This is a genomic window from Actinoplanes sp. NPDC026670 (genome assembly GCF_040638175.1).
In the GTDB taxonomy this organism is placed as follows: Bacteria; Actinomycetota; Actinomycetes; order Mycobacteriales; family Micromonosporaceae; genus Actinoplanes.
This window is the reverse complement of sequence record NZ_JBEZXU010000025.1, coordinates 1-113922: the sequence shown is the minus strand read 5'-3', so window position 1 is coordinate 113922 and position 113922 is coordinate 1. Positions and strand designations below refer to the sequence as shown.

Annotated in this window: 105 protein-coding genes, 3 tRNA genes, 1 pseudogene and 1 riboswitch (1 of these 110 only partly in view); of the genes and pseudogenes, 61 read left to right on the top strand and 48 right to left on the bottom strand. The window is 69.8% G+C overall.

The genetic code is table 11. The features are described 5' to 3' along the window. Positions 1-287: the beginning of an MFS transporter gene (locus AB0E94_RS24600; RefSeq protein WP_360329812.1), read on the bottom strand. Its footprint begins 1198 nt before the window's first position; the window shows 287 of its 1485 coding nt (coding positions 1-287); the start codon lies at positions 285-287; its stop codon lies off the left edge, out of view. A 206-nt stretch (positions 288-493) separates the two neighbouring features. On the opposite strand from AB0E94_RS24600, the gene AB0E94_RS24595 reads away from it, so the two are divergent. Then, positions 494-709: a DUF397 domain-containing protein gene (locus tag AB0E94_RS24595; RefSeq protein ID WP_360329808.1), complete on the top strand. Its 216-nt coding sequence runs from the start codon at positions 494-496 to the stop codon at positions 707-709. Between the two features lie 71 nt (positions 710-780). Here AB0E94_RS24595 and AB0E94_RS24590 read toward each other — a convergent pair whose 3' ends face one another. The 3 genes from AB0E94_RS24590 to AB0E94_RS24580 all read right to left on the bottom strand — a co-directional run bounded on the left by AB0E94_RS24590 (position 781) and on the right by AB0E94_RS24580 (position 5757). Next, positions 781-2268: a calcium-binding protein gene (locus AB0E94_RS24590; protein ID WP_360329806.1), complete on the bottom strand. Its 1488-nt coding sequence runs from the start codon at positions 2266-2268 to the stop codon at positions 781-783. Further along, positions 2265-3863 (bottom strand): FG-GAP repeat protein, encoded by a 1599-nt coding sequence (locus AB0E94_RS24585; protein ID WP_360329803.1) that lies wholly within the window; start codon positions 3861-3863, stop codon positions 2265-2267. The genes AB0E94_RS24590 and AB0E94_RS24585 overlap by 4 nt, the downstream gene beginning before the upstream one ends. A gap of 265 nt (positions 3864-4128) precedes the next feature. Beyond that, positions 4129-5757 carry a rhamnogalacturonan lyase B N-terminal domain-containing protein gene (locus AB0E94_RS24580; RefSeq protein ID WP_360329800.1) on the bottom strand — a complete coding sequence of 543 codons (1629 nt, stop codon included), beginning with the start codon at positions 5755-5757 and terminating at the stop codon, positions 4129-4131. Positions 5758-5940: 183 nt separating this feature from the next. Between AB0E94_RS24580 and AB0E94_RS24575 the strand changes: the two genes are divergently transcribed. After that, positions 5941-6663 (top strand): DUF3500 domain-containing protein, encoded by a 723-nt coding sequence (locus AB0E94_RS24575; RefSeq protein WP_360329797.1) that lies wholly within the window; start codon positions 5941-5943, stop codon positions 6661-6663. Further along, positions 6626-6898, top strand: coding sequence for a DUF3500 domain-containing protein (locus AB0E94_RS24570; protein ID WP_360329794.1), 273 nt, complete (start codon positions 6626-6628; stop codon positions 6896-6898). The genes AB0E94_RS24575 and AB0E94_RS24570 overlap by 38 nt, the downstream gene beginning before the upstream one ends. 700 nt (positions 6899-7598) lie before the next feature. Here the strand turns inward: AB0E94_RS24570 and AB0E94_RS24565 are convergent. The 4 genes from AB0E94_RS24565 to AB0E94_RS24550 form a co-directional block, all read right to left on the bottom strand. Next, a complete protein-coding gene (locus tag AB0E94_RS24565; protein ID WP_360329792.1) occupies positions 7599-8483 on the bottom strand; it encodes a hypothetical protein in 885 nt (294 codons plus the stop codon). Further along, positions 8480-9718: a crosslink repair DNA glycosylase YcaQ family protein gene (locus tag AB0E94_RS24560; RefSeq protein WP_360329789.1), complete on the bottom strand. Its 1239-nt coding sequence runs from the start codon at positions 9716-9718 to the stop codon at positions 8480-8482. Before AB0E94_RS24560 ends, AB0E94_RS24565 begins: the two co-directional genes overlap by 4 nt. A gap of 11 nt (positions 9719-9729) precedes the next feature. After that, positions 9730-10335, bottom strand: coding sequence for a GNAT family N-acetyltransferase (locus AB0E94_RS24555; protein WP_360329786.1), 606 nt, complete (start codon positions 10333-10335; stop codon positions 9730-9732). A gap of 128 nt (positions 10336-10463) precedes the next feature. Further along, positions 10464-11690, bottom strand: coding sequence for a saccharopine dehydrogenase NADP-binding domain-containing protein (locus tag AB0E94_RS24550; RefSeq protein WP_360329783.1), 1227 nt, complete (start codon positions 11688-11690; stop codon positions 10464-10466). 208 nt (positions 11691-11898) lie between these two features. Further along, a riboswitch (cyclic di-AMP (ydaO/yuaA leader) is annotated at positions 11899-12044 on the top strand. Between AB0E94_RS24550 and AB0E94_RS24545 the strand changes: the two genes are divergently transcribed. After that, positions 12044-12571, top strand: a complete 528-nt coding sequence (locus AB0E94_RS24545) for a transglycosylase family protein (RefSeq protein WP_360329780.1) — start codon at positions 12044-12046, stop codon at positions 12569-12571. It overlaps the preceding riboswitch by 1 nt. A gap of 3 nt (positions 12572-12574) precedes the next feature. Here the strand turns inward: AB0E94_RS24545 and AB0E94_RS24540 are convergent. Together AB0E94_RS24540 and katG are read right to left on the bottom strand one after the other, a co-directional pair. Further along, positions 12575-12647: transfer RNA gene (locus AB0E94_RS24540), tRNA-Arg, on the bottom strand. A 77-nt stretch (positions 12648-12724) separates the two neighbouring features. Continuing rightward, entirely contained in the window at positions 12725-14920 is a 2196-nt protein-coding gene (gene katG / locus AB0E94_RS24535; protein WP_360329777.1) for a catalase/peroxidase HPI, read from the bottom strand. 179 nt (positions 14921-15099) lie between these two features. On the opposite strand from katG, the gene AB0E94_RS24530 reads away from it, so the two are divergent. Continuing rightward, positions 15100-15759 carry a response regulator transcription factor gene (locus AB0E94_RS24530; RefSeq protein ID WP_360329774.1) on the top strand — a complete coding sequence of 220 codons (660 nt, stop codon included), beginning with the start codon at positions 15100-15102 and terminating at the stop codon, positions 15757-15759. Between the two features lie 3 nt (positions 15760-15762). Further along, a complete protein-coding gene (locus tag AB0E94_RS24525; protein ID WP_360329771.1) occupies positions 15763-16824 on the top strand; it encodes an ATP-binding protein in 1062 nt (353 codons plus the stop codon). Here the strand turns inward: AB0E94_RS24525 and alr are convergent. Then, a complete protein-coding gene (alr, locus tag AB0E94_RS24520) occupies positions 16746-17918 on the bottom strand; it encodes an alanine racemase (protein ID WP_360329768.1) in 1173 nt (390 codons plus the stop codon). The genes AB0E94_RS24525 and alr overlap by 79 nt on opposite strands. 11 nt (positions 17919-17929) lie before the next feature. Further along, positions 17930-19000 (bottom strand): D-alanine--D-alanine ligase family protein, encoded by a 1071-nt coding sequence (locus tag AB0E94_RS24515; protein WP_360329765.1) that lies wholly within the window; start codon positions 18998-19000, stop codon positions 17930-17932. A 577-nt stretch (positions 19001-19577) separates the two neighbouring features. Between AB0E94_RS24515 and AB0E94_RS24510 the strand changes: the two genes are divergently transcribed. Next, complete coding sequence (locus AB0E94_RS24510) at positions 19578-24329, top strand: ExeM/NucH family extracellular endonuclease (RefSeq protein WP_360329762.1); 4752 nt, start codon at positions 19578-19580, stop codon at positions 24327-24329. A gap of 153 nt (positions 24330-24482) precedes the next feature. Continuing rightward, positions 24483-25202: a hypothetical protein gene (locus tag AB0E94_RS24505; RefSeq protein WP_360329759.1), complete on the top strand. Its 720-nt coding sequence runs from the start codon at positions 24483-24485 to the stop codon at positions 25200-25202. A 3-nt stretch (positions 25203-25205) separates the two neighbouring features. Here the strand turns inward: AB0E94_RS24505 and AB0E94_RS24500 are convergent, their stop codons facing one another. The 6 genes and pseudogenes from AB0E94_RS24500 to AB0E94_RS24475 form a co-directional block, all read right to left on the bottom strand. Next, positions 25206-25502 carry a DUF3040 domain-containing protein gene (locus tag AB0E94_RS24500; protein WP_360329756.1) on the bottom strand — a complete coding sequence of 99 codons (297 nt, stop codon included), beginning with the start codon at positions 25500-25502 and terminating at the stop codon, positions 25206-25208. Positions 25503-25700: 198 nt separating this feature from the next. Continuing rightward, positions 25701-26498: pseudogene (locus AB0E94_RS24495) on the bottom strand (glycosyltransferase); the annotation flags it as partial. A gap of 181 nt (positions 26499-26679) precedes the next feature. Continuing rightward, positions 26680-28758 carry a glycosyltransferase family 39 protein gene (locus AB0E94_RS24490; protein WP_360329754.1) on the bottom strand — a complete coding sequence of 693 codons (2079 nt, stop codon included), beginning with the start codon at positions 28756-28758 and terminating at the stop codon, positions 26680-26682. A 126-nt stretch (positions 28759-28884) separates the two neighbouring features. Then, the gene (locus tag AB0E94_RS24485) at positions 28885-29949 is read right to left on the bottom strand and encodes a 3-deoxy-7-phosphoheptulonate synthase (protein ID WP_360329751.1); all 1065 of its coding nucleotides are present in this window, start codon (positions 29947-29949) and stop codon (positions 28885-28887) included. A gap of 200 nt (positions 29950-30149) precedes the next feature. Then, positions 30150-31751, bottom strand: a complete 1602-nt coding sequence (locus AB0E94_RS24480; RefSeq protein WP_360329748.1) for a HAMP domain-containing sensor histidine kinase — start codon at positions 31749-31751, stop codon at positions 30150-30152. A gap of 2 nt (positions 31752-31753) precedes the next feature. Further along, complete coding sequence (locus AB0E94_RS24475; protein ID WP_317788838.1) at positions 31754-32491, bottom strand: response regulator transcription factor; 738 nt, start codon at positions 32489-32491, stop codon at positions 31754-31756. Between the two features lie 193 nt (positions 32492-32684). On the opposite strand from AB0E94_RS24475, the gene AB0E94_RS24470 reads away from it, so the two are divergent. From AB0E94_RS24470 to AB0E94_RS24460, 3 genes are all read left to right on the top strand, one after another. Next, a complete protein-coding gene (locus tag AB0E94_RS24470; RefSeq protein WP_360329745.1) occupies positions 32685-32924 on the top strand; it encodes a hypothetical protein in 240 nt (79 codons plus the stop codon). Between the two features lie 145 nt (positions 32925-33069). Then, positions 33070-33441, top strand: coding sequence for a tetratricopeptide repeat protein (locus tag AB0E94_RS24465; protein ID WP_093618850.1), 372 nt, complete (start codon positions 33070-33072; stop codon positions 33439-33441). A 10-nt stretch (positions 33442-33451) separates the two neighbouring features. Further along, complete coding sequence (locus AB0E94_RS24460) at positions 33452-33736, top strand: Smr/MutS family protein (RefSeq protein ID WP_317788834.1); 285 nt, start codon at positions 33452-33454, stop codon at positions 33734-33736. A gap of 732 nt (positions 33737-34468) precedes the next feature. On the opposite strand, the gene AB0E94_RS24455 is transcribed toward AB0E94_RS24460, so the two are convergent. Next, on the bottom strand, positions 34469-35005 hold the full coding sequence (locus AB0E94_RS24455) for a dihydrofolate reductase family protein (RefSeq protein ID WP_360329742.1): 537 nt from the start codon (positions 35003-35005) through the stop codon (positions 34469-34471). Positions 35006-35047: 42 nt separating this feature from the next. After that, positions 35048-37363 carry a M28 family peptidase gene (locus AB0E94_RS24450; protein ID WP_360329739.1) on the bottom strand — a complete coding sequence of 772 codons (2316 nt, stop codon included), beginning with the start codon at positions 37361-37363 and terminating at the stop codon, positions 35048-35050. A 75-nt stretch (positions 37364-37438) separates the two neighbouring features. Here AB0E94_RS24450 and AB0E94_RS24445 point away from each other — a divergent pair, with 75 nt between their 5' ends. The 10 genes from AB0E94_RS24445 (at position 37439) to AB0E94_RS24400 (ending at position 47822) form a co-directional block, all read left to right on the top strand. Continuing rightward, positions 37439-37780 carry a hypothetical protein gene (locus AB0E94_RS24445; protein WP_317788830.1) on the top strand — a complete coding sequence of 114 codons (342 nt, stop codon included), beginning with the start codon at positions 37439-37441 and terminating at the stop codon, positions 37778-37780. A gap of 73 nt (positions 37781-37853) precedes the next feature. After that, a complete protein-coding gene (locus AB0E94_RS24440) occupies positions 37854-39053 on the top strand; it encodes a fused response regulator/phosphatase (protein WP_360329736.1) in 1200 nt (399 codons plus the stop codon). Further along, positions 39050-40642 (top strand): ATP-binding protein, encoded by a 1593-nt coding sequence (locus AB0E94_RS24435; RefSeq protein ID WP_360329733.1) that lies wholly within the window; start codon positions 39050-39052, stop codon positions 40640-40642. The genes AB0E94_RS24440 and AB0E94_RS24435 overlap by 4 nt, the downstream gene beginning before the upstream one ends. Further along, complete coding sequence (locus AB0E94_RS24430) at positions 40639-41091, top strand: response regulator (RefSeq protein ID WP_317788827.1); 453 nt, start codon at positions 40639-40641, stop codon at positions 41089-41091. Before AB0E94_RS24435 ends, AB0E94_RS24430 begins: the two co-directional genes overlap by 4 nt. Continuing rightward, the gene (locus AB0E94_RS24425) at positions 41084-41893 is read left to right on the top strand and encodes an inositol monophosphatase (protein ID WP_360329730.1); all 810 of its coding nucleotides are present in this window, start codon (positions 41084-41086) and stop codon (positions 41891-41893) included. The genes AB0E94_RS24430 and AB0E94_RS24425 overlap by 8 nt, the downstream gene beginning before the upstream one ends. 88 nt (positions 41894-41981) lie before the next feature. Further along, positions 41982-42755 (top strand): SDR family oxidoreductase, encoded by a 774-nt coding sequence (locus tag AB0E94_RS24420; RefSeq protein WP_360329727.1) that lies wholly within the window; start codon positions 41982-41984, stop codon positions 42753-42755. A 63-nt stretch (positions 42756-42818) separates the two neighbouring features. After that, the gene (locus AB0E94_RS24415) at positions 42819-43829 is read left to right on the top strand and encodes a hypothetical protein (protein ID WP_360329725.1); all 1011 of its coding nucleotides are present in this window, start codon (positions 42819-42821) and stop codon (positions 43827-43829) included. Continuing rightward, positions 43757-45310, top strand: a complete 1554-nt coding sequence (locus tag AB0E94_RS24410; RefSeq protein WP_360329722.1) for a fused MFS/spermidine synthase — start codon at positions 43757-43759, stop codon at positions 45308-45310. The genes AB0E94_RS24415 and AB0E94_RS24410 overlap by 73 nt, the downstream gene beginning before the upstream one ends. Before the next feature lie 75 nt (positions 45311-45385). Continuing rightward, the gene (locus AB0E94_RS24405) at positions 45386-47086 is read left to right on the top strand and encodes a protein kinase (protein WP_360329719.1); all 1701 of its coding nucleotides are present in this window, start codon (positions 45386-45388) and stop codon (positions 47084-47086) included. Between the two features lie 10 nt (positions 47087-47096). Then, entirely contained in the window at positions 47097-47822 is a 726-nt protein-coding gene (locus AB0E94_RS24400; protein ID WP_360329716.1) for an SDR family oxidoreductase, read from the top strand. A gap of 128 nt (positions 47823-47950) precedes the next feature. On the opposite strand, the gene AB0E94_RS24395 is transcribed toward AB0E94_RS24400, so the two are convergent. Continuing rightward, positions 47951-48349, bottom strand: a complete 399-nt coding sequence (locus AB0E94_RS24395) for a hypothetical protein (RefSeq protein WP_360329713.1) — start codon at positions 48347-48349, stop codon at positions 47951-47953. Positions 48350-48841: 492 nt separating this feature from the next. On the opposite strand from AB0E94_RS24395, the gene AB0E94_RS24390 reads away from it, so the two are divergent. Continuing rightward, positions 48842-51013, top strand: coding sequence for a DEAD/DEAH box helicase (locus AB0E94_RS24390; RefSeq protein ID WP_360329710.1), 2172 nt, complete (start codon positions 48842-48844; stop codon positions 51011-51013). Between the two features lie 454 nt (positions 51014-51467). Here the strand turns inward: AB0E94_RS24390 and AB0E94_RS24385 are convergent, their stop codons facing one another. Beyond that, positions 51468-51929, bottom strand: a complete 462-nt coding sequence (locus AB0E94_RS24385) for a GNAT family N-acetyltransferase (protein ID WP_360329708.1) — start codon at positions 51927-51929, stop codon at positions 51468-51470. A 197-nt stretch (positions 51930-52126) separates the two neighbouring features. Continuing rightward, a complete protein-coding gene (locus tag AB0E94_RS24380) occupies positions 52127-52696 on the bottom strand; it encodes a hypothetical protein (protein WP_360329705.1) in 570 nt (189 codons plus the stop codon). Between the two features lie 81 nt (positions 52697-52777). On the opposite strand from AB0E94_RS24380, the gene AB0E94_RS24375 reads away from it, so the two are divergent. Together AB0E94_RS24375 and AB0E94_RS24370 are read left to right on the top strand one after the other, a co-directional pair. Then, the gene (locus AB0E94_RS24375; protein WP_360329703.1) at positions 52778-52984 is read left to right on the top strand and encodes a heavy metal-associated domain-containing protein; all 207 of its coding nucleotides are present in this window, start codon (positions 52778-52780) and stop codon (positions 52982-52984) included. Then, positions 52977-53954, top strand: coding sequence for a hypothetical protein (locus AB0E94_RS24370; protein WP_360329700.1), 978 nt, complete (start codon positions 52977-52979; stop codon positions 53952-53954). Before AB0E94_RS24375 ends, AB0E94_RS24370 begins: the two co-directional genes overlap by 8 nt. Here the strand turns inward: AB0E94_RS24370 and AB0E94_RS24365 are convergent. Beyond that, entirely contained in the window at positions 53951-55084 is a 1134-nt protein-coding gene (locus AB0E94_RS24365; RefSeq protein WP_360329697.1) for an SAM-dependent methyltransferase, read from the bottom strand. The genes AB0E94_RS24370 and AB0E94_RS24365 overlap by 4 nt on opposite strands. A gap of 102 nt (positions 55085-55186) precedes the next feature. On the opposite strand from AB0E94_RS24365, the gene AB0E94_RS24360 reads away from it, so the two are divergent. Further along, positions 55187-55816, top strand: a complete 630-nt coding sequence (locus AB0E94_RS24360) for a biliverdin-producing heme oxygenase (RefSeq protein WP_360329694.1) — start codon at positions 55187-55189, stop codon at positions 55814-55816. A 60-nt stretch (positions 55817-55876) separates the two neighbouring features. On the opposite strand, the gene AB0E94_RS24355 is transcribed toward AB0E94_RS24360, so the two are convergent. From AB0E94_RS24355 to AB0E94_RS24345, 3 genes are all read right to left on the bottom strand, one after another. Continuing rightward, on the bottom strand, positions 55877-57664 hold the full coding sequence (locus tag AB0E94_RS24355) for a DEAD/DEAH box helicase (RefSeq protein WP_360329691.1): 1788 nt from the start codon (positions 57662-57664) through the stop codon (positions 55877-55879). A 253-nt stretch (positions 57665-57917) separates the two neighbouring features. Then, positions 57918-58142 carry a DUF3107 domain-containing protein gene (locus tag AB0E94_RS24350; RefSeq protein WP_093618831.1) on the bottom strand — a complete coding sequence of 75 codons (225 nt, stop codon included), beginning with the start codon at positions 58140-58142 and terminating at the stop codon, positions 57918-57920. 40 nt (positions 58143-58182) lie between these two features. After that, a complete protein-coding gene (locus tag AB0E94_RS24345) occupies positions 58183-58842 on the bottom strand; it encodes a TetR/AcrR family transcriptional regulator (protein WP_109598501.1) in 660 nt (219 codons plus the stop codon). A gap of 300 nt (positions 58843-59142) precedes the next feature. Here AB0E94_RS24345 and AB0E94_RS24340 point away from each other — a divergent pair, with 300 nt between their 5' ends. The 6 genes from AB0E94_RS24340 to AB0E94_RS24315 all read left to right on the top strand — a co-directional run bounded on the left by AB0E94_RS24340 (position 59143) and on the right by AB0E94_RS24315 (position 67137). After that, positions 59143-60741: a Daple gene (locus AB0E94_RS24340; protein WP_360329687.1), complete on the top strand. Its 1599-nt coding sequence runs from the start codon at positions 59143-59145 to the stop codon at positions 60739-60741. Next, on the top strand, positions 60741-61718 hold the full coding sequence (locus tag AB0E94_RS24335; protein ID WP_360329684.1) for an alpha/beta hydrolase: 978 nt from the start codon (positions 60741-60743) through the stop codon (positions 61716-61718). The genes AB0E94_RS24340 and AB0E94_RS24335 overlap by 1 nt, the downstream gene beginning before the upstream one ends. Before the next feature lie 70 nt (positions 61719-61788). Next, the gene (locus AB0E94_RS24330) at positions 61789-62706 is read left to right on the top strand and encodes a DUF3152 domain-containing protein (RefSeq protein ID WP_360329681.1); all 918 of its coding nucleotides are present in this window, start codon (positions 61789-61791) and stop codon (positions 62704-62706) included. A gap of 70 nt (positions 62707-62776) precedes the next feature. Further along, positions 62777-64951, top strand: a complete 2175-nt coding sequence (locus tag AB0E94_RS24325; RefSeq protein ID WP_360329679.1) for a DUF3152 domain-containing protein — start codon at positions 62777-62779, stop codon at positions 64949-64951. Positions 64952-65060: 109 nt separating this feature from the next. Continuing rightward, on the top strand, positions 65061-66242 hold the full coding sequence (moeZ, locus tag AB0E94_RS24320; RefSeq protein WP_360329676.1) for an adenylyltransferase/sulfurtransferase MoeZ: 1182 nt from the start codon (positions 65061-65063) through the stop codon (positions 66240-66242). A gap of 88 nt (positions 66243-66330) precedes the next feature. After that, entirely contained in the window at positions 66331-67137 is an 807-nt protein-coding gene (locus AB0E94_RS24315) for a squalene--hopene cyclase (RefSeq protein ID WP_360329674.1), read from the top strand. 580 nt (positions 67138-67717) lie between these two features. Here AB0E94_RS24315 and AB0E94_RS24310 read toward each other — a convergent pair. Both AB0E94_RS24310 and proB read right to left on the bottom strand, forming a co-directional pair. After that, a complete protein-coding gene (locus AB0E94_RS24310) occupies positions 67718-68959 on the bottom strand; it encodes a glutamate-5-semialdehyde dehydrogenase (RefSeq protein ID WP_360329671.1) in 1242 nt (413 codons plus the stop codon). A gap of 12 nt (positions 68960-68971) precedes the next feature. Then, complete coding sequence (gene proB, locus AB0E94_RS24305; protein ID WP_360329669.1) at positions 68972-70084, bottom strand: glutamate 5-kinase; 1113 nt, start codon at positions 70082-70084, stop codon at positions 68972-68974. A gap of 62 nt (positions 70085-70146) precedes the next feature. On the opposite strand from proB, the gene AB0E94_RS24300 reads away from it, so the two are divergent. Next, positions 70147-70455: an MGMT family protein gene (locus AB0E94_RS24300; RefSeq protein ID WP_360329667.1), complete on the top strand. Its 309-nt coding sequence runs from the start codon at positions 70147-70149 to the stop codon at positions 70453-70455. Here AB0E94_RS24300 and AB0E94_RS24295 read toward each other — a convergent pair. After that, the gene (locus AB0E94_RS24295; protein ID WP_360329665.1) at positions 70445-71128 is read right to left on the bottom strand and encodes a WHG domain-containing protein; all 684 of its coding nucleotides are present in this window, start codon (positions 71126-71128) and stop codon (positions 70445-70447) included. The genes AB0E94_RS24300 and AB0E94_RS24295 overlap by 11 nt on opposite strands. Positions 71129-71238: 110 nt before the next feature. Here AB0E94_RS24295 and AB0E94_RS24290 point away from each other — a divergent pair, with 110 nt between their 5' ends. Beyond that, the gene (locus tag AB0E94_RS24290; protein ID WP_360329663.1) at positions 71239-72162 is read left to right on the top strand and encodes an NAD-dependent epimerase/dehydratase family protein; all 924 of its coding nucleotides are present in this window, start codon (positions 71239-71241) and stop codon (positions 72160-72162) included. Between the two features lie 5 nt (positions 72163-72167). Here the strand turns inward: AB0E94_RS24290 and AB0E94_RS24285 are convergent, their stop codons facing one another. Then, positions 72168-73559: a gamma-glutamyltransferase gene (locus AB0E94_RS24285; RefSeq protein WP_360329661.1), complete on the bottom strand. Its 1392-nt coding sequence runs from the start codon at positions 73557-73559 to the stop codon at positions 72168-72170. 49 nt (positions 73560-73608) lie between these two features. On the opposite strand from AB0E94_RS24285, the gene AB0E94_RS24280 reads away from it, so the two are divergent. The 3 genes from AB0E94_RS24280 to AB0E94_RS24270 are packed head-to-tail and all read left to right on the top strand — an operon-like array spanning position 73609 to position 77029. After that, complete coding sequence (locus AB0E94_RS24280; RefSeq protein ID WP_360329659.1) at positions 73609-75003, top strand: MFS transporter; 1395 nt, start codon at positions 73609-73611, stop codon at positions 75001-75003. 10 nt (positions 75004-75013) lie between these two features. Then, positions 75014-76462 (top strand): aminotransferase class V-fold PLP-dependent enzyme, encoded by a 1449-nt coding sequence (locus AB0E94_RS24275; RefSeq protein ID WP_360329658.1) that lies wholly within the window; start codon positions 75014-75016, stop codon positions 76460-76462. Between the two features lie 39 nt (positions 76463-76501). Beyond that, entirely contained in the window at positions 76502-77029 is a 528-nt protein-coding gene (locus AB0E94_RS24270; RefSeq protein ID WP_360329656.1) for an NADH-quinone oxidoreductase subunit B family protein, read from the top strand. 268 nt (positions 77030-77297) lie between these two features. On the opposite strand, the gene hemC is transcribed toward AB0E94_RS24270, so the two are convergent. Further along, the gene (hemC, locus tag AB0E94_RS24265) at positions 77298-78305 is read right to left on the bottom strand and encodes a hydroxymethylbilane synthase (protein WP_360329655.1); all 1008 of its coding nucleotides are present in this window, start codon (positions 78303-78305) and stop codon (positions 77298-77300) included. 31 nt (positions 78306-78336) lie between these two features. Between hemC and AB0E94_RS24260 the strand changes: the two genes are divergently transcribed. Beyond that, positions 78337-79644, top strand: coding sequence for a DUF2252 domain-containing protein (locus AB0E94_RS24260; protein WP_360329902.1), 1308 nt, complete (start codon positions 78337-78339; stop codon positions 79642-79644). Between the two features lie 4 nt (positions 79645-79648). On the opposite strand, the gene AB0E94_RS24255 is transcribed toward AB0E94_RS24260, so the two are convergent. Further along, positions 79649-80722, bottom strand: coding sequence for a hypothetical protein (locus AB0E94_RS24255; protein WP_360329653.1), 1074 nt, complete (start codon positions 80720-80722; stop codon positions 79649-79651). Next, entirely contained in the window at positions 80719-81258 is a 540-nt protein-coding gene (locus AB0E94_RS24250; RefSeq protein ID WP_360329652.1) for a sigma-70 family RNA polymerase sigma factor, read from the bottom strand. The genes AB0E94_RS24255 and AB0E94_RS24250 overlap by 4 nt, the downstream gene beginning before the upstream one ends. A gap of 64 nt (positions 81259-81322) precedes the next feature. Between AB0E94_RS24250 and AB0E94_RS24245 the strand changes: the two genes are divergently transcribed. Together AB0E94_RS24245 and nuoH are read left to right on the top strand one after the other, a co-directional pair. Then, positions 81323-81976: an NADH-quinone oxidoreductase subunit C gene (locus AB0E94_RS24245; RefSeq protein ID WP_360329650.1), complete on the top strand. Its 654-nt coding sequence runs from the start codon at positions 81323-81325 to the stop codon at positions 81974-81976. Further along, positions 81976-82932, top strand: coding sequence for an NADH-quinone oxidoreductase subunit NuoH (gene nuoH, locus AB0E94_RS24240; RefSeq protein WP_360329648.1), 957 nt, complete (start codon positions 81976-81978; stop codon positions 82930-82932). Before AB0E94_RS24245 ends, nuoH begins: the two co-directional genes overlap by 1 nt. On the opposite strand, the gene AB0E94_RS24235 is transcribed toward nuoH, so the two are convergent. Further along, positions 82929-83477 (bottom strand): Uma2 family endonuclease, encoded by a 549-nt coding sequence (locus tag AB0E94_RS24235; RefSeq protein WP_360329646.1) that lies wholly within the window; start codon positions 83475-83477, stop codon positions 82929-82931. The genes nuoH and AB0E94_RS24235 overlap by 4 nt on opposite strands. 105 nt (positions 83478-83582) lie before the next feature. Between AB0E94_RS24235 and AB0E94_RS24230 the strand changes: the two genes are divergently transcribed. The 6 genes from AB0E94_RS24230 to AB0E94_RS24205 are packed head-to-tail and all read left to right on the top strand — an operon-like array spanning position 83583 to position 90140. Further along, entirely contained in the window at positions 83583-84284 is a 702-nt protein-coding gene (locus AB0E94_RS24230) for an NADH-quinone oxidoreductase subunit I (RefSeq protein ID WP_360329644.1), read from the top strand. Beyond that, the gene (locus tag AB0E94_RS24225) at positions 84281-84817 is read left to right on the top strand and encodes an NADH-quinone oxidoreductase subunit J (RefSeq protein ID WP_360329642.1); all 537 of its coding nucleotides are present in this window, start codon (positions 84281-84283) and stop codon (positions 84815-84817) included. Before AB0E94_RS24230 ends, AB0E94_RS24225 begins: the two co-directional genes overlap by 4 nt. After that, a complete protein-coding gene (gene nuoK, locus AB0E94_RS24220; protein WP_360329640.1) occupies positions 84817-85188 on the top strand; it encodes an NADH-quinone oxidoreductase subunit NuoK in 372 nt (123 codons plus the stop codon). Before AB0E94_RS24225 ends, nuoK begins: the two co-directional genes overlap by 1 nt. Next, positions 85185-87098, top strand: a complete 1914-nt coding sequence (locus tag AB0E94_RS24215) for an NADH-quinone oxidoreductase subunit L (RefSeq protein ID WP_360329638.1) — start codon at positions 85185-85187, stop codon at positions 87096-87098. The genes nuoK and AB0E94_RS24215 overlap by 4 nt, the downstream gene beginning before the upstream one ends. Beyond that, complete coding sequence (locus AB0E94_RS24210; protein ID WP_360329899.1) at positions 87098-88615, top strand: NADH-quinone oxidoreductase subunit M; 1518 nt, start codon at positions 87098-87100, stop codon at positions 88613-88615. The genes AB0E94_RS24215 and AB0E94_RS24210 overlap by 1 nt, the downstream gene beginning before the upstream one ends. A gap of 34 nt (positions 88616-88649) precedes the next feature. Further along, positions 88650-90140, top strand: a complete 1491-nt coding sequence (locus tag AB0E94_RS24205; RefSeq protein ID WP_360329896.1) for a proton-conducting transporter membrane subunit — start codon at positions 88650-88652, stop codon at positions 90138-90140. A 17-nt stretch (positions 90141-90157) separates the two neighbouring features. Here the strand turns inward: AB0E94_RS24205 and AB0E94_RS24200 are convergent, their stop codons facing one another. The 8 genes from AB0E94_RS24200 to AB0E94_RS24165 all read right to left on the bottom strand — a co-directional run bounded on the left by AB0E94_RS24200 (position 90158) and on the right by AB0E94_RS24165 (position 97325). Next, positions 90158-90826: an MOSC domain-containing protein gene (locus AB0E94_RS24200; protein WP_360329893.1), complete on the bottom strand. Its 669-nt coding sequence runs from the start codon at positions 90824-90826 to the stop codon at positions 90158-90160. A 14-nt stretch (positions 90827-90840) separates the two neighbouring features. Then, positions 90841-91686: a GNAT family N-acetyltransferase gene (locus AB0E94_RS24195; RefSeq protein ID WP_360329636.1), complete on the bottom strand. Its 846-nt coding sequence runs from the start codon at positions 91684-91686 to the stop codon at positions 90841-90843. Next, positions 91683-92693, bottom strand: coding sequence for an LLM class flavin-dependent oxidoreductase (locus AB0E94_RS24190; protein WP_360329634.1), 1011 nt, complete (start codon positions 92691-92693; stop codon positions 91683-91685). The genes AB0E94_RS24195 and AB0E94_RS24190 overlap by 4 nt, the downstream gene beginning before the upstream one ends. A 6-nt stretch (positions 92694-92699) precedes the next feature. Beyond that, complete coding sequence (locus tag AB0E94_RS24185) at positions 92700-93110, bottom strand: DUF1707 domain-containing protein (RefSeq protein WP_360329632.1); 411 nt, start codon at positions 93108-93110, stop codon at positions 92700-92702. 121 nt (positions 93111-93231) lie between these two features. Then, entirely contained in the window at positions 93232-94488 is a 1257-nt protein-coding gene (locus tag AB0E94_RS24180) for an MFS transporter (RefSeq protein ID WP_360329631.1), read from the bottom strand. Between the two features lie 130 nt (positions 94489-94618). Continuing rightward, complete coding sequence (gene htpX / locus AB0E94_RS24175) at positions 94619-95485, bottom strand: zinc metalloprotease HtpX (RefSeq protein ID WP_360329629.1); 867 nt, start codon at positions 95483-95485, stop codon at positions 94619-94621. A gap of 823 nt (positions 95486-96308) precedes the next feature. Beyond that, positions 96309-96866 (bottom strand): Uma2 family endonuclease, encoded by a 558-nt coding sequence (locus AB0E94_RS24170; protein WP_360329627.1) that lies wholly within the window; start codon positions 96864-96866, stop codon positions 96309-96311. A 384-nt stretch (positions 96867-97250) separates the two neighbouring features. Further along, positions 97251-97325: transfer RNA gene (locus tag AB0E94_RS24165), tRNA-Tyr, on the bottom strand. A 96-nt stretch (positions 97326-97421) separates the two neighbouring features. Here AB0E94_RS24165 and AB0E94_RS24160 point away from each other — a divergent pair. Together AB0E94_RS24160 and AB0E94_RS24155 are read left to right on the top strand one after the other, a co-directional pair. Next, positions 97422-98267 (top strand): hypothetical protein, encoded by an 846-nt coding sequence (locus AB0E94_RS24160; protein WP_360329625.1) that lies wholly within the window; start codon positions 97422-97424, stop codon positions 98265-98267. A 136-nt stretch (positions 98268-98403) separates the two neighbouring features. Then, entirely contained in the window at positions 98404-98688 is a 285-nt protein-coding gene (locus tag AB0E94_RS24155) for a DUF3892 domain-containing protein (RefSeq protein ID WP_360329623.1), read from the top strand. A 111-nt stretch (positions 98689-98799) separates the two neighbouring features. Here the strand turns inward: AB0E94_RS24155 and AB0E94_RS24150 are convergent, their stop codons facing one another. Together AB0E94_RS24150 and AB0E94_RS24145 are read right to left on the bottom strand one after the other, a co-directional pair. Continuing rightward, positions 98800-99027, bottom strand: coding sequence for a DUF397 domain-containing protein (locus AB0E94_RS24150; RefSeq protein WP_360329890.1), 228 nt, complete (start codon positions 99025-99027; stop codon positions 98800-98802). Between the two features lie 229 nt (positions 99028-99256). Next, a complete protein-coding gene (locus AB0E94_RS24145; RefSeq protein WP_360329621.1) occupies positions 99257-99583 on the bottom strand; it encodes a hypothetical protein in 327 nt (108 codons plus the stop codon). A 277-nt stretch (positions 99584-99860) separates the two neighbouring features. On the opposite strand from AB0E94_RS24145, the gene AB0E94_RS24140 reads away from it, so the two are divergent. After that, a complete protein-coding gene (locus tag AB0E94_RS24140) occupies positions 99861-100655 on the top strand; it encodes a helix-turn-helix transcriptional regulator (protein WP_360329619.1) in 795 nt (264 codons plus the stop codon). Positions 100656-100660: 5 nt separating this feature from the next. After that, positions 100661-100996, top strand: a complete 336-nt coding sequence (locus AB0E94_RS24135) for a DUF296 domain-containing protein (RefSeq protein WP_360329618.1) — start codon at positions 100661-100663, stop codon at positions 100994-100996. A 100-nt stretch (positions 100997-101096) separates the two neighbouring features. Here the strand turns inward: AB0E94_RS24135 and AB0E94_RS24130 are convergent, their stop codons facing one another. Together AB0E94_RS24130 and AB0E94_RS24125 are read right to left on the bottom strand one after the other, a co-directional pair. Further along, a complete protein-coding gene (locus tag AB0E94_RS24130; protein WP_360329617.1) occupies positions 101097-101795 on the bottom strand; it encodes an HAD family hydrolase in 699 nt (232 codons plus the stop codon). Next, positions 101792-102658: a winged helix-turn-helix domain-containing protein gene (locus tag AB0E94_RS24125; RefSeq protein ID WP_360329615.1), complete on the bottom strand. Its 867-nt coding sequence runs from the start codon at positions 102656-102658 to the stop codon at positions 101792-101794. The genes AB0E94_RS24130 and AB0E94_RS24125 overlap by 4 nt, the downstream gene beginning before the upstream one ends. Before the next feature lie 348 nt (positions 102659-103006). On the opposite strand from AB0E94_RS24125, the gene AB0E94_RS24120 reads away from it, so the two are divergent. The 8 genes from AB0E94_RS24120 to AB0E94_RS24085 all read left to right on the top strand — a co-directional run bounded on the left by AB0E94_RS24120 (position 103007) and on the right by AB0E94_RS24085 (position 111093). Further along, entirely contained in the window at positions 103007-103252 is a 246-nt protein-coding gene (locus AB0E94_RS24120) for a DUF6284 family protein (RefSeq protein ID WP_360329614.1), read from the top strand. After that, complete coding sequence (locus AB0E94_RS24115) at positions 103252-103992, top strand: DUF2637 domain-containing protein (protein ID WP_360329612.1); 741 nt, start codon at positions 103252-103254, stop codon at positions 103990-103992. The genes AB0E94_RS24120 and AB0E94_RS24115 overlap by 1 nt, the downstream gene beginning before the upstream one ends. Positions 103993-104018: 26 nt before the next feature. Then, complete coding sequence (locus tag AB0E94_RS24110) at positions 104019-104219, top strand: hypothetical protein (protein WP_360329610.1); 201 nt, start codon at positions 104019-104021, stop codon at positions 104217-104219. A 96-nt stretch (positions 104220-104315) separates the two neighbouring features. Further along, on the top strand, positions 104316-106502 hold the full coding sequence (locus AB0E94_RS24105; RefSeq protein ID WP_360329608.1) for a cell division protein FtsK: 2187 nt from the start codon (positions 104316-104318) through the stop codon (positions 106500-106502). A 416-nt stretch (positions 106503-106918) separates the two neighbouring features. Then, on the top strand, positions 106919-107194 hold the full coding sequence (locus tag AB0E94_RS24100) for a hypothetical protein (protein ID WP_360329607.1): 276 nt from the start codon (positions 106919-106921) through the stop codon (positions 107192-107194). 27 nt (positions 107195-107221) lie between these two features. After that, on the top strand, positions 107222-109174 hold the full coding sequence (locus AB0E94_RS24095; protein WP_360329887.1) for a DUF3987 domain-containing protein: 1953 nt from the start codon (positions 107222-107224) through the stop codon (positions 109172-109174). Positions 109175-109480: 306 nt separating this feature from the next. Next, on the top strand, positions 109481-109669 hold the full coding sequence (locus tag AB0E94_RS24090) for an excisionase (RefSeq protein WP_208469128.1): 189 nt from the start codon (positions 109481-109483) through the stop codon (positions 109667-109669). Then, positions 109666-111093 carry an integrase gene (locus AB0E94_RS24085; protein WP_360329605.1) on the top strand — a complete coding sequence of 476 codons (1428 nt, stop codon included), beginning with the start codon at positions 109666-109668 and terminating at the stop codon, positions 111091-111093. Before AB0E94_RS24090 ends, AB0E94_RS24085 begins: the two co-directional genes overlap by 4 nt. Before the next feature lie 136 nt (positions 111094-111229). Here AB0E94_RS24085 and AB0E94_RS24080 read toward each other — a convergent pair. After that, positions 111230-111310: transfer RNA gene (locus AB0E94_RS24080), tRNA-Tyr, on the bottom strand. Between the two features lie 148 nt (positions 111311-111458). Here AB0E94_RS24080 and AB0E94_RS24075 point away from each other — a divergent pair. The 4 genes from AB0E94_RS24075 (at position 111459) to AB0E94_RS24060 (ending at position 113834) form a co-directional block, all read left to right on the top strand. Beyond that, positions 111459-111950: a YajQ family cyclic di-GMP-binding protein gene (locus AB0E94_RS24075; RefSeq protein ID WP_317788741.1), complete on the top strand. Its 492-nt coding sequence runs from the start codon at positions 111459-111461 to the stop codon at positions 111948-111950. 114 nt (positions 111951-112064) lie between these two features. Continuing rightward, a complete protein-coding gene (locus AB0E94_RS24070) occupies positions 112065-112349 on the top strand; it encodes a hypothetical protein (protein WP_360329604.1) in 285 nt (94 codons plus the stop codon). A gap of 45 nt (positions 112350-112394) precedes the next feature. Next, positions 112395-113021, top strand: a complete 627-nt coding sequence (locus AB0E94_RS24065) for a LysE family translocator (protein ID WP_360329603.1) — start codon at positions 112395-112397, stop codon at positions 113019-113021. 9 nt (positions 113022-113030) lie between these two features. Then, entirely contained in the window at positions 113031-113834 is an 804-nt protein-coding gene (locus AB0E94_RS24060) for a sulfurtransferase (RefSeq protein ID WP_360329601.1), read from the top strand. Positions 113835-113922: the final 88 nt, after the last annotated feature.

The window sequence follows — 113922 nt, the reverse complement described above, 5'->3', positions numbered from 1 at the left end:
AGCGCGTCCGAGAGCCGGCCGAAGAACAGCGCGCCGAACACTTCGCCGAGAAGATAGACGGTGGCGATCAGGCCGACCTGCGCCGAGCTCAGGGCCAGGGTCTCCTGCTCGGCGAGGACGGGTCCGACCGCGCTGGCCACGGTGATCTCGAGTCCGTCCAGCACCCAGGCGGTACCCAGCGCCAGGATGATGCGGGTGTGGAACGGCGACCAGCTGAGCCGGTCGATCCGCGCCGGGATGAGACTGCGGATGGTCTCCGATCCGGAGGCCGGGACGGTTTGCGCCATGGGCGCTGGATACCCAGCAATCTCACAGCTAGACCTCGATATTCAAGGTCATCGCGATCCGGGTGCTGTCGACTATCTGGAACATGTCATGTCACTCGCCCGGCAGAGGGGCCCTCGATAGCGTTCACCTGAACGCGGCCTCCCTCAGCGAGGGAGGCTGCTGTTTGCTGGGAGTCGACCGGGTCAGGCCGGGAGAGGGGGACGTAGTGGGCGAGAAGATCTACGCCGCGTCGTTCGATGCGCAGGCTGCCGAGTGGCTCCGGTCCGGAGAGCCCGGCGGGGAGTATGTGGAGATCGCACGCCTACCCGACGGCGGCGCCGCGATGCGTAACTCCACCGACCCGGCGACGATCCTGTTCTTCACCAAGGCGGAGTGGGACGCGTTCACCGGTGGTGTCAACGACGGCGAGTTCGACCTCTGAAGACTCCTGGCGGGGCACTCACCGATGAGTGCCCCGCCAGGTCAGCCTGTGCCAGTCAGGTTTGTGCCGGGTCAGCTTTCGCAGTTCGCCCGGTCGCCGGTGCCGTAATTGCCCTCGTGCAGGCACGCGTCGGTGCCGTCGCCGCCGTCCAGCGAGTAGCGGTTGAACTGCTCGTAGCCGCCGCCGTAGAGGGTGTCGTCGCCCGCTTCACCGAGGAGCTTGTCGGTGCCCGCACGGGAGCCGTCGTCGGCGTGCAGCTCGTCGTTGCCGCCGCCACCACGGATCACGTCGGCGCCCGTCGAACCGTGGATCAGGTTGGCGCTGTCGTTACCGATCAGCAGGTCGGCGCCGTAGCCACCCCACAGGTTCTCCACGTCGGCCCCGATGGTGTCCTGCTCGGTGCCGGAACCGTCGTCACCGGTCTGACCGTCCAGGTCGGCCACCACCGGCACCAGACGGTAGACGTAGCTGACGGTGTCGACGCCGTACCCGCCGTACAGCAGGTCGTTGCCGAAGTCGGCGGACAACTCGTCGTTGCCGGCGCCGCCGTACAGCTTGTCGTTGCCCTGGCCCTCGCCACCGGACAGCTGGTCGTCGCCGCCCAGGCCGTAGAGGGTGTCGTTGCCCTCGCCGCCGTCCAGGGTGTTGTTACCGGCGTTCCCGGCCAGCCAGTCGTTGCTCCGGCCGCCGCGCAGCGACTCGACGTCGGCGCCGATCGAGTCGCCCTCGCCGTACTGGCCGTCGTCGCCGGTCTTACCGTCCGGGTCGGCGGAGACCGGACGGCTCCGGGCCATGTACTCGACGATGTCCCAGCCGGCGCCACCATGGATGGCTTCCCGGGCCACGCCGTTCCAGCCGCCCTCGTTGAAGCTGTCGCTGCCGTCGTCGCCGTAGAGGGTGTCCCGGCCGGTGCCCTCGTCGAACATGTCGTCGCCGGGACCACCACGGGCCACGTCGTTGCCGTCGCCGGTGTCGATCCGGTCGTTGCCAGCCTCGCCGTAGATGGTGTCGCTGTTGCCGCCACCCTTGATGTTGTCGTCGCCGGGGCCGCCGTACACCACGTTCGTGCCGTAGCCCGGGTAGATGTAGTCGTTGCCACCACCGCCGTAGATGGTGTCGTTGTCGTCACCGCCGTACAGGTCCTCGCGGCGCGGGCCGCCGACGACCCGGTTGGTGCCGCTGCCCGGGCGGATCGACAGGCCAAGGTCGGCGCGGTTGACGATGGTGTCGTTCAGGTCGTACGTCTGGATGCTGCCCCAGGTCGGCGTGCCCGAGGTGGTGCAGCGGACCCGCGTCTTGTCGCCGGAGACCTGCTTGCAGCCGGCGCCCGGCTTGATGGTCACCCGGTCGTCGATGGTGATCGTGTTGCCGGACCTGGTGATCGTCACGTAGTTGACCCGCTTGGCGGCGGCCTTGAACAGGATCTGGGTGCGGTTGACCACCTGCGCCGTGCCCGTGGTGGCGGCCTCGGCCGGGCCACTGATCGCGAGTCCGGTCAGGACGGTGGCCGCCACGAGACCGGCCCGGAGCGGGAAGGGGTTCATCGAGATCCTGTTCATGAGGCGATCCGCTGGCCGTACATGGCGGCGAGCCCGCCGAGGAACCGGCCGTCGGTGAGAGTGGCGCTGCCGAGCCCGGAGGGATAGCCGAGGAACCGGGTGATCGTGCCACTCGAATATCCGTCGAGGTCGCCGGGCACCTCCTCCTCGGGGCTGCCCACCAGCGCGTCGAGACCGCCGGAACCGTTCAGGTTGAGCAGCGCCACCATGGCGCCGAACCGGTCGCCGCGCTCGGCGCCACCCGGCACTCCGGCCGTCGACTGGCTGATCGTGCGCGACCCGACACCGGTCAGGCCCTTGGCCGAGCCGCGCAGCAGCACGACCGTGCCGGCCCCGGCGTTCTCGCCGGGAACGCCGGCCAGCACGTCGGCGCGTCCGTCGCCGGTCACGTCACCGACCGCGATGCTGTCGCCGAACCGGTCGTCGTCCTCGGTGCCGCCGGCCACGCCGGTGCTCTCCTGGGTGATCGCGATGGCGCCGGTCGGGGAGAGGCCGGTGGTCCGGCCGGGGATGGTGACGACGGCGCCGCCGTAGATGTTGCTGGGCGGACCCGCCTGCGCGCTGGAGGCGCCGATCACGACCTCGCCGTACCCGTCGCCGGTGACGTCGCCGATCGCCAGGTCGATGCCGATCTGCCAGAGGAACAGGTTGCGCTTGTTGAGCTTCTTGGTGATCTGACCGCCGGCCACCATGGTGACCTTCGACATCGACACCCCACCGGCGCCGCCCCAGAACTGGGTGACCGTGCCGCTGCCCAGGTAACCGGTGTCCGGCTGCTCGCTGATGGCGCTGACCACGAGTTCCTGGTAACGGTTCTTGTCGATCCGGCCGATCGCGAGGCTCCAGCCGAACTGGTCACCCGTGCTGGCCGCGCTCGGCACTCCGGCGGTGGCCTGGCTGATCCAGCGGGTGTTGGCACTGGAGAGGCCACTCGTGGTGCCCCTGAGCACCACGACAGCGCCGGCGTTCTCCTTGCCGTTGATCTCCTTCTGCGGGATGCCGATGGCCAGGTCGTCACGGCCGTCGCCGGTGATGTCGCCGGCCGCCAGCGAGAACCCGAAGGCGTCGTACTCCGCGGACGCGCCGGGAACGCCGGCGGTGCTCTGGTTGAAGTGCTGGGCCCGGTCGATCTCGAGCCCGTTCGGCCCGCCCGGGATGATCCAGACCGCGCCGGCCTGGTAGCCCATGGCGCGCAGATCAGGCTCGTTGGCGTCACCGACAGCCAGGTCGTCGTACCGGTCACCGTTGAAGTTGCCGGCCTCCAGCGCCGTGCCGAACGAGGTGGAGGCGCCGGGGACCTCGGTCCGCAGCACGTCCCGGTAGGGCGCGGACGTGTAGGCGACGGACAGACCGGAGTTGCTGAACGCGGCGACGTCGTCACGGTTGTCACCGTCGAAGTCGGCCCGGGTCTCGCCCTTTCCGGTGGCCGGGTAGGTGGTGACCGGCGTGCGATCCACCAGCAGGGTGACCCCGTGCCGGACGGTTTCGTTGGTGATCGACGACTGGGCCGGGAGAGCGGCCTCGGCAGCGGGGGTGGACGCCAGCGCGGTGGTGGTGGCGATCGCCGCGACGAGCACGCTACGCGTGTGCCTCATGGGTGCTCCTCATTCTTAGGAACAGGAGATTACGCATCCATGAATTGACAGATGTGCCCGCTGAGTCGCCTGGTAGATCACGGTTCAGCGACGATCCGTCAGCGTTGCGACGTTACGCGCCCGGCTCGTCCGTTTTGGGGGCCTGTGGCCGTACCGGAGCATGGGGTCAAGGAAAGGCGGGCCGGTCATGGTGACCCGCCCGCCTTCCTCAATGGACCGGATCGGCCGCGCTGCCTGGCGGGACGGCACGGCCGATCCGGAGTCTTCACGCCGGGTCGAGGGCCAGCGCGTCGAAGATGAAGTTCGGGCTGAGGAACGTCTCTCCGCTGCTGCCGCTCACCACCGAGATCGACAGGGTGTTGCTGCCGGTCTTCAGGGCGCTCGCCGGGATCGTGAAGGTGTAGGTGGTGTTGATGCCGCGCCACGTGCCCCGGGTGACGTTGCGCGAGTTCAGGTTGGTCGGCGCCGGCGAAGCCGAGGCCGGGGAGGTGTAGCTCCCGATCGCGACGGCGGGGCGCCCGCCGGCGAAGCTCGACGTCGTGGCGATGCGCAGCTTGACGCCGTTCGCCGGCACCGACGCGAGGGTGAAGCCGAGCGCGGCGGGCGAGTTGACCGACTTGAACTCGGCCATCGGGAACTTCGCCGCGCCACCGCTCACCGAATACGCGCTCGACTTCCAGGCCGACATCCGCGAGTCCGACGGGTGCATCGTCTCGATCCGGTCGGCGTTCAGGAAGCCGGCCGGGGTGCCGTCGAAGGTGCCGAGCTGGAAGAGTGTGCCGGCGGCCGGGACACTGCCGGTCATCGCCACGGTGGTGGTCGCGCCGGCCGTCACGGTGATCGTCTTCGTGGCGCCGACCGCGAGCTCACCGGCGTACAGGGTGGCCGTGTAGGTGCCCGGCTTGATGTGGCCGATCACGAACTTGCCGGACTTGACCTGGCCCCAGTACTGCCCGTTGGCCCCGGCCAGGGCGACGGTCGCGGACAGGCCGTTCCAGGTGCCGGCCGCGGTGCCGCTGACCCCGCCGCGCTGCGCGTTGGAGAGCATCCCGGGGATGAAGGCGGCCAGGAAGTCCATGCTGCGGGCGGTGGGCGCCTCGCCGTTGGTGAGGGAGAGCGCGTACGGCCCGTGCAGCCCCAGCCGCAGCGCCTCGGTCTGCTGGTGCCCGCTGTACATGTAGTGCGTGATGTTGACCGCACTGCCGGTGTCGTTCACTTCGATGTCCCGGAAGAACGGTCCACCCGAGGTCATGTCGGTGTACGCGGGCAGGATGAACGCTCCGTGCCCGGAGCCGCTGGCACCGAACGGCTTCTGCGCGATGAGCCGCTGCGAGCTGTAGAACTTCGACGCGGTCTGCCCGGAGCCGTTGGCGAACACGTCCGAGCCCTCGACCGTGGTGCCGAACCCGCCGGTCTTGGCCGCGGCCGGCGAGGTGGTCAGCAACGACGGTTTGAGCCGGGCGATGAAACGGGCCTCACCCGGGTTCAGCGCCTTGCTGATGTTCGTCGCCATGTAGACGGTGTTGTCGTTCTTACGGGCGAAGTAGTACTGCGTCACGCCCGTCGACGAGCTCGCCACACTGACCAGGATCGAGCTGCCGCTGTTGAAGGTCTTGCTGGTCACGGTCGCGGTGGAGAAGCCGGACTCGAACTGGCCGGCGGCGAAACCGGACGCGGTCAGCTCGGTGCCGTTGTGCTTCAGCGACGTCATGTTGCCGTTGGTGCCGTTGATCGTGAACGCCAGCCCGGTGCCGGTGTCGAAGGTGACGTTCGCGGCCGCGTTCGCCCAGGGCTGGCCGACAGCCAGGAGGCCGGCGCCGGCCAGGAGCGCCACCGAGGCCAAGGCCCTGCGGCGCAGTCTGGAAGCTGGGCGACGGTGCGTGGGGATGGACATGCGACCACCTATACGAGTCTGGGGGGACATGGCTTAGGTGATCTCCGGGCGCCAGAAGGTTGCTCGTGATCGGAAAGAATTTTTCAGAGCTGTTCTCGCGTTTGACAGGGATTTGGGAGCGCTCCTAGATTGACGGCGCTTCCCCCTTCCGGCCGGCTCGGCTCCACCCGGCACGAGCCTGCCGTGATTGTCTACAACCTGGTCGCCGCTGCGCCGATGACCTTATCCGGGGGGTTAAAGGAGAAGGGCCGCGGTGGCCATGCCGCGGCCCTTCTTTGTGTGTCCGCACTGAGGAACCTGTCGATCTCCTTTGGCCTCGCCCGGATCCCTTGTGCCCCTTCTCCGGGTTTGTCAACAATATTGTTGCGAATCGGCGGAGGCCTCATCGCAAGGGAGAAATGCGTGAAACTGAAGACCCGGTGGCGCGGTGCCGTCACGATCGCCGCAGCCCCGGCGCCGTCCGGCTCCGCCGGCGGCCCGCCAGCCGGTGGGGGCGGCATGACGCTCACTTACGGTAGCGGTTACTACTATCTTGCCTTCCTCGGTACGCCGTCCGTCGACGGCACCTGGCAGCTCGACTTCGGCGGTCACCACCTGGCCACGCACCTCACCTACACGAAGGGGCGGGCGGTCAGCGCCAGCCCGTTCTTCATCGGGGTCGAGCCGATCAGCTACACCGACGACTCCGGCGCCACGGTCGAGTCGATGAAGGCGCAGAAGACCGCGATGGCCGCCATTTTCACCGAGAAGCGGCTGGCTGCGGTCACATTGGACCAGTCGTTCGGTGACGTGCTGGTCGGCCGGGCGGTTCCCGGAGGCGAAGGTCGGCATCGCGGTCAAGGGCCTCACGCCGAAGCAGAAGAAGCTGGTGCTGGCCGCGATCAAGCCGTGGGTGGCGAACGCTGACGACGCCACCACCCGGCAGCTCCTGAAGGTCTACGAGAAGGAGCTGGACCAGACCTTCGTGGCACTGTCCGGTGGAACCGCGCTCGACACGCACGGTGACTATGTCCGGATCGACGGGCCTAGCGTGTGGGTCGAATTCATCTGCCAGACCGGGGTGGTCTACAACGACCAGATCCACTATCACACCGTCTACCGCGACCACACCCGTGACTACGGCGGCGAACTCGACTTCTGAAGTCAGCCTGCGAGGACCGGCCGGTGGCGCTCATGCCGGAGCGTCACCGGCTTCCTCGCTCGACCGCCCGACCTTGCTTGACGCCACGCCACGCCGTTTGCGGTCCGCCGTCCGCTGTTCGCTGTTCGCTGTCCGTGGTTCGTGGTTCGCCGTCCGCGGTTCGTGGTTCGCTGTCCGTGGTTCGTGGTTCGTGGTTCGTGGTTCGTGGTTCGTGGTTCGTGGTTCGTGGTTCGTGGTTCGCCGTTCGTGGTTCGCCGTTCGCCGTTCGCCGTTCGCCGTTCGCGGATCTTGCACGAATCTTCAACCTCGCGCCGATCTTGCAGCCTTTTCCGCATCCCGACAGGAAGAAAGCTGCAAGGTCGCTCCGGCACGGTGGACCTTGCACGACAAACCGCACCCAGACGTGAAGAACCGTGCAAGATCGCTGCGAAGGTGGAGAACCGTGCAAGATCTACGAGACTGGGCGGGCCGAATCGTCGGCGAGCAGGATTTTCCGGCCTGGTGTACCGGCCTGGTGTCCCGGTCCGGTGTCCCGGCCTGGTGTTCCGGTCCGGCGTGATCGGTGCGACAGTCCGAGGGCCCGGCGCGAAACCATCGCAGGGCAGAGGGATCGACTGCGGACACGGCGAAAGCCTTGAAGAAGCTTCAAAGGTGTGCCCGAAGTCCACAAGATCGGCGGGCACGCCGACGTTGAAGCGCTCTAACGCAGCGAACCGGCCCGGAGAAGGGCGGCCTTGACGGCGGCGCGTGGGCTGGTCAGCACCGGTAGGTCGGGCAGTAGCGCGGCCGCCCCGGCCATACCCGCCTGGGCGAGCACGATCGCGTCGGCGTCCCCGGCGACGGCTCGGACGTGCGCGGCGATCGCCTTGTCGTAGGTGGCGATGTCACCGGCCTCGAAGTGCTGCCACGCGGCCAGGCATGGCGAGGTGACGACGGTGACTCGCCGCCCGGCCGACTCGGCGGTCGCACGGATCAGGGCGACCGTCGGCTCCAGAGTGGACTCCACGGTGGCGATCACGACGATCCGCTCGCCGGCCGCGACCGCAGCCTCAGCCATCGGCCGATCGAGCCGCATCACAGGCACGGTCCCAGCCGTCGGCTGGTCATGGCGAATGGGGAGTGTCGCTGGCTGGTCAGGGTGCGTGGGGAGTGTCGCTGGCTGGTCAGGGTGAATGGGAAGAGCCGCCGACTGGTCAGGGTGAATGGGAAGCGTTACCGGCTGGTCATGGTGCGTGGGAACCGTCGCCGGGTGGGCCGGGTGCGTGGGGAGTGTTGCCGGTTGGGCGGGGTGCGTGCTGGGGGAGGGCGGCTGGGTGAGAGGCGGTAGGGGCAGGGGCACGTCGGTGGCCTCCGCGTCGGCGCCGATCGTCGAGCAGGTGCAGACGATGAGGTCGGCGCCGGCGGTGGCCAGCTCGCGGAGTCGCCCGGCCAGCCCCGGCGCCGAACCGGTCCGGCGGGCGTCGGCCAGCAACGACTCGTCGACCAGGTGCAGATCGGTCAGGCCCGGTGGCGCCAGCTCGGTGAAGAGACCCCGGAACGTCGCGACGTGCACCTCGGCCGTGTGCAGGAACCCGATCGTGGTCACTCGTGGATCACCCGTGCCTCCGCCACGCCTCGTGCCCTCGCCACCTGCGCCGCCTCCTCCTCGACCAGCGCGACCTGCGCGCCTGTCAGCTTGCCGAACGTGGTCACCGTGAGATCCACCCGTTTGCGCCCGGCCATCCGGGCCCGCCACACCCCGGCGATCTCGCCGTCGACAAGCAGCGCCCCGGGATTGCCGAGGATCCGCCAGACCTCCTTCTGCCGATCCCGCCCGGGAACCAGCAGGTCACGGTCACGGGCCTGGAGCAACGGGTCCATCGGGGGCAACCAGCGCACCCCACGCGGCATCGGCGCCGACTCAAGAAGCTCGGCCGCCGAGAACGGCCCGGTAGCCGAGAAGGGCCCGGCCGTAGAGGAAAGCCCGGCCGTCGAGAAAGGCCCAGCCGTAGAGGAAAGCTCGGCCGCCGATGACGATCCGGCGGGCGATGGCGATCCGGCAGGTGAGGGCGATCCGGCTGCCGAGGGGAGCCAGGCGCGCCGCCCCTCCACCCGGACCTCGGTGAGCCTGTCGGACGGCCACACCGCCTTGATCGCGGTGGTGGTGCTGCCCAGATATTTCGCCACCTCACCCGGCCCGGCCGGGCCGAGAAACCGCAGATAAGCCTCGATCAGCCGATCAATGCCCCGGTTGGCGGCCGGGATCGCCGGAGCATCCGGGATCGGGCCGAGCATCGCGTCCTTGCCGCGGGACAGCACCTCGACACCACCGGCCAGCCCGGCATGTTGCCACACACCGCCGGAGATGTGCCGGGCCGCGCAGGACCTGCAGTCGTAGGTCAACTCGGCCGGGACCAAACGGCTGACGCCGGTGCTGGCCTCGCCGCGCGGCATCGGGGCGGTGACCACCTCCCGGAAGGCCGAGGCCGTGGCGGTGAACGCGGCCACCCCGAGCCCGGCCGCGTCGGGGATCTGGCCGCTCCTGATCCGAGCCGCGGCGTCGTCGTCACCGACCGGCCACAGCTGCTCGACCAGGGCGGGCAGGTCGGCGCGGCGGTGCAGATGCGGGGCGCCGCGGGCGGCCCACACGGTGATCAGCCGATCATCGCCAAGCTCGGCGTCGGTGCGGGCGGCCAAGGCGATCCGGGTGGAGTCAGGTGTGTACTCCTGGACACCGAGATCCAGCACGGGCAGGTCGGCGGGCCGGTCACCGGAGCGATCGGCCAGGCCTTGAGCAGCGATCCGGTACGCCATGACGCGCTCACGATCCACGTCGATCATCAGCACCTCCCTCAGCGCCGACCGTACCGCCGGGCTGCGACATTTTTCCGGCGATCGTCCTGTGGCCCGGAGCGGTTCTCCACGAACTCCCAGGTGTCCAGCGTGGCCGGCCCGTACGGCCCGTCCTGCTGAATGGGCGGCTCAGCCGCCGGACGATAGCCGCAGCGGCGGGCCACCGACGTGCTGGCGGTGTTTCCCCGGTCGATGCGCAGCAGCAGCCGGCGCAGCCCCAGCGTGTCGACCGCATAGCCGGTGAGCAGGGACAACGCCGCTGAGGCGAGTCCGCGCCGCCGAAAGGGGAGGCCGACCAGGTAGCCGAGCTCGGCCTCGTGCGCCTCGGAGCGGACGTTGAAGAGCAGCACCTCACCGAGTGGCGGCCCGCCGTCGGTGGTGATCGCGAGCTGGATCCGGCTGCCGCCGATTCGGCCCTGCTGGGCCCGGCGTAGATAGGCGAGGCCGGCCTCCATGTCGAACGGCGACGGCATCAGCGTCCAGCGGGCGATGCCCGGTTCGTCGAGGAGCGCGACCAGCTCGTCGACGTCCTCCCACCGCCATTCCCGAAGGATGACGCCGGTCCCCGTCAACCTCAGCGGGTAGGGCAATGGGCTGACGGTCACCTGTCCAATCGTGCCGGTAAGACCACCTTTGGTGCTAGTGGCGATCGAGAGGAAAGCCGTGAACGATTCCTTACCGTCCACCGGTCGGATCACGGACACCATTTCGCGGTGCAGAATCGCACCATGTCTCAGAGGCGCTGAACGGTGATCTCGAATCCGGCGTTGCGCAGGCGTTCGACCAGGGCGTCACCGATCGCGGTCGCCGGGGTGAGCACACCGCCCCCGACCTGCGGCAGCGCCTCGGTGTCGAAGGCGAGCGCGAGAGCCGATTCGCCGAGCATGACCGCGGTTGCGGCGTACCCGGGATCGCCTTTCGCCTTGACCCTCGCGCGATAGCGCGCCCCGGACGTGGTGGTGGTGAAAAGGTCCATGGTGAAGTGGCCGTTGCGCTGCGTGTCCTCGCTCGGCCCGGCGCCGGGGGCGGGCAGGAAACGGTCCAGGACGAATCGCAGTGGCGGCACCGCGAAGCCGATGACCAGCGCGTTCATGCCGGACTTGACGACCGTGGCGGCGACTTTGCTCTTCACCCGCAGGACCTCGCGGTACCGGAACGTGCGGCCGTAGGCCCAGCCGCGCAGCGCGTTGCTGCGCCGGACGACGCGGGTGTTGTAGGACGCCATCACGAACGGCGCGAGGTGCCCGCGGATGCTGGAGTCCACCTCGGACCCGGGGAGGGTGAGCATGTCGGGCTGACGGCCCAGGTCGGGCTCGGCCTGCCGGTCCGGGCTCAGCGAGTACGGGCTGGCGCCGACCTTGCGCAGCCGGGTGTCCTTCTTCATCACGTCGACCTGGTGCCGCATCGAGTCGATGGTGCCGCCGCTGATCCCGGCGCGCATGCTGGTCACCACGAGCGTCGTGTCGGTGAGTTCGCCGGCGCCGTCCCGGCTGATCTGTTCGTGCAGGACGTGCACTCCGATATCGGACGGAATCGAATCGAAGCCACACGAGTGGACGATCCGTGCGCCGGTGCGCTTTGCCGTCTCGTGGTTCTCGTCGATGCTGTCCCGGGCGAAGAGCACCTCACCGGTGAGGTCCACGTAGTCCGTGCCGGTTTCGGCGCATGCACGGGCGAGTGGCTTGCCGTACTTCGCATACGGCCCGACCGTGGTGATCACGACTCTGGTGCGGCCGGCCATCGTGGTCAGGGCTTCCGCGTCGTTCGCGTCGGCGACGACGACGGGCCAGTCCAGACCGAGACCCTCCAGTTTCGCCGCGGAACGGCCGCCCAGCGCGAGCCGTGCGCCCGCTGGAGCGTGCTCGGCGAGGTATCGCGCCACCAACACACCGACGAAACCCGAGGCACCGTAGACGATCACGTCGAACTCGCGCTGTTGATCGTTCATGTCCTCGCCCATGGCTGAGGATTGTGCACCCTCGGTGGAGGGTTCCGCACCTGTTGCGCCACGCCGAATTCAGCACGTTAGCCACACAAAGGAAGATCAAAGCGGCTAATTTGTGACTTACAACTCCATTGCCGCGTGTCGCATAACCAACCAGCAGCGCGGCGAATCGGCAGCCCGAAACAGAGCGGGCACCGTGGTCGGAACGCCGAGTCCAGCCGCCGACCACGGTTCGACGAACCAAAGGCATGGAGCGGGGGACCCAAGAGTTCCTCGGCGCTACGGCGCCTCGGGGTGAAGCCGCGAACGCGGCCGGGCACCTCTGCCCGAACCCGACAGCTGACCTCGTAGGCGTGGAGGACAAGCTCATGGCTCAGATCGGAAAACAACTCCAACGCGCGGTCGGCATGATGGCCGTCGGACTCGCCGGAAGCGTCGCCCTCGCCGGGCCCGCGCACGCCGACATCAACTGGGAGGCGATCGCGCACTGCGAATCCGGGGGCAACTGGAGCATCAACACCGGAAACGGTTACTACGGGGGACTCCAGTTCAGCCGGAGCACGTGGCGCGCCTACGGCGGCACGAAGTACGCGGACACCGCGAACCGGGCTTCCAAGTCCGAGCAGATCCGGATCGCCGAACGGGTGGTACGCGGGCAGGGCATCGGCGCGTGGCCGACGTGCGGCCGGCGGCACGCCTACACGGCGGCGTCGCGTGGCAGCGTACGGAAGGTGCATCGGACGACCGGAAGCTACGTGGTACGGCGTGGCGACACGCTGGCGCGGATCGCGGCCCGGCACGACGTCAAGGGCGGGTGGCGTGCGCTTTACCGTGCGAACTCGGATGTGCTGAGCAGCCCGCACCGGCTGCGGGTGGGGCAGCGGTTGAAGGTCTGAGAGTGGGCCCGGCGCGACTTGAACGCGCGACCTACCGCTTAGGAGGCGGTTGCTCTATCCACTGAGCTACGAGCCCGACGTTGCTGAGGGTACCAGCAGGCGAAGCCCGGGTCGGTACGGCCGACCCGGGCCCGCCGGGAAACCACCTGACGATCAGGCCAGGTCGAAACGGTCCAGGTTCGCGACCTTGACCCACGCCTGGACGAAGTCGGTGACCAGCTTCTCCTTGGCGTCGTCGCTGCCGTACACCTCGGCCTGGGCGCGCAGCACCGAGTTCGACCCGAAGATCAGGTCGGCCCGGGTGGCGGTCCACTTGACCTCGCCGGTCCGGCGGTCGCGGCCCTCGAAGGCCTCGCCGTCGGAGTCGGTGGCCGACCAGGTGGTGCCGAAGTCGAGCAGGTTGACGAAGAAGTCGTTGGTCAGCACGCCCGGCGTCTCGGTGAAGACACCGTCCTTCGAGCCGGCCGTGTTGGCGCCCAGCACACGCAGGCCGCCGACCAGCACGGTCAGCTCCGGCGCGGTGAGGGTGAGCAGCTGCGCGCGGTCGACCAGCAGCGCCTCGGTGGGACGGTTGTGGCCCTTGGCGAGGTAGTTGCGGAAGCCGTCGTGGGTGGGCTCCAGCACCGCGAACGACTCGGCGTCGGTCTGTTCCTCGGTCGCGTCGGTACGACCCGGGGTGAACGGCACCTCGACGTCGAAACCGGCGTCCTTCGCGGCCTTCTCCACGGCGGCCGAACCGGCCAGCACGATCAGGTCGGCGAGGGAGATCTTCGCGCCACCGGCCGCGTCGAACTCGGCCTTCACGCCCTCCAGCACGCCGAGCACCTTGGCGAGCTGGGCCGGGTCGTTGACCTCCCACTGGTTCTGCGGGGCGAACCGGATGCGGGCGCCGTTCGCGCCACCGCGCTTGTCGGTGCCACGGAACGTCGAGGCCGACGCCCACGCGGTCGCGACCAGCTCGGCGACCGACAGGCCGGAGGCCAGCACGGTGGCCTTGAGCGCGGCGACGTCGGCCGGGCCGACCAGCTCGTGGTCGACCGCGGGCAGCGGGTCCTGCCAGATCAGCGGCTCGGACGGAACCTCCGGGCCGAGGTAGCGGGCGATCGGGCCCATGTCACGGTGGGTCAGCTTGAACCACGCCTTGGCGAAGGCCTTGCCGAACGCCTCCGGGTCGTCGTGGAACCGCTTCGAGATCGGCCCGTAGACCGGGTCGAAACGCAGCGCCAGGTCCGAGGTCAGCATCCGCGGCTCCTGGCGCTTGCCGGCGTCGAACGCGTGCGGCACCAGGTCCGAGCCCGCGCCGTTCTTCGGGCGCCACTGGTGCGCGCCGGCCGGCGACTGGGTGAGCTCCCAGTCGTACGCGAAAAGGATGTGGAAGAACTCGTTGTCCCAGCGGGTCGGGTGGTAGGTCCAGGTGACCTCCAGACCACTGGTGATCGCGTCGGCGCCGACACCGGTGCCGAAGCTGCTCTTCCAGCCCTGACCCTGTGCCTCGATCGGGGCGGCCTCGGGCTCGGGGCCGACGTTCTCGGCCGGGCCGGCGCCGTGGGTCTTGCCGAAGGTGTGGCCGCCGGCGATCAGCGCCACGGTCTCCTCGTCGTTCATGCCCATCCGGCCGAACGTGTCCCGGATGTCCCGGGCCGAGGCCAGCGGGTCCGGGTTGCCGTTCGGGCCCTCCGGGTTGACGTAGATGAGGCCCATCTGCACGGCGCCGAGCGGCTTGGCCAGCTCACGGTCGCCGCTGTAGCGCCTGTCGTCCAGCCAGACGTCCTCGGTGCCCCAGTTGACCTCCTCGGGCTCCCAGACGTCGGGGCGGCCGCCGCCGAAGCCGAAGGTCTCGAAGCCCATGCTCTCCAGGGCCACGTTGCCGGCCAGGATCATCAGGTCGGCCCACGAGATGTTCTTGCCGTACTTCTTCTTCACCGGCCAGAGCAGCAGCCGGGCCTTGTCCAGGTTGCCGTTGTCCGGCCAGCTGTTCAGCGGCGCGAAGCGCTGCTGACCGGAGCCGCCACCGCCGCGGCCGTCGAAGGTCCGGTAGGTGCCGGCGCTGTGCCACGCCATCCGGATGAACAGCGGGCCGTAGTGGCCGAAGTCGGCCGGCCACCAGTCCTGCGAGTCGGTCAGCAGCGCGTCGATGTCCGCCTTCACAGCGGCCAGGTCGAGGGCGTTGAAGGCCGCGGCGTAGTCGAAGTCGCCGCCGTTCGGGTTGCCAGCCGGGGAGTTGGCGTGCAGAACGCCGAGGTCGAGCTGGTTCGGCCACCAGTCCCGGTTGGCCCGGCCGCCGTGCGAGCCGGAGCCGCCGTGCGCGACGGGGCACTTTCCTTGAGCTGCGGCGAGTTCGTCTGCCACGAAATCCTCCGGGTAGCGAGCGATGAGAGTCGGCTCGCAGTCTGCCCTGCTTTTCTGGAACGAGTCAAGAAAAGGAGGAGGGGCGTTCGACACCCGGCGGGCGGAGATTCCGCTGATTTCGCCCGTGAAGTTATCGTGGCTGCCGGATCGGCGACGATAGGCGGGGGAGGTAACAGAGCGTGCGCGTACTGGTGGCTGACGACGAACGGATACTCGCGGACACGGTGGCTGACGGCTTACGCCAGTTCGCCATGGCCGTCGACGTGGTCTACGACGGTGACAGCGCGTTGGAGAAGATGAGCGTGCACCGATACGACGTCGCGATCCTGGATCGTGACATGCCGGGCATCACCGGCGACGAGGTGTGCACCCGGGTGGTGGACTCCGGGCTGGACACCCGGCTGCTGCTGCTCACCGCCGCGGCCGGGATCCGGGACCGGGTGGAGGGCCTCGGGCTCGGCGCCGACGACTACATGACCAAGCCGTTCGCCTTCGCCGAGCTGGTGGCCCGGGTGCAGGCGCTGGCCCGGCGTTCCACGGCCCGGCTGAAACCGGTGCTGGAGCAGGACGGCGTGGTCCTCGACACGATCCGGCACTTCGCCTCCCGGGACGGGCTGACGCTCACCCTGACCCCCAAGGAGTTCGCCGTGCTGCGCGTGCTGCTGCGCGCCGGTGGACAGGTGGTCAGTGCCGAGGAACTGCTCGAACAGGCCTGGGACGAGAACGCCGACCCGTTCACCAACTCGGTCCGCGTGACGATCATGACGTTGCGCAAGAAGCTCGGCGAACCGGCCGTCATCCACACCGTGCCGCGCGTGGGTTACCGGCTGGGGCGGTGACGTGTGCTCGCGCCGAGCCGGCGTGTGCTGCTGATCGGCGGGCTCGCCTTCCTGGCCGGCGTCGCCGCGCCCACCCTGCTGCAACCACTGCACTCCTGGCTGCGCATGGCCGGCACGCTGATCTGCGGCCAGGCCGAGGACCGCGGCGTGATCTGCCGCTCGATCGCCGACCATCAGGGCTGGCAGGTGCTGCTCGCGCTCACCGTCGGAACGGCGGTGCTGGTGGTCGCGGGGCGGGCCGGCGCGCGCTGGGCCCTCGACCCGTTCCGCCGGCTGGTCCCGGCCATCGCCAGCGTCGGGCCGCAGAACCTCGGGTACCGCATCAACGCCGGTGACGGCTGGGACGAGGTCGCCGATCTGTCCCGGGCGATCGACGCGATGATGGACCGGATCGTCACCGGTTACGAGGCGCAGCGGCACTTCGCGGCCAACGCGGCGCACGAGTTGCGCACCCCGCTCGCGGTGCAGCGCACGCTGATCGAGGTCGGTCTCGGCCGGGCCACCACACCGGACAAACTGGACCTGGTCGCGGCGCAGTTGCTGGCCACCAACGAGCGCAACGAACGCCTCATCGAGGGACTGCTCGTGCTCAGCGAATGCGACCGGGGTCTGGCCGCGCGGGTGCCGGTGCGCCTGGACACGGTCGTCGGCACGGTCCTCGACGACTACGAGGCGCGGGCGGCCGAAGCAGGTGTGACGATCACCCGGCGACTCGCCGACCGAACCGTCCGCGGTGAACGGGTCTTACTCGAACGCCTGGTCAACAACCTGGTGCAGAACGCGATCAAGTACAACCGGCCCGGCGGCACGATCACCGTCGAGGTGGGCGCACGACCCGCCCTGTCGATCGCCAACACCGGCGACGACGTGCCACCCGATGCCGTGGTCGGGCTCTTCGAACCGTTCCGCAGACTGTCCGGCACGAGGATCGACCACAGCGGCGGCGCCGGGCTCGGCCTGGCCATCGTGCGGGCGATCACCCGAGCTCACGACGGGGTCATCTCGGCGCACTCCACCGGCCGCGACGGGTTGCGGGTCGAGGTGTCGTTCGACTCGACCGAGTAGTGGACCCGGGGCACCCGTGTCCCGATGCCGGTCAGGATCTCGTGCGCGTTCGTGCCCGCCCAGCCGGCCCACTCGCTGACCGTCGGCTCGCCGCCCTCACCGGCACCGAAGATCACCACGCGGTCGCCCGGCACCACCGGGTGGTCACCGGCGTCGACCACCACCTGGTCCATCGCCACCCGGCCCACGATCGGGCAGCGGACCCCGCCGATCGCGACCGACGCCCGGTTGCCGGTGATCCGCGGCACCCCGTCGGCGTAGCCGGCCGGCACCAGGGCCAGCGTCGTCTCCCGGTCGGTGACGAACTCGGGGCCGTAGGACACCCCGGTGCCCGGCCCGACCCGTTTGGTCAGGATGACCGTGGACTCCAGGGTCATCGCGGGACGCAGCCCGAACACCCGGCCCGGGATCGGCTCGGCGCCGTAGAGAGCGATGCCCGGCCGTACCAGATCGAAGTGGGTCTCGGGCAGTTGAAGAACGGCGGCCGAGTTGGCCAGATGCGTCAGCGGCGCCGCGACGCCCGCCTCGCGGGCCGCGGCCCGCGCCTGGTCGAACGCCTCCAACTGCCGCCGCAGACCCGGGTCGGCCGGGTCCTCGGCATGGGCCAGATGTGACCAGACGGCCCGGATCTCGATCAGCCCGGCATCGCGCAGTTTCACGGCGGTGGCCAGCACGTCCGGCCACTCCGCCTCGGTGGCGCCGCCGCGGGACAGGCCGGTGTCCGCCTTCAGATGCACGGCCGCGACCCGGCCGGTGCGCTCCGCCGCCCGGGCCAGCATCGCCAGCCCGGTCGTCGACGAGACCGACACGTCGATGTCGGCGAGCACCGCCTCGTCCAGGGTCTCGAAGGGGGCGTACAGCCACATCAGGATCGGCGCCGTGATGCCCGCCGACCGCAACTCCATGGCCTCGCGCAGGGAGGTGACACCGAGCCAGGAGGCGCCGCCGGCCAGGGCCGCCCGGGCCACCGCGACGGCGCCGTGGCCGAACCCGTCGGCCTTGACCACGGCCATCACACCCGACCCGGTCGCGGCACCGGCCAGCAGCCTGGTGTTGTACGCGATCGCGTCGAGGTCGATCAGTGCCCTGGTCATGGCCGCCGCGGTCACGATCGGCGCGGTCCCGCTGCGAGCGCGGTGGTGAACAGGCGGTCGAGCAACTCCGGGTACTCGACGCCGGCCGCCCGCCACATCTGCGGGAACTGCGACAGCTCGGTGAACCCGGGCAGGGTGTTGACCTCGTTGAGCACCGGCACGGTCCGTCCGTCGATCTCGGAAAGGAAGAAGTCGGCGCGCAGCAGGCCGGCGCAGCCGAGCGCGCGGAAGGCGCGACGGGCGGCGTCGGACAGAAGCTCCAGGTGAGCCGGGTCGAGCTCGGCCGGGATGCGGAACTCGACCATGCCGGAAGTGTACTTCGCGTCGAAGTCGAAGAAGCCCTCCTGGGACTTCAGGTTGATCTCCAGTGCCGGGCCGACCTCGATCGAGCCGTCCGGGTTCTGCAGCACCGAGAGGTCCACCTCGCGGCCCACCACCGCCACCTCGATCAGCACCTTCGTGTCGTGCTCGCGGGCGTGCCGGACGGCGCGCGGCAGATCCGCCCAGTCGTCGACCCGGGAGACGCCGACGCTGGAGCCGCTGCACGACGGCTTCACGAAGACCGGCAGGCCCAGCCGGGCCTTGTCCTCGGCGCTGATGTCCTCGTCGTCGCCCTCGCGGAGCACCACACCGTCGGCCACCGCGATGCCCTCGGCCGCGACGATCTTCTTGGTGAACTCCTTGTCCATCGACGCGGCGCTGGCCAGCACGCCGCTGCCGACGTACGGCACACCGGCCAGGTCGAGCAGCGCCTGGATGGTGCCGTCCTCGCCGTACGGCCCGTGCATGACCGGGAACGCGGCGTCCACCGACTTCAGGGCTTCGAGCGCGTCGGTGAGGCTGCCGATCGGCGTCCGGCCGTCGTCCGGGTGGGACGCCCCGGACACGATGGTGTCCGCGTTGTCCGGGCCGGCGTCCACGCCGACCTGCCAGCGGCCGTCGCGGGTGATGCGGATCGGCGTCACTTCGTACCGTGAGCGGTCCAGGAAGCGGAACACCGATGCGGCCGAGCGGCAGGAGACCTCGTGCTCCGCGCTCTGGCCTCCGAAGATCACCGCGACCCGTACCTTGGAACTCTGCATCCGGGCATTGTCCGGCATGGGCCGTCCGGTGATCGTCAGCGATGTCCTTATGTTTTCTTTATATCGGGTGAGACCGGACACCTAACGGTCACTAAGGGTGACGCCTCGATATCGGTCCCCGGGCCGCTGACGAGTTAACTGATCGATACCTGTGAAATCTCCCGGTAACACGGCGCGGTGGCGGATATCAGGCCGCAATCCCGGCGATCCTTCGTTTCTGTGGTTTGGGCGACAGAACGGACCTATCCCGTCCCGTCGTCCGCGGATGCCCTGGTGAGCGCGTTCCTAGTCGGAGGGATGGGTCCGCTTTACGGGACATGACGGGGGGTCTACGATTCGGCGACTGTACAAATGCGAACAATGAACGGCCGGAAAACCCTTGATCGCAAGGGCTGTCCATGGCCTTTCCGTTACCTTCCCGAGCTTTTTTCGTCACCATCGATACCTACGCTCCGGCGGATCTACTTCGTTCGGAGGGTCCACCTCGATGCGTTCCTATATACGCAGCGTGGGTGCCGCCGGATGGTCTCTCCCGGTACCGAGCCCCGCAGGGTTCCGTGCGCTGGGTGCTGCCGTCATGGCGACCGCGCTTGGTCTCAGCCTCACCGGCCCGGTGGCCGCGGCCACCGATGTGCCGTTCATCAGCGAGATCCACTACGACAACACCGGCACCGACGCTGGCGAGGCCGTTGAGATCGAAGCCCCGGTCGGTTACGACCTGAGTGGCTGGCAGCTCTACCTCTACAACGGCAACGGTGGCGCCACCTACACGCCGACCACCACGCTCAGCGGCGTCGTCCCGGCCGCCGGTGTGCAGTCGTACGCCATCAGCGGCCTGCAGAACGGTGCGCCGGACGGCATCGCGCTGGTGAAGCCGGACGGCACCGTCGCCGAGTTCCTCAGCTACGAGGGCGTGTTCACGGCCAGCAACGGCCCGGCGGCGGGGACCACGAGCGTCGACATCGGAGTGTCCGAGTCGGAGGCCACCCTCGTCGGGCAGTCGCTGCAGAAGATCGACGGCGTCTGGAAGGCCGCGGCCACCAGCACTTTCGGCACGAAGAACACCGCTTCCACGCCGGAGGAGCCGGATCCCGAGGAGCCGGGCGCCGGCTGCGCGGCCACGGTCACCCACACCATCGCCCAGGTTCAGGGCACCGGAACCGCCACCCCGCTGGCCGGCTCCGTGGTGACCGTCGAGGGCGTCGTGACCGCCGACCACCGCACCGGTGGTTACAACGGCATCTACATCCAGACCGCCGGCAGTGGTGGCGACCGGCCGGTCGCCGCGGGCGCCGCGTCGGACGGCATCTTCGTCTACCTGACCTCGACCGCTGCGAACCACCCGACGGTGGCGATCGGCGACGTGGTCCGGGTCACCGGCACGGTCAGCGAGTACAACGCGCTCACCCAGATCACCATCGGCGCGAAGACCGACGTGCAGGTCTGCTCCAGCGGAGCCACCCTGCCCGCCCCGGTCGCGCTGACCCTCCCGCTGTCCGACGAAGCCCGTGAGTCCGCCGAGGGCATGCTGGTCGCCCCGGTCGGCACCTACACCGTCTCGGACGTCTACAACACCAACCGGTACGGCGAGGTCATCCTCGCCGCCGGCAGTGTCCCGGCCCGGATCCCGACCGACATCGCCCGTCCCGGCAGCGACGCCGCGAACGCGCAGAAGGCCGCCAACAAGGCCGGCCGCATCCTGGTCGACGACGCCAAGACGACCAACCTGGCGACGGCCGGACTGCCCCCGACGTACATCACCAAGGACGAGCCGCTGCGCGTCGGTGACACCGTCGAGAAGTTCAGCTCCAGCGTGCTGAGCTACGGCTTCAGCGAGTGGCGTCTCCAGCCGGCCACCCCGGTCGACTCGGCCACGCCGGCGATCTCCCGTACCACCTTCAAGGCCTCCAACCCGCGCACCAGCGCGCCGGCCGAGGTCGGCGGTGACATCAAGGTCGCCAGCTTCAACGTGCTGAACTACTTCGTCCACTTCGGTGGCGAGGCGCGCGGCGCGGCCGACGAGGCGGCCAAGGAGAAGCAGGAAGCGAAGATCGTCTCGGCGATCAGCGCCCTGGACGCCGACGTCGTCGCGCTCATGGAGATCGAGAACTCGGTCCGCTTCGAGACCGTCGAGACCCAGCTGGCGCTCAAGACGCTGGTCGGCGAGCTCAACGCGGTCGACGGCGCGGGCACCTGGGACTACGTCCGGTCGCCGGCCGAGCTGCCGACGCCGGCCGAGCAGGACGTCATCACCAGCGCGATCATCTACAAGCCGGCCAAGGCCACGCCCAAGGGCGCGTCGAAGTCGATCAACGACGAGACGGTCTGGGGCAACGCCCGCGAGCCGATCGCGCAGACCTTCCACTCCGGCACCATCGACTTCACCGTGGTGTCGAACCACTTCAAGTCGAAGAGCGCGTCGGTCACGCCGACCGGCGACAACGTCGACACCGGTGACGGGCAGGGCGCGTACAACGGCGACCGGAAGCGCCAGGCGGCGTCGCTGGCCACCTTCGTCGAGGGCCTGGGCACCGACAAGGTGATCCTGCTCGGCGACTTCAACTCGTACGGCCAGGAGGACCCCCTCCAGGTCCTGTACGACAAGGGCTACGCCGACGCGCACGCCACGCACGCGCCGGACAAGTCCTCGTACGTCTTCGGCGGCGAGTCCGGCTCGCTGGACCACGCGCTGGTCACCGGCGAGTTCGCGAAGCGGATCACCGGCGTCGACATCTGGAACATCAACTCGGTCGAGTCGTTCGCCTTCGAGTACGACGGCTACGCGCCGTTCTACGAGGACGGCCCGTTCCGTTCCAGCGACCACGACCCGGTGGTCGTCGGCCTGGAGACCGGCCTGATCGCGCCGGTCAACCTGCAGCTGCTGAACATCAACGACTTCCACGGCCGGCTCGAGTCGCCGACCACCGTCAACGGCCAGGCCGTCGGTGGCGCCGCTCAGCTCGTCGGGCTGATCGACCAGCTGCGGGCCGCGAACCCGAACACCGCGTGGATCTCGGCCGGTGACAACATCGGCGCCTCCACGTTCATCTCCGCGATCGACAAGGACAACCCGACGATCGACGCGCTGAACGCGGGCGGCCTGGCCGTCTCCGCGGTCGGCAACCACGAGTTCGACCAGGGCATCGCCGACCTGACCGGCCGGGTCTCCGACCGGGCGAACTTCCCGCTGCTCGGTGCGAACGTCTACACCGAGGACGGCAAGCGCGTTCTGCAGGCCTACGACGTCCAGAACGTCGGCGGCGTGCGGGTCGGCTACATCGGTGTCGTCACCGAGCAGACCGGCTCGCTGGTCAACCCGGACGGCATCAAGGGCATCAAGTTCCACGACCCGATCGCCGAAGTGAACACTCTGGCCGCGCAGCTCTCCGACGGCGACGAGGCCAACGGTGAAGCCGACGTGCTGGTGCTGCTCGCCCACGAGGGTGCCGCGAGCGACAACATCACCTCGGCCGAGACCCTCCAGGCCGACCCGGTCTTCGGGCCGTTCACCAAGGTGAGCGCCGAGATCGACGCCATCGTCAGCGGTCACACCCACCAGCCGTACGCCTTCCAGGTGCCGGTTCCGGGGGTGCCCGGCAAGACCCGTCCGGTCGTCCAGGCCGAGGACTACGGCGAAAAGCTCGGCAAGATCGGCCTGACCTACGACCCGGCCACCGGTGAGGTCACGTCCTCCACCTCCGAGCTGATCACGGTCACCGGCTACCCGTCGAACACCGCGGTTGCGAACATCGTCGCGGCGGCCAAGACGAACGCCACCGAGCTGGGCAAGGCCGAGCTGGGCAAGATCTCCGGGGACATCCTCCGGGCCTACACCAGCACCGGCGCCGAGAACCGTGGCGCCGAGTCGGTCCTCGGCAACTTCATCGCCGACGCCCAGCTGGACCAGACCAAGGACGCCGGTCGTGGTGGCGCGCAGATCGCCTTCATGAACCCGGGTGGTCTGCGGGCCGACCTGAAGTACGGCACCGACGGCACGATCACCTACTCGCAGGCCTTCGCGGTGCAGCCGTTCTCCAACGACGTGGTGACCCGGACCCTCAAGGGCTCGGCGATCAAGGCGGCGCTGGAGGAGCAGTGGCAGCCGGCCGGTGCGGCTCGTCCGTACCTGCACCTCGGTGTCTCGAAGGGCTTCACCTACTCCTTCGACGCGAGCCAGCCGCAGGGCAGCCGGATCATCGCGTCGTCGATCAAGCTGAACGGGGTCACCATCGACCCGAACGGCGACTACCGGGTGACGACCAACTCGTTCCTCGCGGGTGGTGGCGACAACTTCCCGTCGCTGATCAGCAAGGTCGGCGTGGTCACCACCGGTGACAACGACCTGACCATGCTGGTGAACTACTTCGCCCAGAACACCCCGATCACCGCGGACACCGTGTTCCGTGCCACCCCGGGTGTCCTCGACGGCACCGCCCCGACCGGCACCTACGCCCTGAACACCGCGGCGATCTGGACCGGCCAGACGGTGACCCTGACCGAGACCGCGCTCGACGACGACGTCAGCGACAACTCGAAGATCACCCGGGTGGTCAACTGGGGCGACGGCACCGCGACCGAGACCCTGACCGCCGCCACCGCGACGCACACCTACGCCGCGGCGGGCAGCTACCAGGTCACCGTCACGCTGACCGACGAGGCCGGCAACAGTGGCACGGTCTCCGCGCCGTCCACGGTCGTCGTCTCCACGCAGACCGGTACCTTCAGCCTCAGCACGAAGTCGATCTGGGTGTCGCAGTCGGTCACCCTGAACGTCGCCGGTGTCGCCAGCGCCACCGACCTCGCGGTGAACTGGGGCGACGGTGTCACCACCACGACCTCCGCGAACAACGGCACGGTGTCGCACGCGTACACCAAGGCGGGCCGGTTCTCCGTCACCGTCACCCCGCGGAACGTGGCCGGGGCGGGCAAGTCGGTCACGGTCGGCACCGTGGACGTCGTCAAGGACGTCTACAAGCCCACCGTCCGGCTCACCGTGCCGTGGTTCAAGGCGTTCAAGTCGTCCTGGAAGAGCATCAGCGGAACGGTCGTCGACAAGGGCGTCGGCGTCGCTTCGGTGAAGGTCAAGCTGATCCAGGAGCGTTCCGGCAAGTGGTACTACTACTCCGCCGGAAAGTGGACCAAGGCCACGTCGAAGTCGGTCGCTTCGGCCAAGGCGGCGGTGCTGGTCGTCATCCCGGATGCCAAGGGCAACTGGAAGACGGCGATCAGCGGTGTCGACCGTGGCACGCTGCAGATCAGCTACTGGGCCGGTGACAAGGCGGGCAACAGCTCCACGGCCGCCTACTACGCCGTCCGGATCACCAGGTAACACAGTTTGACGAAGGCCCCCGCCGAAAGGCGGGGGCCTTTTCGTATCACTGGCTGTATAACGCTTTCGCCACGCATACGGCCGGCGCCCGCACGCCGGCCGTATCACCTGCCGTAACCGGTATCTTGATCACCGGGCTGGAGGTGTGGGGGGATGGGCACTCGGGCGGCTCGATCCTCTTGGATCGTTCTACTCGTCGGACTTGCGCTTCTTGTCGCAGGTATCGCACTTTCACTCGGTGGCAGCGCGGACTGCGCGGCCGTCGAGACGCGGGCAGGCAACAAGTGCATCACTTACGGTGACGGCGCGGCCCGCACGCTCGACGAGACGGCCACCGAGGAGCACCCGGCCGCGCCGGTCACTCTCGGTCTAGGTGGGCTGCTCGCCGCCGCCGGGGTCTGGCTCGTCTTCTTCGCCGACCGCTCGGTCCGCCCGGCCACCGGTGTCGGCGACCGGATCGAGCTGGCCCGCCGGTACGGCTGGCGGTTCGCCGACGTCGACCGGGAACTGCTCGCCGACTGGGCCGACAACCCCGACTTCGGTGCGGACCAGCCGGCGTACGCGGTGCTGCGCGGCTCGTTCGAGGACCTGGAGTTCGTGGTCTTCGACTTCCGACGGCCCGGTTCCGGAACGGCCGGCACGGCGTGGGTCGTCTACCTGCCGCACCCGTCCCGGACGTTCGTCGAGTGGGCGACGACCCAGCAGCCGCTGTACCGTCGCCCGCTCCACAAGGTCGGCGTCCGTGCCGACGCGATCGTCGACATCGGCCGGGAGCAGCACCGCTCCACCGAACCGGACGCCGTCCTGCGGCAGATCCGCGCCCTGGCCGAGATCGTCCAGCGATTCGAGGCTCAGGCCGCGGCCAGCTCCTGAGCTTCAGGCCTGGCGGTAAGCGGTCTCGGACCGCTGCCGGCGCCACCGGTAGACCGCAGTGGCGAGGGTGATGACCGCCCAGGTGGCGACGATCGACGCGGCGATCCACCAGCCGACGACGCCGAGCACGACGGCGGCCACCGTGATCACGGCGGCGAGGATGAACAGTGGTAGCGCAGAGCGACCGGTCGGTGACACGCTGAAGTTGCCGCCGCCCATTCGGGCACAGAAGTCGGGATCGTCACGCTGAAGCTGACGTTCGAGTTGGGCCAGTCGCCGGGTGTCCTCTTTGCTGAGCATGTCCGCTACCTTCCGGTCCGCCGCGCCGGTGAAGCATGGATCGAGGTGGGGCGATCTCGATCTGGAGCCCATTGTTACCTGTGAGTTGCCGTTGTGATACGTCTCCGTGTGCCGATTTTTCAGTCCGTTCCGTTCCGGACAACGGGACCTGTGGAAATCCCCTGACTTCGGGTACAACGGTCCGGCTGATCAGCGGTGGCGGCCGAACTGTGTGCGCAGCGCATCGAGCGGAATGCGCCGGGTGACGAGAGACCGGATCAATCGGATGATTCCCCGCAGATCGTCCAGGGCGGTCGGGATGATGTCGACACGACTGTCCGGATCGTCCACCCAGTCGACCGGCACCTCGTGGACCCGCAGGCCGGCCCGTTCGGCCAGGACCAGCAGCTCGGTGTCGAAGAACCAGGACGTGTCCTCGACCAGTGGCACCAGGCGGTGTGCCACGTCGGCGCGGATCGCCTTGAAGCCGCACTGTGCGTCACTGAAGCGGGCACGCAAAGTCACCCGAAGGATCAGGTTGTAGACCCGCGAGATGATCTCCCGCTTCGGGCCGCGCACCACTCGCGCGCCACGCGCCAGCCGAGAGCCGATCGCCAGGTCCGAATGCCCGGAGAGCAACGGCGCCACCAGCGGGAACAGCGCGCCGAGATCGGTCGAGAGATCCACGTCCATGTAGGCGAGGACCGCCGCGTCGGAACGCGTCCAGACCTGCTTGAGCGCCCGGCCCCGGCCCTTCTCGGCCAGGCGCGCCACCCGGACCTCGGCGAACGTTCCGGCGAGCCGCTGCGCCACGGCCGGCGTGCCGTCGGCGCTCGCGTTGTCGGCGATGGTGATCCGGAACCGGTAGGGGAAGTTCGCCGCGAGGTAGCCGTGCAGCCGGCGGATGCTCGGCTCCAGATCGATCTCCTCGTTGTGGACCGGCACCACCACATCGAGCACCGGCGCGACGACCCGGCTCGTCGCCTCGTCCCGCGAGGCCAGCGTCGAAAGGCTCATGCGACAAACCTCCGCCGCGCGCCTTTGCCGCCGATATAACCACCCTTAGAAGGGCCTGTGATTCCAAATCAGATTGTGGTACGGCCACAACTCCCACCAGCGCAGACAACCCAGAACCCCGCCTCCGGCGGCGACCGCGGCGGGGCAGGCGGCTCCCCGGGACCGGGAGCCGCCCGCCGGCTCAACTCCGGGGCGCCGTCAGGTCGTACAGCGTGGTGTTGCCCATGGTTTTCGCGGTGTAGTTGGCGGTGACCCACTCGGAGATCCGGCCGCTCTCGTTGCTGCCACCGTTGCCGCCGTTACGGGCGAAGCCGCCGCTGCCGATGAAGTAGTGGATTTTCCCCTCGGCGACGTACTGCTGGAACTGGGCGAGCGTCGGCGACGGGTCGGTGCCGTTGAACCCGCCGACCGCCATCACCGGCTCCTCGGTGGCCAGCTGGTAGCCGGACGCGTTCTGCGACCCGACCGCCGCCGCCACCCACGTGTACCGGTCGGCGTCCTGTTCGAGCAGCGCCTTCACCTCGTCGCTGACCGTGCTGGCGTTGAGCAGGCCACCCATGCCACCACCGCCGCGAACCCCCTGGTTCCCGCGCCCCAGACCGCCGCCGTTCTGAGTGCCGTTCTGGCCCCCGCCGTTCTGAACGCCGCCGTTCTGAGCGCCGCCGTTCTGAGCGCCGCCGGGTGACCGCTGCCCGCCGCCGCCGTTGCCACGGCCACCGGGCATCCCGGCGCCGCCCGGCATACCGCCACGCCCACCGGACGTCGCGGGCCCCGCCGTCGGGATCGACCCGGTGTGCGGTTGGGAAGCGGTCTCCACCGCGTACGCCGCCGGCCCGGCCAGACCCGCGACCACCGCGACCGTCGCGCCGACCAGGGCCAACCGTGCCGTGACCCGGACCGAGACGACCACCGCGACCGCCGCCAGCAGCCCGACGACGAGCACCGGCCACCGCAGCCACGGAACGAATTCGGTGGTCCGCCCGAGCAGCGTGAACGACCACCAGGCGGTCACCACGATCACCGCAGCCAGGGTCGCCGCCGCGTAGATGTTCCTCCGCCGCTCCCACAGCAGGGCCGCGCCCATGCCGGTCACCGCGCCGATCGCCGGCGCCAGCGCCACCGTGTAGTACGCGTGGAAGATGCCCTGCATGAAGCTGAAGATCAGCCCGGTGACCAGCAGCCACGTGCCCCAGACGACCAGACCGGCCCGCTGCCGGTCGGTGCGCGCCCGTCGGGCCGTGATCACCAGACCGGCCGCCAGCAGGATCAGCGCGGCCGGCAGCACCCAGGAGATCTGACCACCCTGCGCGCTGTTGAACAGCCGGTCCCAGCCGATCTCGCTGGTCCGGCCGGCCGCGTTGCCGACACTGCCGGTCTCCTCGCCGTTGAGCCGGCCCAGCCCGTTGTAGCCGAGCGTCAGTTCGAGCAGGCTGTTGTTCTGGGAGCCGCCGATGAACGGCCGCGCCGACGCCGGGATCAGGTCGACGATCACGATGTACCACCCGGCCGAGACGATCATCGCGACCAGCGCCAGCAGCAGCTGGACGAACCGTTTGAGGATCTTCGGCGGGCCGGCGATCAGGTAGGCCAGACCGAACGCCGGAACCACCAGCAGCGCCTGCAACTGCTTGGCCAGGAAGGCGAACCCGACCAGCGAACCGGTCAGCACCACCCATCTCGTGGCGCCGGACTCGACCGCACGCAGGATCGTGTACGCCCCGGCGACCATCAACAGCACCAGCAGCGCATCCGGATTGTTGAACCGGAACATCAGCACGGCGACCGGGGTCAGCGCCGAGACCAGCCCGGCGAGCAGTCCGGCGGCCGGGCCGAACCCGCGGCGCACGGTCGCGTAGAGCAGGCCGGTCGTGGCCACCCCCAGCAGCGCCTGCGGCACCAGGATGCTCCACGAACTGAGCCCGAAGATCCGCACCGAGATCGCCATGATCCAGAGTGCGGCGGGTGTCTTGTCGACCGTGATCGAGTTGGATGCGTCGGACGAGCCGAAGAAGAACGCCTTCCAGCTCTCCGACCCGGCCTGCACGGCGGCCGAGTAGAACGCGTTGGCCCAGCCCGATTCGCCGAGTCCCCAGATGTAGAGGACCCCGGTCAGCACCAGGAGGGTGTACAGGGACGGCCGGATCCAGGGCGCGTCGGTACGGCCGAGCAGATATCGAGCCGTTCCGGTGCGATCACGGGGCGGTCCGGTCACCGGCGCCGCCGGTTCCTCGGCGGGCGCCTCCGGCAACAGCAGGGTCATCGGGGTACTCCAGAGCAGGCGGACTCGTACCCTCGGAACGGTCGTCGCCCGCGCTGTCGGACCCTTGTGGCACCCCTGTGGGGTCTCTGTGAGTCCGGATCGGACTCACAGAGACCGGCCCCGGGGTCAGAGGGAGCGGCGCTTCGCGGCGGCTGCGGCCAGGCGCTCCAGGACGCTCACCGTCGAGTCCCAGCCCATGCAGGCGTCGGTGACCGACTGGCCGTAGGTGAGCTCGCCGCCCAGGTCCTGCCGGCCCGGCTCCAGGAAGCTCTCCAGCATGACGCCGCTGATCGCGCGGTTGCCGGCCTCCATCTGCTGGGCGATGTCCTCGGCCACGATCGGCTGCCGCTTGTGGTCCTTGTTGCTGTTGCCGTGCGAGCAGTCGATCACCAGTCGCTCCGGCAGGCCCGCCTTACGCAGCAGCGCGAGCGAGGCCTCCACATCGGAAGCGCTGTAGTTGGGCTTGCCACCGCCGCCACGCAGCACCAGGTGGCAGTCCGGGTTGCCGGTGGTGTGCAGGATCGCCGGGGTGCCCGAGTAGTCGATGCCGGGGAAGACGTGCGTCGCCTCGGCCGCCTGGATCGCGTCGACCGCGGTCGAGACGCTGCCGTCGGGGCGGTTCTTCATGCCGATCGGCATCGACAGGCCGGACGACAGCTGGCGGTGCACCTGCGACTCGACGGTCCGGGCGCCGATCGCACCCCAGGCCACGGTGTCGGCGATGTACTGCGGGGTGATCGGGTCGAGGAACTCCACGGCCACCGGCAGACCCCGGCTCACGACCTCGAGCAGCAGCTTGCGGGCGATCCGCAGACCGGTGCCGACGTCACCCGAGCCGTCCAGCGCCGGGTCCATGATCAGACCCTTCCAGCCGACCGTGGAACGCGGCTTCTCGAAGTACACCCGCATCACGATCAGCAGGTCCTCGCTGAGCCGCTCGGCCTCCAGTTTCAGCCGGTCCGCGTATTCGCCGGCGGCCTTCGGATCGTGCACCGAACACGGGCCGACGACCACGATCAGGCGCTGATCTCGGCCATTGAGCACGTCCTCGACCTGCTTACGGCCGGCCAGTACGGTGTCGTGCAACTCAGTGGTCAGCGGCAGCTCGTGGTGCAGCAGCGCCGGGCTCATCAGCGGGACGACCTTCTCGATCCGCTGGTCACGGACTCGCTGCACCTCAGGGGCGGTCATGGTGGTCTCTCTCCTTCGACCGGCCCTGGGTCAGAGCCGGTTTGCTCGGGGCAAACAAAAAGGCAGCGACATCGTCGCTGCCTCAGCCGGCTCTGGCGGGTGTCTCAGGTCATGCGGTCATGGCCGAGGCACCGGCTTGAGCCGGCCTCGTAAACCAATAGAACGACCACGTGCGAGACATGCCCGCCAGCATAGCCACTTCAGCCGACCGGATGCAGCATCTGGGGCCGCTGTTCAGCTGTTGGGACGACAGGCGGCGGCCCGATCGGGAGCATCACCGTGAAAACGGTCTGACCGGGACGACTCTGCACACCCACCTTGCCCCGATGCGAAGTGACCACGGCGTGCACGATCGACAGGCCCAGACCGGTGCTGCCGGCGGCCCGCGAACGGGAGCTGTCACCACGGGCGAACCGCTCGAAGATCCGCGGCACCACATCCGGCTGGATGCCCGGGCCGTTGTCGATGACCTGGATCACGGCGGCGTTCGGCACCGCGCCCACCTTGACCGTGACGGTCGAACCCTCCGGCGTGTGGGTGCGTGCGTTGGCCAGCAGGTTCGCGACCACCTGATGCAGGCGGGCGCCGTCGCCGATCACGGTCACCGGCTCGTCCGGCAGGTCCAGCTGCCAGTAGTGGGAGGGACCGGCGGCGTGCGCGTCACTCGTCGCGTCGACGGCCAGCATGGTCAGATCGACCGGGTCCTGGGCGAGCGGGCGGCCGGCGTCCAGACGGGCCAGCAGCAGCAGGTCCTCGACCAGGGCGGTCATCCGTTTGGCCTCGGACTCGACCCGGTTCAGCACGTGCGAGATCTCGTCCGGGACGACCTGGCGGCTGCGGCGGCTCAACTCGGCGTACCCGCGGATGGCGGCCAGCGGGGTGCGCAGCTCATGGCTGGCGTCCGCGACGAACTGGCGGACCTGCATCTCCGACGCGTGCCGCGCCTCCAGGGCGTTGCCGACGTGGTCGAGCATCCGGTTCAGGGCGGCACCGACCTGGCCGACCTCGGTGCGCGGATCGGTGTCGGCCTCCGGCACTCGCTGCGCGAGCCGAACCTCACCGCGGTCCAGCCGCAATTCCGAAACGCGCGTCGCAGTCGCCGCGACCCGATCAAGAGGCTTGAGCGTACGGCGGACGATGAGCGCCCCACCCCACCCGGCAATCAGCAGCGACCCGGCGATGACACAACCGGTGAATGCCGCGACGGTGAGCAGCGTGCCGTTGACCTGCTCCAGCGATATCCCGACGTAGTAGACGCTGCCGTCCGACTTGACGACCCTGGTCATCCGGTACTGCGGCAGGCTGCTGCCGAGGTTGACGTCGACCTTCTCGCCGTTGTCGGGGACTTCCTCCAAGACAGCGGCCTCAGCCTCGCTGCCGAGAGGGATGACCTGGTCCGGTGTCGCGGAATTCGAGATGTCGACCTTGCCGCCGTCCAACGTGTTCGTGGAGATCAACTCCAGGACGATGGAGTCGTCCGGGATGCCGCCGAAGTTGTTGCTCGTGTCGTTGCCGTTGTCATTGGGCGAGGGGGTGTCACCTTTGGTCGAGTTCGGCTTGTTGAACTTGCCACCCGGGGGTGGCCGGAACCCGATCCGCTTGGTGAGGTCCTCGAGCTCGGCATCGATCTGCTTGTGCAGCGAGGTGTAGAGGTAGAGCTCAGCAGTGCCGCCGACGACCAGGCCCAGCACCGTGAGAAGGCTGATCAGGATGGCGACGATCCGGGTGCGCAACGGCCAGCTCGCGGGGTCGCGCCAGCGGGCGGGGCGGTTGGCTCGGGTCGGGGCGGCGGCGGAGCGCATGGTCAGTCGGCCGGCTTCAGGACGTAGCCGGCGCCGCGCATGGTGTGGATCATCGGTGCCCGGCCGGCGTCGATCTTCTTGCGCAGGTAGGAGATGTAGAGCTCGACCACGTTCGCCTGCCCTCCGAAGTCGTAGTTCCAGACCCGGTCGAGGATCTGCGGCTTGCTCAGCACTCGACGCGGGTTACGCATGAGGTAGCGCAGCAGTTCGAACTCGGTCGCGGTCAGCGTGATCAGGTCACCGCCGCGGCGCACCTCGTGCGAGTCCTCATCAAGTGTGAGGTCACCGACTACCAACTGCGACTCCGTACGCATCGGGGCGTGCCCCATCCGCCGCATCAGACCGCGCAGCCGGGCCACCACCTCTTCGAGGCTGAACGGCTTGGTCACGTAGTCGTCACCGCCGGCGGTGAGGCCGGTGATCCGGTCCTCGACGGAGTCCTTGGCGGTGAGGAACAGCACCGGCACCTCGGGGGACTCGCCACGCAGCCGGCGCAGGACCTCGAGACCGTCGATGTCGGGCAGCATCATGTCGAGGACGACGGCGTCGGGGCGGAAGTCACGGGCGGTCCGGACGGCGGTCATGCCGTCGCCGGCGCTCTTCACATCCCAGCCCTCGTAGCGGAGCGCCATCGAGAGCAGCTCGGCCAGGGTCGGTTCGTCATCGACCACGAGCACCCGGACCGGGGTCCCGTCGGGCCGGCGGAGCTCGGTGCTGGGTTCTGCGTTCGCCATCGTCATGCCCCCAACTGTGGTGCCTGACGCTCAGCGCCGGCTTTCCGTTTCCTGTGTACCAGCTGTGCCTCTGACACAGCTGCGGCAGACGAACCGCACAGTTGGTACACATCCGTTTTCGGCACGGTGAATCAGGTCCATGAGGATCGGAGCGGAGCGGCGTAACGAGCAATAACAATAAAACGGACATAATGTACGGGTGGTGCTGTGGCGTCGATTCCTGGCTGTGCTGTCCGCCCTGGTCCTGATGGTGATGATCCTGCTCTCGCCGTCGATCCGCGTCGCCCCGGCCGAGCCCCGCCGCCCGGAGCACACCGGCTGGGTCCCCGAGCCGCCGGACCCGAACGAACTGCCCGGCGGCCCGAGCCCGATGCTGCTCGCTGCCCTCGGCGGCTACCTCCTCACCGGCGGCCTGGCCCTGCTCCTGCTACGCCGCTGAACCCCGGCTGGCCCGCACCGGCGTCTCAATGACGCCGAGACAGCAGCCGGGTTGTTGACGATCTCTTATCGGGGGAACACTCGATGTTGGGGCGATGTTGTGCGAGCGTTGGTCAAAGCGCGGCGCGAGCGTGAGGAGTTGCACGATGGATCTTCTCGAGGACTACCGCAGGGCCACCTTCTTCTTCGAGTCCGGCGACCCGCTCGGTGCCGCCAGACTGCTCGAGCCGATAGTCGAGGCGGAACCGCACAACACTGCGGTTCGACAGCTCCTGGCGCGGGCCTACTTCAACTCGGCTCAGCTGAACGGGGCGGAAGCCCAGCTCAGGGTGCTGATCGAGCATGATCCTTCGGATCATTACGCGCACCACGTGCTCGGCCGGACCCTGGAGCGGGCCGGCCGTTTCCGTGAGGCCTTACCGCACCTGCGCCTGGCCGCCGCGATGAAGACGCAGACCGACTACCAGGAGGCGCTGCGCCGGGTCGAGACATGGCTCGGCAAGTCGTCGGCGGCGTAGGGTCTCGATCGTGAAGCTGAAGCTGGACCTGCACGACATCTTCAACAAGGGCCATGAGATCGACCGCGCCCTCCGGGGGATCATCGACGAGGCCATCCAGAAGAAGGCCGCCATGGTCGAGATCATCCCCGGCAAGGGCAGCGGCGCCCTGAAGAAGAAGGTCATCCGCTTCCTCGACCAGAAAGAGATCAAGCAGCTCTACCACCGGGTCGAGAAGGACGGCGACAACTGGGGCCGGCTGTTCGTGCACTTCCGCCACGACGCACCCACGGGCCGGCGCGGCCGAGGCCGCTGACCAACCGGTCCGCGATCTTGTGGACTTCGGCGAGACTCGAGTTTCGCCGGTGTTCAGCAAACCCCGGTCGCAGGCCTTCCGCGAGCCACGGTCGCCAGCGCTTGGCCCGACCCGGTCGTCGGACCTTCCGCCGGACGCGGTCGCCGGCGCTCGGCCCGGCGTGGTGTCCGGCGTGCGACGACCAGCGCACACAATGCGGCAACGTGCGATTTCACCCTTGCCGGAACGACGACGGGCGCACGCGGACGGCACAACGTGTGCGCCCATCCCCGTCGGAACGAAGCAAGTGCACACAATCGGCGAACGTGTGCGCTGACCATCGCCGCGCCCAGGCGAACGTGTGCGCTGACCACCGCTGCACCGGCGGGCCCGCCCTCGGCGGCCCGCTCCCGGCATCGGCTCCGGAACGGCCACCCAAGGTCATAAGAACTCGCGATGATCTTGCGAAGGTTGCTGGGGATGGCGCTGACCAGGACGAATGCAAGATTCACTTCAGCGTCGACCCTGACCGGCGATGCCGCTGCGCAAAATGGCAAAACCTCGAGGGCGAGACAGGTGTGCCCGAAGTCCACAAGATCGCGGCGGGGCGGCGGCAGGGCGGCGTGGCGTTGGCGTGACGGCGGGGTGGCAGCAGGGCGGCGTGGAGTTGGCGTGACGGTGGCGTGGCGGCGTGGCGGTAGGGCGGCGGGGTGGGGTGGTGTTGGCGGGGCGGCGGGGGTGGGGTGGGGGCGGTCAGTGGACGGTGAACCATAAGGCGTTGGCCAAGGGGGACTCGGCGCTGCGCAACCGGGTCAGGGTCACCTGGGCGCCGCCCGGCAGGTCGTAGAGGCGGGTGCCGTCGCCGAGCAGCACCGGCGCGACGAAGACCAGGATCTCGTCGAGGAGCCCGGCGGCCAGCGCCTGCCGGGCCACCTCGGCGCCGAGCACGTTGACGTAGCGGTCACCGGCTGCCTTCCGGGCGGCGGCGACCGCCTCGTGCAGGTCGGACCCGAACGTGACGTCCGGAACCGGCTGCGCGGGCGGGTTGTGGGTCAGCACGAACACCGGGCCGGTCCAGGCGCCCGACATCGCGCCCTCCTTGTCGGTGCCCTTGTTCGGGTCGTCGCCGCCGAACGTGCGGTTGCCGACGAGCATCGCGCCGATCTCCGGCACCAGCGCTTCGGCTGTCGGGTTCGGGCCGAGGAACGGGGTCAGCCAGGACATGTCGCCGTCCGGGCCGGCGATGAAGCCGTCGAGTGACATGGTCACTGAGTAGAGCAGTTTCGCCATACCCCTCATCCTGCCCGAAACGGGGCGCGTAGCCCGTACCGCTCAAAGGGTGTAGGTCTTGGCGACCGCGACCAGCTCGCTGCTGTGCGAACCGAGAACGCCGACCCCCGGAGGCCTGGGCTGAAAGCCCGGAAGGGCGGAGAGATCGTCGCTGCCGTCCATGGCGCGGAAGGTGACCGGTCCGGCCGACCGGACCGTGACGCTGATCTCGATGCCCTCGTCCGGCGGCGCGTGAAAGACGAAACCCCAACCCGAAGGGCCACCCGCGAGGGTACGGCTACCGATCCGCGCCGAGACCACCTCGGCCGACACGTGCAACGTGGTGAAACGGACCGCGCGCTGCGGGTCGAGCCGCAGCCGCATGGTGCGCTCGTCACCCGACCGGCTCTCGGAGAGCAGGGTGAGCGCCGGCGCGGGCAGTGCCGCCGCCTGCGCCGGACCGGACCGCAGCTCCTCCGCGCCGAAGGCGGGCAGCGTGTCGGTGACCGTCACCGGATCGCCCTCGACGTACTGCGACGTCCACTCCTGCGGGGTCGTCTCCTCGCTCAGCCAGCGAGCCGTGCCGTTGTCGGCGTCCAGCGCGTACATCAGATGGGTGAGCGACGGATGTTCCGCGTCGAACCGGTCGACGACCAGGCCGGTCACCGTGCACACCAGCGCCGCCACGGCCGCGGCCAGGGTGGGCAGCGCGCCGAGCCGGCGGGCTTTCAGCGCCTCCATGCCGCGTGCGCCGCTGGGCGCCGGGTGGATCAGGTCGAGCACCGGCAGCAGCGCCAGGCCGAGCAGCACGGTCAGGAACGCGCCGACGCCGGCCATCGGCATGCCGAGCGCGGGGAAGAGCATCACCACCGTCGGCAGCAGGATGACCACCGGGATCAGCGCGCCGACGATCAGGACCGCGACCGCGGTCTTCTCGCCCACCCGGGTCGCGATCAGGGCGGACACCGCGACCGACAGGGCCGGCAGGGCGCCCAGGTAGGAGCCGCCGGGAGCCAGTACGGCCAGTGCCACGCCGAGCACGGCGAGCCAGGTCAGCCCGCCGACGGCCAGGGCGGCCGGGCCGATCCGGCGGCGCAGCAGGGCATACCAGACCAGGACGACAGTCGCGGACAGGGCGATCACCGCGAGGCGGTACCACATCGGACGGTACGGGTCGATCGGCAGCGCGGCGTACTCCGGACGAACCAGTTTCAGCAGCGCCCACAGCCCCTGCGCGAGCACCGGCGCCACGATGATCGGCAGCAGGGCCAGCCCGATCGCGCCGGCCACCCGGCGCCGCACCACCCAGCCGAGCGCGGCCACCGCCACCAGGGCCAGCACAGCCAGCGGCCACACCAGCGCGCCCGGGTAGCGCACCAGCAGCCCCGGCGCCGGGAAGTAGGTGGCGTCGCCGCCGCCGTTCTTCAGTTCCCGTAGATCGAGGGCGCCGAACTCGCGGGTCAGGGCGAGCGCGTTGGCGCCGTGGTGCTGGAGGCTGTCCCGGTCCATCGCCTCCGGCTTGTCGGTCGGCGCGTGATAGACCGCGGCCCCGTCGATGTAGGCCGTGTTCAGGCCCTGGAACAGCGCCGACTCCCGGAACGGGGTGAAGTCGGTGTCGTTCGGCAGCAGCCGGTAGATCTCCACCGCGAAGGACGTCCCGACCGGGTACGGCGTCTGCGCGTACGTCTCCACCAGTTGTGCGTTGCCCGCCGACGTCTCGAACATGATCGCCGGACCGCTGCTGCCCCGGGCCTCCAGGTTCAGCGCGACCCCGCCGTTGCGGGCCAGCGGATGCTGCTCCACGAACGCCTTCGCCCCGCAGAGACACGCCTCCTCGGCATCGGTCAGCACCAGCACCACGTCGTTGCGCGGGCGTTCCCCGGCGATCAGCGCCCGAGCCGTCTCCAGAATCGTCGACGTGCCCGCCCCGTCGTCGTTGGCGCCCGGCGCGACCTGGGCCGAGTCGTAGTGCGCGATCAGGAACACCCGCCCGGTCGACGCCGTGCCGGGGATCACCGCGACCACGTTGCGGACCCGGGCCAGCCCGGTGCCTCCGGCCGACGAGGACAGGCCGGCGCCCTGCTCGGACACCACGTCCTGCACCTCGGGGGACAGGCCCAGGCCGGACAGCGCCGCGATCAGGTGTTCCCGGACCCGATCGTTGGCGGGGCTTCCGGCCGGGTGCGGGGTGGTGGCGATCGTGCTCACCGTCTGAAAGGCGCGCTCCGCGCTGAACTCACCCGCCGGGTCCGTCGCCGGGCGTGCCGCCGGCGGTTGAACCGAGCGGACCGCGGCGAGCCCGGCCAGCACCAGAACGGCCAGGACCGCCGCCGCGGCGAGACCGCGTTGAGCCGGCCGGGAGAGAGCGGAGTCACGCATGGGGACATCTAACAGTCCGGGTACGCCCGGCGGGTACCCCGAAGATCCATCGGAACGTGCAATAGCGTGTTCCGGGTGACTACGCCGCTTGACCCAGCCGCCGTCATCGCGGAGTTCATCGACCGGGTGTCGCCCTACAACCCGCACCCGGACGTGCCCCCGGTGGCGGTCGTCGGCCTGCGCACCGCGTTCGGCGAGGATGTCTTCACCCTCAGTGAGCACGTGATCCGGGCGATGTGCCGGGCCCTGGAGTCCTATCGAGACCCCGAGGACCGTGGGAACTGCACCAACTGCGGCGGGCGCCACCTCGACGAGAACCTGCACTGCCGGGACTGCGGTCAGCTGCACGGCATCCTCGGACAGGTGATGGCCGAGCACGCCCGGCGCGTCGCCGCCACCGGCGAAGACTCCCCGTGATGTCCGAAGTTGTGCAGCGCGGCGGAGTGGTACACGATTTGCGGGTCACCTATGCGTCGAGTGGGGAATCGGAATGACGGAGCGGTCGCTCGCGCCCCGCACATACGCGACCGAGCAGCTGGAACGGTTGCGGATCCTGCTCGTCGAGGACGACGAGGGTGACGCCTTTCTCGTCCGTGAGCTGCTCGCCGAGGCCGGCGCGCCGTTCGAGCTGACCGTCGCCACCAGTCTGCGTGAGGCCCGCGGCCTGCTCGTCGGCGTCGAGTGTGTGCTCCTCGACCTGGGCCTGCCGGACGCCGAGGGCATCGACGGCCTGCGCACACTCCTCGCGGTCGCGGGCAGCGCCGCGGTCTGTGTGCTGACCGGCCGTTCCGACGAGCACCTCGGTGTGCAGGCGGTCGCCGAAGGCGCCCAGGACTACCTGGTCAAGGGCCAGGTCGACGGTGTCCTGCTGATCCGGTCGCTGCGCTACGCGGTGGAGCGGAAACGGGCCCTGGAGAACGCCCGCCGGCTGCGTGAGGCCGAGTTGCGTGAGGCCGAGTCGGCCCGGCTCGAGCGCGGTCTGCTGCCGAAGCCCCTCAAACGCGACGACTTCGGGCTCGCGGTCGAGCCGTTCTATCGTTCCGGCCGGGCCATGGGGCTGCTCGGCGGCGACTTCTACGACGTGGTGCAGGTCGGCGACGACAGGTTGCACGTGATCGTCGGCGACGTGTGCGGGCACGGGGTCGACGAGGCCGCCCTCGGTGTCGAGCTGCGGGTCGCCTGGCGGGCGCTCGTGCTGGCCGGGGTGCCGGAGGAGCAGGTGCTGTCCTCGCTGGAGCAGGTGCTGATGTCCGAGCGGCGGGCCCGGGAGGTGTTCGCCACGGTCGCGTCGGCGGTCATCGACCTGCCCGCCAACCGCGCGACCGTCCGGGTCGCGGGGCATCCGCCGCCCGTCGTCCTCTCCGGCGGCCGTGCCGCGCCGGTCGCCGTGCGTACCGGGATCGTCCTCGGGGTACGTCCCACACCCACCCCGGCGACCGAGTTGGAGTTCGACGGACATGACTGGTCCCTGCTGATGTACACCGACGGGTTGATCGAGGGCCGTACCGGTGCCGGCAACGAGCGGCTCGACGTCGCCGGTCTGTGCAAGCTGATCGACGAGCCGGACGCGCGTGAGCTGCCGCTGCCGGCGCTGCCGAAGTGGCTGGTGGCCCGCGCCGACCAGGACAACGGCGGCCCGCTCACCGACGACGTGGCGATGCTGCTGATCTCCCGGGGCGGTGGCCGGTGAGCCTGCTCAGCATCCGTGGCTGGACGCTGCGCGGACGGATCTTCGCGCTCTGTCTCGCGGCCGGCCTGCTGCTCGGTGGCCTGGGTGTGGCCGCCGCCGTCACGGCCGCCAGCGCCAACAAGGCTGTCGACGTCGTCCTCGACCGGGCCGGCCCGCTGCGGGTCGCCGGGCAGAACCTGGGCACGGCGCTCGTCGACCAGGAGACCGGGATCCGTGGCTACGCGCTCACCGGGCTGCCGAAGAATCTGGAGCCCTACCAGACCGGCATCACGGACGAGCAGACGTGGGTGGCCGAGATCCGGCGCCTGCTGGAGCCCGGTGACCGGGACATCCTCGCCTCCCTCGATCAGGTGGAGCGACTCGCCGTCAAGTGGCGGGCCGACGTCGCCGACCCGCTCAAGCAGACAGTCGAGACCCAGGGCACCGAGGCCGCCCAGAAGCGGGTCGAGGCGATCGACACCACCGAGTTCGACCGGATCCGGATCGCCGTCGAAAAGCTCCAAGCGGACATCCTGACCATGCGGGACAAGACCGCGGCGGCCGCCCGCAGCTCCAGCGGCAACCTGGTCGCCGTCGAGATCGCCGCCGCCATCGTCATCCTGGTCACCGGCATCCTGCTGCTGATCCTGCTGGACCGCCTGGTCAGCCGCCCGATCCTGGACCTGGCCGGCCAGGTCCGCAAGGTCGCGGCCGGCGACTACGAACGGCACATCGAGAGCAACTACGGCTCACCCGACCTGGTCGCCCTGGCCGAGGACGTGGACCGGATGCGGCAGCAGATCGCCAACGAGCTGAGCGAGGTACGGATCGCCCGCCAGCAGGTCGAGTGGATCAACCAGCAGCTCCAGTCCCAGGCCGAGGAGCTGACCAGGTCCAATCGCGACCTGGAGCAGTTCGCCTACGTGGCCTCGCACGACCTCCAGGAGCCGCTGCGCAAGGTGGCCAGCTTCTGCCAGCTCCTCCAGCGCCGCTACGCCGGGCAGCTCGACGACCGCGCCGACCAGTACATCGGCTTCGCCGTCGACGGCGCCCAGCGCATGCAGCGGCTGATCAACGACCTGCTCGCCTTCTCCCGGATCGGCCGGCTCACCAGCGGATTCACCGACGTCGACCTGGACCGGGTGCTCGGCGACGTGAAGTCGCAACTCGAAGCCCGAGCCGGGGACGACGCCGAGATCACCTGGACCGGGCTGCCCATCGTGGAGGGTGAGGAGCCACTGCTCACCACACTCTTCGCGAACCTGGTCGGCAACTCCCTCAAGTTCCGCCGCCCCGACGTGCCGCCGGTCGTGACGATCACCGCGGCCCGGGAGGAGAAGGAGTGGCGGATCAACGTCCGGGACAACGGCATCGGGATCGAGGCCGAGTTCGCCGACAAGGTCTTCGTGATCTTCCAGCGGCTGCACGCACGGGACGCCTACGAGGGGACCGGCATCGGACTGGCGATCGTCAAGAAGATCGTCGAATACCATGGCGGACGGATCTGGCTGGACGTCGACGTCTCTCCGGGCGCATCGATCTGGTTCACGCTCCCGGTCATGCCAGGTTCGGCCTCGGAAGAGGTCACATCTCAGGAGGGCGTGGCATGAGTGTGGAGCGCGAGAACGGCACACCGATCGAGGTGTTGCTCGTCGAGGACGACCCCGGCGACGTGCTGATGACCCAGGAGGCCTTCGAGGAGCACAAGGTCCGCAACCGGCTCAACGTCGTCTCCGACGGGGCCGAGGCGCTGGCCTACCTGCGGCGCGAGGGTCAGTATGCGGACGCGGTCCGTCCCGACCTCATCCTGCTCGACCTCAACCTGCCCCGGCGCGACGGCCGTGAGGTGCTCGCCGAGATCAAGAAGGACGACGACCTGGGCCGCATCCCGGTCGTCGTGCTCACCACGTCCTCCGCCGACGAGGACATCCTGCGCAGCTACCAGCTGCACGCGAACGCGTATGTCACCAAGCCTGTCGACTTCGAGCGGTTCATCGCGGTGATCCGGCAGATCGACGAGTTCTTCGTCAGCGTCGTGAAGTTGCCGCCGCGTGCTTGATCAGGTAGCCGACCTAATTCGTGAGGTGGCGCACACCGTCGTCCTGCCGCGTTTCCAGCGGCTGGCCGCCGACGAGGTCCACCAGAAGTCACCCGGTGACCTGGTCACCGTCGCCGACCAGGAGTCCGAGCGGGCGCTGACCCGCGGGCTGACCGCCCTGCTGCCCGGCTCGGTGGTCGTCGGTGAGGAAGCCGTCGCCGCCGACCCCTCGGTCCGGGACCGGCTCGGTGGCAGCGGCTCGGTCTGGATCGTCGACCCGGTCGACGGCACCAACAACTTCGCCGCCGGGCGGACCCCGTTCTGCGTGATGGTCGCCCTGGTCCGGGACGGTGAGACCGCCGCCGCCTGGATCCTCGACGTGGTCGCCGACCACCTGACCGTCGCCGAGGCGGGCGCCGGGGTCTACCGCGACGGCGAACGGATCAAGGCCCGCACCGACGACCCGGGCGCGGCCGCTCTGCACGGTGTGATCGCCGGCAAGTACTTCCCCGACGAGCTGCGGACCGAGGTGCTCACCAACGCCGCCGGGCTCGGCGGATACACCGGTGGGCGGCACTGCGCGGGGTATGAGTATCCGGCCGTCGCCATCGACGAGCAGCAGTTCGCGATGTTCTGGCGGATCCTGCCGTGGGACCACGTGCCCGGCGCGTTGATCGTCCGCGAGGCCGGCGGGGTGGTGCGCCACCTGGACGGCGCCGAACACCGGCCGACCGGCCGTCAGCGTGGCCTGCTGGTCGCCGCCAACGAGGACATCTGGCACACCGTGCACCGCACGCTGCTCCCGTCCGGGCCGCCGGTCTGACCTCTCCGCTACCACCACGGTCGGGTGAGAGTGCGGTCACATTCGGATGGGGCCGCGCGGGGCGCTTCCGTGGATCTAGGGTGCGGGCATGGCGTCGTACCTCGATGATCTCTTTGGGTTGAGCGGCCGGCTCGCGGTGGTGACCGGCGGCAGTTCCGGCATCGGCCGCACCATGGCGCTCGCGCTCGGCCGGGCCGGCGCGCGGATCGTCGTGGTGGCCCGGCGCGAAGGGCCGATGGCCGAGGTGGTCGGCGAGCTGCGCGAACACGGCGTCGAGGCGGGCGCGATCTCTGCCGACCTCGCCGACCGCGAGGCCGTCAAGACCGTCATCACAAAGATCATCGAGGGGTACGGTGAACCCGACGTCCTGGTCAACTCGGCCGCCGTCAACCTGCGCCCGCCCCTCGCCGAGCTCTCCGACGACGTGTGGGACCTGACCGTCTCGGCCAACCTGACGGCCCCGTTCCTGCTCGGCCAGGCGTTCGCCCCGGCGATGGCCCGGCGTGGCTGGGGCCGGATCATCAACGTCGTCTCCCAGCAGGCGTTCCGTGCCTACGGCAACAGCGGCGCCTACGGGGCGGCCAAGGCCGGACTGGTCGGGCTCACCCGCTCGCAGGCCGAGGCGTGGTCCCGGGAGGGCGTGCTGTGCAACGCGATCGCCCCGGGAGTGGTGCACACACCGCTCACCGAGCCGGTTTTCGCCGATCTCACGAAAGTGGCGGCGCACGCCGGCCGTACGATGATCGGTCGCAACGGCGTTCCGGACGATTTCGCCGGGTGTGTCGTTTTCCTGGCGAGCAATGCGAGTCAGGCAGTCACGGGGCAGACACTCTTCGTCGACGGTGGATACTCGGCCACCTGATCGATCTCCCTTTCGCCTGCTCCGACACGGTAAAGTACCGGCGCTCACGACTTGGAGGTATCTGTGGCGGCCAGTCTCTTGCGCCGGTGCACCGCCCTGCTCGCGCTTCTCGCCGCAGCGGTCGCACTGGTGCTTGTCGCGCCCGCGTCGCCGGCGTCCGCCGCAGACCCGGAGGGCGGCACCAAGAAGCTGCGCGCCACGCTGGAGAACGCCGCAAAGGGGTATGACGCGGCGAAAACCAAGCTGGCCAACTCGAAGAAGCGGCAGAAGCAGCTCACCGAGGCGCTCGCCCGCTCCGAGACGAACGCGACGGCCCTCACCACCCAGGTGAACCAGGTCGCCACCCGCGTCTACCAGATGGGCCGGGTCAACACGGTCGGCCTGCTCCTCGGCAGCGGCTCCGCGAACAACTTCATGGAGCGGCTCCAGAGCCTCGACATGCTGGCCAAGATGGACAGCACCACACTCTCCGGATACCGCACCGAGATCGACACCGCCAAGAAGGCCAAGGTCGCGCTGGAAGCCGAGATCATCGAGCAGCAGCGCCAGGTCAACGTGATGGCGAAGAAGAAGCGGGAGGCCGAACTGGCCCTCGCCGAGGTCGGTGGCGGCGCGGCCGGCGGGTTCGTCGACCCGAACTCGGCCGCGGCCAAACCGGCGCCCCGCAACTCCGACGGCTCGTGGCCGAAGGAGTCCTGCACGGTCAAGGACCCCACCTCCAGCGGCTGCATCACCCCGCGCACCCTGCACGCCTACCAGGAGGCGCAGGCCGCCGGGTTCAAGCGGTACACGGTGTGCTTCAGCGAGCGGTCCTCCGGCGAACACCCCAAGGGCCGGGCCTGCGACCATTCGGCCGCGGCGGGCGGCTTCGAGAACTCCGCCGCCACCGGAGGCGACAAGACGTACGGTGACCGGCTCGCCGCCTTCTACGTCAAGAACGCGGACGAGCTCGGAGTGATGTACGTGATCTGGTACCGCCAGATCTGGATGCCCAGCACCGGATGGCGGGCCTACAGCGCCAGTGGCGGGCCGGCCGCCGTGCACACCAACCACGTCCATCTCTCGATGCTGTGACCCGCGCCCTGCCCTCGGGGCTGGCCACCGCCCTGGCCTTCGGCGCCAGCGGGGCCGTCCTGGTCCTTGAGATCGTCGCGTTGCGCCTGGTCGGCCCATATGTCGGCGTCACCCTTCAGGTCAGCAGCTCGGTCATCGGTGTCTCGCTGGCCGCCATCGCCTACGGCGCGTGGATCGGCGGCCGGCTCGCCGACAAATTCGACCCGCGTGCCCTGCTCGCCCCGGCGCTGATCCTCGGCGCGATCGGCACGGCGGTCACCCTTCCCCTGGTCCGCTGGGGTGGCGAGCTCCTGCGCGGTGGGGCCGCCCCGGCCGTGCTCCTGCTCGCCGCCCTCGCCGTCTTCCTGCCCGCCCTGGTCCTGTCCACGATCCCGCCGATGGTCGTGAAGCTCCAGCTCGCCGACCTGAGCCAGGCGGGCACCGTGGTCGGCCGGCTGTCCAGCATCGGCACCCTCGGCGCGATCACGGCCACCCTGGTGACCGGGTTCGTGTTCGTCGCGGCGATGCCGAGCAGCGTGATCATCCTGAGCCTGGCCGTGCTGCTGGCGGTCGCCGGGCTCCTGCTGGGCTGGCGGCTGCGCAAAGATCTGCCCGGCACCCCCAAGATCCGGGCATCGCTGGCCGTGGTCGGCCTGGCCGGCGCCGGCCTGGGGGCGGTCGCGCCGACCCCGTGCGACGTGGAGACCGCCTACCACTGCGCCAGCGTCGTCGACGACCCGTCGCGAGCCGGCGGGCGGACCCTGATGCTCAACTCGGCGCGCCACTCGTACGTCGACCTGAACGACCCCACCCACCTGGAGTTCGAGTACGTCAAGTGGATCGGCGTGGTCACCGAGGTGCTCGCCCCCACCGGAACCGCGATCGACGCTCTGCACCTCGGCGGCGGCGGTTTCACCGTCCCCGAGTACCTGCGCGCCACCCGGCCCGGCAGTGACCAGCTCGTCCTCGAACTCGACGGCGGCCTGGTCGACCTCGACGAACGTGACCTCGGCCTGAAACCCGGCCCTGACCTGCGCGTTCAGGTCGGTGACGCCCGGGTCGGGCTGGCCGGACAGGCGGACGACTCCTACGACCTGGTGGTCGGTGACGCCTTCGGGCACCTGGTGGTCCCGTGGCACCTGGCCACCCGGGAGATGGCCGACGACGTGGCCCGGGTGCTGCGGCCGGGCGGCGTCTACGCCCAGAACGTGATCGACTACCCGCCCAACCGCTTCATCCGCGCCGAGGTGGCCACGGTCGCGGCCGCCTTCCCGAACGTCGCACTGATCGCCCCGCCAGCCGCCCTCGCCGGCGAGAACGGCTCCAACTTCGTGATCCTGGCCTCCAACGAGCCGCTGCCGATCGAGCGGATGTGGCCCCGGCTGGGCGCCATCGAGCAGCCGGTGACCTTGCTCTCCGGGGCTGAGCTTGATGCTTTCGTCGGCGACGCCCGGGTGCTCACCGACGACTACGCCCCGGTGGACCAGCTCCTGGCCGGTTGATCCGGCGACCTGGCTTTCGGTACCGGTTTTGGAGTGCGGCACCGGACGGCGAGCCGGTCGGGCGAGAATCGGCGCATGGGGCGTACGGAGCGAAACGGACAATCTGGCTCGCTCCGTCTCGCCGGCCGGTACCGCCTCCACGAGAAACTCGGAACCGGCGGCATGTCGGTGGTCTGGCGCGGCTACGACGAGATCCTCGGCCGTGACGTGGCCGTCAAGGTGCTCTCGCCGCGGCTGGCCGAGGACCGCGCCTTCCGCGACCGGCTGCGACAGGAGGCCCTGGCCGCAGCCCGCCTCTGCCACCCGCACATCACCGGCATCCACGACTTCGGCGAGGCGCCGATCTCGGAACACCTGACCGTCCCCTACGTGGTGATGGAACTCAACGACGGCGAATCCCTCGGCGCCCGGATCGGCCGGCAGGGCTCCCTCGACTGGCGGGAAGCCGTCGTGATCACCGCCGAGGTCGCCTCCGCGCTGGCCACCGCCCACGCACGTGGACTCGTGCACCGCGACATCACCCCGGCCAACGTGATGCTCACCGGCGCCGGCGCGAAGATCGTCGACTTCGGGATCTCCGCCGTCGTCGGCCAGCGCGACGCCGCCGCCGACGGCAGCCTGCTCGGCACCCCCGCCTACCTGGCCCCCGAACGTCTCGGCGGCGCCGCGGTCTCGCCCGCCACCGACGTCTACGCCCTCGGGCTTCTGCTCTACCGCGCCCTCACCGGCCGGATGCCGTGGCCCGCGGACAACACCGCCGAAGCCCTCCGGGCGCACCTCTACGCCGATCCCGACCCGATCCCGGAACTCGCCGGAATGCCGGAAGCCGTCGCCGACCTGTGCCTGCGCTGCCTGGCGAAGAGCCCAGCCGACCGTCCCGCCGCCGCCGAGGTGGCCCGCGCCCTCGCCGCCTCGGTCGGGGTGCGGGCGGTCATCCCGCCACTGCGACCAGGGGAACGGCATGCGGCGCCGGCGGCCCGGGCGGTCGTTCCGGTCCCGGCCCGCGGCACCGGATCGGGGGTACGGCGAATGCTGCGCGCCTGCCTCGGCCGGCCGGGGAGCGCCGTCACGACCGTACGCCTGCGGGCTGGTCTGCGAATCGGGGCCGCGCTGCGCCTCGGTCCGGTGCGGCCGCTCGGTGGCGGACTGTTCGTCGGCCGGCGCCGCCGTGACGTGCTCCGCCTCCCGGGACGCCGGCGGCGTACCCCCACGATCGTCGTCCTGGCCACGGCGACCCTGCTCGCCGCCACGGCGATCAACTGGACCGCCCGCCGTGCCACCGATGCCGCCGAACGCAGCCAGAACACCGCGACAGGCGTCGGAGCACCCGCTGCCGCCGGGCCGGACCGGGTCCATTGCCGGATCCGCTACCAGGTCCGCCGGGACTCCGGCTCGTACTTCGAGGCCCGTCTCAGCGTGGTCACGTCGGAGACTTCGGGTTGGCGGGTCGAGTTCGCCTACCCGGGCACCCAGCGGCTCGCGGCGACCCCCAAGGCCGTGACGCAACACGGTCGCCGGGTGGTCGTGAACGGTCAGGGCCGCTCGCGCGCGGTGGTGCTCCAGGGTGGTTATCGCACGCACAATCCGCTGCCCCTGTCGTTCGCGCTGAACGGCCGCCCGTGCCGTGCCGAAGTGCTGGGCAGCACCACCGGGGGCACCCGCGACGGCTCGCTCGACGCCGCCAGTCACCCCGACCTCGACGCCGAGGACCGCTCCGACTTCGACGCGGGTCCGGTGATCAACAGGTGTGGCACCGGGTGTCCGGCTCGTCGATAGGGTCGGAGGCATGACAAGACTCGCAGTGGTGACCGGCGGTGGCACCGGGATCGGCAGGGCGACGGCCGGCATGCTCGCCGGCGAGGGCTTCGACGTGATCATCGTCGGTCGTCGTGCCGACGTGCTCGCCGACGCGGTGAAGTGGATCGGGCCGCAGGCCAGCGCCGTCACCGCGGACGCCGCCGACCCGGCCCAGGTGCCCGCAGTCGTCGAGGCGGTGGCCGGGCGCCCGCTCGACGTCCTGGTCAACAACGCCGGGGCGTACATCGGCGGCGACGAAACCGGCCTGGACGCGGTGGCGGACCGCTGGCGGGCGAACCTCGACTCGAACGTGCTCTCCGCCGTGCTCATGACCACCGCGCTCCTTCCGCAGCTCCGCCGTCCGGGCGGCAAGATCATCCTGACCAGCTCGATCGCCGCCCAGCGCGGCGGGGGCGGGCCCTACTCCGCGGCCAAGGCGGCCCTGCACGGCTATGGGCTCGACCTCGCCACCTCGCTCGGCGCCGAAGGGATCACGGCCAACGTCATCTCTCCCGGTTACGTCACCGACAGCGAGTTCTTCGACGGGCGGATGACGCCGGAAGGCCACCAGAAGCGGGTCGACGCCAGCGTTCTCAAGCGGGCCGGCACGCCGGACGACATCGCCGAGGCGGTCCGCTGGCTGGTCGGCCCGGGTGGCGGGTTCGTCACCGGGCAGATCATCAACGTCAACGGCGGGTCGGTCCTCGGCCGCTGACCCAACCGGCTCAATCGGTGCCTCCGGCGGCTCCGGCTCGACTGCTCCGGCTCGACCGGCTCATCTGGTGCCTCCGGCTCGGCTGCTTCGGCTCAACCGGCTCAACCGGCTCAACCGGCTCACTCGGCTTACTCGGCGCCTCCGGTGAATCGGTCCTCGCCCGGCCGGTTGGTGCGGAAACGCAGCCCCGACCAGCGCTCGTCGATGGCTACCTGTCCGCACGGGCGCATGTCGAAGTCGGCGACGATCGGCCACAACGAGTCCCGGTTGATGTCGGCCTTGTTGCCCTTCGGGTAGGCGATCCAGAAGGCGGCCGGCTTGTCCAGGTCGGCGCGATGCTCTTCGAGCTGGTCCCGCACGGCGGCGGCGTCGTCGACGAACAGCACCGCGGTGCTCGCGGTGGCCAGGGCGCCGCTCTCCCGTACGCCTTCGGGCATCGGGGTCAGCAGCGGGAGCCGGGCCGGCTCGTTCAGCCACACGGTGGAGTTCGGCTTGATCAGCAGCTTCTCGGCGATCGTCTTGGTCATGCCCCTGAGGTTTCCATTCGTGCGGGGATAGTTCGCCGGGTTCGGTGAAGGCCACCCACACCGGCGCAGCCTCGAGTGCCACCCCGGGATTCGGGTTGCCGCCCGACCGGGGTGGCACCCGCCCGGCTGCCACCCGTCCGGATGGCGACCGCCACCGGACCGGGGAGCCACCGATCCGGGGTGCGGCCGGCGCCTGTCACCGCGGGCGCCGACCGCTGGCACGGCGGGCCGGTCATTGACCGGCCCGCCTGGTGGTGGCCGCGGCCCCGCCTCGGCCGGCTTGACACCGTTGCGCGCCGGAACGATGCGGCCACCGGCCTGAAGCCCCACCCTCCGCCTGCGTTTCGCCTGCATCCCGACCCTCCCGAACGCCGATCCCGCTGGACGGGAGCGAGCATGGCCGATTCGCCACGGGCGGGCTCGGCAGACTGTGGACAACTCCCGACTGTGGATAACTCCGGGCCGGTCCTCGCGGGCTGATAGACATGCCGAGTGACTGATACGACGCGAACGGCAGCCGAACGGGCGGTGGTGCGGGAGCGGGCCGAGGAGGTGCTGCGGCGCCTGGCCGGCGAGCACGCGGTCCTCCGGGAAGACCAGTGGAGGGCGATCGAGGCCCTCACCGTCGACCGGCGGCGGGTGCTCTGCGTGCAGCGCACCGGGTGGGGCAAGTCGGCGGTCTACTTCGTGGCCACGGCGCTGCTCCGGTCCGGGGCCGCCGCCGAGCCGGGCGACCTGCCAGCCGGCCCGACAGTCATCGTGTCACCGCTGCTCGCCCTGATGCGCAACCAGGTCGAGTCGGCCGCCCGCGCCGGGATCACCGCGCGCACCATCAACTCGGCCAACCTCGACGAGTGGTCCCTGATCGAGCAGGAGATCCGGGCCGGCGAGGTGGACGTGCTGCTGATCAGCCCGGAGCGGCTGAACAACCCCGACTTCCGGGACAACGTGCTGCCCGGTCTGGCCGGGAGCACCGGGCTGCTGGTGGTCGACGAGGCGCACTGTGTCTCCGACTGGGGGCACGACTTCCGGCCCGACTACCGGCGGCTGCGGACGTTTCTGGCGGGGCTTCCGGGGCGTACGCCGGTGCTCGCCACCACCGCCACCGCGAACGCCCGGGTGACCGCCGACGTCGCCGACCAGCTCGGTGACGCGCTGGTCCTGCGCGGTTCGCTCGAGCGTGACTCGCTCCGGCTGGCCGCGCTGCGCCTGGAGAATCCGGCCCACCGCCTGGCCTGGCTCGCCGACCACCTGGAGCGGCTGCCGGGCTCCGGCATCGTCTACACGCTGACCGTCGCCGCGGCCACCGAGACCGCCGACTTCCTGCGCTCCCGTGGCTTCGAGGTGGCGTCCTACACCGGCCAGGTGGAGGACGCCGAGCGCCGGGCCGCCGAGCAGGACCTGCTGACCAACAAGATCAAGGCGCTGGTGGCGACGTCCGCGCTCGGGATGGGCTTCGACAAGCCCGACCTGGGGTTCGTCGTCCATCTGGGCGCGCCGCCGTCGCCTATCGCGTATTACCAGCAGGTCGGCCGGGCCGGCCGGGCCGTCGAGCACGCCGAGGTGGTGCTGCTGCCCGGCCCGGAGGACGCCGCGATCTGGCGTTACTTCGCCTCGCTGGCCTTCCCGCCGGAGGACCAGGTGCGGGCGATGCTGTCCCGGCTCTCCCCGGACCAGCCGATGTCCACGCAGGCGTTGGAGCCACTCGTTGATCTCCGGCGTACCAGGTTGGAGCTGATGCTCAAGGTCCTCGACGTGGACGGCGCGGTCCGCCGCACCCGCGGCGGCTGGCTCGCCACCGGCGAGCAGTGGACCTACGACGAGGCCCGGCTGCGGCGCGTCGCCGAGGCCCGCGACAACGAGCAGAAGACCATGATCGAGTACGCCGGAACGGCCACCTGCCGCATGGAGTTCCTCCGCCGGTGCCTCGACGATCCCGAGGCCGTTCCGTGCGGGCGATGCGACAACTGTGCCGGGGCGCTGTTCGACGCCGAGGTGTCCGCGAGTTCGCTGGCCGCCGCCGACGCCTTCCTGGGCCGCCCCGGCACCGAGATCGCCCCGAAGAAGATGTGGCCCACCGGCCTGGCCGCGGTCGGCATCTCGTTGAAGGGCCGGATCGCGCCCGCCGAGCAGAGCGAACCCGGCCGAGCCGTCGGCCGGCTGTCCGACCTCGGGTGGGGCAACCGGCTCCGCGGGGCGGTCGCACCGGAGGCTCCCGACGCGCCCATTCCGGCCGACCTGGCCGCCGCGGTGATCGAGGTTCTCAAGGCCTGGGCCAGGGGAGACGACGCGTGGAAACAGCGCCCGGCAGCCGTCGTCGCCGTTTATTCACAGCGTCATCCACAACTTATCCACAGCCTCGCGGAGCACATCGCCACGGTCGGCCGGCTCCCGATGCTCGGCTCCCTGGAATCGGCACACCCCCTCGGCCGGGTGGGTGAACCGGGTGCCTATCGGGGTAACAGCGCCCAGCGGGTCCGTGCGCTGCACGACGCCTTCGAAGTGCCTGCTCATGTGGCCGCTGAGCTGCGAGAACTCTCCGGTCCGGTGCTCCTGGTGGACGACCTGACCGACTCCGGCTGGACCTTGGCGCTGGCCGGCCGGGCTCTTCGGCGGGCGGGCGCGCCGGGCGTTCTGCCACTCACCCTCGCGGTAGCGGGCTGACCCCGACCCGTCCGATCTCCACCCCCACCCCCATCGCACCGCCTGTGGATAACTTTGCCGACGCGGTTATCCACAGGCGGGCGCGACAGCCAGTTCGCCGTCGACAGCAAGGCGCCCACTAAAGGATCACGCAGACCGCCCAGCCGGCCTACCGTTCCCGCTGGCTCACCGTTCCGGCCGGCGCGGCGCGGCTCGCAGTTTCGGCTGGCTCACGGCACTGCACGGCCCTTGTGGCGATCTTGCACGGTTCTCCAGCTTCGCAGCGATCTTGCATGATTCTTCGCCTCTGGGTGTGGTTTGTCGTGCAAGGTCTACTGCGCCGGGGAGACCTTGCAGCTTTCTTCCCGCCGGGACGTGGAAAGGGCTGCAAGATCGCTGCGAAGGTGGAGAACCGTGCAAGATCGGGTGGAGGTGCAGCCCGTGCCGCGCGCGGTTTGTCGGGTGGTGGGGGAGTTCAGGGCTGGCCGAGGATGGCGTTTCGGGTGGGGCGGCGGTCGATCTCCATGAAGCGGTGGGCGCCGGCCAGATCTTCGAAGCCGGAGCGCCGGTAGACGTCGTGGGCGTCTCTGGTGGCCAGGAGGAAGCGCAGGATTCCGCGGTCGGAGAGGTCGGCGACGATCGTGTCGATCATCCATTGGCCCAGGCCTCGGCCCCGGTGGGTTTCGTCGACGAAGACGTCGCAGATCCAGGCGAACGTGGCGCCGTCGGTTACCGCACGGGCGAAGGCGACCTGTTCGGCGCCGTCGGTGGTGAAGATCGAGTAGGGGAGGGAGCCATCGATCGACCTGGCCACCAGGTCGTAGGAGCGGCCGGCCGCCCAGTAGGACTCCTCGGAGAGCCAGCGGTGCACCCGGGTGAAGTCGACGCGTTTCGGGTCTGCGGTCAGGACGTACCCATCGCGTGCCAGATCTTCCATCAGCTCCTCCTTCGTCACATTTCCGCAAGGGGCCGGTCGCATGGTGTCACAGCCGCCGATCCACCTGGTCGCCGAGGCCGAGGTGTCACAGCAGGTGGGCAGCCGGAATAGCCAGGTGGGCAGCCGGAATAGCCAGGTGGGCAGCTGGAAAGGCCGGATCGGCACGCGGGCGGCGCCGGCGAGGTGTCGAGGGATGGTCAAGCGAACCATCCGGCGTCCAGGTCCAGGTTGTCGTCGACGAGGACCCACTCCTCCTCGATCTCGGCGATCTCCCAGCCGGCCCCGGTCAGCGCGCCGGTCAGGGCGGACAGACGCGCCCGGGCGGCAGGCAGATCGACCTGATGGCACCGCTGGGTCACGAACCTCTCCTGCACACCGTCCGGCCGGACCCGCCGGGCGTTGCGGGACAGGCGGGCGTCGTGCTGGACGGCGATCCCGCGTACGCCCTCGGGGTCTGACCCGGCGGGAATCAGCAGCTTGACGTGATGCTCGAAGTAGAGGCCGGGCCGGGTGGCGGCCTCCGCCGCCGCAGCCTCCACCTTGAGCCGGGTGACCGGAAAGTCCAGCGTGGCCGCGACCCGGCGGGCATCCGCCTCGGCGGAGGCCGGCGTGCCGTCGGACAGCCAGCTCAGCATCGGCTGGCTGGCGTGCTCGCCGCGGTCGAGCAGGATCCGGGTGTACTTGACGCCGTGTGACGCCGCCCACGATCGAAGCTCATCGTCTGACGCATCGGCGGACACCGTCAGATGGATCTCATATCGGCTCACCGGCGCACCGTAACCGCAAGGTACGACATCCCGTAGGCTCAGGGCAGAAGTCAGACCGGCTGAAGGGATCGTATTGTGGCCGTGACCAGCACTTTCACCGTGACGGGCATGACCTGCTCGCACTGCGTTCAGTCGGTCACCCAGGAGCTCTCGGCGCTTCCCGGCGTCACCTCGGTGCAGGTCGATCTCGCCTCCGGCGGGGTGACCGTGGCCAGCGAGGAGGCGCTCTCCGGCGAGGCGGTGCGCGCGGCCGTCGACGAGGCCGGGTATGAGTTGGCGGATGCCTGACGAGCAGGAGGCCGAGCCGGCGTTCGGGCTGTCGACGAAGACGGCGGCCGAGGAGGGTTCGGGGTTCCGCTTCGCCGCGATCGGGGCGCTCCTGATCGTCGTGCTGTTCGCCGGTTACGGCCTGGGCCGGCTCAACAACGGGACCGGAGGGACCGGCACCCCGGCGGCCGCCACCACCCTCACGACCCCGTCGGCGAGTCCGTTCGACGAGAGCCAGCCGCACGTGCACGGCACCGCCGGCCCGATCACCGCGAGCGGCGGTGGCGCCCCGGTCGGCGGCCTCTCGCTCAGCGGCGGCGGCCTCACGCTGACCCCGTTCAGCACCGTCTTCGAGGCCGGTGTGCGGCAGCGGCTGGAGTTCACGATCAACGGGCCGGGCGGCGCGCCGGTCACCACGTTCGCGGTCGTGCACGACAAGCCGCTGCACCTGATCGTCGCTCGCCGTGACCTCACCGGCTTCCAGCATCTACATCCGGTGATGGCGGCCGACGGCACGTGGAGTGTCGACCTGGCCTTCGCCGAGCCGGGGGTGTATCGGATGTTCGCCGACTTCACCGCGCAGGTCGGCGGCGCCCAGGTGGCGAGCACGCTGGGCAGCGACCTGACGGTCCCGGGCAACTACATCCCGATCACCGCGCCCGATCCGGTCCGGGCCGCGACCACTGACGGTTTCCAGGTGGGGTACGAAGGCACGCCCACCACCGAGTCCACCCAGCCCCTGCTGATGACCGTGACCGACGCTGCCGGCCGGCCGGTGACGCTGGAGCCGTATCTGGGCGCCTTCGGTCACCTGGTCGTGCTCCGGCAGGGTGACCTCGGCTACGTCCACGTGCATCCGGAGACGCAACTGGTCGACGGCAGGATCAAGTTCTGGCTGGCCGCCCCGAGCCCGGGCACCTACCGGATGTTCCTCGACTTCCAGGTCGCCGGAAAGGTGTCCACGGCGGCCTGGACAGTCGTGGTGAGTTAGAGCATCCCGGCCAGCGCCGGGGTCACGCCCCACTGGGCGGTCAGCGAGTCGTACTCGGCCCGCTGATCGGGGGTGGGCGCAGCCCCGGTCCGGCGGGCCCGCAGCATCAGGTTGCGCGGCGTGTGCGCCGAGTCGATGAACTCGACCACCTCCACCCGGTACCCGTGCAGCCGCAGCAGGGCGGCCCGCAGCGAGTCGGTCAGCACGTCGGCGAACCGCTCCCGCAGGATGGCGTGCCTGGTCATCTCCCCGTACGGCGCCGGCGCCGAACCCCGCTTGAGCTGCGCCGCGATGTCATGGTGGCAGCACGGGGCGGCCAGCACCCACCGGGCCTGCCACTCGACCGCCCGGGCCAGCGCCTGATCGGTCGCGGTGTCGCAGGCGTGCAGCGCGAGCACCAGGTCCGGCGCGAACGGCAGCTCCGCGTCCTCGATGGTGCCGGCCACGAACGTGACGTCGGCGGAACAGCCTAGTTCGGCGGCGACGGCGCTGTTGCGTACCCGCTGATCCTCGCGGACGTCGACCCCGACGACCTGGACCGGAACGCCCCGCCCGGCCAGATATCGATAGGCGGCGAAGGTCAGGTAGGCGTTGCCGCAGCCCAGGTCGACGACGCGCAGCGGCGTCGGTAGGTCGTCGGGCAGGGTCGCGGCGAGCGCCCGCAGGAAGGCGTCGATCTGGCGGCGTTTCGCCGCCGTGCCGCCGACCACCGAGAACAGCGGGTCGCCCGGATCGAGCAGCCACTGCTTGGCGCGGTCGTGGGCGGCGGGAGCGGCCGGCGTCGCGACGGCGGCCGAGCGGTGCACCTGCGCGTCGCCCTTCTTCGTCACCCGGACCTGCACGGTCGCCGCGTCGGTCTCCACGTGCCAGTTGCCGAAGGGCTCGGCCAGCAGCGCGTCGACCGCCGCGGCCGCCTCGTCGCCGTCGACGTTCCGGGTGTACGGCCGGGCGCCGTCGTCGGTGACGATCTGGAGCCGCCGCCCGTGCTTCAACGTCACCGGCCGTAGCTGCGCCCGGGTCACCGTGGGCGTGTGCCCCCGGCGCCGGCCGGCCGCGACGGCCCGGGTGAGGCCCGGCGCGAGCAGAAGCTCCCGCACCTCGGCGAGGACTGATTCGAGCGGTTCTGGCATGACTTCCATTCTGCTCTGCGGCCGAGATGGCCCTTCGGGGCTATGTCACCTGGCCCTTTGGGGCGATGCCGCCGCGCACTGTCGCGGTTAAGTTGATCAGCGATGTCCACGCTTCTCTCCGACCGACTATGGGAGATCAACCGCGACAGCGCCGGGTCCGGGCAGAGCCCGTTCGTCACCCACCTGGCGTCCGGTCGGCTGCCCCTGGCCGCGTACGCCGAACTGCTCGGCCAGTACTGGTTCATCTACGAATCGCTGGAACTGGCCGCCACCGCGATGGTCGACGACCCGGTGGCCCGCGCGTTCGTCTACCCGGAGCTGTTCCGCCTGCCCGCGCTCGAGTCGGACCTGCGGTTCCTCTTCGGAGCACGCTGGCAGAGCCGGCTCACCGCGCTGCCCGCGACCACCACCTACTGCACCCGGATCCGTAGCGCCGCCTTCGGCCGGGCCACCGAGTACGTGGCCCACCACTGCACCCGCTACCTCGGCGATCTGGCCGGTGGGCAGTGGCTGGGGCAGGCGGTCGTGGAGGCGTACGGATTCCGCCGTGAGGGTTTCCGGTTCTTCGTCTTCGAGGGGATCGACCCGCCGCTGTTCCGGGCCCGTTACCGGGAACGGCTCAACGCGCTGCCGTGGGCCCGCCGCCAGCAGGACGCGTTCCTCCGCGAGGTGGACGCGGCCTACCGGCTGAACATGGACCTGCTGGCCGAGCTCTGGCAGAACTGGTCCTGACGAACCGGCCCGGAAAACCGTCGTGGGACCGGTGTGCCCGGTCCCACGAGGTGGAGCGGATCAGACGTCGGCGGTGGTGCCCACGCCGGCCTCGGAGCCACCGGACAGGTCGGCCCCGGCCGGGCGGGTGGTGCGGCGACGACGACGGCGCGGGGCCGCGGACTCGCCATCACCGGTCTCGGCGGGTGCGGCGGGAGCCGCCGACTCCTCGGCGGGTGCGTCGGAGAAGGCCACCGTCGTGGCCGGGGTGCGGCGGCGACGGGTCCGGGCGCGGGGAGCGGCGTCCTCCGCCGGGGTCTCCGATACGGCCGGCGCCTCCGACACGGCCGGGGCCTCGGTGACGACGCCCTCGACTGGTGCGGCGCCCTCCTCGACCACCCCGCGGCGGCGACGCTGACGCTGACGCGCGGGCCGCTCGGTGGCCTCGCCGGACGAGGTGGTCTCCGCCGACGGCCCGGAGTCGCCGCCACGGGACCGGCCACGGCCGCCCCGATCACGGTCACCACGGCCACCACGGCCACCGCGGCCACGCCGGCCCACGGTGCCGAGGTCCTCCTCGACCTCCGCGGAGAGCCCGGCCCGGCTGCGCGAGGCGGTCGGCAGGGTGCCCGAGATGTCGGTCGGGATCTCCAGGTCCGCGTAGAGCGCGGGCGACGTGTGGTACGTCTCCGGCGGCTCCGGCATGGAGAGGCCGAGTGACTTGTCGATCAGCACCCAGCGCGGCATGTCCTCCCAGTCCACGAAGGTGACCGCGACGCCGGTGGCGCCCGCCCGGCCGGTCCGGCCGATGCGGTGCGTGTACGTCTCCGGGTCCTCCGGGCAGTCGTAGTTGATCACGTGGGTGACACCCGAGACGTCCAGGCCACGGGCCGCCACGTCGGTCGCCACCAGCACGTCGATCTTGCCGCTGCGGAACGCCCGCAGAGCACGCTCACGGGCGCCCTGGCCGAGGTCGCCGTGCACCGCCGCGACCGCGAACCCACGGAAGTCGAGGTCCTCGGCGACCCGGTCGGCGGCCCGCTTGGTCCGCGTGAAGATCATCGTGAGGCCACGGTCCTTGGCCTGCAGGATCCGGGCCACCATCTCCACCTTGTTCAGCGGGTGGGTCCGGTAGACGACCTGCTTGGTCAGCGGGGACGGGCCGCTCTCGGTGGTGTGCCCGGCGTGGATGGTGACCGGGTTGCGCAGGAACCGGCGGGACAGGGCCACGATCGGGTCCGGCATGGTGGCCGAGAACAGCATCGTCTGACGCTGGTCCGGGATCATCGCCAGGATCTTCTCGACGTCCTCCAGGAAGCCCAGGTCGAGCATCCGGTCGGCCTCGTCGAGCACCAGCGCCCGGATCGAGCTCAGCTTGAGCTGCTTCTGCTTGCAGAGGTCGAGCAGGCGGCCGGGGGTGCCGACCAGGATCTCGACGCCCTTCTTGAGGGCTTCGACCTGCGGTTCGTACGCCACGCCGCCGTAGATCGGCAGGACCCGGACACCCCGGGTGCTGCCCGCCGCGGCGAGGTCACGGGCCACCTGGAGACCGAGCTCACGGGTGGGGACGACGATCAGGGCCTGGGGCTGGCCGTCGGCGCCCTCACTGGGCGCGAGGACGCGCTCCAGCATGGGCAGGCCGAAGCCGAGGGTCTTGCCGGTGCCGGTCGGTGCCTGACCGATGAGGTCGGTGCCGCGCAGCGCGATGGGCAGCGCGTACTCCTGGATCGCGAACGCGTGGGTGATGCCGGCCTTGGCCAGGGCCTCGACAGTTTCGGCGCGAACGCCCAGCTCAGCGAAAGTGGGGCTGTCCGGGCGGACCGGTGCGCGGGTGGTGACGGGGACTAGAGCTTGCTCGTTGTCGGTCATGAAGTTTTACGGGTGCCCTCTCGTGGTGCGCCCGTCGGAAGTCTTTGGGCGCGGTCTCGTATAGGCGCGGGCCGCACGCTCGAAAGCGGGCCACACGCGGGCCGTCGACTCGACAGATCGACGGTTACGCAGGCCACTCTACCCGACCTGGTAGCAGACGCACCGAGAGAGAGTTACGGGAGGGAGCCCTGAGACCAGGGCGCCCTCCCGTTGCAAAGAAATCCCGTTACAAAGAAATCCCGTTACGAGAAATTCAGCGGGTGGTGAAGCCGAAGGGGCGGTGCGACGCCTCGGCGATCTCCACGTAGGCCACCTTGGCGACCGGAATGATCACCTTGCGGCCTTTCTCGTCAGTAAGCGTCAGGACGCCGTCCTTGGCCAGAGCATCCGTCACGGCCTGCTCGACCTCCGCCGGGGTCTGAGCGCTCTCCAGCACAAGCTCGCGCGGCGACTGCTGCACGCCGATCTTGACCTCCACGGAGTCCCTCCTAAAAAGATCCGTCTACCCGATCGAAAGGCTATCCGATTTCGGGGGCCATACCGGCCGTTGAACCGCCCTGCAGCGGGAAGCTGGCGATCCCACGCCAGATCAGCGCAGCTACGAGCGCTTCGGCTTCAGCTTTGGGCGTACGCCGTCCGTTGGCGAGCCAGAACTGCGCGGCCTGCCCGGCCGCCCCGGCGAGGCCCGAGGCGAGCAACTCGGCCTGATCCGGACGCAGCCCGGTGTCCGAGATGATGGTGTCCGTCACAGCGGCGATACAGCCCTGTTCGACCCGTTCCACCCGCTGGCGGACCTGGGGGTCGTTGCGCAGGTCGGACTCGAAGACGAGCCGGAACGCCTCGCTCTCGTGGTCCATGAAGTCGAAGTACGCCCGGACGGCGCCCTTCACACGGTCCTTGTTGTCGGGGGATGCCAGCATGGCCCCGCGCACCTTGGCGATTATCGCGTCACAGTGCGTGTCCAGCAGGGCCAGGTAGAGCTCCAGCTTGCCGGGGAAGTGTTGGTAGAGGACAGGCTTCGAGACGCCCGCCCGCTCCGCGATGTCGTCCATCGCGGCGGCGTGATAGCCGTGCGCGACGAAGATCTGCTGCGCGGCGGCCAGCAACTGCTTGCGTCGCGCCGAACGGGGCAGGCGGGTGGGTCGTGCGGTCTGTGGCCCGCCGGACGCAGCGGTCATTTCTTTGAACCTCCAGGGGGGTCGGGTCCCCGCGGTTTGTCGTCTCGGATTGCCCGGATCGGCGCATGTCGCGGTCGTGCGGGCAATTGTCGCGACGCTGCAACTTATCGCCACTGCAACGACACGGTAGCCTCAGCGGGGGCGAGCGAGGAGCGCGCGGTGGATGAATCAGGGCATTCCGGAGACACGGGAGCCTCAGTGGGTGGCAACGGAGCCGACCCGCATGACCGCACAAGGATGAACGGCTGGGCCGACGACGACAGTTCGTGGCCCCACACGGGAGCGGCATTGGAGCAGGGAGTGGACACGCCACCATGGCGTCGCCCGTCTGACGGGCGCACCTTCGGACGGCAGCAGGTCCCGGCGGAACGTCCCTTCGGGGCCGCGCCCGCGTCAGGGATCCCCGCGCCTGCGGCGAGCTCCGAGATTCCCCCGTCCGGGTCCACCGACTCATGGTCCCCCGAGCGGAGCCGTCTCGCCGACATCCTGGGCCATCACCGTCGTCCGCCGACGGCTTCCACGCCGAGCAGCGCTCCGCCTTTTCCGTACGAGGGTGACCTCGACGACTCCTACCAGCCCCGGGCCGCCGTGCCGCAGCCCCGGCCGGACTGGGTGCCCGAGCCGGTCCAGGGGCCGCCTCCGGTCGCGCCGGTCTCCGGTGAGCCCGGCCGCTCGCGGCACGCGCTGGTCACCGACACCCTGGCCCAGGGGCTCCCGCAGCTCGACGGGCCGGCCGACTCGTTCGACCCACCGGGTTTCTCCCGCCGGTCGTACGATCCGGTTGAAACACCGCCCTACGCCCCGCCCGGTGACGCCGACAACGACGGCGACCAGCGCGGGACACTCCCGCAGCGCGTCCCGGCCCAGCCGGACGTCCCGAGAGTTCCGGAGCCGCCCTCCGTGGAACCGTCGGCCGAAGCGCCCGCATTGGCCCGCATCGCGACGCACCTGCGCCGCGGCGACGTCGTACCCGCCCAGGAGCGCCAGGAGGGCTTCGACGTCCAGGACATCCTGGCCGCGGTCCGCGAGGTGCCGGGTGTCCGGGACGCCTCGCTGCGGGCCACTCCCGCCGGCGCGCACAGCCTCCGCCTCGACCTGTCCGACGGCGCCGACGCCGCCGAGGTGAGCCGCCAGGTGGCCCGTCTGCTCCAGGAGCGGATGGGCCTCGACGCGGCGATGCCCGCCGACTCGCCGTTCCGTCCGGCCAGCGCCCCCGTCTCGTCGCCCCGCAGCACGCCGCTGCTGCCCAGCCAGCCGACCCGGCCGGCCCGGGCCGCGGTGCCGGTCGCCCCGGTCTCCAGCCCGGTCGCCCCGGTGTCGAGCCCGGCCCGCCCGGTGTCCTCGATGCCGTCGTCGCCGGTCTCCGCGGCGCCGGTGTCCGGGCTGCCGCACCCGCCACTGGACAAGCGGACACCCGGGGTCAACGCCGGCGCCGCGCTGGTCCCGGCGGACGCTTCCAAGCCGCGGCCGCTCGACCCGGGCGACAACCCGGGCCCCCGCGTGATCATCGAGAACGTGCACGTCAACACGTTCGGCGCGGACGCCACCGTCGAGGTCCGGCTGCGTGCCGGCGGGCGCAGCGCCGCCGGTGTGGCCACCGGCCCGGCAGTCGACGGTTACCTGCTGCGCCTGTGCGCCACGGCCACCGCGGGCGCGGTCGACGAGCTGCTCTCCACCTCGCAGCACGAGGACGGTCCGGCCCGGTGCTTCGTCGAGCACGCGGCGTCGGTCTCGTTCGGGCAGATGCAGGTCGCCGTGGTGGTGCTGTTGCTGTCCTGCGGCGGCGGCTGGGTCGAGCAACTGGCCGGCTCGGCGGTGGTCACGGGTGACGATCGGCACGCCATGGTGCGCGCCACACTGTCCGCTGTGAACCGTCGGCTCGAGGCACTCTTGGCCTGATGAAGGGTGCGATTCTGGCCGACGACAGTGCGCTGTTGCCGGAGGGGGAGGTTCCGCCGCCATGGCCTGCGCGCCGGGTCGCGGTCGGCGGGTCGATGATGCACGTGCGGGACACCCCGGCGCTGAGCGACACGGCGGAGCCCGCGGTCTACGTGCACGGTCTCGGCGGCTCCTCGCAGAATTTCACCGATCTGGCCGGCCTGCTCGCCGACCGGCTCGACGGCCAGGCTGTCGACCTGCCCGGTTTCGGCTACAGCGATCCGAGTCCGCGTTACTCGATCGCGGCGTTCGCGGCCACGCTCGTCGACTATCTGGAGCACGCCGGCCGCGGCCCGGTCCACCTGATCGGCAACTCGCTGGGCGGCTCGATCTCGGTGCGGGTGGCGGCGTTGCGGCCCGATCTGGTGCGTACTCTCACGTTGATCTCCCCGGCGATGCCGTTCCTCGACCCGCGCCGCACCGCGCAGGGCCCGGTCCTGCCGCTGCTCGCGATGCCCGGCGCCGAGCGCCTGATGGCCTGGGCGCTGACCCGGATCACCGCTGAGGAGATGGCCGAGCAGGTGCTGGAGGCGTGTTTCGGTGACACCACCAAGGTGCATCCGCAGCGGCGGGCCGAGGCGATGGAGGAGATCCAGCTCCGCTACACGGTCGCCCATTACCCCAAGGCCTATCTCGGTACGTTGCGCGGGCTGGTCAGCAGCTTCCTGCGGGCCTACCTGCCGGGGGCCGACTCGCAGTGGCGTCTGGCCGCCCGGATCCAGGCGCCGACGCTGGTCATCGGCGGCCTCAACGACAGGCTGATCGACCCGCGGGTGCCGGCCCAGGTGGCCCGCGTGATCCCGGACGGGCGGCTGCTCATCCTCCCCGGTGTTGGTCACGTCGCCCAGATGGAGGTCCCCCGTCTGGTGGCCCGGGCCGTGGTCGGCCTGCTCGACGACGTGCACCGCGACGTCCGGACGACCTCGCCGGAGCGCTAGCCGACGCTCCACCCGGTCGATCGGTTGCGCGATGTCGTGAACCGCACAAGATCCACTCGGGGTGTGAGCGGTGACCGGTTTCGTGCGAGTCTGGACCACGATGACCACTCCCGCCGGCCCCGCCACCGAGTCCCGTCCGCTGTCCCCGAGCGACCGGTGGCGTCAGGTCTGGCTGGTCGTCCTGGCCGCGGCGCTGGTGCTGCTCACCGTGGTCGCGGTCAGTCGGCCGTTCGACTCCCGGTCCGGTCCGCCCGGTCATCCGGCGGCCGCGGCGTCGCCCGCCCAGTCGCCGAGTCTCGTGCCGCCGAGTCCCATGCCGTCGCCGCCGTCGCCGGTTCCCACCGACGAGGTGAAGGCCCCGGTCTTCCCGGCCGCCGGCGTGATGAAGCTGGACGGCGACGTGCCGGTGAAGGGTTCCGGCCAGTTCGAGTATGCGAACGAGCGCGGCCCGGTCGTCGGCTCCGGGGGCCGGCTCCGCCGGTTCAAGGTCGCCGTGGAGAAGGGCAGCGGGGAGGACGTCGCCGCGTTCGCCGCGCAGGTCCGGGCGATCCTGGAGGACGAGCGGAGCTGGGTCGGCTCCGGCTCGGTCCGGATGCAGATGGTGGCCGGGGCGGACCAGGCGGACTTCACCGTCTACCTGGCCACCCGGGACACGGCCGGCCGGATGTGCGAGGTGGGCGGCACCAACATCCGGATCGGCGGGGTGCCGTTCACGTCGTGCCGGGCGGTCGGCAAGGCGATCATCAACCTGGATCGCTGGCGACTGTCGGCGCAGCCCTACCTGCTGGCCGGGACCGATCTCGCGGCCTACCGGCAGTATGTGATCAACCACGAGGTCGGGCACGAGCTCGGCCACCGGCACGAGGGTTGCCCGAAAGCCGGCGGACCGGCGCCGGTGATGGTCCAGCAGACGCTGACCCTGCGTGGCTGTGTGCCCTGGTCCTGGCCCCGTAACAACAACCGGAACCTGGCCGGGCCACGGCTCTGAGGCGCCCTTCCGGTACGGAAATCCGAAAGTCCTGTGACAGACGGTGAGTCGTGGCAGGCTGACGCTTGCTATGGCAAACGCGACAAATGGCCCCGTTGACCCGGACGCCGGCACCGACCGGCGTGGCCGAGCCGCGCGCTCCCGGGCCGAGGCGGCACCGCCGCCCGCCGACGAGAAGCCGGCCCGGCGGCGCACCGTAGCCGCGTCCACAGCCACCACCCGGTCGCCGCTCACCGCGCCGGCCGAGCCCGCCCGCAAGAGTGTCCGGCGCGGCGCCACCGAGGACACCACCCGGAAGACCGGCGCCGCCGCGGAGACCTCCCGGAAGACCGGCGAGCCTCCGGTCAAGTCCACCTCGTCGAGGACCGCCACGGGACGCGCCCCGGCCCGCAAGACGGCCACCGCGCCGATCGAGCCGATGCCACCGGCGGAGGAGAAGCCGGCCCGCCGCCGGACGGCGACCACGCCGATCGATTCGGTGCCGGCCGACGAGAGGCCGGCCCGCCGCCGGACGGCCACCGCGTCTGTCGAGTCGCTGCCGGTGGACGAGAGGCCGGCCCGGCGCCGGACGACGGCGCCGGTCGAGCCACCGCTTCCGGGGGAGCAGAAGCCGCCACGCCGCAAGACCGCCACCGCACCGGTCGAGCCGCCGCTGCCGGCCGAGGAGGAGAAGCCGGTACGCCGCCGGAGCACCGCGAGGACCAGGCCCGAACTGGAGCCCCCCAAGCCCGCCCTGAGCGACCCGCAGAGCCACGAACCACCGCCCCCGCTGACCCGGGGCATCCTGGAGCTCGCGGCGCAGCGGGTGGCCGCCTCCCGCCCCCGCCCGGCCGAGCCCGAGACGCCGCGTCCGGCCGACGACGACCCGATGGCGGCGCCCGGCGCGTACCTGAACCCGCGCAGCACGGCGCCACGCCGTACCCGGGCCGGCGCCCGCACCACCCCCCGGGAGGCCCCGTCGGTCGACAACGGCTGGCTCGGGGCACCGATGGAGCACCGGGTGGAGCCCGAGCCCGAGCCGCCGGCCGTCGTCCTGCCCGGCACGAGCCCCGACGACCAGTACCCGCGAACCATGAACCGCGGCCTGCCGCCGAGCGTGCGCCTGCCGGCCGAACTGCCGGACAACCTGTGGCCGCCGAAGTCGCTGCTGGAGCGCAACCTCGCGGAGAACATCCACGTCCCGGCGGCGGTGCCCCCACGGGTGGAGGACCCGTGGGAGGCCGAGGAGCCGGAGCCGCCGGAACCGGTGGCCGACGAGCACCTCTACGTGGTGTCGCCGGATGCGAACCGGTCCACCGTCGAGATCCACCGGCACGAGGAGGCGGAGCCCGAGTTCCTGCCGTCGGTGCTGGAGCATCCGGAGACGGAGAACGAGTACGTGCCCGCGCACTCGCGGCCCCCCGGACCGGCACGGCACGCGGTGACCGAGACAGCCGCCGATCGTCGCGTCCGGCGTCGCCGGAGGACGGTGCTGGTCGCGTACCTGCTGCTGGTGATCTTGGTGTTGATCGTCGGTCATGAGCTGCGCGACGATGAGCGGCCCCTCGCTCCGGGACGGGAGGCCGCGCAACGCGCGGACGAGCCGGCGGGCATCGGGCCGGCAGCCGGACCGGAGCCGCAGCAGACCGCGGACGTGCCGGCCCGGACCGATGCGGACGGCGGCGGCAAATCCGCCGGCAAGGGCAAGGCCGGAGAGTTCGGGTACGCCCAGGAGCGCGGCCCGATACTCGGTGACGGTGGCCGGCTGTACCGGTTCCGGGTGGCGGTCGAGGAGAACGTCGCCGACACGTCGCCCACCGAGTTCGCCGACGCGATCGACGAGACCCTCGGTGACGACCGGAGCTGGATCAACGACGGCCGGCTGCGGCTGCGCCGGGTGCCGAGGGCCGGCGAGGCGGACTTCACCATCTACCTGGCCTCGGCGAAGACGTCGGAGAAGATGTGCGCGACAGGGGGCCTGGAGACCGAGGGTTACACCTCGTGCCGGGTCCCCGGGCAGGTCATCATCAACGCCGACAGGTGGGCCGACGCGGTGCCCGAATACGACGGCAAGCTGGACACCTACCGCCGTTACACGATCAACCACGAGGTCGGCCACGAGCTGGGCCACGGGCACGAGGCCTGCCCCGGCGAGGGCGAGAAGGCCCCGGTGATGCAGCAACAGACCTTCGGGCTCAAGGGGTGTACGCCGAACGCGTGGCCCTATCTGGACGGCGAACGTTACGCGGGTAAGCCGATAGCCTGAATTATTCCGCGATCCCGCATGTCGGGCCCGTGGCCAACGTCATGGATCCGCGCCTGCGAATCGAGCAACAATGGGCGGCGATCCTTACCACCGAACCCGGGGAGTGAATGTGGCTCTGCCCCCGCTCGTCGAGCCGGCCGCTGAGCTGAGCGTCGACGAGATCCGCCGCTATTCGCGTCACCTGATCATCCCCGACGTCGGGATGGACGGGCAGAAGCGGCTGAAGAACGCCAAGGTCCTCGCGGTCGGCGCGGGCGGTCTCGGCTCGCCGACGTTGCTCTACCTGGCCGCGGCCGGTGTGGGCACGCTCGGCATCATCGACTTCGACACGGTCGACGAGTCCAACCTCCAGCGCCAGATCATCCACGGCGTCTCCGATGTCGGCACGCCCAAGGCGGAGTCTGCGGCCCGGAGCATCGCCGAAGTGAACCCGCTGGTCAACGTGGTCATTCACAACACCGCGCTGGACCGCGACAACGTCAAGGAGATCTTCAGCCAGTACGACCTGATCGTCGACGGCACCGACAACTTCGCCACCCGCTACATGGTGAACGACGCCGCGGTGCTGCTCGGCAAGCCGTACGTCTGGGGCTCGATCTACCGTTTCGACGGCCAGGCGTCGGTCTTCTGGGAGGAACACGGTCCCTGCTACCGCTGCCTCTACCCGGAGCCCCCGCCGCCCGGCATGGTTCCGAGCTGCGCCGAGGGCGGCGTGCTCGGCGTGCTCTGCGCGTCGATCGGCTCGATCCAGGTCAACGAGGCGATCAAGCTGATCACCGGCATCGGTGAGCCGCTGGTCGGGCGCCTGATGGTCTACGACGCCCTGGAGATGGAGTACCGCAAGATCAAGGTTCGTAAGGACCCGAACTGCGCGCTCTGCGGGGACAACCCGACCGTCACCGACCTGCTCGAGGACTACGAGGACTTCTGCGGTGCGGTCTCCGAGGAGGCGCAGGAGGCGATCACCGGCTCCACGATCTCGGTCCGCGAGCTCAAGGACTGGCAGGACAGCGGCAAGGACATCTTCCTGGTCGACGTCCGTGAGCCGGCCGAGTGGGAGATCAACCGGATCCCCGGCGCGACACTGATCCCCAAGGGCGAGATCCTCTCCGGCGAGGCGCTCGCGAAATTCCCGCAGGACAAGCAGATCGTCCTGCACTGCAAGTCGGGCGTGCGCTCGGCCGAGGCCCTCGCCGCGCTCAAGTCGGCCGGGTTCAAGGACGCCGTGCACGTCCAGGGCGGCATCGTGGCGTGGGTCAACCTGATCGACCCGTCGCTGCCGTCGTACTGACGGATCTCCGTCCGGGGAGTCACCATCGAGTGACTCCCCGGATGGAACAGACCTGCGATTCACAGATCCGACGCGTACCGTCGTCACTGTGATCGATATAGACGCCGCGATCGGCTACGTGGTCGCCCATGGTGATCCGGTGGAGCGGGCGCGGTTGTCCCATCTCAGGACCGGGCAGCCGGCGCCGGCGGAGGCCGTCGAACGGATCGCCGAGGGCCAGATGGTGGCCGGTGGCTGGTCCGCCTCGGCCGAGGGTGACATCCCCTCGATCGACGCCACCTGTTACCGCCTCGCCGAGCTCGACGGCATCGGCGCGCTGAACAGTCCGGTCGGGGTCCAGGCGTTGCAGTGGCTGGCCGCCGCGCAGCGTGGTGACGGCACCTGGCAGGAGCACGAGTCGCTGGCCGATGAGGCGCCGGCCTGGGCGCTGCCCGGCGACCCGGAGGCGACCCTCTACCAGACGTCGGTGGCCGGTTTCTGGCTGACCGCGGCGTCCGTCGAGATCGATCCCTACCAGACCAGGTCGCCGTGGAGCGAGGTGCTGCGGTCCGCCGCGGGCTGGGTGGTCACCCAGGTCCGGCCGGACGGCACGTGGCCGTCGTTCCTGGCCGCCGGCTGGCACGCCGCCGTTCTCCTGCACCAGCAGCAGTTCTACTACGAGTCCGCGCGGATGCAGCAGGTCCTCGGCGACCGGCTGCCGGACATGTCACCGGCCGACGTGGCGTCGATGGCGACGGCGCTGCGCCGGGTCAACCTCGCCGACGACTGGCTGTTGCAGAGCGCCCGCAAGCGGCTGGCGCAGACCCAGCGGGTCGACGGCGGCTGGGACAGCAATGAAGGCCCGCTCTTCGACGTCAACACCACCCTGACCGCCTTGCGGGCCTTCCGCACCTAGAAACCCGGCCCACATGGTTGTCCGGCAGCCCCAAGACGGCGGCTGGGTTCTCACCGCTGACGTCGATAAGGCACCCGTCCACCTGCGGAAACGTGGTGGCGACTGCCGTCGGAGGCTTTTGGATCCCGATTCGGGTCCGCTCTGCGCCAGCCGCCCGGAGCCGATCGTCACCCCAGGGCCGATCTTGCACGATCCTCCACGCACCCCGAGTCGATCTTGCACGATTCTTCGCGACGCCCGAGTCGATCTTGCACGAATCTTCACCCTGGGGCCGATCTTGCAGGTATCTCCATGCTCTGGCGGGTAAACACGTGCAAGGTTCACGCCAGGGTGTGGACCTTGCACGATGCTGCATGCCAGGACATGAAGGATCGTGCAAGATCGCCGCGAGCAGGCACATTCGTGCAAGATCCAGAAGTCCGCGCAGGGAACAACTGGTGCCTCATGACACCACTCGCACCCAAACGCCACTAAATCCGGCGCGCCCTCGAAGTCGCCGTTCAACGCCAGCCAGCCCCACAGATCCCGCAAAGCCGGCGCGCACCGCTGCCTCACCCGTGCCGATGCAGCGGGAGCGGGTTCACCGGGTGTGGCCGTTGCCCGTCACCACGTACTTCGTGGAGGTCAGCTCGGGCAGGCCCATCGGCCCGCGGGCGTGCAGTTTCTGCGTGCTGATGCCGATCTCCGCGCCGAACCCGAACTCGCCCCCGTCGGTGAACCGGGTCGACGCGTTCACCATCACAGCCGCCGCGTCCACCCCGGCCACGAACCGGCGGGTGGCGCCCACCGACTCGCTGACGATCGCCTCGGTGTGGCCCGTCCCGTACCGCCGGATGTGGTCGAGCGCGTCGTCCAGCCCGTCGACGACCGCGACGGTGATGTCCAGCGACAGGAACTCGGTGCCCCAGTCCTCCTCGGTGGCCGGCACCACGTCGTCGCTGTACCCGGCCACCCGGGCGTCGCCGTGGACTGTCACTCCGGCGTCGGCCAGCGCGGACAGCACCAGCGGCAGGAACGTGTCGGCGATCTCGGCGTGCACCAGCAGCGACTCGGCCGCGTTGCACACCGAGGGGCGATGCGCCTTCGAGTTGATCGTGATGGCCAGCGCCTTCTCCAGGTCGGCGGCCGCGTCGACGTAGACGTGACAGTTGCCCACCCCGGTCTCGATCACCGGCACCGTCGACTGCTCGACCACGGTCCTGATCAGGTCGGCGCCGCCCCGCGGGATCAGCACGTCGACCAGGCCACGGGCCCGCATCAGCTCCTTCACCGAGTCGCGAGTGGTCGCGTCCAGCAGCTGGATCGTGTTCGCCGGCAGGCCCGCGTCGGCGACCGCCTTGCGCAGCACCGAGACGATCGCCGCGTTCGACGAGAAGGCCGAGCCGGAACCGCGTAGCAGCGCCGCGTTACCCGACTTGAGGCAGATGCCGGCGGCGTCGGCAGTCACGTTCGGCCGGCCCTCGTAGATCATCCCGACCACGCCGAACGGCACCCGGATCTGCCGCAGCTCCAGGCCGTTGGCCAGGGTCGACCCGCGCACCACGTCACCGATCGGGTCGGGCAGGGCAGCGAGCTGGCGCAGCCCGTCGGCCATCGCGGCGACCCGCTCCGGAGTCAGCAGCAGCCTGTCGATCATCGACTCGGACGTGCCGGCCGCCCGCGCGTTCGCAACGTCGACACCGTTGGCGTGCACGATGTCGTCGGTCCGCTCGACCAGGCGGTCGGCCATCAGCAGCAGCGCCGCGTCCTTCTCGGCACGGGTGGCCGCGGCCAGGTCGAACGACGCGATGCGGGCGGCCGCGGCCTGCTCCAGCACACTCATCAGGAAGCCTCCCTACAGCAGCACCAGGTCGTCGCGGTGGACGACCTCTCGTTCATATCCCGGCCCCAGTGCCGCGGCCAACTCGGGAGTGGATCGCCCGAGCAGGGCCGGTAGTTCGACCGCGTCATAGTTGACCAGTCCGCGCGCTACCGGCGTACCGGATAGGGCGTCGATCAGATCCACCGGATCGCCGGCGGCGAACGAACCGTCGACAGCGGTGATGCCGGCCGGCAGCAACGATTTGCGCCGGGCCACGACCGCGGCGACCGCGCCCTCGTCGAGATGCAGCCGCCCGCGCGGCGCGGTGGCGTGGGCCAGCCAGAAGAGCCGCGCGGCCGGCCGATGGTCGGCCGCCTCGAAGAGGGTGCCGACCTCGTCGCCGGCCAGCGCCGGCCCGGCCAGGGGCGCCGCGGTGAGCACCACCGGGATGCCGAACCCGGTCGCTATCCGGGCCGCCTCCACCTTCGTCACCATGCCGCCGGTGCCGACCCCGGACTTGCCGGCCGAGCCGATCGCGATCCCTTCGAGATCGCTGTCGTCGCGCACCAGCGGAATCCGCCGGGCCGACGGGTCGGCCGGATTGCCGGTGTAGAGCGCGTCCACATCGGAGAGCAGCACCAGCAGGTCGGCGTCGGCGAGCGCGGCGACCAGCGCGGCGAGCCGGTCGTTGTCACCGAACCGGATCTCCTCGGTGGCGACCGTGTCGTTCTCGTTGACGATCGGCAGCGCACCCAGGTCGAGCAGTTTGCGCAGCGTGCGGTACGCGTTCCGATAGTGTGCCCGGCGCGTCACGTCGTCCACGGTGAGCAGCACCTGCCCGACCGTGAGCCCGTGGCGGGCGAACCCGGCCGTATACCGCGCGATCAGCAGACCCTGGCCGACCGAGGCGGCCGCCTGCTGAGTGGCCAGGTCACGTGGCCGCCGCCGCAGCTGGAGTGGGGCGAGCCCGGCGGCGATCGCGCCGCTGGACACCAGAACCACCTCACGCCCGCCGGTCGCCAGCGAGCCCAGCACGTCGACGAGGGCGTCGACCCGTTGCTCGTCGATGCCGCCCGTCGCGGTGGTCAGCGAGGACGACCCCACCTTGACCACGATCCGGCGCGCACCGGTCACCACTTCCCGCACCTGGCCCATTGTGCTCGGCCGGGCGGCGCCGACCGTCGTCCGATCCCATATCGTGGCGGGTTGTGACACCGCAGGAGTACGTCGAAGAGGTCCTGGCGCTGGTGGAGAGCATCCCGGCGGGGCGGGTGATGTCGTACGGCGCGATCGCCGACGCGCTGGCCGACCGGTCCGGCCGCAACTCGCCCCGGCAGGTCGGCCGGATCATGGCGTTGCACGGCGGCGGCGTCCCGTGGCATCGGGTGTGCAGCGGCGGCGGCCGGCTCCCACCGGGTCACGAGGCCCGTGCGAAGGCGTTGTTGCTGGCCGAGGGCGTGCCGATGCGCGGCGACCGGGTACTGATGGCGTCGGCGGGCTGGATGCCTACCGAATGAGCCCCGCGTGCCGGGCCGCACCCCGCAGTTGATATTCGAAGAATCCTCGCCGGTCCTCCTCGACCGACTTGTTGAGCTGCCCGAAGAGTTCCGCGCTGATCGCTCCGCAGATCTGGAAATACGCCGCGATGGCGTCGGCCACCAGGCGGGTCGGCAGGTCTGGCAGGACGGAGGCGGCGATCGGGGCGAGTTCCTCCGCGAAGCGCCCGGTGAGCGGTTCGCGAGAGACCAAGACCCCTGAGGTGTACGCCTCCGTCAGCGTCGCCCCCAGCAGGAGCAGGACCCGGGTGGCCGGAACGATGGTGTCCTGCGGTGCCTGGTAGCCGGGAACCGGGCTCCCGTAGATCAGTGCCCACTCGTGCGGACTGGACAGTGCCCACTCCCGTGCCGCATGCCCGGCCGCCAGCCACTTCTCCGTCGGCGTGCCGGCCCCGGCCGCGGCCTGTTCAGCGGCCTCGCCGACCGCGTTGTAGGCGTCGATGATCAGCGCCGTGAGCAGCTCGTCCCGGCTGGCGAAGTATCGATAGACCGCTGACGAGGCCATGCCCAGATCCCGGGCGACCGCCCGTAGCGACAGGTTCGCCCCGTCGGTGGCCAGGTGACGTTTCGCCACCGCCTTGATCTCTTCAGTCATCTCGGCCCGGACCCGGGCGCGAAGGTTTGCGGCGCTCATGTGGCCAGTGTGCCACAACGAGAGCACTGCTCTTGCATGTTCGGTGGATCGTGTGCGATCGTTGTCCTCAACAGAGAGCACTGCTCTCAAATGCGAGCAAGGAGAACGTCATGCACCTCGTCATCGGCTCCGGCCCGATCGGCTCCACCGTCGCCAACCTGCTCGCCGAGCGGGGCGAGCGGGTCCGCATCGTCACGCGCAGCGGCAGCGGCCCCGAGCATCCCCTGATCGAGCGGGCTACCGCCGACGCATCCGACGCCCGCCGCCTCACCGAGCTGGCCCAGGGCGCCGAGGTCGTCTACAACTGCGCCAACCCGAAATACACCGAGTGGACCGAGAAGTGGTTCCCGATGAACAACGCGATGATCGCCGCGGCCAAGTCGGCCGGCGCGGTCTACGCCATCACCGGCAACCTGTATGGCTACGGCCCCCAGCCCGGCGGCCTGATGACCGGGGACACCCCGCTCGCCGCGACCGGCCGTAAGGGCCGCGTCCGGATCCGGATGTGGCAGGACGCCCTGGACAGCGGCGTGCGCACGATCGAGGCCCGCGCCTCCGACTACCTGGGCGCCGGGTCGGTGGGCGTCTTCTCCAGCGTGCTCCTGCCGGCCATGGCCAAGGGCCGCACCGCCTGGGGCCCGGCCGACGTGGACGCCCCGCACACCTTCTCGTACACCGGCGACATGGCCCGCACCCTGGTCGAGCTGGCCCGCGACGAGCGGGCGTGGGGCAAGGCCTGGCACGTCCCGTCCCCGCCCGCGATCTCCATCCGCCAGCTCGCCGCCCGGTATTGCGCCCTCACCGGCCAGCCGCCGTTGACGGTTCGCAGCATGCCCCGCTTCGTGATGCGCACGGCCGGCCTGGTGATCCCGATGGCCCGCGAGATGGCCGAGATGGATTACCAGTTCTACGCGCCGTTCGTCCTCGACTCGACGCTGACCGAGCGCACCTTCGGCCTCACCGCCACCAGCCTCGACGTGCCCCTGCGCGAGACCGCGGCGGCCGCGGCGGCCACCGCCGCCCGCACGATGTGACCTGGTTACAACAACAACCCCAGGCCACCGCGCCGTGGGTCGCCGGCCGCGCCGGTCCGGCCCACGGCGGTGACTCCGCCGAAGTAGTGGTTGATCTCCGGCCACTCGACGATCTGCCAGCCCTCGCCGGCCAGCTCGGCCAGCTCGGCGTCCGGATACCCGGCCTCCGCGTGCACGGTGTCCTCCACCGCGTGGAAACGGGGCCGGGCGATCGCCTCCGGCACGCTGAGCCCGTCGACCAGCACCCCGAGCAGCGTGTCGACCAGCGCCGTCCGGATCCGGGAGGCCCCGGCCGAACCCGCCGCCACGGCGAGATCGCCCTCCGGGCCGGTCACCACGAGCGGGCACATGTAGGACGACATCCGCTGCCCCGGCACCAGATTCTCGGTGAGCAGCTCGCCCTCGCCGAGCATCGAGTTCAGGTTGATGCCCAGCCCCGGCAGCCACACCCCGGCGCCCAGGCCGAGCGTCGTGGTGATCACGCAGGCGTTGCCTGCCTCGTCCACCACCGAGACGTTCGTGGTGTCGCCGAGCCGTTGCTGGCCCCGGTTCACCAGAGCCGTCGCCACGCCCGGCGCACGGGTCGGCCGGGACAGATCCGCCGGTAGCGCACCGATCGTGTCGACTGTCCGGTTCAGATCATGCCGGGCGTGCACCCGGTAACCGGCGAGCGACGCGTGATCCACGGGCACCGACTCCACCCGGTACGTGGCGAGGTCAGCCGGCCCGATGTTCCCGCCGGCCGCCCGTACCGTGTCGATGAGCAGTTTCCCGTACTGCCCGGTGTAGAAGACCTCCGGTCCGTCGGCGGCCAACGCGTCCATCGCGGTCGCCAGCCCTGGATGAAACAGCAGCTCATCGCCCTGCAAAAGCCGGCCGCCGGGCTGATAGAGGGCAGCGCCCTCGCCATAGGCCAGCGCCGGCGCGCACGACTCCAGCGTCCGTGCGTGCGCGTCCGGCAGCAGCACCCCGGTCCGGGCCAGCCCGGCCGCCGGCGCCACCACCTCCGGCCACGGCAGCCGCCCCCAGCGGCGGTGCACCTCACCGAGCCCGGCCGGCACCCCGGGCACCGCCACGCTGGCCCCGCCGATCGAGTAGATCTGTGGCAGCCCGCCGAAGAACACGTCCACCGCCACCATCGCCGACGCGTCCCGATCCCGGTCCAGGCCCGGCACCGCGACGAAGAAGTCGAGGCAGGTGACCTCCCGGGTGCGCGCGTCGAAGAAGGTGGCGAACCCGCCGCCACCGAGCCCGGTGTAGACCGTCTCGGCGACACAACAGGCCAGCACGGCGGCCACCGCCGCGTCAGCTGCGGTGCCGCCTGACTCCAGGATTCGCAGCCCGGCGCGGGCGGTCGCCGGATGACTGGCGGCGACGCCGGCCGCAACGCTTTTCATGCGGCCGAGCGTAGGCGGAGCAGGCCGATCTTGGTTACGATGCGCGTCGATGACGACCGCCGGTCCCCCTCCCGTGGTAACCCCGACGAGTGTCCTGCCGCGCGGTGTTTTGGCTGGATATGCGCTTGGGTCGTTGGTCACGGGCGCCTTCGGCACGGTGCCCGGTTTGCTTCTTCTGCCTTATCTGACCGACACCCTGGGTGTAACCGCCGGTGTGGCCGGATTACTGGTTCTCCTACCGAAGGCGTGGGATGTCATCGTCAACCCGGTCGCCGGCCGGATCTCCGATCGCCGGGGCTCGCGCCGGCCGTTCCTGTTGGGTGCCGGGCTGCTCCTCGGACTCCTCTTCGCCGCGATCTTCATCGCCCCCTTCCCGAGCGGCGCCGCCTCCGGCGCGTACGTCGCGGTGGCCTTCCTGGCCGCCGCCACCGCGTTCGCCTTCTTCCAGGTCCCCTACGTCGCGATGCCGGCCGAACTCACCGACGGCTACGCCGAGCGCACCCGCCTGATGACCTGGCGGGTCGCGGTCCTGGCCCTCGCCATCCTGGTCTCCGGCGCTCTCGCGCCGCTCGTCGTCGAACTCACCGGCGGCGGCCGCGAAGGACACCGGTGGTCCGGCGCCTTCGTCGGCGCGCTCATCGTCGTGGGCACGCTCGCCACCTTCTTCGGTACGCGTAAAGCCCAGTCCCACCAAGCCGGCGAATCCGAGCCGAGCCTCCGAGCCCAACTCCGCGTGGCCAACGGCAACGCCCCCTTCCGTGCCCTGCTGATCTGCTGGATCGTCCAGGCCGCCGGCATCGGCACCATGCTGGCCGGAGTCAAGTACTTCGCCGACCACGTCCTCGTCCAGGAGTCCGGCGCGACCTTCCTGTTCGCCGCGTTCGTCGGCCCGGCCCTGCTGGTGATGCCGCTGTGGACCGCGGCCGGCCGCCGGCACGGCAAACTCCGCTCCCTGGTCGCCGCCTCCCTGCTCTTCGCCCTGGCCGCGCTCACGCTGGTGGCCGCGCCGGCCCTGCCCGCGGTCGCCGTCTACCTGATCGTCGCCGTGGTCGGCGCCGGATACGCCGGCCAGCAGGTCTTCGCCATGGCGATGCTGCCGGACTGCATCGCCCACGACACCGCGCGCACCGGCCGCCGTCAGGCCGGCGTCTTCACCGGCCTGTGGACCGCGGGGGAGACGCTGGGTCTGGCGCTCGGGCCCGGCATCTACGCATTGATCCTCCAGATCTTCGGGTACGTCTCCTCGGCCACCGGCGAATCGGCAGTTCAGAGCGACAGCGCCCGGCTCGGGGTGCTGCTCGGTTTCACGGTGCTCCCGGCCGTGCTGGTCGGCGCGGCCGTGGTGCTGCTGCGACGCTACGACGATCGGACCGAAGCCGGCGGCGGCCCTGTGGACAAGCCGGCGCTGTGGACAACCGACGGTTCGGCGCCCGAGAAGGGATAGCGTCTCCGGCATGACTGATGCGCTGCCGGAGAAGGGCGTCCCGGGCGAGCAGATCCTCGCCGAGCTGCGGGAGTTGCGAGCCGGTGACCTGCCGACCCACGGTGGGCGCCTGTTCGCGTATGTCTACGACCCCGCCCTCGACGGCCTGGACGATCTGGCCCGCGCTGCCCACGCCACGTCCGCGCACGTCAACGGCCTCGACCCGACCGCCTTCCCGTCCCTGCTGGCGATGGAGAACGCGCTGGTCGGCGCGGCCGCGAGGCTTCTCGGCGGTGGCCCGGCGACGGTCGGCAGCGTCACCAGCGGCGGCACCGAGTCCCTGATCCTGGCGGTGAAGGCGGCCCGGGATGCCCACCCCGACATCCGATCGCCCCGCCTGACCGTCCCGGCCAGCGCACACGCGGCGTTCGCCAAGGCCGCCCACTATCTGCGGGTCGAGCTCGATGTCGTGCCGGTGCGCGACCTGCGGGCCGACCCGCCGGCGATGGCCGCGGCGATCACCCCGGAGACGGTTCTCATCGCGGCGTCCGCCCCGAGCTACGCCCACGGCGTCGTCGACCCGATCCCGGAGATCGCCGCGATCGCCGCCGAGCGCGGGGTGCGGTTCCACGTGGACGCCTGCTTCGGCGGCTGGATCCTGCCCTATCTGCGCCGCCTCGGCACCGACCTGCCCGACTTTGACCTGTCCGTGCCCGGCGTCACCAGTCTCTCCGTCGACCTGCACAAATACGCCTACGCACCGAAGGGCGTCTCGGTCCTCCTGCACGCGACTGAGGAGCTGCGCCGCCCGCAGTATTTCGCGCACGCCGACTGGCCCGGCTACACCATGGTCAACCCGGTGATCTCGTCCACCCGCTCGGGCGGCCCGATCGCCGCCGCCTACGCCACGCTGCGCGCCATCGGCGACACCGGCTATCTGGACCTGGCCCGGAAAACCCGCGAGTCGGTCCAGATCCTGGCCGCCGCGGTTCAAGACACCACGGGGGTACGCCTGTACGCCCCCACCGAGACCAGCGTCGTCTGCCTGGCCTCCGACGGTGTCGACCTCTTCGTGCTGGCCGACGAACTGGCCGCCCGGGGCTGGCACACACAGCCCCAGATGTCCCACGCCGACCACCCGCCCACCATCCACTTGACGGTGACCGCGGCCGTACACGCCACCGCGAAGGGTTTCGCCCACGACCTGACCGACGCGGTCGCCGCCGCGAGGGCTCGCGGCCCGATCGAGTTGCCGCCGCTGCCACCCCTGACCCCCGAGATGATCACCCCGGAGCTGATCGCCTCCCTGGCCGAGGGCCTGGGCCTAGGCGCCGGCGACTTCACCCAGATGGCCACGGTCAACACCATCCTGAACGCTGCCCCACCCGCCCTACGAGAGGCGTTGCTGACCGGCTTCCTCAGCTTTCTCCAACGCCCCGGCACCGGAGCGGGTGTTCTGAGGTGGCTCGCACGCCCATGACGCTGAGCCAGCCGTACCCGGATGCGTTAGGTTGACCGGATGGCCGGTCTGCCAGGAGTGCTCGGGGAACCCATCCGGTTCGTGTTGAACTGGGGGCGCCGCTACTCCCTCTGGGTGTTCAATTTCGGGCTTGCGTGCTGTGCCATCGAGTTCATCGCGTCCAGCATGGCCCGGCATGACTTCATGCGGCTCGGGGTCATCCCGTTCGCGCACGGGCCACGGCAGGCCGACCTCATGGTGGTGTCCGGCACGGTCACCGACAAGATGGCGCCGGCGATCAAGCGGCTCTACGACCAGATGCCCGAGCCGAAGTATGTGATCTCGTTCGGGTCCTGTTCGAACTGCGGCGGGCCCTACTGGGATTCGTATTCGGTCACCAAGGGCGTCGACCAGATCATCCCGGTGGACGTCTACGTGCCGGGCTGCCCGCCCCGGCCGGAGGCGCTCCTGCACGGCATCCTGCGTCTTCAGGAGAAGATCGCCGCCGAGCAGGCCGGTCCGGGTGGCGTGCACCGCCCCGACCCGCTGGCCCTGACCGCCCCACTGGTGAAGCCGCCGGCGAAATAGGGTCGGCGCCGAAGCTGCGTCACCCCGGTAAGCGCCCGCGACCCGGCTGGATGATGCGACAGCGTTGGTGAAAGCACACGATCGCCGATCGTGTGCTCCTGCTTCGCCCCGACGTGCATGAACGCACACGTTGCGTTGACCGTGTGCGCTGGCCCATGTCGGGGCAACGATGAAATCTCACAATGCCGGATTGTGTGCGCTGATCGCCGCTCGATGCCGGACCAGGGAAGCCCTGGCGGAAGGCAGCCCGAGCCCGAAACAGGCTGAGTCAGCCGAGGATCTCCCGGGCGCCCTGCCGGAGCAGGGAGGCGGCGACCGATGTGCCCAGCACCACCGGGTCGGCGGCCCACTCGTGGGCGTCCAGCACCGTCTTGCCGTCCAGGCTGATCACCCGGGCCCGCAGGCTCAGCCGCCCATCCGGCTCGGTACGCGCGTAACCGCCGATCGGCGAGCTGCAACTGCCCTGCAGGATGTGCAGCATGGTGCGCTCGGCCTCGGTCTCGCGCCCGGTCCGGTGGTCGGCGAGGACCCCCGCGATCTCGAGTGCCGCCGCGTCGTCCTGCCGGCACTGGAGCACCAGCGTCCCGCTTCCGACCGCCGGCACGAACGTGTCCACGTCGATCGTGTGCCCGATTCGCGAAGGCATCCCGATCCGGTGCAGACCGGCGACGGCGAGGAGCAGCACGTCGTACTCCCCGGCGTCGAGCCTGGCGAGCCGCGAGTTGGCGTTGCCGCGGATCGGCACCGCGGTGAGGTGCGGCCAGTGCAGGGCGAGCTGGGCGATCCGGCGGACCGCCGACGTGCCGACCCGAGTGCCGGAGGGCAGCTCGCCGATCCGGCGCCCGGCTGAGTGGAGGCGCCCACCTGAGTCGGCGGGCCTGGCCAGATCGGCGGGCCCGGCCAGATCGGCCGGCCCGGCTGGGTCGACGCGGCCGGCCGGCTCGACGAGACAGTCCCGTACGTCGTCGCGGGTCAGATAGGCGGCGAAGACGGTGCCCGCCGGCGCGGGCCGGTCGCCCGGAACGTCCTTGACGCAGTGCACGGCGAGGTCGGCCCGTCCGTCGAGGAGCGCCTGGTCGACCTCTTTGGTGAACGCGCCCTTGCCACCCAGCTCGGACAGCGCCCCCTGCCACCGGTCGCCGCTGGTGCTGAGCGGGACGACCTCGACCGTCACGTCGGGCCGGCGGTCGGCGAGCATCCGCCGGACACGCTCGACCTGGGCGAGGGCCATGGGGGAGGAACGGGTGCCGATACGCAGCAAGCGTGAAGCGGACATAGCGGAAAGGGTAACCGCAGGCCCCCGTGGGCTGAGTAACGTGGCCGACATGAGGGCCGACTTCATCATCGACGTACTGACCCGCGAGTTCGGCGAGCTGATGGCGCTCGACCCGGCCGCATTCCGCCGCAAGTTCCGGAAGATGGCGGCGTCGCCGTTCGCCTTCTACCGGGGCAGCGCTTCACTCTTCTACGCCGACCTGACCGGCGACTTCCGCGACGACAGTTTCCTCGACGAGCGCACCAGCCGGGTGTGGATCCACGGTGACCTGCACGCGGAGAACTTCGGGACGTACATGAACTCGTCCGGACGCCTGGTCTTCAACGTCAACGACTTCGACGAGGCGTACGTCGGACCGTACAGCTGGGATCTGAAGAGATTTTCGGCGAGTGTCGCGCTGATCGGATATTCGAAGGCGCTCTCCGACGACAACATCACGGCGCTGGTGACCGAGTTCGCCCAGTCTTATCTGACCGAGTTGCGAGCAATCGCGCATGGCGGTGACGACGCGATCGGTTCGATCACTCTGGAGAACGCCACCGGCGTGCTGCGCCGGGTGCTTCAGGAGGCCCGGCTGAACACCCGCGTCGACCTGCTGAACCAGCAGACCACGATCGACGAGTTCGACCGCCGGTTCTCGATCGGCGACGGCGTCTACGACGTGGACGCGACCATGCACGCGGCGGTCCGGGAGGCGTTCGACCGCTACCTGGCCACGCTGCCGCAGGCGTCCCGGCCGGTGTCGTTGCACATCAAGGACATCAAGCTGCGTAAGGGCGTCGGCATCGGGTCGGCCGGCCTGCCCTCCTACAACCTGCTGCTGGAGGGACACACCGAGGCGCTGGAGAACGATGTCGTCATCTACATGAAGCAGGCCCAGGTCCCGGCGGTGGCCCGCTGGATCGACGACGACCGGGTCAAGGGCTACTTCAAACACCAGGGCCACCGTACGGCCGAGTCGCAGCGTGCCTTGCAGGCGCACGCCGACCCGTGGCTGGGCTTCACCGAGCTCAACGGGGTGGGGCAGTTGGTGGCGGAGGTGTCCCCGTACGCCGCAGATCTCGATTGGTCTGATGTGAACGAACCGGAGGAGCTCTCCGGGGTGATCGCCGACCTGGGCCGGGCGGTGGCCCGGATGCATTCGGTGGCCGACGACGAGTCCAGCCACGACCTGGTGGATTTCTCCACCGAGGAGGCGATCGTCGCGGTCGTCGACAAGGACGAGCCCGGTTTCGTCCAGCACCTGGTCGAGTTCGCGCACAAGTACGGTGACCAGGCCCGTGAGGACCATCAGGACTTCGTCGACGTGTTCCGCAACGGCCGCCTCCCCGGCCTGTGAGGGGCTATTCGCGGGTGACCAGTGACCAGGCGACGGTCCCGATCGTGCCCGTCGTGTTCTCGTAGTTCTCCCAGAAAGTCACGCCCGACCCGAGGGCACCCACTGGCCACGAGAACCGCTGCGGCGCGGCAGTGCACGGGACGGTCTGGGTCGTCACGTGCGTTCCGGTGCGCTTCCCGGCTTGGACGTCCTTGAAGTCCGGCTGGCCGCCGCGCCAGAGCTCCAGCGTGTACGTGCCCTCGCCGCGACACGCCACCACCAGGTCGTACGCCTCGGTGCCGGCGAGTTGGGTCCAGCCGTGTGCGCTGAATCCGTGGCCGGGTTCGTAGCTGGGCGTCCCGCCACCGTGTCGCACCACGCGGCCGTCGTCGAGTTTGCCGCCCGCGCGGCCGACCATGGATTCGAGGTCCAGCCGTTCGTCGTCGGGGGCGAACTCCTCGCCGCTGGTGCCGCGCAGGGAGAACGCGAAACCGGATCGCGCGGTGGTGCCTTTCGCTCCGGTCATCCGGACGGTCAGGCCGACGCCGATGCGGGTCATCAGCTCCGCGCGCACCGGCTTGGGCGACGACGTGCAGACCACCTTGATCGGCATGTCGTGCGTCTTGAACCGATTGTGGTCGAGGGGTGAGCCGCCGGTGATCGTGAGGGTGATCTCGCCGGCGCCGGCGCAGGCCGCGGTGAACTCGACCACCGGCGGATAGATCTTCTTCGCCCACTTGTAGCCGGTGACCACGGGCGAGGTGACCGTCAGCATCGGCCGGCCGTCGGTGATCGCGTCCAGCGCGGTGCGTTCCGTCCCGGTGGGTTGCGGCCCGGTGGGTTCGGGCTGGGTGGGTGCCGGCTCGGTGGACGCGACCGCGGGAGCGAGGGTGGGCCGGGGCGCCGGTTCGCCGTGTCCGGCGACGACGGTGACGCCGCCGGCGATCGCCACGACCGCCGCCGCGGCGGAGACGGCCGCGGTGGTGGCACGGCGTCGGCGCAGGGTGCGCCGGGCCGCCGCGGCGCCCGGTGGCCGGATTGTCGGCACTGTCCCTTCGCGCAGATCGTCGAAGAGGTCCTTCAGCTGGTCTGTGGTCATGACGCACCCCCGTGCGACTCGGTGAGTTTGAGCTGCACGGCGAGAGCGGCCCGGCCGCGGTGCAGGTGGGACCGGACCGTCACCTCGGTGACGCGTTCCCGCAGGGCGATCTCGGCGACCGGCAGATCGGCCAGGTAGTGCAGCACGACGGCCCGGCGCTGGGCCGATGGCAGGGTGCCGAGCGCGGCGATCAGGGTCACCCGTTCCGGACCCGGCCCTTCGGTCTGCGGCTCGTCCGGTCGCTGTCTGCGCAGGAAGTTCATCGCGGTACGGGCCCGCCGCCACCGGCTGACGGCGAGGTTCCAGGCCACCCGGCGGATCCAGGCGACCGGGTCGTCGTACCGCGCGATGGTGTTCCATCGGGCCAGGGCGCGGCAGAACGCCTCCTGGGCGACGTCCTGGGCTTCCTGCCGGTCGCCGAAGTAGGCGTACAACTGCACGGCGAGGTCGGCGAAACTCGCGGCGTACACCTCGTCGAAGCTGGGCGGGTCGGGTTCGGCGGTGATACGTGCCTCCCGTGCGGCTGTGGTGGTCACGAGCACTACACGCGGTCGCCCGGCGAAACGTTGCAGCCGGGCCCCGGATCATAGGATGACCGGCATGACGCCCGAAGAGGTCGGTGAACGCCTGGTCCACCTGCTGGCGACCGACGATCCGGAGAAGGGCACGGTGACGGCCGAGGTCTCCGGCGGCGGCCCGGGCCATGCCCGCGCGGTGGTCGACGTGCCTGTGGCCCGCTGGTGGTTCGCGGCCGAGGCGGCCCGTGACGCAGGTGCTCTGGGCTGTGACTTCTTCGACTGGCTCTCCGCGGTGGACGAGCTGGACGGCGGTTTCTCGGTGGTGGCGCACCTCTGGTCGACCCGCCGCCGGCACGGGGTGCTGCTGCGCACCCGGGTGTCGCGCGAGGACCCGGAGGTGGAGTCGCTGGTGGACCTCTACCCGGGTGCGGCCTGGCACGAGCGGGAGACGTTCGAGATGTTCGGCATCACCTTCGCTCGCCACCCCGACCTGCGCCCGCTGCTGCTGCCGCCGGAGTTCGAGGGCCACCCGCTGCGCAAGGAGTTCGTGCTCGCGGCCCGGGTGGCGAAACCGTGGCCGGGTGCCAAGGAGCCGGGCGAGTCGGAGGGCGGCGCCGCCAAACGTGCCCCGATCCGCCCGCCCGGGGTCCCCGATCCGAACGAGTGGGGCCCGCTCAAAGGCCAGGCCCCCGCACCTCCGGAACGTGAGCGGCGCGCACCGAGGAGGGCGGAGTGATGCCGCTCTGGCTGGACCTGTTGATCCGGGTCGCCGCCGTGCTGGCCGGTTTCCTGGTGCTGCCGCTGGTCGTGGGGCAGGCCGAGCACAAGGTGATGGCGCACATGCAGGGCCGGGTCGGCCCGATGTATGCGGGCGCCTTCCACGGCTGGGCCCAGCTGATCGCCGACGGGGTGAAGTTCGTCCAGAAGGAGGACATCACCCCACACGACGCCGACCGGACGGTGTTCCGGCTGGCCCCGCTGGTGGCCCTGTTCCCGTACCTGGTGGTCGTGATGACCATCCCGATCGGCCCCGGCCTGGTCGCGCAGAGCCTGGACATCGGCCTGTTCCTGGTCCTGGCGGTGCTCGGCATCGGCGTGGTCGCGGTGCTGATGTCGGCGTGGGCGTCGGCCAACAAGTACAGCCTGTTGGGCGGCGTCCGAGGCGCCGCCCAGCTGCTGGGTTACGAGCTTCCGCTGGTCCTGGCCGCGGCGAGCGTCGCGATGGCGGCCGGCACGCTGAGCCTGCCCGGCATCGTCGAGGCGTGGCAACCGTGGTGGCTGATCTGGCAGGCCCCGGCCGCTCTGGTCTTCTTCATCGCCGGCCTGGCCGAGATCCGCCGCCCGCCCTTCGACATGCCGATCGCCGACTCGGAGCTGGTGTTCGGCTACATGACCGAGTACACGGGTCTGCGTTTCGCGTTCTTCCTGCTCGCCGAGTACGTCGGCATCGTCGTGATCGCCGCCCTGACCACGGTCCTGTTCCTGGGCGGCTGGCACGGCCCGATGGAGGATCAGCTCGGCTGGCTTTGGACGTTCCTGAAGATCGGCGCCCTGTCCTTCGTGATCATCTGGCTGCGGGTCACCTACCCCCGCATGCGCGAGGACCAGCTACAGCGCCTCTGCTGGCTGATCCTGGTCCCGGTTGCCCTGGCCCAACTGGTCCTGACCGTCGCCGTGAAGGCCTTGACCTAGATCCGCGTGGCTAGCGGTGCGTCCACTTCCCACGGTTGCCGGACGCGGATTCTCGCCTCGATCGCGCTCATCCGCAGGTATTCCGCTTTGTCTGGATCTAGGCGGTGAGCGTGGACGACGGCGCCGGCGCTCTCGACGCGCCAGAAGTGAGGGATCCCCGCTGCGGCGTAGATCGCCGGTTTGAGAACTCGGTCGAGAAATCGGGAGCGGTCATCGACCACCTCCACCGCGAGGACCACGTCTTCCGGGTCGAAGAAGGTGGTCGTCATCGGTTTGCAATCGGCTCGTACCGCGACGAGGTCCGGGACGAGCGCGGTGTTCTCGGCGAACCTGATCTGCATGCCGTGCACGACATCGAACGCCTCGGGCCGTGTTCGGTCCAGCGCGCCACAGATGTGCATCACCAGCGAGCTGTGCCGTGGCGTCTGTGCCGGGCGCAGGATCAGCGACCCCTCCACAACCTCTCGGCGGTGATTGTCCTCGGGGAACTCGTCAATCTCGGAGACGGTCCACTCACCGCCATCCGGGTACTGGTCAAGGCGCATCTAGTCTTGATACTAGGGAAATGATCCAGATGCAAGACGGTTCAGAGGAATCAACCGGTGGGGCGAGGTCGCGCGGGATCACTCAACGGGGCAGGATGGTCCCTTGTGAGTGAGAACGGTGAGCGCCAGGTGCCCGGCAAGGGCCTGCTCGACGGGCTCGCCGTAACTCTGAAGACCCTGACGCGGCGATCCACCACCCAGCAGTACCCGGACGTGCAGCCTGATCTGCCGCCGCGCTCCCGCGGCGTGATCGCGCTGTCCGAGGAGAACTGCACGGTCTGCATGCTCTGCGCCCGCGAGTGCCCCGACTGGTGCATCTACATCGACTCGCACAAGGAGGAGGTCGTCGTCCCGGGCGCGGCGCGCGCGCGTCAGCGCAACGTGCTGGACCGGTTCGACATCGACTTCTCCCTTTGCATGTACTGCGGGATCTGCATCGAGGTCTGCCCGTTCGACGCGCTGCACTGGACGCCCGAGTTCGAATACGCCGAAACCGACGTCCTCGACCTGTTGCACGACAAGAACCGGCTGGGCGAGTGGATGCGCACGGTCCCTCCGCCGCCGGCCCACGACGTCCTCGGCGAACCTTCCAAGGAGGAGGCCACCGCGGCGCGTAAGGCAGCCGGTCCGGGCGCGGCCACCGCCGCGAAAACTGCAAGACCCGCTGCGGTACGCGCCACACCCCGGACAACCGCACCCCAGGCCGCCCCGCCCGCGCCGGCCCGCCCGGCCGAACCACGACCCTCGGCTGAAGCACCCACGTCAGAGCTCAAGCCGGAGGCACCCGAGTCGGCGGAGGATCAGTGACAGTCGCCGACGTGCTCCTGCTGGCGCTCGGCGCGGTGGCCGTGGGCGCGGGTTTCCTGGTGGTGACCAGCACCCACCTGGTCCGTTCCGGCCTGTACCTGGTGGTCAGCCTGGGCGCGATCGCCGGCCTCTACCTGGTCCTCGGCGCCGAACTGGTCGCCTGGGTGCAGATCCTGGTCTACGTGGGCGCGGTGGTGGTGCTCCTGCTGTTCGCCGTGATGCTGACCCGGGCCCCGATCGGCCCGTCGACCGACCTGGACCGCCCGGCACTGCCGGCCGTCCTGATCGGCGGCGGCGCCGGACTGGGCCTGGCCGCCCTGTTCGCCGACGCCTTCCGCTGGGTGCTCTACCCGGCTGTCGAGCCGGGCACCGCCGAGCGGGTCGGCGAGCAGATCTTCGGCGCCTGGGTGCTGCCGTTCGAGGTGCTCTCGATCCTGCTGCTGTCCGCCCTGGTCGGCGCGATCGTGCTGTCCCGCCCGGACATCGGCGCCCGCACCCCGGCGGTGGTCGAGACGCACGAGCGGGAGGCCTGATGCACGTCGTCATTCCGTACGTCGTCGGCAGCCTGCTGTTCGGCCTGGGCGTCTACGGCGTCCTGCGGCGGCGCAACGCGATCCTGGTCCTGATGGCCGTCGAGCTGATGCTGAACGCGGTCAACCTGATCCTGATCACGGCTGACGTGTCGCTGCGTTCGGCGCTCACCGGTGTGGCGATCGAGTCGTGGGCCCGCCCCGGCTCGGCCGCTCCGGGCACCGGCGGAGTGCTGGCCCTGTTCGTGATCGTGCTGGCCGCCGCCGAGGTGGGCGTGGGCCTGGCGATCATCCTGCAGTTCTACCGGATGCGTAAGGCGGTCGTGGTCGACGACGTGCGGCTGGAAGCGGACGAGGAACGGGTGGCCGGGTGAGCATCGACGTTGCCGGGCCGCTGCTTCCCCTCGTACCGCTGCTGGTCGGTCTGCTCGGTCTGACCCTGCCGCCCGGCGACGGTGACCGGACCCGCCGGCGTCTCGCCGCAGCCCTCGGGACGGCTGGCGCCGCGGTGGCGCTGCTGCTGGCGTTTCGCCTGGTCCTGGACCCGGTGCAGCCGTCCGACGGGTGGGACACGGGCCTGACGCTGGCGACGATCGGTGACCTGGAGATCAGGTTCAGCACGTTCGTCGACGCCGCGGCCGCCTACGTGGCGGTGGCCGTCACGGTGGTCGCCCTGTTCGTGCAGATCTACTCGATCACCTACCTGCACGACGACCCCCGCTACGCGCCGTACGCCGCCCAGGTCAGCCTATTCACCGGCGCGATGCTGCTGGTGGTCACCAGCAGCGACCTGATCCTGATGCTGATCGGCTGGGAGGTGATGGGCGCCTGCTCGTACCTGCTGATCGGTCATGACCGGCGGCTGCCGGAGGCGCCGGCCGCCGCGGTGAAGGCGTTCCTGGTCACCCGGGTCGGCGACATCGGTTTCCTGCTCGGCATCGCCGTCCTGGTCGCCGACGCGAGGAGCACCTACCTGCCCGAGGTGCTCGGCCACGACTACTCGGCCGGGACGCTGACCGCCGCGCTGCTGCTGATCCTGGCCGGGGTGGCCGGCAAGAGCGCCCAGTTCCCGCTGCACACCTGGCTGCCGGACGCGATGGCCGGCCCCACCCCGATCTCCGCGCTGATCCACGCGGCCACCATGGTCGCGGCCGGTGTCTACGTGGTGTTCCGCCTGTACCCGCTCTACACGCAGTCCCCGGCCGCACTCGCGACCCTCGCCGTGATGGCCGCGATCACGATTGTGATCGGCGCCCTGTCGGCGACCGTCCAGGACGACCTGAAACGGGTCCTGGCCTGGTCGACCGTCTCGCAGATCGGTTACATGACCGGTGCCCTGGCCGTCGGCTCACCCGCGGCCGCCCTGTTCCACCTGCTCACCCACGCCGCGTTCAAGGCGTTGCTGTTCCTGGCGGCGGGCGCGGTGATCCACGCGGTCGGCACCAACCTGATGTCCCGGATGGGTGGCCTGCGCCCGCACATGCCGGTCACGTTCTGGTCGTTCGCGATCGGGCTGGGCGCGCTGGCCGGGCTCCCGCCGCTCTCCGGTTTCTGGTCGAAGGAGAACGTGCTGACCGCGGCCGCCCACGCCACCGAGGGCGGGGAGACCATACCGGCCTGGGCCGCCTGGCTGGTCTGGCTGGCCGCGCTGCTGTCGGTCGGCATCACCGCCTGGTATGCGACCCGGCTGTTCCTGCGCGCGTTCTTCGGCCCGTCCCGTGCGTACGGTCCGTCCGGCCCGGCCTGGGAGGTGGGCTTCGACGACGGCCGCTACCAGGTGCCGGACCGCCCGCACGACCCACCGGCCCCGATGCGCTGGCCACTGATCCTGCTCGCGATCCCGGCCGCCCTGCTCGGACTGGCCGCCTTCGCCCCCGGTTTCCGGACCGCCCTCGAACTCGAGGACCCGCACCTGGGTGTCGCCGTCGTCCTGCCGATGCTGCTGCTCGCCACCGGCGCCGGCACCGCCTGGTGGCTGTGGTGGGCGGTTCCGGGCGTCGACCCTGCTGATGCGCTGGGCCGGACGAAGACGTTCCTGGCCGCCGGGTTCCGCCTCGACGACGTCCAGCACCGGCTCGTGGTCCGCCCGGCGCAGACACTCGCCAGGTGGGCCACCACAGGTGACACCCGGATCGTCGACGCGGCCGTCACCAGCACCGGAACCGGCACGACCCGGGCCGGTGACGCGCTCAAGGAGGCACACCGGCTGCCGCTGCCGGCCGCCGCGGTCGCCGTCTGCGCCGCGGCCCTGCTGCTCGGCGCCATCGCCTGGTGGGGAGCCTGATGTACCGCGACTACCTAGAGCCGTCCTGGTCCTGGTCGCAGGTCCTGCTGATCGTGCTGCTCGTGGTGCCCGCCCTGGGCGCGATCACGGTGGCGCTGCTCCCGGCCGCCCGGACCCGGTTCGCCGCCATCGCCTTCGCCGCGGTCACGTTCGTGCTGTCGGTGCTGCCGATCCTGGCCCGCCCGGCCGGCGACGGCTGGTTCGCCTACACACCCGTGGACCACGTGCCGCTGCTGCCCTGGATCGACCTGGATCTGCCGTGGGTGCCGGCCCTCGGACTGGAGTTCCACCTCGGTGTCGACGGGGTGTCCTACCCGCTGGTCGTGCTGACCGGGCTGCTCACGCTGCTCTGCTGCGCGTACACCTCGAAGAAGGGTCTGGCCGCACTGCTGCTGGTCCTCGAAGTCGGTGTGCTCGGCACCTTCCTGGCCTTCGACCTGATCCTGTTCTTCCTGTTCTTCGAGGTAGTGCTCCTGCCGATGTACGCGGTGATCGCCGGCTGGGGCGGCCCGAACCGCCGGGCCGCGGCCCGCAAGTTCGTCCTCTACACCCTGGCCGGCTCGGTGCTCCTGCTGCTCGGTGTCCTGCTCGTGGTCACCAAGGCGGGCACCGGCGACCTGATCCAGCTCACCGGCTCCCCGCACCTCGACCGGACCACCCAGTGCGCGGCGTTCGCCCTGCTGGCGATCGCGTTCGCGGTGAAGGCCCCGCTCTGGCCACTGCACACCTGGCTGCCCGACGCGCACACCGAGGCCCCGACCGTCGGCTCGGTGATCCTGGCCGGGGTGCTGCTGAAGATGGGCACCTACGGCCTGATCCGGGTCGGCCTGGGTGTCGCACCCGACGGCGCTGCCTGGGCGTCCCCGGTCCTCGGTGTCCTGGCCGTCATCGCGATCATCGCGGGCGCCCTGATCTGCCTGCGCCAGACCGAGCTGAAACGCCTGATCGCCTACTCCAGCGTCGGCCACATGGGTTTCGTGCTGCTCGGCATCGCCACCCTGTCGGTCGCCGGCATCCAGGCCGCCCTGCTCGGCAACGTCGCACACGGCCTGATCACCGGCCTGCTGTTCTTCCTCGCCGGAACGATCAAGGAACGGGCCGGCACCGGCTCCCTCAACCAGCTGAGCGGCCTGCGGGAGACCGCGCCGCGCCTGGCCGGCCTGCTCGGCTTCGCGGCCATCGCCTCGCTGGGACTGCCCGGCCTGGCCGGTTTCTGGGGTGAGGCGTTCGCGGTGATCGCCGCCGTCGACCGGGGCGGCCCGCTCTGGCTGACCCTGGCCACGGTCGCCGCGATCGGCGGCGCCCTGACGGCCGCCTACTTCCTGCGCCTGCTGCGCCGTGTGACACACGGTCCGGCCACCCCTGAGGTACGGTCGGTGGCCCCCGCCATCAGCGGAACCGAATGGCTGGCCTGGTCCCCACTGATCCTGCTGACCCTGGCCGTCGGTGTCGCCCCCGCCTTGGTCCTGTCCGGCACCGAGCTCCCACTGACCACCCTGCTGGGGATCCGCCCATGATCGGCTCTTTCGACGTCGACCTGCCGGGAGTGCGCTGATGAGAAGTCAGGCCGTCGATCACATCGCGCTGCTGCCGCTCTACCTCGCCGCCGGAACCGCGGTGCTGGCCCTGCTCGCCGACCTGTTCACCGGGAAACGTCAGGTGATCATCGGCGTTACCGTCCTCGGCGCGATCGCCACCGCGGCCGGCGCCCTCGCGGTCGGCCCGTGGGATCCGACGTTCTGCGCCACCGGCGGCTGCTCCTGGGTGCCGACCTGGCCGGCCGCCGTGACCGCGGCCCTCTTCGGCGCCCTGACTGCCGGCGTGCTCACCCTGTCAGCGCCCACGCTGCGGATCGGCGCCGCCCCCGCCGGGGAGTACTGCTTCCTGCTCGCCTGCTCGATGACCGGCGGCGTGACCGTCGCCTACGCCGGCGACCTGCTCACCCTGATCGTCGGGTTGGAAACCCTGACCCTTCCGCTGTACGTGCTGGTCGGCCTCCGCCGCTACGCCCCGATCGAGCGCCCCGACCTCCGACCGGCCGAAGCCTCACTGACGTTCTTCCTGGTCAGCGTGGTTTCAACGGCGATCGCCCTGCTCGGTGTCGCCCTCAACTACGCCGCCACCGGAACCGTCCACCTGGCTCTGCTCGGTCCGGCCGGCACCCCGTTCGCCGCCCTGGCCGGGGTCGGCGCCGCCCTCCTGGTGATCGGCCTGGCCTTCAAGGTCGCCGCCGTTCCGCTGCACGCCTGGGCGCCGGCCACCTACGACGGCGCCCCGGTGCCGATTGCCGCCTACCTGTCCACCGCCTCGAAACTGGGCGGCGTCCTGGCCCTCGCCGCGGTGGTAGCCCACCTGGACACCGGCGCGGTGATGTCCGCCCTGGCCGTACTCACGATGACCGTCGGCAACCTGGTGGCGCTGCGCCAGACCCGGATGGTCCGGCTGCTCGCCTGGTCCTCGGTGGCCCAGGCCGGCTACATCCTGGCCGCCTTGGCGATGGGCGCTCCCGGAGTCCCGGCGGCCCTCGCCTACGCCGTCTTCTTCGTGGTCCTGGAGCTGATCGCCTTCGGCGTGGTGGTCGCGTTGCGCCCGCCGACCACCCTGATCCCCACCGCCGAACAGGCCGAAGCCGACGGCGGAACCCTGGAGGACTTCCGCGGCGCCGCCCGCCGCCACCCAGGGCTGGGCGCTGTGTTCGTGCTCGCGATGGCCGGTCTGGCCGGCCTGCCACCGGGCTTGGCCGGCTTGTTCGCAAAGGTTTCGGTGGTCTCGTCCCTGGTGGCCGAGGGCTGGATCTGGCTGGCCGCCGTGGTGGTGGTGAACGCGGTGATCGCCCTGGCCTACTACATCCGAGTGGCGGCTCTCCTCTACACGGTCCCCGAACACCCGGGAATCCACGTCGCCGACCCGGGCCTGATCTACGACGCCACCCACCCCCGGCACCGGGTGGACGCCCCGGTCGCGGCCGCCCTGACCGCAGCCACAGCCTTGGCCGTGTTCCTGGGCTTCGCCCCCCAGCTGCTCCTGAACGCCCTGACCTGACCGGAAGGCAGAGGGGGCTACCGGCTGGAGTCAGCCAGGCGTTTCTCGATCTCGACGCGCAGCTGGGGCGGCAGCGCCTCGGCCACCAGCAGGCGGGACAGGTGCTGCGGGTTGTGCATGTAGACGTCGAAGGCCTCGGCGATCGTCAAACCGTGGTCGGGCCGCGAGACGACCTCGATGCGGGCGTCGGGGGCGATCGCGCCCTCCTGGACGATTCGCAGATAGGCGCCGGTGCGGTTGGACGCGGCGAACCGCTTGATCCAGCGCGGCTCGGCCATCCGGTGCTGGAACGTGGAGCACGGGATCCGGCCGAACGTGGTTTCCAGGATCACCTCGTCGCCGACCTGCCAGCGCTCACCGATCACCGCGTTGTAGAGGTCCAGGCCCGCGGTGGTCAGGTTCTCCCCGAACAGCCCGGGGGCCAGTTCCCGGCCGAGTTCGGCGGACCACCAGGCGTAGTCCTCCACCGAGTACGCATACACCGCCTGATCGTCGCCGCCGTGGTGTTTGGTGTCGCCGATGAAGTCGCCCACCACACCGCTGTGCAGGCCTGTCGTCTTCGGGCCGGGGCGGCGGACCGTCACCGGGTGGCCGACCGGGCGCTTGCCGATGCCCGTGGTCATTCCGGAGTTCTTCGCCGGGTTCGGCTCGGAGCCGCCGACGTTCAACGAGACGAGACGGCCCACACCAGGAGAGAGGGTCATCGCGAGAACTCCACCACCGCTCGGTCTTCGATCGGCCGGTAGCCCAGCCGGGGGTACAGGGCGTTGCTTGTCGGGTTCGCCAAGTCGGTGAAGAGGACCACGTCCGTCGCGCCGGCGTCCAGCGCATTTCGGGTGGCGGCCGTCGTCGCGGCACCGGCGAAACCCTGTCTGCGGTGCTCGGGTGGGGTCCACACGTACTGGATCCGGGCCATGCCGGCCTCCGGCCTGGTGTAGGCGGCCGTCGACACCGGTGTGCCGTCCACCTCCCAGAGGGCGATACCGCCGTAGACCATCCGGTCGTCGACGAGAGCCGCCAGGTTCGGCGGCTCCTCGCCGATGTACTCGTTGAAGCTCCGGAACCAGTCGATCAACAGCGCACGGTCGGCCGGGCCGGCCACTCGGGCCGCGCCCGGCGGGAGCGGGTCGGGCGGGGTGAGCTCTGCCAGCTCGAACAGGCGGCTCTGCCGGCCGGCGTGAGCTGTGCCCCCGTTGCGGGCCGTCCAGGCCGCGGTGAACGCCGGGATGTCACCGACCAGCATGTTCACCGCGGTCGGCCGGTGCGGCGAGAGAGCCGCCGCGGCCTCGGGAACGGCCGCGGGCGGCACTTCGGTCAAGGTGAGCGGGTAGGGCGGCGTCTGCAACAGGGCACCGGACACCTCTTGGGTACGGTCATCGGCCCACCAACCCAGGATCGGATCGCTTTCCCCGTACGCATGCGGGCCCTTGGAAAGCAGGGATGCAGTGACCGTGAGCAGAACGGTGTGCCGGACGGGCGATGAACGCAGGAAGGGGCCGGCGTTCTCGGCGAAAGCCGAGACGTCGGAGGTGATGTGCCAGGTCATCGGGTCCACGCTTTCGCGATGCGGGCCAGGCTGTCGATGCGGGTGGCCGGGTCGTGGACCGCGCCGGCCAGGATCAGCTCGTCGGCGCCGGTGCGGTCGGCGAGATCCTCCAGCGCGGCCACCACCTCGTCGGCGGTTCCGGTGAACTGGGTGCCGGGCAGCGACTCCAGCACCGCGAGGTCCATGTCGGACAGCTGCCGCTGGGCGGCCGTCTCGGGCGAGACCATCGGGCCGAGTCGGCCGGTACGCAGACTGAGCGCCATCACCCGACTCGGACCGGCCAGGTAACGGGCCTCCTCGGCGGTCTCGGCGGCCAGGGCGGATGCGCTGACCATCACCCACGGCAACGGGAACCGTGGTGACGGCTGGTAGCCGTCCCGATACAGCCGCAACGCTCCGTCCACATCGGAGGTCGCCGAGAAGTGGTACGCGAAACAGAACGGCAGCCCCAGCGCGGCCGCGATCTGTGCGCCGTAGGTGGACGAGCCGAGAATCCACACCTCGGGGAACGACTCGGCGGCCGGAGTCGCGGACAGCCGGTCGGTCGGCACCCGCTCGTCACCGAGCAGGCCGAGCAGCGTCTTCAGATGGTCGGGGAACTGCTCGACCGTCAGATAGGGCGAAACACCCCGCAACGCGGCCGCGGTGGCCTGGTCGGTGCCCGGCGCCCGGCCGATGCCCAGGTCGACCCGCCCCGGATAGAGCGCCTCCAGCAGGGCGAACTGCTCGGCCACCACGAACGGCATATGGTTCGGCAGCATCACACCGCCGGAACCGACCCGGATGTCCCGGGTGTGCGCCGCGATGGCGCCGATCAGCACCGGCGGTGACGTCGACGCGACAGCCGGCATGTTGTGGTGCTCGGCCACCCAGAACCGGGAGAAGCCCAGATGGTCGGCGGCCGCGGCGATCTCCAGGGTGCCGCGCAGCGCATCGGCGCTGGTGTGGCCCTCGCTGACGGTGGCCAGGTCGAGCACGGACAGCGGAACGCGTTTCGGTGCGGTCATGCGGGCTCAATCTTTCCGGTTCGGAGAGCGGATCGCCTGCACGCCCACGGTCACCGCGCCGAGCGCCACACCCGGCACCAGCAGCCAGATCGGCCACGGGTAGACGCCGCCGCCGTTCGAGACGGTGACCAGGGCATAGACCACGACATTCACCGCTGCCAGAGCGCCGAAGATCGTCCAGAGAACGATCAGGGCGGTCGGCAGGCGACGGGTCCCGCCGGCACGTGATCCGGGACGAGGGAGGTCCTTCACGAGGACGAGCAACTCGGCGTGGGTGCGTGCGGCGTACGCCAGACCGATGCGCTCGTCATACTCATGCAACGACAGACGGCCCTCGTCGAGCGCGAACTTCAGCCGGTCGGCGATCTGCTGGCGGTCCGCATCCGCCGCGCGTAGGTTTTCGACCTCTTTGGACATCGCCGCCCCCTCGTCACGCTCGTCCCCGTCAGGCTATCGCGGCGACCACTCACACAAAGGTGCCCATTCTCGATCTTGTGGAGGTCGGCGGGACAGGGCGTACCCGAAATCCACCAGATCGCTAATGGGCCGCGCTCGCGAGCCTCTCGCCGGCGTGCCGATCGGCGCGGGCCATTGAACCCTCCGGAATCGCCGCAACCGCCGTGGCCAGCAGCAACACTGCCGCCGCGAACACGAACGACCAGGGCAGACCGCCCGGCTGGTCGACGATCACACCGGCCAGGGCGCCACCGGCCGCGCTGCCGGCCACCGAGACGGTGACCATCCAGGTGTAGGCCTCGTTCAGCATGCCGGCCGGGGCGATCCGGCCGACCAGACTGTTCTCCACGGTCAGGGCGGGCGCGATGGTGGCGCCGCCGAGCACGAGCGCGGCGCCCAGCCAGAGCGGGCTCGGCATGAACGCCAGCACCAGGAAACTCGCCGACACCGCAGCCAGCAGCCAGGCGAACTGCCGGGACAGGGCCATCGCCGGGCGGCGCGTGCCGAACCAGATGCCGCCGATCGTGCTGCCGATCCCCCAGACGCCGAGCAGCACGCCGCCCAGGGCCTCGCCGCCGCCGTGCTGGGACGCATACGCCGGGACGATCACCCCGGCCGCGCCGAACGCGGTGCCGAGCGCGGTGACACACAGCAGCAGCGCCGGGAAGCCACCGGCCCGCAGCGGGCCCAGGCCCTTCGCCGCGGTCTCCGGATCGTGGGCGCCGCGGTGCCGCATCACCGGCAGCCGGGCCACCCACGCGGTGCCGACCAGCGTCACGAGGCCCGCGCAGATCAGTGCGGCGGCCGGCTCGGCGGTGGCCACCAGGAACGCCGCGACAAGCATCGGGCCGAGCACGAACACCAGCTCGAACAGGGAGGTCTCGGCGGCGATCGCGGCCGACCGCAGCTCGAGCCGGCCGGTGCCGGGAGCGGTCATGTCCGTCCACGCACGACGGATCGCGGCTGTCGACGGCGGATAGGTGGCGCCGGCCGCCGCCGACGCCACGAAGATCCACTCCAGGTGGTCCACGCCGCCGTGGCTCGCCAGCAGCAGACCGGCCAGAGCCAGCGGGTGCAGGATCGCGGTCGCCAGCAGGATCGGGCCGGCGCCGATGCGGTCGGCCAGCCGGCCGGCGACCGGGCTCAGCGCCGCGCCCGCCAGCGCGTAGACACCGCCGGCCAGGCCCGCTGCCGCGTATCGCCCGGTGGTCTGTTCCACCAGCAGGAGCAGCGCCAGCGGGGTCATGCCGATGCCCAGGCGGGCCAGGATGCCGATGACCAGCAGAACCTTCGCTCCGGGCAGTTGCCACACGCCAAGGTACTGCCGCAATGCGGTCACGGGGGGCCTCCGGCTGCCGGCGTCGGTAACGAGCGAAATGCTCCTCGAGGCTAACGTCGGCGAACCGGAGGCTCATCTGGTTTATGGGCAGCGTCTCACCGCTGCCGGTGGTGCTTGCTCGTGCAGCGTCTCACCGGTGCCGGGTCAGAGCCGCCTGCTCGTGCAGGCGGCGAACCCGCTCCTCCATCGGCGGATGCGTGCTGAACAGCGCGGCCAGACCGCCACCCGCGAACGGGTTCGCGATCATCAGGTGGGCGGCGCTCGCCAGGCGTCCGTCCGCCGGAAGGGGCGCGCGGGCCGTACCGTAATGGATCTTCTCCAAGGCACTGGCCAGGGCGAGCGGATCGCCGGTCAGCGTGGCGCCGGAGGCGTCCGCCTGGAACTCCCGGTTGCGGGAGATCGCCAGCTGGATGATCGACGCGGCCAGCGGGCCGAGAATCATCATCAGCAGCAGACCCGCCGGGTTCGGGCTGTCCTCGTCGTCGCCACCGAAGGGCAGGAAGAACGCCAGGTTCGCGAGCATCGTGACGATGCCGGCCAGGCCCGCGGCGACGCTGGAGATCAGAATGTCGCGGTTGTAGACGTGCGACAGTTCGTGACCGATCACCGCCCGCATCTCACGCGGCTCCAGCAGGTTCAGGATGCCGGTGGTCACCGCCACCGCGGCGTGCTGCGGATCACGGCCGGTCGCGAACGCGTTCGGCTGCATCGTCGGCGAGACATAGAGCCTCGGCATCGGCTGACCGGCGGTCTGAGCCAGCTCGCGAACGATCGCGTACAGCCCCGGCAGCTCCGCCTCGGTCACCGGCCGGGCGCCCATCGCCCGCAGCGCGATCTTGTCGGAATAGAAGTAGCTGACAGCGTTGGCCACCAGCGAGACGAACACGGCGAGCACCAGCCCGGTGCTGCCGCCGAGCCAGTACCCCACGGCCAGGATGAGGCCGGTGAGCAGACCCAGCAGGGCGGCCGTCTTGAGGCCATTGTGATGGCTGGACAACTTTCACTCCTTCGGCTTGCGGGCTTGTGACCCGCATTCCAAGGAACATCGGTTGCCTACGTGTTCATCCGTGTGCGCGCTGTGACTTCGCTGACGACCATTCCGGGAGTACGGCGTGGCCCGCCCCCACCCACAACCACCAGTCCCGCCCCCACCACGCGACGTTCCCCCAGCTCAAGACCAAACCGCGCCCGCCGGGCTGAATCCGCCACTCACCAGTTCGAGCGTTCGCGACCGGGGGCGGTCACGCCCGAGACCGCGAGCCGTCGCTCAACACCGGAATGCGGGCGTTTTCACCGTGCTGAGCGACGGCCGGGGCCCGCGAAACCCGCCGCCGCCGATTCGGCGCGCGCACCGACTCGGCAACGTCGACCAGCGCACACAATGGCCGATCGTGTGCTTCTCCCTTGCCCCCAGCAGGGACAGGAGCGCACGCACGGCCGATCGTGAGCGTCCAGCCACGCCAGGACGACGACACAAGCACACGCAACGTCAACGTGTGCGTCCGTCACCGCTACGGCGCACGGCCAGGTCGCCGCCCTCGATGACTCTCACTCGATAGAGGCCCGGCGCCCGCGGTACCTGGAGCCGAGCGGCGCGATCGGCCAGGGAATGCCAGTCACATCACGCAAGAGAGAACGCCATGTCACCAACGCCGATCCAGCCGCCGGGACCTTACTACCGACACGTCGTCTGCTGAGGCCGTGGTTTGGGTGCGGGCGTCGGCCGGTCAAGGCTTAGTTGCTGCCGCGCCGCTCCGCAGCTTGCCACCGAATAGGTGGTATCGATGGCGAGTGAACGGCGCTGCCGGCGGCCGTACCCGTCAGCGGCGGACGAGAGTCCGGGTGTCGAGTTCGAACCGGAACGGGAATTCGGAGATCAGGCTCGCGCCGGTCTTCACCACGTTTTCCTCGACGTAATGTTGGCCGTCGAGGCGGTTGAGCCGCAGCGTCAGCGAATCCGGCGCCTCATGCTCGACCAGGAGGTACCACCCGATGCCGGCCGCAGCGTAGAGCTGCATCTTGAGTACACGGTCCATGGCGGCGTTGCTCGGCGAGACGATTTCACCGATCAGAAGGACCCGAGAGGCGTCTGCCGTGACGGCCTCTTCGTCCTGGTCGACCACGACCAGGTCAGGGATGACGATCCGGCCGCTGTGCAGCCGGATGTTGATCGCCTCGTACACGAAGAGCCCCGCCGGCTCGGCACCCTCCTCCAGCGCGTTCGCCAGACGGCGGGAGAGACGCTGATGGCTCATGCTCGGCGCGGGGCTCACCACCAGACTCCCATCGATGAGCTCGATCCGATCCGTCGTCTCACCGAGCGCAAAATACTCGTCCTCAGTCCATGGACCGACGTGGTCAACCACTCCCGCGCTCATCGACGACGTCACCCCCAGCAGCGGCTCACAAGAAGATGCTTCCGCCCACGGTACGGCACCCCAGGCGACACAGCGTCCCTGGAAAGCGGCACGCCGGCGTGAGGAGAACGAGAGCCGAGGCGGTGACCGTGCCACTCGAATGCCGCGGGCCGCACGCGGAACGCGACGGCCTCACCTACTTACGGGCTTCCTCAGACATGCCACGTCCGTTCAGGCCCATTGTTGCTTCACGAGCCTCTAACGGGCCGGGTGAAGGGCGGTATGAACCTGACTCGGTTGGGGGACGAGTGGGGGAGAGGGCCGGATCCTGCCGGACCCCTAGATCACAACGAGAACGGCCCCGGTCAGCGTTTCCGCTGGTACCGGGGCCGTTCTGTCTGCCTGTGGCGGGTAGAGGATTCGAACCTCTGTAGCTTTCGCGACGGATTTACAGTCAACGTCACCCCTGGCCCGTGAGCTGCTGAAATCTTCATCCTGAAGATATTTTGGGGGACATATGGGGGAGGGGAGCGCAGCGTGGCCCCGCGCTTGGGCAAGCTGTAGTGGCCCCTCGAAGTGGCCTACACCATAGCCCGGCTGCTGTCAGCCACATTCACGATGCTGTCTCTTGCCATCGGCCTGTCGGCAACTACACTGTTACTGAAGTCGACCACAGGGGAGGTGGTGTCGATGGCCATGGAGGAGAACGGCTTCCTGGAGTACCTGCAATTGCAGGAGGGGCGGCCTGACCTAGTGACAAAGTCGGAGCTGATCAGCGAAGTCCGCAAGGCTGGGTACTCGCTGAGTGATCGACAGCTGACCTTCTATGTCACAGAGGGCCTCGTGCCTCGCAGTGTCCGTGTTGGCTCACGGGCCGGGGCCTACCCGGCAATCGTCGTGAGGCTCATGACTTGGATCCTCCAGTCACGCGATGAAGGGGTGCCGATTGAGGCACTACGCGAACTGCTCCCCGTGTGGAAGTTCTTGGTTCGTGCGGCCAGCGCTCACACCCTGGACCTGGGCGAACTGGAGTATGTCGCTCGTCAGCATGTCACTTCCACCGAAGGCTCGATCGCCACTCCCCGGCTAGTGGCCAACGTTTTCCACCTTTGTCGCCTTTGTGCTAGTTGTGGCGATGAGATGATGGTTGTCCACAAGGATGGGACTCGTAAGAGGTTGAACGACTCTGGCACCACGATCGGGTTCGCTATTGCGCGGACGGTGCCATCGGAAGGCAGTGAGGAAGGGGCGCAGTCGCAGTGGATTGCATCGACGCGCATCACGCTCGCAGCGCCGCGCAACCATTCGACTGACCCGACGACTGTGATCCTGGGCTTGAAGCCCAACATGCCGCTTCCGCCGGATCCCCGTACCGGTGGAGAAGAGATCCCTGACGAGGCGAGGGAGGAAGTGCACGACTGAGGGGGAGGAGTAGTGGTTGAGACGGGCGTTGGCGCGCCCGCCTCAACCGAGGGTCGCTACGCAACCCGTTGAGCGACGTAAGCGTACGGCCCTTACTCCTGGTAATTCAAGACGCCACAGAGAGTAAGGAACTGAATTGGCTATTCGCATCACAGCCATCCGCCTGTCGGGTGGCGACGACCATGAGCACATTGTGCGGCTTTGGTGGGTAAACCCATCGAGCGCGTCGGAGGAGAAGAACAACTCTCGCGCTGAGATCGTTGCGTGGATCGAGACCACGAACGGTAAGGCGTACGTCGAAGACGCGAGGGGTAACCGCGTCGATGTGGGTGTAGTGAAGCCGAAGTACGGCGAGAAGTACCTCCGCACGCACGCTGACGGTATCTGGACTAATAACCTCTTGTCGCTTCCGCGGAGGTAGCGCCTGGGCTGCCAGATGGAAAGTCATTCCCGGTTGGCGTCCGTTGCCGCTGACCGGGAATGACGTCCAACATCCGATTTCGGCTACGTGCGAGAAGTGGTATCGGCTTGGCTACCCCCGCCGTGCGTTGAGCCCGTTACGGTCGAAGTCGCCGTGGCGCGCCCCCTCTAGGAACGCGGACCACTCGTCCGGCGTGAACAGCAGTGCTGGGCCGTCCGGGTTCTTCGAGTCGCGGACCGCGGTCGCCTGCCCGACGAACGCGACCTCTACGCAGTTGTCACAGTTTGGGCCGCTGAAACTGCTCTTGAACCACTCCGCGTCGTCCAACTCGACGCTCATGCCCTTGACCTCGATCATGATGTCTCCCTCCTGCCCGGCCGCTTCGGCCGGGACGTCTTTGCCTGTGAGGCGTAGGCGGTAGATGGCGTCATCGCCGCTTCCGTCATCGATGGACGCCAGAGTGAGCCGGGCGGCCGGCACTCGCGTTACGAATCCGGGGCCGGCGCCCGTGTCGATCCACACTTCGGCCCACTCGTCGTCCAGCTCGCGCGGGCCGACCACCAGCGGTTCATGCACGCGGAATCACCAGACCCGGCGGAGTTGAGGCGTCCGGCGCGGTGTCGCCGTGGGTTCCGCGACACGTCCTGCACAGCGCGCGGGTGGCATCACGAGGCCGGTTCGACGACGGCACGTACAGATGGGGGCCGTAGTCGACGCGCTCGATGACGACGTACGGTGCGGTATCCGGACCGCCGCCAGTGCAGATGCAGTAGCGGTGACTTGGATTCGCGGTGACGGCCTGGAGGACCGGCAGGCTCGGTGCGGAATGGCCCATGATCTCCGGACAGGACGACGTGTGGAAGATCGCGCCCGGCGGGTACTCACGGAGACTCACGCTGTCCGCTCCGTCCGCTGGGTTCCCGGATCGGTCAGGGAGGCACCGGGTAGCGGCAATGTGTTCTCGCCGCACCGGGGGCACCATCGGCTCTTCACCCTGAACAGGGTCAGTCCGGCCGCGAAGCCCAGACATAGAAACACGATCGCGACGACGCCTACCACTTCGCCCCCCAGGTGAGTAATGATTCCTATTGGCCCAGCATTGACCTGCGGACAGCCACGCCAAAGACAGCGGGTGTCTTCAACCCGCTTCACTTCGGGATCAGGGGTAGCGGATGAGTCAGCTAGGCGCGATCTTGAAAGAGGCGCGAACCTCAGCTGGCCTGTCCCTGGCCGGAATGGCGAAGCGAACCGGCTACAGCCGCTCGCACATCGGCAACATTGAGAACGGCGTACGTCAGGCGACCCCCGACGTAATACGAAAGTACGAGGAAGCGTTAGGGGATTCGTTGAAGCGCCGAAGTCTCTTGCTGGGAAGTCTTGGCATTCTCGCTGCCGGTTCGGAAGACGACACGGCAACGGCAATAGCGCATGAGATCACGAACGGGCGTAGCGGCCTACTGACGGAGTTGCAAACAAGTCACGCCACCGATAAGGCGATTGCCGCGATCGTCTCCCAGGATGCGGCTTCCCTTGCGGCTCTGAAGAAATGGAGCCATCGGGGTAAGGCCGTTCTCCGGGTGAACTCTGCTGGCATCCTCGCGAAGACCCGTTCCCCGTTGGCTGGCACGGAAGCCGTCAGCGTCCTACGCGCTGACGGGGACGTGCGGGAGCTGTACGCCACGGCTGTACTGAGTCGTGTTCTCGCTCTCCCGTGGGAAGACGCTGCCCAGTCGACAACGAGCGGCATGCTGTCCGACGTCCAGGTCGCGCGCATGGCTGAGGAACTGGCGAACCCCTACGACGCTGGCGCCCGTTGGTGCGCCACTCTCGCCCTTTACCGGAGCCGGGACAGCGATCCTGAAGCCGTTTCCGGTGCCCTTCTTTCGGCCCTCCGGGTGGAAACGGCGGCCGAAAACCTTCGTGCGATCGGTTCCGCCTTGGCGGGTATCGACCCCCTGAAAATCTAGGAGTCGTGTTGCATCTGATCACTGTTGAGAAAGATCAGGAAGTTCTGGCGACAATCGGTGCGGCTCTCGCTGAGCTAGGTGTAACCGCCGGGTCGATGACCTTGATCGGAGCTGTGCAGACAGCCACCGTCTCGGTGATGAAGAAGGACGATGCGCTGACTGACTATCTGCGCACCTACGACCAGCCGCTAGAACTGAGCGGCACTGGAGAAATCTGGGACGGCAAACCGCACATCCACGTCACGCTGTATGCGGAGGATTTCGTAACCGGCGGACATCTGCACTCCGCGACGGTCCGAGACTTTTTCGTTCACGCCTACATCGCGCCATTGGCAAGCTGATATGAGGAGGCCCTCCATATGATGATGGAGGGCCTCACGGATTTTCGCATGGCATGGTCGAAATCAGTTCCTCGGAGTAGTCGCGTAGCTCGACTCGGGCCTACAGGTGTTCGGCGCGCTCGATCAGGATCCGTGCGACGGTTCCCATGCTCGTGATCACTGCGTCCGCTCCGGCCTGCCGGAACGGTTCTTCTTTCGCGGGCCGGTTCGCGTAGGCGATGCTTCGTACTCCCGCAGCATGCGCGCCCTCGATGTCGGAGAGCGAGTCACCCACCAGGACACAGCGTGTGGCCGGCACACCGACGGCTTGAACTGCTCTCAGGATCGGTGCGGGGTTCGGCTTCATCTGGCCCGGATCGGCATAGGCTCGGCCGACGACCGGCGAAACGTAGGCGCTGAGCCGGTGTGCTGCGAGGTAGGCCGAGACTGCCCCCGCTGAGTTGTTGCTCACGATCGCGACCGGCAAGCCTGCCTGACGGGCGGCAACGATGACTTCACGGCCGTACGGGGTAGGCATGGCCGAATCTGCCGCGATGCGCTCTGCCTGACAGAGCGCATCCTCAATTGCCCGGGTGGTCCTCGGGTTCCCCGCCTTGTCTGCCCATCGGAGGACTTCGAGCGGATCCTGTTCGGTAGCTACCCCCGGTGGCACGTCCACACCGTGTTGCCGAAGCACCTCGACCAGCTCGGCGGCGATTCCGGGTGCGGGGTGGCCGGCGAAGATTCCGCAGACCGGTCCGTCGAAGTCCAACAGCACGGCGTCGATGTCGGCCATGAGCCGATTGAGGTCGGTACTCATCCGTCGTACCGGTACGCGATCGTGGACCACATGGAGTCGAACCATTGGCGGGACGCTTCCACGAACTGGGTGCCGTGAGACGCGTCGTCATCGGTCACGGCGTAGTGGAACAACGGCACGTCTTTGCCCATCAGGTCATAGATGGCCATGGGCTCACCCTTGATTGACACGGTGCGCTCGACGACCGGATAGAAGCCGTAGAAGACCTCTTCATTGTTGAGAATGTAGAGCTTGAACAGGGGCGAAGCCCTGTGCATCCGAACTTCGACAGTGGCAGAGCGCACCAAGCCGAGATCGCCCAGTTCGGCCACCTGGTCCATGACACCGTCTGCGGCCCGGCGGGTAATTCGCTCGGCCCGTTCCCGGACGGCCGGATCGTCGGATTGGGTCTCGGCGCGTGCCGGTAGGGCCATCGGGGCGGTCATGTCGGAGATCAGCACCCGAACGGCGATGCTCTCCGGCGCAAGCCGACCAACACGCACCTTGTCGAGCGCTTCGGCGAGTGCGTCGCGCAGCGTCTCGCCAGAGAACCCGGCGAAGTCGATGGACACGTGAGTGCGCTCGAACGAGGCTTCGATGTGCGGCCGCAGCTCGACGGCGCGCTGTGTCTGCGCCCGGACGAACGCGCCGCTTCCCTGGCGAGTGACGATCAGACGCTCGGTGCGGAGCACCTCCAGGGCGCGTTTGACGGTCTCCCGGGCCACGCCATAACGGGATGCCAGATCGGGTTGCGACGGGAGCTTGTCCCCAGGCTGTAGCCGCCGGGTGAGGATCGCCGCGCGGAGCTTGTTGGCGATTTGTTGGGACGCCTGCTTGGGGTCGTCGGGATCAAGTTTTCCGAGGTAATCCAGGTCTTCAGCCACCTCACCACCATACATCTGACTAGCCAAGCCGGGAAGGCTAATCATTTTTGGGGTTGACCTGACTAGCCAACCGGGCCTAGCTTGATCTCGGGTCGCATGGCTAGCCAAGCGGTCCAAGCCGGTCGGTAGGACGGGAACGGCGGCACGTGGTTGCCGTACGCCATGACACCGCCGTGCCCGGTCGATCTTTGAGAACTGAATGCAGTGGGCCGCACCTCCCCGTAGCGCAGACGATGCGCCGAAAAGGTCGCCAGCACGGCTAAGGCCCGTGTAACCGCAACCCTCTCTGTGCAGCTCAACGCGGGTGATGGCACCCGTGCTGGCTCTCATCCCTGGAAGGACTTCGCTGTGAACAAGCACTCCCTGAACCTTGACGGCCCGACCCCAGCCGAGCTGAACGCGATCGACGCCGAGTGGCCGCTGATCGCTGCTGAACTGGATGTCCTGGACGCCGAGATCACCATCATCAACGCCGCCGATCACGGCGGTCCCTCCCCGCTGGACTGGCGTCGACTGCGCCGGGCTGAGGCTCGCGTTACCCGCGTTGCCGCCGAGCTGGCCGTGCGGCCGGCGGTCCGGAAGGCGGTCGCCTGATGACCTCGGAAATCACCCGTCTCAAGCGCATCGGCTGGGGCGTACGGGCAGTGTTCGCCCTGGGGATCGCCGCTTCACTCGCGGGCAACGTCCTGCACGCGACGGACAACGCGATCAGTCAGGCCATCTCGGCATGGTCCCCGCTGGCCCTGCTGCTGGCGGTCGAACTGATCTCGCGCATCCCGGCCCGGCGCGGCGCGCTCTCGGCGGTCCGTCTCGGCGCTACCGCGGTTCTCGCCGGGATCGCCGCGTGGGTGTCGTACTGGCACATGGTCGCGGTCGCGACCAAGTACGGCGAGGCCGGTTCATCGGCCTACCTTCTGCCATTCAGCGTGGACGGCCTGATCGTGGTCGCGTCGATCAGCCTCGTTGAGGTCGGCGCACGCATCCGAACCCTGACTGACGCCAGCGTGAACGCTCCGGCGGCCGGCGCTTCGGCCATGACGGATCCTGCCGAGACCGTGACGGTTGTCCACGCCGATCCGGCCCCGGTCGTCGACGAGGCTGCACCGACCACGGTCAGGAAGGCGTCCGCGAAGCGGGTCACGCCGCGCCCTGTGTCGGCCGAGAAAGTCGCCAAGGTGGCCGCCCGGATGCCTGATGCGCCGGTCTCGCAGATTGCCGAAAAGGCCGGTGTGTCCGTCTCGACCGCGCGCCGTCACCTTGCTGCTCTGCGTGTCACTGATGCGTCACCGACCGGCCCGGTTGCTGCGGAAACACCCGCTCTCGTCGCTGCCTGACCCCGTCCACTGAACGGAGCACCGTCATGGAAACCACCGAACGCATCTATCCGCTGCCCGCGACCACCGATGACCCGCGATTCACCTACGGGCTGTTGGCCGACGTGGCGCGTCTGCTGGCGCGGCACGGCTACGACATGCCCACCGACGGGCGTGACCTTCTGGAGTTGCAGGGTGCCCTGTTCGGGTTCCTGTACGCGCTGCCCGGTGACGTGCCCGGTCAGTGACTTCGCCCGGCGGCACGGCCCGAAGCCTGCCAGCGTCCACCGTGCCGCCGGTCCCCATCCCGTAAGCCCGGTTTCGAGCCCACAGGAGAGACCCTGATGGTCCCGCAGAATCCGATCCCTGACGATGACAACTTCGACTGGACTGCCGCTGAGGCGGACGTGACCGACGGCGCTGACGTGGTCGACTTGACCGCCGCCCGGACGCGCCGCACCGGTGCCACCGTCCCCCAGCCCGACGACACCGGCGAGGACGCCGAGACGATCGACGACGCCCCGCCGGTCGCGGGTGGTCCGGTCGATGCGGCCGACGACATTCCGCACGACGTCCTGATCCGTCAGCGGGAGCGCCGGCCGATCCTGGCGGAGTGGGCCCGGTCGTGGCGCGGCTTCAAAGCTGCCGTCCGGCACCAGAGCAAGGATGCCGGGTACGTGGTCGCCTATCACGCCGTCCGGTCGCCGAAGTACACCGCCAAGGCCCTGGTGTGGGCTCCGGTCGGGTTGTTCCGGGGTCTCGGCCGCGCCCTGCACTGGGCGACCGCCGAAGAGGGCAACTGGGACCTTCGGCAGGCTGCCGCGCAGCGTGGCGAAGCGGACCTCTGGCTTAAGCTCGACGCCCGACGTCAGAGGCAGAGCGTGTGGCGCTGGTGGGTGCTCGGCTTCGGCGCGGCGGCCGGCGCGATCGGTGCTGTCGTGGTGGCGCTCGGCCCGACGTGGTGGGCCTACCTCGCTGCCGCCCTGGCGCTGCCGATCCTGGCGACGCTCGGTCGTCCGGCGGATCGGCCGATCACCGACCGGGTCAGTGAGGGCACCCGGTATCGCAAGCTCACGGCCGAGCTGGTGCGCCGCGCGTTGACGTCGCTTCAACTCGCGGCGATCAACAGTGCGGTTGCCAAGGATCCGAAGGCGATCACGTTTCCGGTCGACATCCACCGTGACGGCCCCGGGCACATCGCGATCGTGGACCTGCCGTTTGGTGTGGAAGCTTCCGACGTGATCGCCCGCCGGGGCCGGTTGGCGTCGGCTATGCGGCTCCCGCTCGATCAGGTGTGGCCGTCGGCCGCTCCCGGGCACACCGGTCGTCTCGCCCTGTGGGTGGGATACGAACCGGCGTCGCAGATGAGCCAACCGCCCTGGCCGTTGCTCTCGGAGTCGGCCAAGGTGGATGTGTTCAAGTCGTTCGCGTTCGCGACCACACCGAAGCTGGACACGGTGACGGCGTCGCTGATGTTCCGTAACTGGCTGTTCGGTGGGCAGCCCGGTTCGGGTAAGACGTTCGCTCTGCGGAATCTGCTGCTGGCCGCGAGCCTGGATCCGCGTACCGAGATTCGTGGGTACGAGTTGAAGGGTGTTGGGGACTTCGCGGTTCTCGAACCGGTGATGGCTGAGTACGGCAACGGCTTCGATGAGGAAACCCTCGCCAAGTGCTTCGCGTTCATCGAGTGGCTGTACGAGGAGTGCCGCCGCCGCTCGAAGCGGATCGAGCACTACGCCCGGTTGGGTAAGGCCCCGGAGAACAAGGTCACCCCCGAGCTGGCCAGCTTGAAGGACTCGGGGTTGCACCCGTTGATCGCTTGGTTTGATGAGCTGCAAGAGCTGATGACCAGCAAGTTCGGCAAGGAAGCCGGAGAGCTTCTGGAGAAGGTCATCAAGCTCGGCCGGGCGCTCGGGGTGATCATCCTGATCGGGACGCAGATCCCCGACGCCAAGAGCCTGCCGACCGGCATCAGCCGCAACGTCAACTCCCGGTTCTGCCTGTCCGTAGCGGACCAGACGGCGAACGACATGATCCTCGGGACGTCGGCCTACAAGCAGGGCTTCCGGGCCACGATCTTCAAGCCGGTCGATGAGGCCGGATGGGGTGTGCTCCGCGGCTTCGGCGACGTGCAGACGGCCCGGTCGTTCGAGGTCGACACGAACAAGGCGAGGCCGATCGTGGCCCGCGCGGTCGCGTTGCGCACGGCGTCCGGCAACATCCCCACCTTCCCTGCCGAGCGGGATCTCGGCCCGGCGCACGCGGTCCTGGACGACGTGGCCCGGATCTGGCCCGACGGTGAGGACGAGGTGTGGAACGAGACGCTGATCGAGCGGCTGACCGAGCTTCGACCCGAGGTTTACGAGGGCTGGAAGCCGATTCAGCTCACCAGCGCTCTCACGCCGCACGGGGTCACGGTGAAGCAGATCGGCCGGCGCATCGACGGTAAGCCGGTCACCCGGCGCGGCCCGGTCCGCAAGGAAGTCCTCGCCGCCATCGCGGAGCGTGACCGCAAACGCTCCGGCGCCTGACCCGGTCCGGGGCTGCTAGCGCTAGCGGCACCCCCTGCTAGCGCTAGCACCCCCGCTAGCACCCAAACCGAATCCTGAGCTGCTATCTAGCGGATAGCAGCTCACGGCCCCGCACACCCAAAAACCGGCCCCGGAGGCTGCTGTGAACCCCCAGGTCACCACTGCTATCGGCCTACTCGCCATCCTTACTGTTGTCACCCTCTGTTACGCATTTGCGTGTTGGGTGTGGCCGTTCAAGGCCTGCCGCAAGTGCGACGGCAGCGGCAAACGCCGCTCCCCGTCCGGCCGCGCGTTCCGTCTCTGCCGCCGCTGCGACGGCACCGGCCGCCGACTGCGTGCCGGGCGCTGGATCTACAACCACCTCTCTCGCCGCCGCCGCGAAGCCCGCTGACTAATCCGCTCGGAAGGAACCCGCTGTGCGCCTGTTCGCCCGCATCGCTGACCGCATCCACGCCCGCCACGACGCCGCCGCTCGCGCCCAAGGCCTCACCGTCACCCGTCTGCCCGACGGACGCCGCCAGGTCGGTCACCCCGACCTGGCCGCCCTGCTGGAAGCCCGCCGCCGCCGGATCATCACCGACGGCCCCGACATCGCGGACCGGCTTCTGCTGGATCCCGCGACCCTCGCCGCCCTGGACGCCACCCGCGCCCGGATGGCCGCCGACAAGGCCGCCGGACGTCGCACCGCCTGACCACCCGCCCAGTTTGAAAGGAGTCGACTGGTGACCCAACCCGGGTACGACCTGGCGGCCGAGCAGGCCGTCATCGGTGCCGCCCTGCTGGCTCCCAACCTGATGGCAGACCTTGCCGTCACCCTCACCCCCGGCGACTTCGTCCGCCCCGCGCACGGAGTCTTGTGGGAAGCCATGTGCGGCATGCACGCGGCCGGCACCCCGACCGACACCCTCACCGTCGCCGCCCATCTGGCCGAGACGGGTTCGCTCGGCAGGGTCGGCGGGGTGCCCTACCTGCACACCCTGATCGCTGAAGTCCCGACCGTCGCCAACGCCGCCCATTACGCGGGCATCGTCGCCGAGTTGGCGAAACGGCGAAAGGTCGCCGATCTCGGCGCGCAGCTCACCCAACTCGCCGCCTCCGGCGCGGACACCGCCGATCTGGTCGCGACCGGCCGCGCGCTGCTCGACAACGCCGATGCCCCCGGCGGGTGGGCACCGATGATCCCGCTCGGCAAGGGCCGTCACCTGCCCACGTTCCCCGCCGAGCTCCTGCCCGGTTGGGTGGCCGATCAGGTGCACGCGGTCGCCGAGTTCACCCAAACCCCGATCGACGCCGCCGGGAGCATCGCGCTCGCGTGCCTGTCCACGGCGGCCGGGGGCCGGGCCGAGGTCGAGGTACGTGGATCCTGGCGGGAACCGACGAACCTGTTCACGGTCGTCGTCCTGCCGCCCGGCTCCCGCAAGAGCGCGGTGTTCGCTGCCATGGTCGCCCCGATCCTGGTCGCCGAAAAGGCCCTGGTCGAGCGGACCGCGCCCGCGATCATCGAGGCGGAACTGTCGGCCAAGGTCGCGGGCAAAGCGGCCGAGAAAGCCGCTCTCGCCGCCGCCAACGCCGACCCGTCCGGCCGGGACACGTTGATCGCCGAAGCGACCGCCGCAGCGATGAACGCTGAGGCGATCACCGTTCCGGTGAAGCCGCAGTTGGTTGCCGACGACGTCACCAGCGAGACGGCCCAATCGATCCTCGCCGAGCAGGGCGGCCGGTTGGCTGTCCTGTCCCCTGAGGGCGGCATCTTCGCCACCATCGCGGGCCGGTACTCCGGCACCCCGAACCTGGAGGTGTTCCTCAAAGGACACGCCGGAGACATGATGCGCGTCGACCGGCTCTCCCGCGACGGTGGCCACGTCGACAAACCCGCGTTGACGATGGGACTCGCGGTTCAGCCGGAGATCCTTCGCGACATCGCGGGCATGCCCGGCTTCCGGGGACTCGGTCTGCTGGCCCGGATCCTGTTCGCCGTCCCGGAGAACACGGTCGGGTTCCGCAAGATCGGGGCCGACCCGATCCCCACCGAGACCGCTGCCCGGTATCACGGCAACCTTCACGCCCTGGTCCTCACCCTCGCCGAATGGACCGATCCGGCCGTGCTGGTTCTCACCCCGGCCGCCAACGATGCCGTTCTGGACATCGAACGGCAGGTAGAGCCCCGGCTCGCCCCGGGCGGCGCGTGGTCACACGTCGTCGATTGGGGGTCGAAGTACACCGGCGCGGTCGTGCGGATCGCTGGACTGATTCACCTTGCCGAGCATCTGCGCGACGGGTGGGGCAAGCCGGTCGACGTCGACACCATCCGGCGGGCCGCACTGATCGGCGAGTACTACGCCGCTCACGCCCTGGGCGCGTTCGACGACATGGGCGCCGACGTGGCTACCCGCAACGCCCGAACGATCCTGGCGTGGATCGAGCGCACCGACACCCGCGCGTTCACCAAACGCGAAGTGTTCCGCGCCCTCAAGTCGTCACAGCTCCCCACCGCTGGCGACTTCGACGCCCCGCTGTCGGTCCTCGAAGCTCACGGCTACGTCCGGTCCCTCGACCCGCCCGCCCCGAAGCGGGCCGGGGGCCGACCGCCGTCGCCAAGCTTCCTGGTCAACCCCGAGGTTCACCGACCGGCTGCGACCGTGCACCCGCTCACCGCGCGCCGAGCCTCGTAACCCCTCTGCCAGAACTGCCACAACCGCCACAACCCCCACCGCCGAGAGGTTCTGGCAGTTGTGGCAGTTCTGGCACGGCACCTTGGCCCGCACCGCCCACGGCCGACACGCGACCGCGAGAGCCGGACAGCGGCATCGGCGCATCCCTCAATGCCTGGACGCGTAGATCTCGGCTCAACGTGGCTCTCAGGCAGTTTTAGAAGCTTTTGTGTTGCTTCGCGTAACTGCATTTCACCCCTTGCCGCTGAGCGTCCACATCGGTCGCTGAGCGGACTGCTCAACACCTCGCCAGGGAGGCCGGAACCCGTGGCCAGCGAATTTCTGACCCTCGACGAATTTCTCGCTCAGATGGCGGTTCCCCGATCGACGTTCTTCCGCTGGAAGGCCATCGGTCAGGCACCGCGCCACTACAAGATGCCCAACCGCCAGATCCGCATCCGCCGTACCGAGTTCGAGTCCTGGCTGTCCGCCCGAGAGGAACCGCAAGCTGCATGAAAACCAGCCACGACGTGCAGATCTTCAGCATCGAGGAGCGGAAGTACGCTCCTGCCAACGGCGGCAAGCCGCGGGTGTCCCATCGCGTCCGGTGGCGCGTAGCTGGCCAGAAGTTCGGCGACACCTTCCACACGAAGGCTCTCGCCGAGAGCTTTCGATCCCGGCTGATCACCCACCAGCGGGAGGGAACCGCATTCGACACGGCGTCGGGTCTTCCCGAACCGATGGCCCGCGAGCTGAGCCAACAGAACTGGTTCGAGCACGCGATTGCGTACGCGGAGATGAAATGGCCCCACGTGGCAGCGAAGCACCGGAAGGGCATCGCCGAGACCCTGGCGGGGGTCACCGTGGCACTGATTCAGGGGCGACGAGGTGCGCCGTCCGATGCGCTCCTACGGCGTGCCCTGATCACCTACGCGTTCAACAAGCCTCGCCGCACGGCAGGGCCGCCGCCGGCCGAATTGGCTTCGGCTGTTTCCTGGTTGGAAGACAACCCGGTGAACCTCGGTGATCTGGCGGAACCGGCCGCCGTCCGGAAGGTGCTCGACAGCTTGGCACTCAAGCTGGACGGCACCGCTGCGGCGGCAAGCACGGTCGGCCGGAAGAAGGCTGTATTCAGCGGATCGCTCCGGTACGCGGTCGAGTTGGGGCACCTCGCCGCTTACCCGATGGATCGTGTGAAGTGGATGGCCCCGAAGAAGGCGGAGGAGGTAGACCGGACCGTCGTCGCGAATCCTGAGCAGGCACGGAGACTGCTTAGGGCGGTTCGCGAGACGACACCGGAAATGGAAGCGTTCTTCGGCGCGATGTACTACGCCGGACTTCGCCCGGAGGAAGTCCTCAACTTGCATGACCTGCACTACGAGCGGCCCCGCGAACCGGATGGTTGGGGGTGGCTGCACCTCGGGGGAGCGGCGGTAGAGGTCGGGGAAGCCTGGACCGATACCGGCGAGTCGATCGAATACCGGGCACTCAAGCACCGGGGAGAGAAGGACACGCGGGACGTGCCTGCCGAACCGGCCCTCTGCGCGCTTCTGGACTGGCACATCAAGAAGTACCCGCCGGGGAAGGACGGCCGGCTGTTTGTCACCAGGCGCGGCCCCGGCGGGATGTACCGGCCGTCGAACGGCAAGCCGGTTACCGCGAATGCCCGCCACACGGCGTGGCGCAAGGCTCGCGAGAAGGGTCTGACTCCCGCCGAGTTGGCGGCCGGGGTAGCGCCCGTGCCATACAGCCTGCGGCACGCGTGCCTCTCCGGATGGCTGAACGCGGGTGTCTCGGCCGCCCTGGTCGCGACTTGGGCAGGGCACAGCATCGCTGTCCTGCTGAAGATCTACGCGAAGTGCCTCTATGGAGAGCAGGAGGCGGCACTCCGGCGCATCGAGGCCTTCCGGCAGGGTTACGCCGCGCCCGAAGCTGCCTGATCACGGCCCCAAAGTTCGGGGGACGTATGGGGGACAGCGGGTGAGATCCAACGCGATTGAGTGAGACTGAGTGAGATCAACGAAAGAGGCCCCTGACCGCCGAATCGGCTGGTCAGGGGCCTCTTTTGCTTGCCTGTGGCGGGTAGAGGATTCGAACCTCTGTAGCTTTCGCGACGGATTTACAGTCCGCTCCCATTGGCCGCTCGGGCAACCCGCCTGGGCAACCACCCCGGTCTCCCGCGGCGGCGGACATAAGAATAGCCGTAGCGCGAACCCCATCAACAACCGGGTACGGTCGGCATGTCGCGGGCCCTCGGGAGCTCGCTGTAGAGCATCGACAAGCATCCAGCCGCAGGAGTCTGATCATGGCAGCCAACCCGTCGTTCGACATCGTGAGCAAGGTCGACCGGCAGGAGGTCGACAACGCTTTCAACCAGGCGGAGAAGGAGCTCGGGACCCGGTTCGACTTCCGGGGGACCGGGACGAGTGTCGCCAAGTCGGGGGAGGCGTTCACGATCACCTCGGAGACGGAGGAGCGGGCCACGGCCGCGCTCGACGTCTTCAAGGAGAAGCTGGTGAAGCGCAACATCTCGCTGAAGTCGCTGGACGCGGGGGAGCCCCGGCAGTCCGGCAAGACCTGGAAGATCGACCTGAAGGTGGTCGAGGGGATCGAGGCCGACAAGGCCAAGGCGATCAGCAAGAAGATCCGGGATGAGGGGCCGAAGGGTGTGCAGGCGCAGATCCAGGGCGACCAGCTCCGGGTCACCGGTAAGAAGCGTGACGATCTGCAGGCCGTGATCGCCCTGCTCAAGCAGGAGGACTTCGGCGTCGCCCTGCAGTTCAACAACTACCGCTGACGGGGGATCGGCCGGCCGGGAAGTGGACGGCCGTACCTCAAAAAAGCCGTACCTCAAAAAAGCCGTACCTCAAAAAGCCGCTCAGGCTGGGGAAAAGACGCGCAGACTGAGGCCATGAGCACGGCGGCGGCCCTGATCGGGTTGGTGCTGGCGGTGTTCGGGGCCCGGATGTTGGTGACCGGCACCGCTCCCGGCCTGATCGCCCGTTCCTTCCGCACGCCCCGGCAGGCCGGTGGATACCACCTGCTCTTCGGCACCGCCGTGCTGGTCTTCGTCTTGGGCGCGACTCAGCTCACCGAACTGGCCGCGATGATCGCGACGCTCCTGGCGGTCGCGATGGTCGCGGTGGCGGTGGTCTATTTCCGGCCGGGCAGCCGCAGCCGTGACCACGAGAAGTGATCCCGGCCACTGACGCACCGGGACCGTGCCGCCTAGGAATGGGCCATGGACCTGACCGATGCCGTTCTCTCGTTCGCCGTGCTCGGGGCTCTGCTGACGATCACTCCGGGGCTGGACACCGCGCTGGTGCTGCGGGCCGCGATCACGATGGGGCGGGGCCCGGCGTTCGCGACGGCGCTCGGTATCAACGCCGGCGCTCTGGCCTGGGGCGCGGCGGCCGCGGTGGGCGCGTCCGCGCTGCTGGCGGCGTCGGAGTTGGGCTACATGATGCTGCGCCTGGCGGGTGCCGCCTACATGATCTACCTGGGCGTGCGGATGATCTGGGGCGCGTCGAGGAACGGCCCGGAGGCCGAGGCGCAGGTGACGACCGCCACGTTCTGGAGCACGTTCGGCCGTGGCCTGCTGACGAATCTGCTGAACCCGAAGGTCGGCGCCTTCTACCTGGCGGTGCTGCCGCAGTTCGTGCCGGCGAACGCCGATCCGCTGTCGACCGGCCTGCTGCTGGCCCTGGTGCACGACGTCGAGGGCCTGATCTGGTTCACGATGATCATTCTGGGGGCGCAGGCGGCCCGCGCCTTTCTGGCCCGGCGCGCGGTTCGGCGTACCGTCGATGCCGGGACCGGGGTGGTCCTTCTGGGTTTCGGCGTGCGGTTGGGGCTGTCCAGCCGGTAGGGGGCTGTGGTGATCGACCCGGTGGTGGACGCTTCGTGGATCGCGGATCGCCAGGTGGTGCTGGCCGACGTCCGGTGGTACCTGGACGGCAGGTCCGGCCGGGAGGCGTATGAGCGCGGGCATCTGCCGGGTGCGGTCTTCATCGATCTGGACACCGCGCTGGCGGGCCCGGCGTCGCCGGCCGAGGGCCGGCATCCGCTGCCGGATCCGGAGGTGTTCGCGGCGGCCTTGGCGTCGGCCGGGATCCAAGATCAAGATCAGATCATTGCGTACGACGACGCGGGCGGACTGGTGGCGTCGAGGCTGGTCTGGCTGCTCCGGGTGACGGGGCACGACGCAGCGCTCCTGGACGGCGGCTTGACTGCCTGGCCGGGTGAGCTGACCACGGAGATCCCGGTCCGCCCCGCGTCGAAGTTCACCGCCCGCCCGTGGCCCGCCGACCGCCTGGCCTCGCTGGAGGAGACGGTGTCCTGGCCGGGCCCGGTGCTGGACGCCCGTGACGCGCCCAGGTTCCGTGGCGACACCGAGCCGGTCGACCCGCGTGCCGGTCACATTCCGGGCGCACGAAACCTGCCCTGCCGCGACAATGTCGGCGCCGACGGTCGTTTCCGGCCCCCGGCCGAGCTGCGCGAGCGGTTCGCCGCGGTGGGGGTGGAGGCCGCCGCCGACGTGATCTCCTATTGCGGCTCGGGGGTGACCGCCTGCCACAACCTGATCGCGCTGGAGCACGCCGGCCTGGGCGCCGGCCGCCTGTTCCCGGGTTCCTGGTCGCAGTACAGCCACACCGGCCGCCCGGCCGCGACCGGCGACTGATTCCCTATCGGGGATTTGTTGTCAAGTGCGGGTCTGCTTGACGGTCGGTGAGGGTGCCGGGGAGGATTTGTGTGGGGAAGGTCGCCTC

Coding starts and splice junctions, on each gene's coding strand:
- AB0E94_RS24325 (WP_360329679.1), top strand. CDS start 62,777: ATGGCAAACGCGACAAATGGCCCCGTTGACCCGGACGCCGGCACCGAC.
- AB0E94_RS24465 (WP_093618850.1), top strand. CDS start 33,070: ATGGATCTTCTCGAGGACTACCGCAGGGCCACCTTCTTCTTCGAGTCC.
- AB0E94_RS24515 (WP_360329765.1), bottom strand. CDS start 19,000: ATGCAGAGTTCCAAGGTACGGGTCGCGGTGATCTTCGGAGGCCAGAGC.
- AB0E94_RS24280 (WP_360329659.1), top strand. CDS start 73,609: ATGACGACCGCCGGTCCCCCTCCCGTGGTAACCCCGACGAGTGTCCTG.
- AB0E94_RS24510 (WP_360329762.1), top strand. CDS start 19,578: ATGGCGACCGCGCTTGGTCTCAGCCTCACCGGCCCGGTGGCCGCGGCC.
- nuoK (WP_360329640.1), top strand. CDS start 84,817: ATGCACGTCGTCATTCCGTACGTCGTCGGCAGCCTGCTGTTCGGCCTG.
- AB0E94_RS24150 (WP_360329890.1), bottom strand. CDS start 99,027: ATGAGCGTCGAGTTGGACGACGCGGAGTGGTTCAAGAGCAGTTTCAGC.
- AB0E94_RS24450 (WP_360329739.1), bottom strand. CDS start 37,363: ATGCGTGACTCCGCTCTCTCCCGGCCGGCTCAACGCGGTCTCGCCGCG.
- AB0E94_RS24070 (WP_360329604.1), top strand. CDS start 112,065: ATGAGCACGGCGGCGGCCCTGATCGGGTTGGTGCTGGCGGTGTTCGGG.
- AB0E94_RS24270 (WP_360329656.1), top strand. CDS start 76,502: ATGGCCGGTCTGCCAGGAGTGCTCGGGGAACCCATCCGGTTCGTGTTG.
- AB0E94_RS24235 (WP_360329646.1), bottom strand. CDS start 83,477: ATGCGCCTTGACCAGTACCCGGATGGCGGTGAGTGGACCGTCTCCGAG.
- AB0E94_RS24500 (WP_360329756.1), bottom strand. CDS start 25,502: ATGCTCAGCAAAGAGGACACCCGGCGACTGGCCCAACTCGAACGTCAG.
- AB0E94_RS24455 (WP_360329742.1), bottom strand. CDS start 35,005: ATGGCGAAACTGCTCTACTCAGTGACCATGTCACTCGACGGCTTCATC.
- AB0E94_RS24085 (WP_360329605.1), top strand. CDS start 109,666: ATGAAAACCAGCCACGACGTGCAGATCTTCAGCATCGAGGAGCGGAAG.
- AB0E94_RS24440 (WP_360329736.1), top strand. CDS start 37,854: ATGACGGAGCGGTCGCTCGCGCCCCGCACATACGCGACCGAGCAGCTG.
- AB0E94_RS24430 (WP_317788827.1), top strand. CDS start 40,639: ATGAGTGTGGAGCGCGAGAACGGCACACCGATCGAGGTGTTGCTCGTC.
- AB0E94_RS24140 (WP_360329619.1), top strand. CDS start 99,861: ATGAGTCAGCTAGGCGCGATCTTGAAAGAGGCGCGAACCTCAGCTGGC.
- AB0E94_RS24075 (WP_317788741.1), top strand. CDS start 111,459: ATGGCAGCCAACCCGTCGTTCGACATCGTGAGCAAGGTCGACCGGCAG.
- AB0E94_RS24170 (WP_360329627.1), bottom strand. CDS start 96,866: ATGAGCGCGGGAGTGGTTGACCACGTCGGTCCATGGACTGAGGACGAG.
- AB0E94_RS24545 (WP_360329780.1), top strand. CDS start 12,044: ATGGCTCAGATCGGAAAACAACTCCAACGCGCGGTCGGCATGATGGCC.
- AB0E94_RS24550 (WP_360329783.1), bottom strand. CDS start 11,690: ATGGGCGAGGACATGAACGATCAACAGCGCGAGTTCGACGTGATCGTC.
- AB0E94_RS24580 (WP_360329800.1), bottom strand. CDS start 5,757: ATGTCCATCCCCACGCACCGTCGCCCAGCTTCCAGACTGCGCCGCAGG.
- AB0E94_RS24355 (WP_360329691.1), bottom strand. CDS start 57,664: ATGACCGACAACGAGCAAGCTCTAGTCCCCGTCACCACCCGCGCACCG.
- AB0E94_RS24285 (WP_360329661.1), bottom strand. CDS start 73,559: ATGAAAAGCGTTGCGGCCGGCGTCGCCGCCAGTCATCCGGCGACCGCC.
- AB0E94_RS24130 (WP_360329617.1), bottom strand. CDS start 101,795: ATGAGTACCGACCTCAATCGGCTCATGGCCGACATCGACGCCGTGCTG.
- AB0E94_RS24245 (WP_360329650.1), top strand. CDS start 81,323: ATGACGCCCGAAGAGGTCGGTGAACGCCTGGTCCACCTGCTGGCGACC.
- AB0E94_RS24310 (WP_360329671.1), bottom strand. CDS start 68,959: ATGAGTGTGCTGGAGCAGGCCGCGGCCGCCCGCATCGCGTCGTTCGAC.
- AB0E94_RS24105 (WP_360329608.1), top strand. CDS start 104,316: ATGGTCCCGCAGAATCCGATCCCTGACGATGACAACTTCGACTGGACT.
- AB0E94_RS24395 (WP_360329713.1), bottom strand. CDS start 48,349: ATGACCAAGACGATCGCCGAGAAGCTGCTGATCAAGCCGAACTCCACC.
- AB0E94_RS24400 (WP_360329716.1), top strand. CDS start 47,097: ATGACAAGACTCGCAGTGGTGACCGGCGGTGGCACCGGGATCGGCAGG.
- AB0E94_RS24410 (WP_360329722.1), top strand. CDS start 43,757: ATGGCGGGCCTACAGCGCCAGTGGCGGGCCGGCCGCCGTGCACACCAA.
- AB0E94_RS24405 (WP_360329719.1), top strand. CDS start 45,386: ATGGGGCGTACGGAGCGAAACGGACAATCTGGCTCGCTCCGTCTCGCC.
- alr (WP_360329768.1), bottom strand. CDS start 17,918: ATGACCAGGGCACTGATCGACCTCGACGCGATCGCGTACAACACCAGG.
- AB0E94_RS24505 (WP_360329759.1), top strand. CDS start 24,483: ATGGGCACTCGGGCGGCTCGATCCTCTTGGATCGTTCTACTCGTCGGA.
- AB0E94_RS24210 (WP_360329899.1), top strand. CDS start 87,098: ATGTACCGCGACTACCTAGAGCCGTCCTGGTCCTGGTCGCAGGTCCTG.
- AB0E94_RS24190 (WP_360329634.1), bottom strand. CDS start 92,693: ATGACCGCACCGAAACGCGTTCCGCTGTCCGTGCTCGACCTGGCCACC.
- hemC (WP_360329655.1), bottom strand. CDS start 78,305: ATGTCCGCTTCACGCTTGCTGCGTATCGGCACCCGTTCCTCCCCCATG.
- AB0E94_RS24275 (WP_360329658.1), top strand. CDS start 75,014: ATGACTGATGCGCTGCCGGAGAAGGGCGTCCCGGGCGAGCAGATCCTC.
- AB0E94_RS24475 (WP_317788838.1), bottom strand. CDS start 32,491: ATGACGATGGCGAACGCAGAACCCAGCACCGAGCTCCGCCGGCCCGAC.
- AB0E94_RS24365 (WP_360329697.1), bottom strand. CDS start 55,084: ATGCCAGAACCGCTCGAATCAGTCCTCGCCGAGGTGCGGGAGCTTCTG.
- AB0E94_RS24195 (WP_360329636.1), bottom strand. CDS start 91,686: ATGACCTGGCACATCACCTCCGACGTCTCGGCTTTCGCCGAGAACGCC.
- AB0E94_RS24360 (WP_360329694.1), top strand. CDS start 55,187: ATGTCCACGCTTCTCTCCGACCGACTATGGGAGATCAACCGCGACAGC.
- AB0E94_RS24480 (WP_360329748.1), bottom strand. CDS start 31,751: ATGCGCTCCGCCGCCGCCCCGACCCGAGCCAACCGCCCCGCCCGCTGG.
- AB0E94_RS24065 (WP_360329603.1), top strand. CDS start 112,395: ATGGACCTGACCGATGCCGTTCTCTCGTTCGCCGTGCTCGGGGCTCTG.
- AB0E94_RS24255 (WP_360329653.1), bottom strand. CDS start 80,722: ATGACCACAGACCAGCTGAAGGACCTCTTCGACGATCTGCGCGAAGGG.
- AB0E94_RS24110 (WP_360329610.1), top strand. CDS start 104,019: ATGGAAACCACCGAACGCATCTATCCGCTGCCCGCGACCACCGATGAC.
- AB0E94_RS24560 (WP_360329789.1), bottom strand. CDS start 9,718: ATGATCGACGTGGATCGTGAGCGCGTCATGGCGTACCGGATCGCTGCT.
- AB0E94_RS24385 (WP_360329708.1), bottom strand. CDS start 51,929: ATGGAAGATCTGGCACGCGATGGGTACGTCCTGACCGCAGACCCGAAA.
- AB0E94_RS24370 (WP_360329700.1), top strand. CDS start 52,977: ATGCCTGACGAGCAGGAGGCCGAGCCGGCGTTCGGGCTGTCGACGAAG.
- AB0E94_RS24335 (WP_360329684.1), top strand. CDS start 60,741: ATGAAGGGTGCGATTCTGGCCGACGACAGTGCGCTGTTGCCGGAGGGG.
- AB0E94_RS24420 (WP_360329727.1), top strand. CDS start 41,982: ATGGCGTCGTACCTCGATGATCTCTTTGGGTTGAGCGGCCGGCTCGCG.
- AB0E94_RS24295 (WP_360329665.1), bottom strand. CDS start 71,128: ATGAGCGCCGCAAACCTTCGCGCCCGGGTCCGGGCCGAGATGACTGAA.
- AB0E94_RS24115 (WP_360329612.1), top strand. CDS start 103,252: ATGACCTCGGAAATCACCCGTCTCAAGCGCATCGGCTGGGGCGTACGG.
- AB0E94_RS24590 (WP_360329806.1), bottom strand. CDS start 2,268: ATGAACAGGATCTCGATGAACCCCTTCCCGCTCCGGGCCGGTCTCGTG.
- AB0E94_RS24290 (WP_360329663.1), top strand. CDS start 71,239: ATGCACCTCGTCATCGGCTCCGGCCCGATCGGCTCCACCGTCGCCAAC.
- nuoH (WP_360329648.1), top strand. CDS start 81,976: ATGCCGCTCTGGCTGGACCTGTTGATCCGGGTCGCCGCCGTGCTGGCC.
- AB0E94_RS24490 (WP_360329754.1), bottom strand. CDS start 28,758: ATGACCCTGCTGTTGCCGGAGGCGCCCGCCGAGGAACCGGCGGCGCCG.
- AB0E94_RS24345 (WP_109598501.1), bottom strand. CDS start 58,842: ATGACCGCTGCGTCCGGCGGGCCACAGACCGCACGACCCACCCGCCTG.
- AB0E94_RS24185 (WP_360329632.1), bottom strand. CDS start 93,110: ATGTCCAAAGAGGTCGAAAACCTACGCGCGGCGGATGCGGACCGCCAG.
- AB0E94_RS24585 (WP_360329803.1), bottom strand. CDS start 3,863: ATGAGGCACACGCGTAGCGTGCTCGTCGCGGCGATCGCCACCACCACC.
- AB0E94_RS24485 (WP_360329751.1), bottom strand. CDS start 29,949: ATGACCGCCCCTGAGGTGCAGCGAGTCCGTGACCAGCGGATCGAGAAG.